Origin of the sequence: Pleomorphomonas sp. PLEO, from assembly GCF_041320595.1 — a bacterium.
Taxonomy (GTDB): Bacteria; Pseudomonadota; Alphaproteobacteria; order Rhizobiales; family Pleomorphomonadaceae; genus Pleomorphomonas.
Genome location: NZ_CP166625.1, coordinates 836,686 through 948,953, shown reverse-complemented (window position 1 = coordinate 948,953; position 112,268 = coordinate 836,686). Strand labels below are relative to the sequence as shown.

The 112,268-nt window shown below is 64.0% G+C and carries 113 protein-coding genes and 1 tRNA gene (2 of these 114 only partly in view); 48 read left to right on the top strand and 66 right to left on the bottom strand.

Going from position 1 to position 112,268, the window contains the following annotated elements:
- Positions 1-171 carry the 5' portion of a shikimate kinase gene (locus tag AB6N07_RS04190; RefSeq protein ID WP_370676556.1) on the bottom strand. The gene continues 462 nt to the left of window position 1, outside the view, so 171 of the gene's 633 nt are visible here — the first part of the coding sequence; it begins with the start codon at positions 169-171; its stop codon lies beyond the left edge, outside the window.
- Between the two features lie 86 nt (positions 172-257).
- Here AB6N07_RS04190 and AB6N07_RS04185 point away from each other — a divergent pair, with 86 nt between their 5' ends.
- The 6 genes from AB6N07_RS04185 (at position 258) to ppa (ending at position 5,625) form a co-directional block, all read left to right on the top strand.
- Positions 258-494, top strand: a complete 237-nt coding sequence (locus AB6N07_RS04185) for a hypothetical protein (protein WP_370676555.1) — start codon at positions 258-260, stop codon at positions 492-494.
- The gene (locus tag AB6N07_RS04180; RefSeq protein ID WP_370676554.1) at positions 491-1,426 is read left to right on the top strand and encodes a site-specific tyrosine recombinase XerD; all 936 of its coding nucleotides are present in this window, start codon (positions 491-493) and stop codon (positions 1,424-1,426) included. Before AB6N07_RS04185 ends, AB6N07_RS04180 begins: the two co-directional genes overlap by 4 nt.
- 159 nt (positions 1,427-1,585) lie before the next feature.
- Positions 1,586-2,545, top strand: coding sequence for an acetyl-CoA carboxylase carboxyltransferase subunit alpha (locus tag AB6N07_RS04175; RefSeq protein WP_370676553.1), 960 nt, complete (start codon positions 1,586-1,588; stop codon positions 2,543-2,545).
- A gap of 259 nt (positions 2,546-2,804) precedes the next feature.
- On the top strand, positions 2,805-4,373 hold the full coding sequence (locus AB6N07_RS04170) for a L,D-transpeptidase family protein (RefSeq protein WP_370676552.1): 1,569 nt from the start codon (positions 2,805-2,807) through the stop codon (positions 4,371-4,373).
- Between the two features lie 78 nt (positions 4,374-4,451).
- Positions 4,452-4,973, top strand: coding sequence for an N-acetyltransferase family protein (locus tag AB6N07_RS04165; RefSeq protein ID WP_370676551.1), 522 nt, complete (start codon positions 4,452-4,454; stop codon positions 4,971-4,973).
- A 106-nt stretch (positions 4,974-5,079) separates the two neighbouring features.
- Positions 5,080-5,625: an inorganic diphosphatase gene (gene ppa / locus AB6N07_RS04160; protein WP_370676550.1), complete on the top strand. Its 546-nt coding sequence runs from the start codon at positions 5,080-5,082 to the stop codon at positions 5,623-5,625.
- A 40-nt stretch (positions 5,626-5,665) separates the two neighbouring features.
- Here ppa and msrB read toward each other — a convergent pair whose 3' ends face one another.
- Both msrB and AB6N07_RS04150 read right to left on the bottom strand, forming a co-directional pair.
- Positions 5,666-6,070, bottom strand: a complete 405-nt coding sequence (gene msrB / locus AB6N07_RS04155) for a peptide-methionine (R)-S-oxide reductase MsrB (RefSeq protein WP_370676549.1) — start codon at positions 6,068-6,070, stop codon at positions 5,666-5,668.
- A 69-nt stretch (positions 6,071-6,139) separates the two neighbouring features.
- Positions 6,140-6,415: a DUF3329 domain-containing protein gene (locus AB6N07_RS04150; protein ID WP_370676548.1), complete on the bottom strand. Its 276-nt coding sequence runs from the start codon at positions 6,413-6,415 to the stop codon at positions 6,140-6,142.
- Between the two features lie 267 nt (positions 6,416-6,682).
- On the opposite strand from AB6N07_RS04150, the gene AB6N07_RS04145 reads away from it, so the two are divergent.
- The gene (locus tag AB6N07_RS04145; RefSeq protein ID WP_370676547.1) at positions 6,683-7,264 is read left to right on the top strand and encodes a cytochrome b; all 582 of its coding nucleotides are present in this window, start codon (positions 6,683-6,685) and stop codon (positions 7,262-7,264) included.
- Between the two features lie 33 nt (positions 7,265-7,297).
- Here the strand turns inward: AB6N07_RS04145 and AB6N07_RS04140 are convergent, their stop codons facing one another.
- The 7 genes from AB6N07_RS04140 to AB6N07_RS04110 form a co-directional block, all read right to left on the bottom strand.
- Positions 7,298-8,371 (bottom strand): ABC transporter ATP-binding protein, encoded by a 1,074-nt coding sequence (locus AB6N07_RS04140; protein WP_370676546.1) that lies wholly within the window; start codon positions 8,369-8,371, stop codon positions 7,298-7,300.
- A gap of 40 nt (positions 8,372-8,411) precedes the next feature.
- Positions 8,412-9,245, bottom strand: coding sequence for a carbohydrate ABC transporter permease (locus AB6N07_RS04135; protein ID WP_370676545.1), 834 nt, complete (start codon positions 9,243-9,245; stop codon positions 8,412-8,414).
- On the bottom strand, positions 9,242-10,111 hold the full coding sequence (locus AB6N07_RS04130; RefSeq protein ID WP_370676544.1) for a carbohydrate ABC transporter permease: 870 nt from the start codon (positions 10,109-10,111) through the stop codon (positions 9,242-9,244). Before AB6N07_RS04130 ends, AB6N07_RS04135 begins: the two co-directional genes overlap by 4 nt.
- A 162-nt stretch (positions 10,112-10,273) precedes the next feature.
- Positions 10,274-11,593 carry a sugar ABC transporter substrate-binding protein gene (locus tag AB6N07_RS04125; RefSeq protein ID WP_370676543.1) on the bottom strand — a complete coding sequence of 440 codons (1,320 nt, stop codon included), beginning with the start codon at positions 11,591-11,593 and terminating at the stop codon, positions 10,274-10,276.
- 18 nt (positions 11,594-11,611) lie between these two features.
- Positions 11,612-13,135, bottom strand: coding sequence for a putative N-acetylmannosamine-6-phosphate 2-epimerase (locus tag AB6N07_RS04120; protein ID WP_370676542.1), 1,524 nt, complete (start codon positions 13,133-13,135; stop codon positions 11,612-11,614).
- A gap of 105 nt (positions 13,136-13,240) precedes the next feature.
- Positions 13,241-14,014, bottom strand: coding sequence for a GntR family transcriptional regulator (locus AB6N07_RS04115; protein ID WP_370676541.1), 774 nt, complete (start codon positions 14,012-14,014; stop codon positions 13,241-13,243).
- Between the two features lie 145 nt (positions 14,015-14,159).
- Positions 14,160-14,245 (bottom strand) — tRNA-Leu (locus AB6N07_RS04110).
- 155 nt (positions 14,246-14,400) lie between these two features.
- Here AB6N07_RS04110 and AB6N07_RS04105 point away from each other — a divergent pair.
- Positions 14,401-14,931, top strand: a complete 531-nt coding sequence (locus tag AB6N07_RS04105; RefSeq protein WP_370676540.1) for a response regulator — start codon at positions 14,401-14,403, stop codon at positions 14,929-14,931.
- A gap of 25 nt (positions 14,932-14,956) precedes the next feature.
- Here the strand turns inward: AB6N07_RS04105 and AB6N07_RS04100 are convergent, their stop codons facing one another.
- Positions 14,957-15,544, bottom strand: coding sequence for a CAP domain-containing protein (locus AB6N07_RS04100; RefSeq protein ID WP_370676539.1), 588 nt, complete (start codon positions 15,542-15,544; stop codon positions 14,957-14,959).
- Positions 15,545-15,732: 188 nt separating this feature from the next.
- Here AB6N07_RS04100 and AB6N07_RS04095 point away from each other — a divergent pair, with 188 nt between their 5' ends.
- Positions 15,733-16,890 (top strand): amidohydrolase, encoded by a 1,158-nt coding sequence (locus AB6N07_RS04095; protein WP_370676538.1) that lies wholly within the window; start codon positions 15,733-15,735, stop codon positions 16,888-16,890.
- Positions 16,891-16,973: 83 nt separating this feature from the next.
- On the top strand, positions 16,974-17,483 hold the full coding sequence (locus AB6N07_RS04090; protein ID WP_370676537.1) for a TIGR02281 family clan AA aspartic protease: 510 nt from the start codon (positions 16,974-16,976) through the stop codon (positions 17,481-17,483).
- Positions 17,484-17,538: 55 nt separating this feature from the next.
- Here the strand turns inward: AB6N07_RS04090 and AB6N07_RS04085 are convergent, their stop codons facing one another.
- The 4 genes from AB6N07_RS04085 to AB6N07_RS04070 form a co-directional block, all read right to left on the bottom strand.
- Positions 17,539-19,170: a hypothetical protein gene (locus tag AB6N07_RS04085; RefSeq protein WP_370676536.1), complete on the bottom strand. Its 1,632-nt coding sequence runs from the start codon at positions 19,168-19,170 to the stop codon at positions 17,539-17,541.
- Between the two features lie 143 nt (positions 19,171-19,313).
- The gene (locus tag AB6N07_RS04080; protein WP_370676535.1) at positions 19,314-19,886 is read right to left on the bottom strand and encodes a TadE/TadG family type IV pilus assembly protein; all 573 of its coding nucleotides are present in this window, start codon (positions 19,884-19,886) and stop codon (positions 19,314-19,316) included.
- Complete coding sequence (locus AB6N07_RS04075) at positions 19,880-20,449, bottom strand: TadE/TadG family type IV pilus assembly protein (RefSeq protein ID WP_370676534.1); 570 nt, start codon at positions 20,447-20,449, stop codon at positions 19,880-19,882. Before AB6N07_RS04075 ends, AB6N07_RS04080 begins: the two co-directional genes overlap by 7 nt.
- Before the next feature lie 82 nt (positions 20,450-20,531).
- Positions 20,532-21,077, bottom strand: coding sequence for a pilus assembly protein N-terminal domain-containing protein (locus AB6N07_RS04070; protein WP_370676533.1), 546 nt, complete (start codon positions 21,075-21,077; stop codon positions 20,532-20,534).
- Between the two features lie 410 nt (positions 21,078-21,487).
- On the opposite strand from AB6N07_RS04070, the gene AB6N07_RS04065 reads away from it, so the two are divergent.
- The 9 genes from AB6N07_RS04065 to AB6N07_RS04025 all read left to right on the top strand — a co-directional run bounded on the left by AB6N07_RS04065 (position 21,488) and on the right by AB6N07_RS04025 (position 30,303).
- Complete coding sequence (locus tag AB6N07_RS04065) at positions 21,488-21,661, top strand: Flp family type IVb pilin (RefSeq protein WP_370676532.1); 174 nt, start codon at positions 21,488-21,490, stop codon at positions 21,659-21,661.
- A 226-nt stretch (positions 21,662-21,887) separates the two neighbouring features.
- Complete coding sequence (locus tag AB6N07_RS04060; RefSeq protein WP_370676531.1) at positions 21,888-22,400, top strand: prepilin peptidase; 513 nt, start codon at positions 21,888-21,890, stop codon at positions 22,398-22,400.
- Between the two features lie 151 nt (positions 22,401-22,551).
- On the top strand, positions 22,552-23,346 hold the full coding sequence (gene cpaB / locus AB6N07_RS04055; RefSeq protein ID WP_370676530.1) for a Flp pilus assembly protein CpaB: 795 nt from the start codon (positions 22,552-22,554) through the stop codon (positions 23,344-23,346).
- 41 nt (positions 23,347-23,387) lie between these two features.
- Positions 23,388-24,779, top strand: a complete 1,392-nt coding sequence (locus AB6N07_RS04050) for a type II and III secretion system protein family protein (protein ID WP_370676529.1) — start codon at positions 23,388-23,390, stop codon at positions 24,777-24,779.
- Between the two features lie 22 nt (positions 24,780-24,801).
- Positions 24,802-25,512, top strand: coding sequence for a CpaD family pilus assembly protein (locus tag AB6N07_RS04045; protein ID WP_370676528.1), 711 nt, complete (start codon positions 24,802-24,804; stop codon positions 25,510-25,512).
- 12 nt (positions 25,513-25,524) lie between these two features.
- Positions 25,525-26,796 carry a CpaE family protein gene (locus AB6N07_RS04040; protein ID WP_370676527.1) on the top strand — a complete coding sequence of 424 codons (1,272 nt, stop codon included), beginning with the start codon at positions 25,525-25,527 and terminating at the stop codon, positions 26,794-26,796.
- Positions 26,797-26,819: 23 nt separating this feature from the next.
- Positions 26,820-28,286, top strand: coding sequence for a CpaF family protein (locus AB6N07_RS04035; protein ID WP_370676526.1), 1,467 nt, complete (start codon positions 26,820-26,822; stop codon positions 28,284-28,286).
- A gap of 28 nt (positions 28,287-28,314) precedes the next feature.
- Positions 28,315-29,319, top strand: a complete 1,005-nt coding sequence (locus tag AB6N07_RS04030; RefSeq protein WP_370676525.1) for a type II secretion system F family protein — start codon at positions 28,315-28,317, stop codon at positions 29,317-29,319.
- A gap of 9 nt (positions 29,320-29,328) precedes the next feature.
- Positions 29,329-30,303 (top strand): type II secretion system F family protein, encoded by a 975-nt coding sequence (locus AB6N07_RS04025; protein WP_370676524.1) that lies wholly within the window; start codon positions 29,329-29,331, stop codon positions 30,301-30,303.
- Between the two features lie 69 nt (positions 30,304-30,372).
- Here AB6N07_RS04025 and upp read toward each other — a convergent pair whose 3' ends face one another.
- The 10 genes from upp to AB6N07_RS03975 all read right to left on the bottom strand — a co-directional run bounded on the left by upp (position 30,373) and on the right by AB6N07_RS03975 (position 40,643).
- Entirely contained in the window at positions 30,373-30,999 is a 627-nt protein-coding gene (upp, locus tag AB6N07_RS04020; RefSeq protein ID WP_370676523.1) for a uracil phosphoribosyltransferase, read from the bottom strand.
- Positions 31,000-31,091: 92 nt separating this feature from the next.
- On the bottom strand, positions 31,092-32,078 hold the full coding sequence (gene add / locus AB6N07_RS04015) for an adenosine deaminase (protein ID WP_370676522.1): 987 nt from the start codon (positions 32,076-32,078) through the stop codon (positions 31,092-31,094).
- A 10-nt stretch (positions 32,079-32,088) separates the two neighbouring features.
- Positions 32,089-33,306, bottom strand: coding sequence for a phosphopentomutase (locus AB6N07_RS04010; RefSeq protein WP_370676521.1), 1,218 nt, complete (start codon positions 33,304-33,306; stop codon positions 32,089-32,091).
- Positions 33,307-33,390: 84 nt separating this feature from the next.
- Positions 33,391-34,707, bottom strand: coding sequence for a thymidine phosphorylase (gene deoA, locus AB6N07_RS04005; protein ID WP_370676520.1), 1,317 nt, complete (start codon positions 34,705-34,707; stop codon positions 33,391-33,393).
- Positions 34,704-35,525, bottom strand: coding sequence for a purine-nucleoside phosphorylase (locus tag AB6N07_RS04000; RefSeq protein WP_370676519.1), 822 nt, complete (start codon positions 35,523-35,525; stop codon positions 34,704-34,706). Before AB6N07_RS04000 ends, deoA begins: the two co-directional genes overlap by 4 nt.
- A 6-nt stretch (positions 35,526-35,531) precedes the next feature.
- Positions 35,532-35,951, bottom strand: a complete 420-nt coding sequence (gene cdd, locus AB6N07_RS03995; protein ID WP_370676518.1) for a cytidine deaminase — start codon at positions 35,949-35,951, stop codon at positions 35,532-35,534.
- Position 35,952: 1 nt separating this feature from the next.
- The gene (locus AB6N07_RS03990; RefSeq protein WP_370676517.1) at positions 35,953-36,921 is read right to left on the bottom strand and encodes an ABC transporter permease; all 969 of its coding nucleotides are present in this window, start codon (positions 36,919-36,921) and stop codon (positions 35,953-35,955) included.
- Between the two features lie 11 nt (positions 36,922-36,932).
- The gene (locus AB6N07_RS03985; protein WP_370676516.1) at positions 36,933-38,036 is read right to left on the bottom strand and encodes an ABC transporter permease; all 1,104 of its coding nucleotides are present in this window, start codon (positions 38,034-38,036) and stop codon (positions 36,933-36,935) included.
- Positions 38,037-38,043: 7 nt separating this feature from the next.
- Positions 38,044-39,567 carry an ABC transporter ATP-binding protein gene (locus AB6N07_RS03980; RefSeq protein ID WP_370676515.1) on the bottom strand — a complete coding sequence of 508 codons (1,524 nt, stop codon included), beginning with the start codon at positions 39,565-39,567 and terminating at the stop codon, positions 38,044-38,046.
- Positions 39,568-39,647: 80 nt separating this feature from the next.
- Positions 39,648-40,643 (bottom strand): BMP family protein, encoded by a 996-nt coding sequence (locus AB6N07_RS03975; protein ID WP_370676514.1) that lies wholly within the window; start codon positions 40,641-40,643, stop codon positions 39,648-39,650.
- 433 nt (positions 40,644-41,076) lie between these two features.
- Here AB6N07_RS03975 and AB6N07_RS03970 point away from each other — a divergent pair, with 433 nt between their 5' ends.
- The 3 genes from AB6N07_RS03970 (at position 41,077) to AB6N07_RS03960 (ending at position 44,862) form a co-directional block, all read left to right on the top strand.
- Entirely contained in the window at positions 41,077-41,502 is a 426-nt protein-coding gene (locus AB6N07_RS03970; protein WP_370676513.1) for a methylglyoxal synthase, read from the top strand.
- A 12-nt stretch (positions 41,503-41,514) separates the two neighbouring features.
- On the top strand, positions 41,515-42,531 hold the full coding sequence (gene glk / locus AB6N07_RS03965; protein ID WP_370676512.1) for a glucokinase: 1,017 nt from the start codon (positions 41,515-41,517) through the stop codon (positions 42,529-42,531).
- Positions 42,532-42,621: 90 nt separating this feature from the next.
- The gene (locus AB6N07_RS03960) at positions 42,622-44,862 is read left to right on the top strand and encodes a heavy metal translocating P-type ATPase (RefSeq protein WP_370676511.1); all 2,241 of its coding nucleotides are present in this window, start codon (positions 42,622-42,624) and stop codon (positions 44,860-44,862) included.
- Between the two features lie 9 nt (positions 44,863-44,871).
- On the opposite strand, the gene AB6N07_RS03955 is transcribed toward AB6N07_RS03960, so the two are convergent.
- Positions 44,872-47,820 carry an AsmA-like C-terminal region-containing protein gene (locus tag AB6N07_RS03955; RefSeq protein ID WP_370676510.1) on the bottom strand — a complete coding sequence of 983 codons (2,949 nt, stop codon included), beginning with the start codon at positions 47,818-47,820 and terminating at the stop codon, positions 44,872-44,874.
- Positions 47,821-48,061: 241 nt separating this feature from the next.
- Here AB6N07_RS03955 and phaR point away from each other — a divergent pair, with 241 nt between their 5' ends.
- Positions 48,062-48,628: a polyhydroxyalkanoate synthesis repressor PhaR gene (phaR, locus tag AB6N07_RS03950; RefSeq protein WP_370676509.1), complete on the top strand. Its 567-nt coding sequence runs from the start codon at positions 48,062-48,064 to the stop codon at positions 48,626-48,628.
- Between the two features lie 20 nt (positions 48,629-48,648).
- Here the strand turns inward: phaR and AB6N07_RS03945 are convergent, their stop codons facing one another.
- Positions 48,649-50,400 carry an EAL domain-containing protein gene (locus AB6N07_RS03945; RefSeq protein WP_370676508.1) on the bottom strand — a complete coding sequence of 584 codons (1,752 nt, stop codon included), beginning with the start codon at positions 50,398-50,400 and terminating at the stop codon, positions 48,649-48,651.
- Between the two features lie 245 nt (positions 50,401-50,645).
- Between AB6N07_RS03945 and AB6N07_RS03940 the strand changes: the two genes are divergently transcribed.
- Positions 50,646-51,035 (top strand): hypothetical protein, encoded by a 390-nt coding sequence (locus tag AB6N07_RS03940; protein WP_370676507.1) that lies wholly within the window; start codon positions 50,646-50,648, stop codon positions 51,033-51,035.
- A gap of 167 nt (positions 51,036-51,202) precedes the next feature.
- Here AB6N07_RS03940 and rpmF read toward each other — a convergent pair whose 3' ends face one another.
- From rpmF to putA, 3 genes are all read right to left on the bottom strand, one after another.
- The gene (gene rpmF / locus AB6N07_RS03935) at positions 51,203-51,385 is read right to left on the bottom strand and encodes a 50S ribosomal protein L32 (protein WP_026790708.1); all 183 of its coding nucleotides are present in this window, start codon (positions 51,383-51,385) and stop codon (positions 51,203-51,205) included.
- Between the two features lie 189 nt (positions 51,386-51,574).
- On the bottom strand, positions 51,575-52,318 hold the full coding sequence (mtgA, locus tag AB6N07_RS03930; RefSeq protein WP_370676506.1) for a monofunctional biosynthetic peptidoglycan transglycosylase: 744 nt from the start codon (positions 52,316-52,318) through the stop codon (positions 51,575-51,577).
- A gap of 428 nt (positions 52,319-52,746) precedes the next feature.
- Positions 52,747-55,863, bottom strand: a complete 3,117-nt coding sequence (gene putA / locus AB6N07_RS03925; RefSeq protein ID WP_370676505.1) for a bifunctional proline dehydrogenase/L-glutamate gamma-semialdehyde dehydrogenase PutA — start codon at positions 55,861-55,863, stop codon at positions 52,747-52,749.
- A 171-nt stretch (positions 55,864-56,034) separates the two neighbouring features.
- On the opposite strand from putA, the gene AB6N07_RS03920 reads away from it, so the two are divergent.
- Together AB6N07_RS03920 and AB6N07_RS03915 are read left to right on the top strand one after the other, a co-directional pair.
- Entirely contained in the window at positions 56,035-56,541 is a 507-nt protein-coding gene (locus tag AB6N07_RS03920) for an Lrp/AsnC ligand binding domain-containing protein (protein WP_370676504.1), read from the top strand.
- A gap of 68 nt (positions 56,542-56,609) precedes the next feature.
- The gene (locus AB6N07_RS03915; protein WP_370676503.1) at positions 56,610-57,536 is read left to right on the top strand and encodes a polyprenyl synthetase family protein; all 927 of its coding nucleotides are present in this window, start codon (positions 56,610-56,612) and stop codon (positions 57,534-57,536) included.
- A 174-nt stretch (positions 57,537-57,710) separates the two neighbouring features.
- On the opposite strand, the gene ispG is transcribed toward AB6N07_RS03915, so the two are convergent.
- Together ispG and AB6N07_RS03905 are read right to left on the bottom strand one after the other, a co-directional pair.
- Positions 57,711-58,967 (bottom strand): flavodoxin-dependent (E)-4-hydroxy-3-methylbut-2-enyl-diphosphate synthase, encoded by a 1,257-nt coding sequence (gene ispG / locus AB6N07_RS03910; protein WP_370676502.1) that lies wholly within the window; start codon positions 58,965-58,967, stop codon positions 57,711-57,713.
- A 13-nt stretch (positions 58,968-58,980) separates the two neighbouring features.
- Complete coding sequence (locus AB6N07_RS03905; protein ID WP_370676501.1) at positions 58,981-59,499, bottom strand: Fur family transcriptional regulator; 519 nt, start codon at positions 59,497-59,499, stop codon at positions 58,981-58,983.
- A 103-nt stretch (positions 59,500-59,602) separates the two neighbouring features.
- Here AB6N07_RS03905 and AB6N07_RS03900 point away from each other — a divergent pair, with 103 nt between their 5' ends.
- Both AB6N07_RS03900 and AB6N07_RS03895 read left to right on the top strand, forming a co-directional pair.
- Positions 59,603-60,460 (top strand): SDR family NAD(P)-dependent oxidoreductase, encoded by an 858-nt coding sequence (locus tag AB6N07_RS03900; RefSeq protein ID WP_370676500.1) that lies wholly within the window; start codon positions 59,603-59,605, stop codon positions 60,458-60,460.
- Positions 60,461-60,633: 173 nt separating this feature from the next.
- Positions 60,634-61,191, top strand: a complete 558-nt coding sequence (locus AB6N07_RS03895; RefSeq protein WP_370676499.1) for an HNH endonuclease — start codon at positions 60,634-60,636, stop codon at positions 61,189-61,191.
- Between the two features lie 94 nt (positions 61,192-61,285).
- Here AB6N07_RS03895 and AB6N07_RS03890 read toward each other — a convergent pair whose 3' ends face one another.
- A complete protein-coding gene (locus tag AB6N07_RS03890; protein WP_370676498.1) occupies positions 61,286-63,418 on the bottom strand; it encodes a putative bifunctional diguanylate cyclase/phosphodiesterase in 2,133 nt (710 codons plus the stop codon).
- Positions 63,419-63,566: 148 nt separating this feature from the next.
- Here AB6N07_RS03890 and AB6N07_RS03885 point away from each other — a divergent pair, with 148 nt between their 5' ends.
- Positions 63,567-64,460 carry a DMT family transporter gene (locus AB6N07_RS03885; RefSeq protein WP_370676497.1) on the top strand — a complete coding sequence of 298 codons (894 nt, stop codon included), beginning with the start codon at positions 63,567-63,569 and terminating at the stop codon, positions 64,458-64,460.
- Here AB6N07_RS03885 and gloB read toward each other — a convergent pair.
- On the bottom strand, positions 64,453-65,223 hold the full coding sequence (gene gloB / locus AB6N07_RS03880) for a hydroxyacylglutathione hydrolase (RefSeq protein WP_370676496.1): 771 nt from the start codon (positions 65,221-65,223) through the stop codon (positions 64,453-64,455). The two genes, AB6N07_RS03885 and gloB, sit on opposite strands and share 8 nt — an antisense overlap.
- Before the next feature lie 210 nt (positions 65,224-65,433).
- Between gloB and AB6N07_RS03875 the strand changes: the two genes are divergently transcribed.
- Positions 65,434-66,192: a methyltransferase domain-containing protein gene (locus AB6N07_RS03875; RefSeq protein WP_370676495.1), complete on the top strand. Its 759-nt coding sequence runs from the start codon at positions 65,434-65,436 to the stop codon at positions 66,190-66,192.
- A 6-nt stretch (positions 66,193-66,198) separates the two neighbouring features.
- Here the strand turns inward: AB6N07_RS03875 and metW are convergent, their stop codons facing one another.
- From metW to gluQRS, 4 genes are all read right to left on the bottom strand, one after another.
- The gene (metW, locus tag AB6N07_RS03870) at positions 66,199-66,834 is read right to left on the bottom strand and encodes a methionine biosynthesis protein MetW (RefSeq protein ID WP_370676494.1); all 636 of its coding nucleotides are present in this window, start codon (positions 66,832-66,834) and stop codon (positions 66,199-66,201) included.
- On the bottom strand, positions 66,831-68,042 hold the full coding sequence (locus AB6N07_RS03865) for a homoserine O-acetyltransferase (protein ID WP_370678189.1): 1,212 nt from the start codon (positions 68,040-68,042) through the stop codon (positions 66,831-66,833). The genes metW and AB6N07_RS03865 overlap by 4 nt, the downstream gene beginning before the upstream one ends.
- A 139-nt stretch (positions 68,043-68,181) precedes the next feature.
- Positions 68,182-68,607: a hypothetical protein gene (locus AB6N07_RS03860; RefSeq protein ID WP_370676493.1), complete on the bottom strand. Its 426-nt coding sequence runs from the start codon at positions 68,605-68,607 to the stop codon at positions 68,182-68,184.
- A 56-nt stretch (positions 68,608-68,663) separates the two neighbouring features.
- A complete protein-coding gene (gene gluQRS, locus AB6N07_RS03855; RefSeq protein ID WP_370676492.1) occupies positions 68,664-69,563 on the bottom strand; it encodes a tRNA glutamyl-Q(34) synthetase GluQRS in 900 nt (299 codons plus the stop codon).
- Positions 69,564-69,660: 97 nt separating this feature from the next.
- On the opposite strand from gluQRS, the gene AB6N07_RS03850 reads away from it, so the two are divergent.
- The 3 genes from AB6N07_RS03850 to AB6N07_RS03840 all read left to right on the top strand — a co-directional run bounded on the left by AB6N07_RS03850 (position 69,661) and on the right by AB6N07_RS03840 (position 71,769).
- Positions 69,661-70,302: a DNA-3-methyladenine glycosylase gene (locus tag AB6N07_RS03850; protein WP_370676491.1), complete on the top strand. Its 642-nt coding sequence runs from the start codon at positions 69,661-69,663 to the stop codon at positions 70,300-70,302.
- A gap of 23 nt (positions 70,303-70,325) precedes the next feature.
- Positions 70,326-70,994 carry an alpha/beta hydrolase gene (locus AB6N07_RS03845; RefSeq protein ID WP_370676490.1) on the top strand — a complete coding sequence of 223 codons (669 nt, stop codon included), beginning with the start codon at positions 70,326-70,328 and terminating at the stop codon, positions 70,992-70,994.
- 193 nt (positions 70,995-71,187) lie between these two features.
- Positions 71,188-71,769, top strand: a complete 582-nt coding sequence (locus tag AB6N07_RS03840) for a cob(I)yrinic acid a,c-diamide adenosyltransferase (RefSeq protein ID WP_370676489.1) — start codon at positions 71,188-71,190, stop codon at positions 71,767-71,769.
- A 76-nt stretch (positions 71,770-71,845) separates the two neighbouring features.
- Here AB6N07_RS03840 and AB6N07_RS03835 read toward each other — a convergent pair whose 3' ends face one another.
- The 3 genes from AB6N07_RS03835 to AB6N07_RS03825 form a co-directional block, all read right to left on the bottom strand.
- Entirely contained in the window at positions 71,846-72,235 is a 390-nt protein-coding gene (locus AB6N07_RS03835) for a response regulator (protein WP_370676488.1), read from the bottom strand.
- Positions 72,236-72,320: 85 nt separating this feature from the next.
- A complete protein-coding gene (gene hpt, locus AB6N07_RS03830; protein ID WP_370678188.1) occupies positions 72,321-72,857 on the bottom strand; it encodes a hypoxanthine phosphoribosyltransferase in 537 nt (178 codons plus the stop codon).
- Between the two features lie 104 nt (positions 72,858-72,961).
- Positions 72,962-73,978, bottom strand: a complete 1,017-nt coding sequence (locus AB6N07_RS03825; protein WP_370676487.1) for a zinc-ribbon domain-containing protein — start codon at positions 73,976-73,978, stop codon at positions 72,962-72,964.
- 278 nt (positions 73,979-74,256) lie between these two features.
- On the opposite strand from AB6N07_RS03825, the gene ftsE reads away from it, so the two are divergent.
- From ftsE to AB6N07_RS03805, 4 genes are read left to right on the top strand one after another with little or no spacing between them, the layout of a single operon-like run.
- On the top strand, positions 74,257-74,916 hold the full coding sequence (gene ftsE / locus AB6N07_RS03820; RefSeq protein ID WP_370676486.1) for a cell division ATP-binding protein FtsE: 660 nt from the start codon (positions 74,257-74,259) through the stop codon (positions 74,914-74,916).
- Positions 74,913-75,878, top strand: coding sequence for a cell division protein FtsX (locus AB6N07_RS03815; RefSeq protein WP_370676485.1), 966 nt, complete (start codon positions 74,913-74,915; stop codon positions 75,876-75,878). The genes ftsE and AB6N07_RS03815 overlap by 4 nt, the downstream gene beginning before the upstream one ends.
- Positions 75,879-75,938: 60 nt before the next feature.
- Positions 75,939-76,637: a YdcF family protein gene (locus tag AB6N07_RS03810; RefSeq protein WP_370676484.1), complete on the top strand. Its 699-nt coding sequence runs from the start codon at positions 75,939-75,941 to the stop codon at positions 76,635-76,637.
- Positions 76,638-76,678: 41 nt separating this feature from the next.
- On the top strand, positions 76,679-77,461 hold the full coding sequence (locus AB6N07_RS03805; protein ID WP_370676483.1) for a lysophospholipid acyltransferase family protein: 783 nt from the start codon (positions 76,679-76,681) through the stop codon (positions 77,459-77,461).
- Here AB6N07_RS03805 and AB6N07_RS03800 read toward each other — a convergent pair.
- Entirely contained in the window at positions 77,453-77,995 is a 543-nt protein-coding gene (locus tag AB6N07_RS03800; RefSeq protein WP_370676482.1) for a gamma-glutamylcyclotransferase, read from the bottom strand. The genes AB6N07_RS03805 and AB6N07_RS03800 overlap by 9 nt on opposite strands.
- A 157-nt stretch (positions 77,996-78,152) precedes the next feature.
- Here AB6N07_RS03800 and AB6N07_RS03795 point away from each other — a divergent pair, with 157 nt between their 5' ends.
- Positions 78,153-79,151, top strand: coding sequence for a DUF2125 domain-containing protein (locus AB6N07_RS03795; RefSeq protein WP_370676481.1), 999 nt, complete (start codon positions 78,153-78,155; stop codon positions 79,149-79,151).
- On the opposite strand, the gene AB6N07_RS03790 is transcribed toward AB6N07_RS03795, so the two are convergent.
- The 3 genes from AB6N07_RS03790 to AB6N07_RS03780 all read right to left on the bottom strand — a co-directional run bounded on the left by AB6N07_RS03790 (position 79,143) and on the right by AB6N07_RS03780 (position 82,338).
- Positions 79,143-80,084 carry a prephenate/arogenate dehydrogenase family protein gene (locus AB6N07_RS03790; RefSeq protein WP_370676480.1) on the bottom strand — a complete coding sequence of 314 codons (942 nt, stop codon included), beginning with the start codon at positions 80,082-80,084 and terminating at the stop codon, positions 79,143-79,145. The two genes, AB6N07_RS03795 and AB6N07_RS03790, sit on opposite strands and share 9 nt — an antisense overlap.
- The gene (hisC, locus tag AB6N07_RS03785; RefSeq protein ID WP_370676479.1) at positions 80,081-81,187 is read right to left on the bottom strand and encodes a histidinol-phosphate transaminase; all 1,107 of its coding nucleotides are present in this window, start codon (positions 81,185-81,187) and stop codon (positions 80,081-80,083) included. Before hisC ends, AB6N07_RS03790 begins: the two co-directional genes overlap by 4 nt.
- Before the next feature lie 206 nt (positions 81,188-81,393).
- Positions 81,394-82,338, bottom strand: coding sequence for an AEC family transporter (locus AB6N07_RS03780; protein WP_370676478.1), 945 nt, complete (start codon positions 82,336-82,338; stop codon positions 81,394-81,396).
- A gap of 191 nt (positions 82,339-82,529) precedes the next feature.
- Here AB6N07_RS03780 and AB6N07_RS03775 point away from each other — a divergent pair, with 191 nt between their 5' ends.
- Positions 82,530-82,928 (top strand): phospholipid-binding protein, encoded by a 399-nt coding sequence (locus AB6N07_RS03775; protein WP_370676477.1) that lies wholly within the window; start codon positions 82,530-82,532, stop codon positions 82,926-82,928.
- 12 nt (positions 82,929-82,940) lie between these two features.
- Entirely contained in the window at positions 82,941-83,159 is a 219-nt protein-coding gene (locus AB6N07_RS03770) for a SlyX family protein (RefSeq protein WP_370676476.1), read from the top strand.
- Positions 83,160-83,177: 18 nt separating this feature from the next.
- Here the strand turns inward: AB6N07_RS03770 and AB6N07_RS03765 are convergent, their stop codons facing one another.
- From AB6N07_RS03765 to AB6N07_RS03745, 5 genes are all read right to left on the bottom strand, one after another.
- The gene (locus tag AB6N07_RS03765; RefSeq protein WP_370676475.1) at positions 83,178-84,866 is read right to left on the bottom strand and encodes a methyl-accepting chemotaxis protein; all 1,689 of its coding nucleotides are present in this window, start codon (positions 84,864-84,866) and stop codon (positions 83,178-83,180) included.
- 139 nt (positions 84,867-85,005) lie between these two features.
- Positions 85,006-85,626: an urease accessory protein UreG gene (gene ureG / locus AB6N07_RS03760; RefSeq protein WP_370676474.1), complete on the bottom strand. Its 621-nt coding sequence runs from the start codon at positions 85,624-85,626 to the stop codon at positions 85,006-85,008.
- On the bottom strand, positions 85,623-86,402 hold the full coding sequence (locus tag AB6N07_RS03755) for an urease accessory protein UreF (RefSeq protein WP_370676473.1): 780 nt from the start codon (positions 86,400-86,402) through the stop codon (positions 85,623-85,625). The genes ureG and AB6N07_RS03755 overlap by 4 nt, the downstream gene beginning before the upstream one ends.
- Positions 86,311-86,952, bottom strand: a complete 642-nt coding sequence (locus AB6N07_RS03750) for an urease accessory protein UreE (protein WP_370676472.1) — start codon at positions 86,950-86,952, stop codon at positions 86,311-86,313. The genes AB6N07_RS03755 and AB6N07_RS03750 overlap by 92 nt, the downstream gene beginning before the upstream one ends.
- Positions 86,949-88,175: an MFS transporter gene (locus AB6N07_RS03745; protein WP_370676471.1), complete on the bottom strand. Its 1,227-nt coding sequence runs from the start codon at positions 88,173-88,175 to the stop codon at positions 86,949-86,951. Before AB6N07_RS03745 ends, AB6N07_RS03750 begins: the two co-directional genes overlap by 4 nt.
- 111 nt (positions 88,176-88,286) lie before the next feature.
- Here AB6N07_RS03745 and AB6N07_RS03740 point away from each other — a divergent pair, with 111 nt between their 5' ends.
- Positions 88,287-88,691 (top strand): bleomycin resistance protein, encoded by a 405-nt coding sequence (locus AB6N07_RS03740; protein ID WP_370676470.1) that lies wholly within the window; start codon positions 88,287-88,289, stop codon positions 88,689-88,691.
- Between the two features lie 6 nt (positions 88,692-88,697).
- Here the strand turns inward: AB6N07_RS03740 and ureC are convergent, their stop codons facing one another.
- From ureC to argH, 10 genes are all read right to left on the bottom strand, one after another.
- On the bottom strand, positions 88,698-90,413 hold the full coding sequence (gene ureC / locus AB6N07_RS03735) for an urease subunit alpha (protein WP_370676469.1): 1,716 nt from the start codon (positions 90,411-90,413) through the stop codon (positions 88,698-88,700).
- Positions 90,414-90,425: 12 nt separating this feature from the next.
- A complete protein-coding gene (locus AB6N07_RS03730) occupies positions 90,426-90,821 on the bottom strand; it encodes a PIN domain-containing protein (RefSeq protein ID WP_370676468.1) in 396 nt (131 codons plus the stop codon).
- The gene (locus tag AB6N07_RS03725; protein WP_370676467.1) at positions 90,818-91,075 is read right to left on the bottom strand and encodes an AbrB/MazE/SpoVT family DNA-binding domain-containing protein; all 258 of its coding nucleotides are present in this window, start codon (positions 91,073-91,075) and stop codon (positions 90,818-90,820) included. The genes AB6N07_RS03730 and AB6N07_RS03725 overlap by 4 nt, the downstream gene beginning before the upstream one ends.
- 56 nt (positions 91,076-91,131) lie before the next feature.
- Positions 91,132-91,437 carry an urease subunit beta gene (locus tag AB6N07_RS03720; protein ID WP_370676466.1) on the bottom strand — a complete coding sequence of 102 codons (306 nt, stop codon included), beginning with the start codon at positions 91,435-91,437 and terminating at the stop codon, positions 91,132-91,134.
- Positions 91,438-91,448: 11 nt separating this feature from the next.
- Positions 91,449-91,691, bottom strand: coding sequence for a DUF1272 domain-containing protein (locus tag AB6N07_RS03715; protein WP_370676465.1), 243 nt, complete (start codon positions 91,689-91,691; stop codon positions 91,449-91,451).
- Positions 91,692-91,695: 4 nt separating this feature from the next.
- The gene (locus AB6N07_RS03710) at positions 91,696-91,998 is read right to left on the bottom strand and encodes an urease subunit gamma (protein ID WP_370676464.1); all 303 of its coding nucleotides are present in this window, start codon (positions 91,996-91,998) and stop codon (positions 91,696-91,698) included.
- Between the two features lie 14 nt (positions 91,999-92,012).
- A complete protein-coding gene (locus AB6N07_RS03705; protein WP_370676463.1) occupies positions 92,013-92,882 on the bottom strand; it encodes an urease accessory protein UreD in 870 nt (289 codons plus the stop codon).
- A gap of 97 nt (positions 92,883-92,979) precedes the next feature.
- Positions 92,980-94,248 carry a diaminopimelate decarboxylase gene (gene lysA / locus AB6N07_RS03700; RefSeq protein ID WP_370676462.1) on the bottom strand — a complete coding sequence of 423 codons (1,269 nt, stop codon included), beginning with the start codon at positions 94,246-94,248 and terminating at the stop codon, positions 92,980-92,982.
- Between the two features lie 10 nt (positions 94,249-94,258).
- Complete coding sequence (locus AB6N07_RS03695) at positions 94,259-94,465, bottom strand: lipoprotein (RefSeq protein WP_370676461.1); 207 nt, start codon at positions 94,463-94,465, stop codon at positions 94,259-94,261.
- A 33-nt stretch (positions 94,466-94,498) separates the two neighbouring features.
- A complete protein-coding gene (argH, locus tag AB6N07_RS03690; protein ID WP_370676460.1) occupies positions 94,499-95,878 on the bottom strand; it encodes an argininosuccinate lyase in 1,380 nt (459 codons plus the stop codon).
- Between the two features lie 30 nt (positions 95,879-95,908).
- Here argH and AB6N07_RS03685 point away from each other — a divergent pair, with 30 nt between their 5' ends.
- The gene (locus tag AB6N07_RS03685; protein ID WP_370676459.1) at positions 95,909-96,544 is read left to right on the top strand and encodes a TlpA disulfide reductase family protein; all 636 of its coding nucleotides are present in this window, start codon (positions 95,909-95,911) and stop codon (positions 96,542-96,544) included.
- Between the two features lie 17 nt (positions 96,545-96,561).
- Here the strand turns inward: AB6N07_RS03685 and AB6N07_RS03680 are convergent, their stop codons facing one another.
- From AB6N07_RS03680 to AB6N07_RS03670, 3 genes are all read right to left on the bottom strand, one after another.
- Positions 96,562-96,753 carry a hypothetical protein gene (locus tag AB6N07_RS03680; protein WP_370676458.1) on the bottom strand — a complete coding sequence of 64 codons (192 nt, stop codon included), beginning with the start codon at positions 96,751-96,753 and terminating at the stop codon, positions 96,562-96,564.
- A 382-nt stretch (positions 96,754-97,135) separates the two neighbouring features.
- The gene (locus AB6N07_RS03675) at positions 97,136-98,344 is read right to left on the bottom strand and encodes a GTP-binding protein (protein ID WP_370676457.1); all 1,209 of its coding nucleotides are present in this window, start codon (positions 98,342-98,344) and stop codon (positions 97,136-97,138) included.
- Positions 98,345-98,370: 26 nt separating this feature from the next.
- Positions 98,371-99,528 (bottom strand): D-alanyl-D-alanine carboxypeptidase family protein, encoded by a 1,158-nt coding sequence (locus AB6N07_RS03670; protein WP_370676456.1) that lies wholly within the window; start codon positions 99,526-99,528, stop codon positions 98,371-98,373.
- Positions 99,529-99,730: 202 nt separating this feature from the next.
- Between AB6N07_RS03670 and AB6N07_RS03665 the strand changes: the two genes are divergently transcribed.
- From AB6N07_RS03665 to AB6N07_RS03650, 4 genes are all read left to right on the top strand, one after another.
- Entirely contained in the window at positions 99,731-102,154 is a 2,424-nt protein-coding gene (locus AB6N07_RS03665; RefSeq protein ID WP_370676455.1) for a TIGR02302 family protein, read from the top strand.
- 255 nt (positions 102,155-102,409) lie between these two features.
- Positions 102,410-103,159 carry an electron transfer flavoprotein subunit beta/FixA family protein gene (locus AB6N07_RS03660; RefSeq protein ID WP_370676454.1) on the top strand — a complete coding sequence of 250 codons (750 nt, stop codon included), beginning with the start codon at positions 102,410-102,412 and terminating at the stop codon, positions 103,157-103,159.
- An 18-nt stretch (positions 103,160-103,177) separates the two neighbouring features.
- Positions 103,178-104,116 carry an electron transfer flavoprotein subunit alpha/FixB family protein gene (locus tag AB6N07_RS03655; protein ID WP_370676453.1) on the top strand — a complete coding sequence of 313 codons (939 nt, stop codon included), beginning with the start codon at positions 103,178-103,180 and terminating at the stop codon, positions 104,114-104,116.
- 73 nt (positions 104,117-104,189) lie between these two features.
- Positions 104,190-105,068 carry a 3-hydroxybutyryl-CoA dehydrogenase gene (locus AB6N07_RS03650; RefSeq protein ID WP_370676452.1) on the top strand — a complete coding sequence of 293 codons (879 nt, stop codon included), beginning with the start codon at positions 104,190-104,192 and terminating at the stop codon, positions 105,066-105,068.
- A gap of 103 nt (positions 105,069-105,171) precedes the next feature.
- On the opposite strand, the gene AB6N07_RS03645 is transcribed toward AB6N07_RS03650, so the two are convergent.
- The 3 genes from AB6N07_RS03645 to AB6N07_RS03635 form a co-directional block, all read right to left on the bottom strand.
- Positions 105,172-107,655, bottom strand: a complete 2,484-nt coding sequence (locus tag AB6N07_RS03645) for a glycoside hydrolase family 2 protein (protein ID WP_370676451.1) — start codon at positions 107,653-107,655, stop codon at positions 105,172-105,174.
- A 184-nt stretch (positions 107,656-107,839) separates the two neighbouring features.
- Entirely contained in the window at positions 107,840-108,862 is a 1,023-nt protein-coding gene (locus AB6N07_RS03640) for a LacI family DNA-binding transcriptional regulator (protein ID WP_370676450.1), read from the bottom strand.
- Positions 108,863-109,049: 187 nt separating this feature from the next.
- A complete protein-coding gene (locus AB6N07_RS03635) occupies positions 109,050-109,961 on the bottom strand; it encodes an SMP-30/gluconolactonase/LRE family protein (RefSeq protein WP_370676449.1) in 912 nt (303 codons plus the stop codon).
- Positions 109,962-110,108: 147 nt separating this feature from the next.
- Here AB6N07_RS03635 and AB6N07_RS03630 point away from each other — a divergent pair, with 147 nt between their 5' ends.
- Positions 110,109-111,068, top strand: a complete 960-nt coding sequence (locus AB6N07_RS03630; protein WP_370676448.1) for a 2-hydroxyacid dehydrogenase — start codon at positions 110,109-110,111, stop codon at positions 111,066-111,068.
- A 220-nt stretch (positions 111,069-111,288) separates the two neighbouring features.
- Positions 111,289-112,268 carry the start of a methyl-accepting chemotaxis protein gene (locus AB6N07_RS03625; protein ID WP_370676447.1) on the top strand. Its footprint extends 1,039 nt past the window's final position, so 980 of the gene's 2,019 nt are visible here — the first part of the coding sequence; its start codon is at positions 111,289-111,291; its stop codon lies off the right edge, out of view.

Genomic DNA, 112,268 nt, shown 5'->3' with positions numbered 1-112,268 from the left:
CAGCCCAAGACGACCGGCCAGGCGTTTGCCCACCGATGTCTTGCCCGCCCCCATCATGCCCACCAACACCACCGAACGGCGGCCGAGCAGCTCGACGATGCGCGCGTTGGCGCTACCGCGCCGAGGCGCGGCGTCGGAGTCGCGGCTGCGGCTGGTCTTGACGTCGGTCATGAGAAGTCTCATGGGTTGGGGAGGCGCGTCTGTCAAGCTGTTAGCGCTGCCGAGCGACCTCGCCGGACCGGACCCCAAGCGTAACTATGCCGACCATAACACGCTTCCTCGGCTTTCTCATTGTTCTGGCCGCCGCTGCCACGGCGGTGGTTCTGGCGCTGGCCTATCTGGTGACGCCCGAACCGCGCACATATACCGTGCCGATCGACCCGTCGGTGCTTTCGGGCGCCCGGCTGCTATCGCCGCCACCGCCGGTGCCGACGATGCTGGATCCGGCCGCGGGCACTCCGACCGCCGCCGACACGCCGGGCAAGGCGCCATGAGCGTCAGCGATGCCACGCTGATCGAGACTTATCTGGAAGCCGCCAGCATCGAGGATGCCGCCTCCGATAATACGCTCGTCGCCTATCGTGCCGATCTCGACCTTTATGTCGGCTTTCTCGCCGGTCGTGGCCTTGGCTTGCTCGATGCGGGGACGACGGACGTCGAGGCTTTCATTGCCGGGCTTGCCGCCGAGGGCTACGCCGCCGCCACCCAGGCGCGCCGGCTTTCCGCCATTCGCCAGTTGCACAAGTTTCTTTACACCGAGGGCCGTCGCCCCGACGATCCCACGGCCCAAGTGGACCGCCCGCGAACTCGTCGTCCTCTGCCGAAGGTGCTCTCCGTCGACGAGGTCGGCCGGTTGATGGACGCCGTCGCGCTTGCCGCCGCCGAGCCCTTGGAGGACCAGGCCGAGGCGCTGCGCCGCGCCCGCTTCTCGGCCATGCTGGAGACGCTTTATGCGTCGGGCCTGCGCGTCTCGGAACTCGTCTCCCTGCCCGCCGGCGCCATTCGCGAGGGCACGGCCGCGATGACCGTGCGCGGCAAAGGCGCCAAAGACCGGTTGGTGCCGATCGGCAATACGGCGCGCGCCGCCGTCATTGCCTATCGTCGGCTCCTCAAGGCGAGTGGTCGCCACACCGGCAGTCCCTTCCTGTTTCCCGCCTCCTCCGAGGCAGGGCACGTCACCCGCCAAAGCTTCGCCCGCGATCTGAAAGATGCCGCTGCCCGGCTGGGGATCTCGCCCGACAAGGTATCGCCGCACGTGCTGCGCCACGCTTTTGCCAGTCATTTATTGCAGAATGGCGCCGATCTCCGCGTCGTGCAGGAGCTGCTCGGACACGCCGACATCGGCACCACCGAGATCTATACCCACGTCCTTGAGCACCGGCTCGCAGCCCTCGTTGCCGACCATCATCCCCTGTCCGAGCGCTGATCGACTTGGTATTGGCACGAAGATGACCACAGAATTGCCGGCAATTGCGGCAATTGGCGTTGACAAGGCGGTGGTTCGGAAGCCAAGTGTGCGCGGCTGCCGCACCCACGGTTGTCCCCGCGGGACAAGACGGTGGCCGGGGTACCAGAAGAGAGCCGGATGAGAAGCTATCTCGACTTTGAGAAACCCATCGCCGACCTTGAAGGCAAGGTCCAGGAACTGAAAGCCCTGGCCGATAGCGGCAACGCCCTTTCAATCGACGATGACATCGCCAAGCTCGAGACGAGCGCTGCCCAGGCACTTGCTGACATCTACACCCGCCTGACGCCCTGGCAGAAGGCGCAGGTTGCCCGTCATCCAGACCGGCCGCATGCCATACACTACATCGATCAGCTGATTTCCGACTGGACGCCGCTCGCCGGTGACCGCAATTTCGGCGAGGACGCGGCGATCATTGCCGGCCTCGGCAGCTTCCGCGGCCATCCCGTGGCGGTGATCGGCCAGGAAAAGGGCCACGATACCCAGACGCGCATCCGGCACAATTTCGGCATGGCTCGCCCGGAAGGCTATCGCAAGGCCATCCGAGTCATGGAACTGGCCGACCGCTTCAACCTGCCGGTCATCTCGCTGATCGATACGGCCGGCGCCTATCCCGGCATCGGCGCCGAGGAGCGCGGTCAAGCCGAGGCCATCGCCCGTTCGACGCAGGCCTGCCTCCGGCTTGGCGTGCCCCTCGTCTCGGTGGTGATCGGTGAGGGCGGCTCCGGCGGCGCCATTGCCATTGCCACTGCCAACCGCGTGTTCATGCTGGAGCATTCCATTTATTCGGTGATCTCCCCCGAGGGCGCGGCTTCCATCCTTTGGAAGGACTCGGCCAAGGCGCAGGACGCCGCCATGAACATGCGCATCACCGCTCAGGATCTCACCCGCTACGGTATCATCGATGGCATTATCGACGAGCCGGTCGGTGGTGCTCACCGGGCCCCCGGTCAGGTGGTCCAGGCGGTAGGCGGCGTCATCGAGGCGGCGCTCGCCACGTTCGAAGGCAAGAGCCGCGACGATATCCGTGCCGATCGCCGTCGCAAATTCCTGGCAATCGGTCGCGACCTCAAGATCTGACATTGGGATCGAAATATCGAATTCCCGCTGTCTCGCCATGAATTTCTCATGATTTCGATGGAAATGAGAACTTCTGGCGGCCTCGGCGAACGGACACACCGGCACATCGGCGCACTGGCTCGATCCGTCAGACGGTAACCCTTCGGTAACCATAACCGCCGAGGATTGCTTCGTGATATGCTGTCCAGCGCCGGGGGGCAGCCGGTCGGCCCGATAGCGCCGGACGACGGCCACGGCGCCCATGAGTGAAACGGAGAGCATGACCTCGTTCTGCCCGACCCCGCCCTCCCAAGGCCTTTCGATCGCCGGCCGCCTCGCGCGCCTTGCCTGCGCCCTTGGTGTCGCAGCGCTTCTGGCGGCCTGCCAGGCCGATGAAATCGGTTATGGCTACGGCCCCAAAGACCAGCGGCCAGTTTCGCCCAAGACAATCGAGCAGATGCAGAAGCTCGACATGAAACTGTCCTCGCCGGTGCTGATGCGCATCTTCAAGGAAGAGAACAAGTTCGAGGTCTGGAAGATGAATGCGAGCGGCCGTTACGCGCTGCTCAAGAGTTATGATATCTGCCGCTGGTCCGGCAACCTCGGCCCGAAGGTCAAGGAAGGCGACAGGCAGGCGCCGGAAGGTTTCTATCCCATCACGCCAGGCCTGATGAACCCCAAGTCGGACTGGTACCTCGCCTTCAATACCGGCTTCCCCAACGCCTATGACCGGGCCAACGGCCGCTCCGGTACGGCGCTGATGGTGCATGGCTCCTGCTCGTCGCGCGGCTGCTACGCCATGACCGACCCGCAGATCCAGGAGATCTACGCGCTGGCTCGAGAAGCCTTCCGCGGCGGCCAGAAAGCCTTCCAGTTGCAGGCCTTCCCGTTCCACCTCGACGGCAAGAACATGGCCAAGCATTGGAACGACCCCAATATGCCCTTCTGGAAGATGCTGAAGCCGGGCTACGACACCTTCGAGATGACCCACCTTGAACCGAAGGTGGACGTTTGCGGCCGTCAGTATGTCTTCAACGCCAACCCGGCCCAACCGCTCGACACGGTCGCGGCCTGTCCCGCCGATCTTGGACAGCCGAAGGAACTGGTGGCCTCGCTTCAGACCAGGGCCAAAGCCGACTATGCCGAAGCCGAGGTGCTGTTCGCCAAGCTCGAGCAGGACCGAAAGGCCGAGGAAGACAAGCGCATCCAGGTGGCGCTTGCCGCCGAGAAGCGCAAGGCCGACGAGGAAAAGGCAAAGGCCGACGCCGAGGCGGCCCGTATCGAGGCTGAGCGTAACCCGAACGCTATCGCCCGCCTGTTGGGTGCCCAGCCCAACCCGGACGCGGGCATCACCGTGGGACCAGTGATCGTGCCGCCGACCGGCGCACCCGTTCCGATCGCCGACCCGCGTGGACCTCAGATCCATGCCGTCGCATTGGCTGAGCCCGTCGAGCAGGAGCGTAGCGGCGCAATCTCCCGCCTGTTCTCCTTCGTTACTGGCGACGAAAAGAAAGAAGCCCCCCCCGCGCCGACCATTCCGATGTTGGCGGCGGCACCCAGCGCACTGCCGACGCCGCCGGCCACTCCTATCCCCGCCCCGACCCCGGCCCTGCCGGCAGAGGCGGCATCCACAGCTCCTATGCCGCCACTACCCGGTCGGGCAACGCCGGCGGGCGGGACGCAACTTGGCCCCCAGCCGGCTACGCCTCAGGTCGCTTGCGCCGCGCCAGGCGCGGTGGTTCCGGCCGGAACGCCGCCCTGCCCATCCTTCACCGCCGCGCCAGCTGTCGATCCGGTAACGACCGCGAAGGACAAGAGCATCCTCGATCGCATCGGCAGCTGGTTCTGAACGATCGCCGCCGGCCGCGATGACGGCCGGCGGCGTTTTTGTCTTCCGCTCCCGGGAGGACCGAGTTAAGCTTTCCCCATGAGCACCCTTTCGATCGACGTTCAACGCGCCGCTATAGAGGATGCCGCGGAAATAGCGGCTGTCCACGACACCGCTTGGCGTTATGCCTATCGGGGAATTCTCGACGGCGTCGAACTCGAGCGGATGATCGAACGTCGCGGGCCTCGCTGGTGGGCCAAAGCCATCGCCCGCAATATCGCCATGCTGGTCATCAAGGTGGAAGGTCGCGTGGTCGGCTACGCGACCATGGGCCCAAGCCGCATGCGTGCCCTGCCCTTCCGTGGCGAGATCTACGAACTTTATCTCCATCCGGACATGCACGGCGTCGGCCTCGGCAGAAGGCTGTTCGAAGAGGCGCGAGCCGCGCTCGCCGACATGCGCCTCGATGGCCTTGTGGTGCGCGTGCTCGCGGCCAATACCATTGGTGTCGGCTTCTATGAGCAGCTCGGCGGGCACGAAGTGATCGGTTCCAGCGAGAAGATCGCCGGCCGTCTCGTGCCGGTCGCCGTCTACGCCTGGCCACCGGTCGGACGCGGCTGAAAATAGGGCAGACCGCCGATCCGCCGCTGCTTGTGTCGCCTTGCTTTCGTCCCACCATTACGGATAAACACGTGCTGGCGATTTTGTTTCTTTTCAAGGATTAATCATGCGCATCGACGCCGTTCCCATCGGCATTAACCCGCCCGAGGACATCAACGTCATCATTGAGGTGCCGCTCGGTGGCGAACCCATCAAGTACGAAATGGATAAGGCAGCCGGCGCCATGTACGTCGACCGCTTCCTCTACACGGCGATGCATTATCCCGGAAACTACGGCTTCGTTCCGCATACCCTGTCGGACGACGGCGACCCGATCGACGTCATGGTGGTCAACACCCGCGCCATCGTGCCGGGCGCCATCATGAACTGCCGGCCGATCGGCGTCCTCAAGATGGAAGACGAGAGCGGCCACGATGAGAAGATCATCGCCGTTCCCTCGACCAAGCTGACCACGCGCTATTCAAAGATCAGGACGATCCAGGACCTGCCCGAAATCACCGTTCAGCAGATCGAGCACTTCTTCGAGCACTACAAGGATCTCGAGCCCGGCAAATGGGTGAAGGTGACCGGCTGGGGCGGCGTCGATGAAGCGGGAGAGTTGATCCTCGCGGCGATTGCCAAGGGCAAACCTGGCGCCAACATCGACGTCTGACAAGAAAAAGGCGGTGACCGATACTCAGTCGCCGCCATCGTCAGTCGGATGGCCGGAAAGCCAGCGCTAGGCCGTTGATGCAATAGCGCAGACCGGTCGGTGGCGGACCGTCGTCGAACACATGGCCGAGGTGCGAGCCGCAATTGGCGCAGTGCACCTCGGTTCGCACCATGAAATGACTGCGATCGACCGTCGTCTCGACGGAACCCGGTTCCGGATCGTTGAAGCTTGGCCAGCCGGTGCCGCTCTCGAACTTGTCGTTCGAGGCGAACAGCGGGGTATCGCATCCGGCACAATGGAACGCTCCGCGCCGCTTCTCGTATAGAAGCGAGCAACTGCCGGGCGCCTCGGTGCCGTGGCCGCGCATGATGCGATATTGCTCATCCGTGAGCAGGCGCCGCCACTCTTCGTCGGTCCGGGTGAAGGGAAAAGTTTCTGCGGTCATGGCGGACTCCCGTAAGCGGCCTCGGCGAATGTCGCCCTCTACGTGGGAACCCTTAATATAGATCGCAAGTCAGCGCCGGTCGACGGTCTCGTCGTTTTGCTCGACAACAAGCGGCTTGTCGCTCGCAGCGCTGGTGATTTCCGCCGGTTTATCCTCGGGATCGACCCATTTGATGAGGAAAACCCAGGCGGCATAGACGAATATGCCGGCGGTCAGCACCATCCACATCGGGTCTTTGGTCACGAAATTCTCGTAACTCGCCCAGAGCCCGGTAACGGCGACCAGCGTCACGCGACGCCAAAGTGGTCGATAGAAGGGGTGATTTAGATCGGAAACGCGCTTCATGAGTCCTCCTGCCACCGGTCAGATCCGGTGGCGCCCTCCATCATAGCGCCAGATCCCGCATCTTCCCAAAATTTAAAGGAAGCCATCTTGAGAGGCAACCTTGAGGTCTCGCCCGATTTACCGTGGCCCCCAGCGCTCCGCTTCACGGAGTTTTGAGACCTGTCGACAGCGTGCGCCATGGGATTGCCGAATTCCGACTGCCATTCAGTGACCTACGCATATTTGCGTAATTCGACGACCTTCCGCTGGATGACAGGAGCCGATGCCTTGACGAACAACCAATCCACGCTGTTTGACCACCCCGACGGCTACGGCCCTGTCAGCCGCGCTCTTCATTGGCTGATGGCCGCATTGTTCGCCTGGCAGTTCCTCTCAGCCTCCCTGCATGCTGTCGACCGGGAAATGCCCCTCACGCGTTTCTTCTGGCCCTGGCACATGTCAGTCGGCTTCCTGTTGCTGGTGGCCGTCGTCCTGCGCGGCATCTGGGCGTTGATCAATCTTGGCAACCGGCCAGCCCACCCCACCGGCCTTCTCGGCACCGCGGCCCGTTTGGGGCATCTGGCGCTCTATCTGCTGATGCTGGCTGTGCCACTGCTTGCCACGCTGAGAGCCTACGGCAGCGGCCGTGGCCTTACGGTTTTCAACACTCAGATCTTTGCCGGAGCCAGCGAACGTATCCCGGCGTTGGTGGAACCGGCCAGCGCGCTCCACGGCCTCCTCGGCTGGGCATTGCTCGTGCTGGTCGCTGGCCATATCGTCATGGCTCTCGCCCACGCCTTTGTCTGGCGAGAAGACACGCTATCGCGCATGCTGCGTGGCCGGCCGGCGCCGATGGCCAGACCCAAATAGCCCCCCTCCTATCCGACCCGCGATGACGCCCCGTCAGGCGCCAATACGGATGCCTGTCGCCTTGTCGAACAGGTGGAAGGAGCCGGGCGCCGGCTGCAACGCCACGGTGTCGTCCGGGGCGGGGCGAAGGTGCTTGTCCATGACGCGCACGATGAGTTCACCGGCTTGGGTCTCGACGTGGACATAATATTCGGCCCCTAGCGCCTCCACCAACCGTATGCGACCAGCCAGCCCCGGAGCGCCGGCCTCGGCCAGACGGATATCCTCTGGGCGAACACCAAGAAGGAGCGTGCCCTCGTGACCCGTTGGGCGCGCTCCGAGTTCCAGGTTGCCGAAAGCCGGCGCCTGCCCCTGATCAAGCTCGATCAGGTTCATTTTCGGCGAACCGAGGAAGCGGGCGACGAACAGATTGGCCGGCCGCTCGTAAAGCTCCTCCGGTTTGCCGACCTGCATCAGGTTGCGGGCATGGCCGTCTTTGAGGGGCGCGAAGACCGCGATGCGGTCGCCCATGGTCATCGCCTCGGTCTGGTCGTGCGTCACATAGATCATGGTGGCGCGGATGCGTTCGCGCAGGCGCATGATCTCGCCGCGCATCGACACGCGGAGATCGGCGTCGAGGTTGGATAGCGGCTCGTCGAACAGGAAGACGTCGGGATGGCGGACGATGGCGCGCCCCAAGGCAACGCGCTGGCGCTGGCCGCCGGACAGTTGGGCCGGCCGACGATCGAGGTAGGGACCGAGGTCGAGAATGTCGGCCGCCTCCCGCACCTGCGCGGCGATCTCGGCGGCCGGCCGCCCGGCCATTTTCAGCGGAAAGCCGATATTGCCGGCGACCGTCATGTGCGGATAGAGCGCGTAGCTCTGGAACACCATGGCGACATTGCGGTCCGACGGCGCGAGACCTGTCATGGAGCGGCCGGCTATCCGGATATCGCCCGAAGTCGTTTCCTCAAGGCCGGCGATCATCCTGAGCGCCGTCGATTTGCCACAGCCGGATGGCCCGACGAAAACGATGAATTCGCCATCGTCGACCTTGAGATCGAGGCCGGCAATGACGCCAACTTTGCCGAAGGATTTGGCGACGGACTTGAACTCGATCTCGGCCATGGTCGTTTTCCCGGAATTTCGAGGCATTGAAGCTTTGGGATCAGCCCTTGACGGCACCGGCGGTCATCGACCGGCCGATCTGGCGATACATCAACAGGCCAAGGACGAGGGGCGGCAGCGTCGCCAGGATCATCACGGCGGCGGCGACACCCCAGCGCACGCCTCCACCGGAGGCCGCGAAGAAGAAGGAAGCGCCAACCGACACCGGCGTCGCGTTGTTGGTCGTCAACATCAGCCCAAACAGGAACTCGTTCCAGGAATAGATGAAGGCCAGCACGGACGACGCAGCGATGACGTTGAGCGACATCGGCGCCACCACATAGATGAGAAGCCGCAGCGTGCCGGCACCATCGACGCGGCCGGCCTCCTCGATCTCCAGCGGCAAGTCGGCGATAGACGAAGCGAACAGCACCAGAACCAGCGGCACGTTGACGAGACAGAGGATGAGGGCAAGGCCGAACCGCGTGTCGAGCAGACCGACCTGCTGGTACATCAGGTAGATCGGAATGGCGAAGATGATCAGCGGCACCGCCCGGAGATTGACGGCAAGCGGCAGCAGCCAGCTCCGCCCGACCCCGAAGCGAGCCATGGCATAGGCGGCGGGAAAGGCCAGGAAAATGGCAAGCACCGAGCCGATCAACGAAGCCACGAGACTGTTCGTCAGGAAATGCAGGATGTCGAAGCGGTCGGCCATGGCGAACACGGCGGCATAGTTGTCGAGCGTCGGCGCCTCGATGATCAGCGAGGCGTTGGTCATGATCTCCGCCTCGCTCTTCAGCGAGGTCACCAGCGTGGCGATCACCGGGAAGTTCAGGATGATGACGGCGGCGGCGAACACCAGCCAGCGCAGGGCGTTGACGAGGAGCTTTCTCATAGCGGCGCCTTTCTGGCCGTCAGCCCATTGATCACCCACAACACCACGAAGGAGGCAGCCAGCAGCAGCATCGAGGCAGCGACGGCAAGGCCGATATCACCGACCTTGAAGAAGGCCTGATAGATATAGATGCTCATCGATGTGGTGGAGCCACCGGCACCGGGGCCAACCAGGGTGTAGAGATTGTCGAACACCCTGAAGCTATCGATGAAGCGAAGAAAGAAGGTGATGCCGATGGCCGGCATCATCAGTGGCAGGTCGATGTTGAGGAACAGCCGCCGTCCGCGCGCACCGTCCAGCGATGCCGCCTCGCGAATATCCGGCGAAACCGCCGCGTAGGACGAATGCAGGATCAGCAGAGCGAACGGCGTCCACTGCAGCGTCTCGATGGTGACCAGTGTCGTGAAAGCCCAATCGCGGCCGAGAAAGGCCGGAAAATCGCCATACCATTCAAGGAGATAATAGGGCACCGCGCCGACGAACTCATGCAGGATCAGTCGGTACATCAAGCCGACCAGCGCCGGCGCCACCATCATCGGCAGCATCAGAAAGGCGATCAGCCAGGGCCGCTTGGCAAACAACGGGGCCAGGAACACCGCGAGCCCCAGACCGGCGACCACCTGGATGACGGCAACGATCAGCCCGAAGCGCAACGAGAACCAGGCGGCGGCCCAGAACTCCGGATCAGCAACCGCCTTGGCATAGTTGGAGAAGCCGATCAGTTCGGGCGCGCGGATGTTCTCGAAACCGACACGAGAAACCGAATAGATGATGTCGAGAACAAGCGGGAACCCCAGAAGGGCGATCAGGAAGGCCGTGAGCGGGGCGATCAGAAGGCGCCCCTCGAAACGGGAAGTCCGCGGCATACGGGTCTCGTCCTCGGAAGATCGGCGACGTTAAAAAGGGTCCCGCGCGCCGGCCGGGGGGATCGGCGCGCGGGATAGCGGCGCGGCGCTGCTGGCTCAACTAAACTACCGCAATCCGCCAGGAGTGGAACAGCGGCGGTCAGGCCGCCGCCGTCCGGACGATCAGGGCTTCAGGAGGTCGGCCATGCCGCTCTTGGTAGCGGCGAGCGCGTCGTCCAGCGACTTGCCGCCGGACCAGTAGGCGGTGAACTCCTTGGCCTGCAGCTCATAGACCTGCAACGCTTTGGCCGCCGTGCCGCCGTGCATGACGAAGCCGTAGGAGCCGGCATACTGGCCGAGCTTGACGAGATCGGGTCGCTCGGCACTGACCTTGGCCACCACGGCGTCGCTGAGCGCCGGCGAACCGCCGGCCTTGGCGTAGATCTCCATGGCATCGGGCGTACCCAGCCAATTCAGGAACTTGACCGCGCCGTCCTTGTTCTTGGAGGCCTTGTTGATGCCAAGACCAAGGCCGTGGATGTGGGTAAAGCGACCCTCCGGTCCGGCGGGCGGCGCAACGGTACCGATCTTGCCGGCCACGGCCGGCGTCTTTTCCTTGTTATCGAGGTCACCGAAAGCGGCGTTCCACTGCAGCATGGTCGCCGCTTGGCCGGCACCAAAGGCGGCGTTGGCCTCGGCAAACTCGTAAGTGGTCGAATCCTTGGGCGAAGTGCCGTCGTCGTAGAGCTTCTTGTAGATGTCGAGCGCCGTGCGGAAGGCGGGGCTGTCGACAGTGATCTCACCCTTGTCGTTCATCCAGTCGCCACCCTGAGCGCGAGCGGCCGAATGCCAGACCATCATGTTGAACAACAGGTTCTTCATCTGAAGGACCGTGCCATAGCGGGTCGGGCTGTCGGAGTTGATCGACTTGGTGAAGAACAGCGCTGTTGCCATCCAGTCGTCCCAGGTCCAGGCGTCCGGGTCCTTGGGCTCAAGCTTCTTGCCGAGATACTTCTCTGAGATCTCGCCGTATTTGGCTTTCCAGTCGGCGTCGGAGAGCAGCTTCTCGATGAGGTCGGTGCGGTAGTACATGAAGTGCAGCGACAGGTCCGTCGGGATGCCGTACTGCTTGCCTTCATACTGCATCGTGGCCAGCACCTTCTCGGGGAAGGTCGCCTTGGACGCGTCCGGCAGGGTGATCGGGTCCATGAACGGCGTGTAGCGGCCGAGCGCGTAGGTGGCGAGAAGGTTGACGTCGAAGTCGGTCGAGCCGGCGGCTAGGTCGGCGGCCAGCTTGTCGAAGAAGCCATCGCGATTGAAGAAAATCAGCTTCACCTTGTCGGCATCGGATGCCGTGGTGTTGTAAGCATCGGCCGCCTTGCGCAGACCAGCTTCTTCCGGCCCACCCGGCCATCCGAGCACGGTCACCTCAGCCATGGCCCCGGTTACTCCCAGCGCCGCGAACAGGGCGGCACTGGTCAGAAGGGTTTTCAGTCGCGTCATTTGTGTCCCCTTGGATTTTTATAATGTGCGACGGGCGAGATCGGCGGCGCCGATCACGCCAGCGGATTTTCCGAGAGCCGCGGCGCGGATCTCGGGCTTCAGATGTGGCGGCAAATGCGCCAGTCGCGCCTCAAGGCGCTCGCGGTAGCCATCGGCGAGGCCGACGCCGCCACCCACGACCATGACGGCCGGATCGAACAGCAGTTGCAGGTTCTCAAAGAGCCGCGCCACGACATCGGCCGAACGATCGACGATGGCGGTCGCCCACTCATCGCCACGCGCAGCGGCGGCGAAGACGGCCGGCGCGTCAACGGCATGACCGAGTGCTGTGGCCGCTTCGGCCAGGAAGCGGCCGCTCGCCAGCGTTTCGAGCGGAACGCCCGTCGTTTCCTGAGTGAGGCCGACCGAGCCGGCGACACCGCCCCGACCGGTGAGCAACCGACCGCCGATGACGGCGCCGCCACCGATACCTGTGGAGACGGTCACGAACAGGAGGTCGCGGCCGGCGCCGGCACCAAAACGGTATTCGCCCCAGGCTGCAGCCTGAGCGTCGTTATGGAGCACCACTGGTTGGCCGAAGCGGCTCATCAGTGCGTCGGCCAGTGGATAACCTGTGGATACCGCCAGTGTACCCGGATTGAGCGCCGACCAGCGGCCGCCATGCACGACGCCGGTCACAGCGCCACCGATGGCACCGTAGCGACCGCGCCAGGGAGCGGCCAGTTCGGCGATGGCATCGCACCAATCGGAGGGATCAAGGTGGCGGTCGGTGGTCCGTTCGCTGACCTCGATGACGCGGTCGCCATCCACCAACGCAACCAGCGTTTTAGTACCGCCGAGGTCGAAGGCCAGCGCCGGCTGGGCAGACGCCGCGCGCGCCGCGCTGATGGCATCGGCGAACCAATGGGTGATGTGCTCGGGACGGGTGATGGCCGAACCGACGACGACACCATGCGCGCCGAGCCGGATCGCCTCCGCCGCCTGCTCCGGCACACGGATACGCCCCTCGGCAATCACCGGGCGCCCGAGCCGAACGGCGGCGGCAAGCAGCGGAAAATCTGGATCGGACGGTTCCGGGCCACCGGTGTAGCCGGACATGGTGGTACCGACGACATCGACGCCGAGCGCGACCGCCGCCTTCGCTTCCTCGATATTCGAGATATCGGCCATGGCAAGCTTGCCGTAGGCGTGCACGGCTTTGCAAAGCTCGGCGACGGCGACCGGACGGACGCGGTCGGTCGCGTCGAAGGCGATGATGTCGGCGCCGGCATCCGCAAGCGCCGCGACGTCGTCGAGGAAGGGCGTGATTCGGATGGGTGAGGTATCAAGATCTCGCTTGATGAGCCCGATGATCGGCGCATCCGTCGCCGCTCTGACGGCCTTGAGATTGGCGATCCCTTCGATGCGAAGGCCTCGACCACCGGAGGCCAGCGCTGCCAGCGCAAAACCAACCACCTGATCGGGGTGGTCGAGCGGCCCCTCAGGCACCGGCTGACAGGAAACGACGAGCGATGAGGCAAAGCGCTTGAGGCAGTCGGACACGGTTTCCTCGCTGCTGTTCACTGAGATAGTAGTAGCAGCGTAGAGACCAGTCAGCAACCAGTTTGGACTAAAGGCCTATAATTTGCTCAACTGGTATCAAAGTGATCACACCACCTCCTGCGCGCGCAACTCCACGAGGAAGTCGTAGCGCTCACCGCAATAGTAAGTGCGCGTGAACTCCACCGGCGTGCCATCGGCGGTGAAACAGCGGCGTTCGGCGACCAAGAGCGGCGCGCCGATCTCAAGATGGAGCAGACGGCCTTCCTCGGCACCTGCCACGGCGGCGCGCAGGCGTTGCAACGCCCTGACGGGCCTGCGATGCCGCTCGGCAAGCACGTCGTAGAGCGAACCGGTGACCACCTCAGGGTCGTCAAGGACGTCGGCCGGCACCACGGCGTGCTCGATGGCCATCGGCATGCCGTCGCCGGTCCTGAGGCGTTTGAGGCGGCAGACGCGAGCCCCCATCGACAGGTGCAACGCCATGATTTCGGCCGGCGAGGCAGATCCGACCTCGCGGCTGATCCAGGTCATGCCAGGCTCGATGCCGCGCGAGCGCATGTCCTCCGAGAAGGAGGTCAGCGCCGATAGCGGTTTTTCGACGCGCTCGGCCACGGCGGTGCGTGCACCATGGCGGCGAATCAGCACGCCGTCGCCGACCAGCGCCTCAATGGCTTTGCGCACCGAGGTGCGGGAGACGGAGATCGCCTCGGCGAAATCCCGCTCGCCGGGCAGAACATCGCCAATGCCAAGCACCCCCTCGGTGATCGCCTGCCGCAGCCCCGCCGCAAGGTCGCGGTAAATGACACCGCTGGTATGCCGACCGAGGGCAACGCGGAGAAAAACAATAAGCGAGGACTGGCTTGGCGCTGGGTCTGACATGATCGACGGGTTATCGCGATTGGGTCCGCCCGATGTAGCAGTTCAGAACCGAAAGAGAAACAAGCCGAGAGCTTCACGGGCGTCGCGTGTTCCCAGGCCAATGATCCCCAAGGAGGACGCGAGCAAAGAGTGCGGAAGAATAAGGTGGTGCCCCAGGCCGGACTCGAACCAGCACGTTCTCGCGAACAACAGATTTTGAGTCTGCCGCGTCTACCATTTCGCCACTGGGGCAGCGGAGGCGGAATATATCGGTCGGCAGTTCGTCGTCAACGGGCGATTGGAGAAAGATCGATTTTCGAAGAGCTTTTTGCGGGGGCGACTTCGCTTAAGACGGCGGAAAGGTCCGCCAGGTATTGTCCATTGATCATTTTGCCAGGAAACCGTCCATGCCCATGCGATCGTCCCCAGCCTCTCCGTTCGCCGGCCCCGGCGGCGCCCAGGCGATCATCGGCGGCCGTCGCCTGGTCGGCCACCTTCTCGGACGGCGGAGCTCTGCCCCAGCGCCGAGCGGTGAGGGCGACGACGCGACCGCCAACGAAAGCCGACCGATAGCGCTTGTCGTCGACGACAGCCCGATCGCTCGCATGCTGATGGCGAGCATTCTCGAATCCTTCGAGGTCGACGTCTTTGAGGCCGGCGGCAGCGCCGAAGCGCAGGCCGTCGTTGCCACATGCCGGCCGGATGTGGTGATCGTCGACTGGACGCTACGCGCCGAGACCGCGACCGATGTGCTCGACGCACTAGAAGCTCGCTTTGCCGGCGGATTGCCGCCCGTCGTCATGGTCAGCGCCTCGGCTCGCATTCCGACCGATTTGCGCGCCACGGCAACCTTGCGCAAACCCTTCACGCCGCGTGAGCTCTACGCAGCGCTCACGACGGCCTTCTCGGGCAAGGGGGATGGCGCCGCCGAGGCCTGAGCCGGCCGGCAGCGCCGCGATTTGCTTACCTGATCGTCAGCGAAGTCGCCGGCGTCAGGCCGCCTGTGGCGCCCATCAGCGTACCGTCAGCGGTCACCACCGGCGGGTGAGCGAAGATCAAGCACCAGAACACCTTGTACTTGGAATTCGGATTATAGGCCGTGGCGATGCCCATAAGGCTCATCTCCGGGTCCTTCATGCCGCGATCGTGCGGTGGCGACTGCCGCCAGCCGGAGAAGGCCTCGGCGAGCGTGTGATAGCCGGCCGCCACGTTCTCGCCCGCATTTGAGAACTGATACCCATAGCTCTTGAGACGGGTACCAAGCAGCGAGTGACCGTCGACGTCGTGGCCCATCTTGTCAGCCGCCGCCATCTTCTTCGCGTAATCCTGGGCAATACGGTTGAGGCGCGGATCGAGCGTCAGCGGCGCGATACCCGACTGGGCACGGTACTGGTTGAGCATGGACTGCGCCTTGCTCTCATCAAGGTGCGCCGTCGGCGAGGCGAGATCCTCGTAGAAGCTCGGCTTGGGCGGCGGGGGCGGCGCACTCTGACAGGCGGCGAGAAAGAATACCGCGCAAAGCGGCAGAAGGGCGAAAGCGCGTCCGGACACGGGGTATCTCCATGATGGCACGATCAGCTGAGCCGACCGGCAGGTGGATTTGCCACCAAGAACACGAATGGGTGGTTAAATTTCGGCAAACTTTGGCCATAACGGACAGTGGCGATTGGCCCTCGCTTTCGCCATTGTGGGCATGCTAGGCTGAAATTCCTCCGCAATTGTCCGTAGAGAGGTCAGCCTTGTCCGCCCTTGAAGAGATCGCCGGGGAAGCCGTGCTCTGGCGCCGCGATCTGCATCGCCGTCCCGAACTGCTTTACGCCCTCGACGAGACATCCGCCTTCGTAGCCCAAAAGCTCACCGCTTTCGGCCTTGACGAGGTGGTGACCGGCATCGGCGGCAGCGGCGTCGTTGGCGTGCTCCGGGGCCGTCCAGGCAACCGCGCCGTCGCGCTGCGCGCCGACATGGACGCCTTGCCCATCGAGGAGATCACCGGCGCACCTTGGACCTCCGAAAAACCGGGCGCCATGCATGCCTGCGGCCACGATGGCCACACGGCAACGCTACTTGCCGCCGCTCGCCGCCTTGCCGCCGATCGCGACTTTGCCGGCACCGTCGTCTTCGTCTTCCAGCCGGCCGAGGAAGGTGGCGCCGGTGCTCGGGCAATGATCGACGACGGCTTGTTCGAACGCTTCCCCGTCGACGAGATCTACGGCATACACAACTTGCCGGGCCTGCCGGTGGGGCGCTTTGCCGTACGCCCCGGCGCCATCATGGCATCGACCGACCGTTTCTATATCGACATTCTCGGCCGAGGCGGCCACGCAGCGCGCCCACACGAGACGATCGATCCCATTCTCGTCGGTGCCCAGCTGGTGACGGCTCTTCAGTCGATTGTGGCGCGCAACACCGACCCGCTCGCCTCGGGCGTCGTATCGGTGACGACCTTTCACGCCGGCAATACCGATAATGTCATTCCACAGACCGCCCGCCTCTCGGGCACCGTCCGCGCGCTCAACGGAAGGGTCCGGGAAGAACTCGAGGCATCGGTCGGCCATATCGCAAAAGCGGTCGCCACCACCTTTGGCGCCGAGGCGAACGTCGCCTACGAGCGCGGTTATCCGGTGACGGTCAACCACGCCGCGGCCGCCGCGCGGGTTGGCGATGTCGTGGAAGAACTGTTCGGCAGCAGTGCGATCGACCGAGCTGGAGCGCCATTGATGGCGGCCGAGGATTTTTCCTACTATCTCGAGCGCGTGCCCGGCGCCTATTTCTTCATGGGCAATGGTCCGTCGGCCGGCCTCCACCACCCGGCCTATGATTTCGCCGATGAGGCGATCGCCCCCGGCGCCGCCGTCTGGACCGCCCTGGCCAAGGCAAGCCTCGCCGCGGTCGACTAACCGCTAAATCCCCAACTTAAGGCTTTGGGAACCGTAGCCTTCTACCTTGTCCGAGCGGCCAATACGGCCGCGCGGAGGAAACGATGCTCCGTCTGCTTGGATTGGTACTGGCCGCGACGGTGGTCATCGGCTTCTTTGCGCCGGAATTGCAACGGCTTGCCGACATGTCGCCTGTGAGCGAAGCCCCTGCGCCCGTTGCTGTGCCGAAGCCGGCGGCCATGCTCGGGAGGGCGGAGATCGCCGCCGACAACCGCGGCCACTTCATTTTCAACGGTCGCGTCAACGGACGGCCGCTGACCATGCTCGCCGACACCGGCGCGACGCTGGTAGCGCTGCGCGCTTCCGACGCACGAACAGCCGGCCTGATCGTCCTTCCGGGCGACTATACGGCGAAAGTATCGACCGCTGGCGGCGTCGCGGAGGCCGCGCGGGTACGGCTCCAGGAAATCGAGGTCGGCGGCATCCGGGTGACCGACGTCGATGCCCTCGTGCTCTCCGACAAGCAACTCGCCACCAACCTGCTGGGGATGAGCTTTCTCAACCGCCTCAAGGCCTTTTCCATTGAGAATGGGCGCCTGGTGTTGAGCCAGTAACGACACATCCGGAGGCTCCCAGTCACCAGGAGCCCGATGCCTGACGGGGCGGTCGTCAGTCGGCGGATTTCGCCTTCATCCCGGTCTGCATGCGCTCGGCGGCACCGCGCAGAATAACGCGCACAATGACGGCACCACTCTCATCCTTTTCAATCTCCGAGAGCTGGCCGCTCACGCGGGCAACAGCGGCCTTAAGGGCGGCCAGCGCCAAATTGGTATCGGCAACGCAGGCGCCTTTGGTCCCACCCGCGGCGGCACGCGCTTGCACCTGCAGGCCGGCGGTTTCGAAGTCGATGCCGCGAACGTCGATCTTCATGTCGACCGGCAAACTGCCCACCTGCGTATATGCGACAAAGGCGGCAAAGCGCGCGACCGCGCGCAGATTATCGGTGCCGCCAGACACCTCCGGATCCTCGCCGTCGATCCCGGAAACCTGTACCGCCCCCGCCTCCGTCGCCGCGTCGAGCCACTCTTGCACGAAGGAGGCGATCTCCACGTGCTCCTGGCTCTTTTTGCCACCGCCCATCAGCGCAAGACAGGCTTCCAGCATCTGCTTGTACTCAAAGCTGCGCGTCGCAGCTCGGGAGACTTCTTCCATACCCGCCTTGAGTGCCGTCTCCGCCGCGATCCGCTCGCCATACAGCGTACTGATATCGACGCCGACCAGAACGTTGACCGGCGCACGGGTTTCGGTTCCCAGCACCAAAGAGGCCATCAATGCCTGCTTCTGGCCGTTCGGCGTGGGAAACTCGACTGGTCTGATTCCGCTCTTGTGGGCCTCGATGTAGGTCTTGAGGCTATGGCGTGCTCCATTCGCCACGTCGCGCAACACCAGCGGCGACACTTCATTGGTTCTGAGGATGTCGCGTCCAAACAGGCGGGCACACGTGGAATTGGCAAAGAATGGATGACCGTCGCCATTGACCTGGAGCACTGCGAAGGGCGACGACTCGATGATGGTGTCGGCAACCGTGACCCGAGTCCGCCAAACATCGGCCAACATGGACCGCAGGCATTCGAAGGCGAAGGTCAGCCTGCCAACCTCGCCGCCCCACGCCTTGAGCGGTTGATCGCGATCCGCGGAAGCGGGATCTTGCAACATGGCCTCGACCACCGTCCGGAGGCGACGCAGCGGCCACCAGACCATCAGCATCATGACCATCTCGGTAATCGCCGCCGCTGCTGTCGCCCCGCCGAGAGCGATAGTAACGGCACGATCGTCGCGGACAGTCTCGAGACTGGTGATCTCGCCGACATCGACGCGCAGGAAGATGTGGAAAGGGGTGAGAGACACCTCGGGCGGATAGTAGAAATCGGCCTTGCTGCTACCGGCCGGACGAAACACCGTATGTCCGGTACGCATCACCGAGGTGAAGCTTGCTTCGATGCGCTCCCCGAACACTTGCTGCTCATGCCCGGAACTGTCGTAGAGGACACCGCCCCGGATGGCGCCGATTACCACAAGCCGTTCCGCCACTCGGGTAATTTCATCGGCCTTGTTTTGAAAGCGAGGGTCGATCGCAGCCGACAGGATCTTGCCCACATCGGCATATCGCCGTTCGAGGTAACGCTCGTCGTCTTGAGTACGGACGGCGCTGGTAATCGTGAAAAGGGCTACGAGCACCGCGCCGAAGGCGAGTACCGACGGCCTCAGGATCGTGGAGATGTGGAACGCCGGGGATGCCACGGAACGCAATCTCTCAGGAAGGGCGCCAGACGTACTGACAGACAGCCACCTTAACAGCCCCGCGTTGCCGGCCCGTTAATTAACGCCGTCCACGTTTTGGCCAATGCCGGTTCGCCCCAAGAACTCCACACCGTTTCCACTGGCTAGCTGGTGAAAGCGATCGTCGTTCCCTGCCGAGGCTTCAGGTAGAAGACGTGGCTGAGATTGTAGGTCGTGCTGCCGGTAATGCTCTGCATGAAGCTGGCGAAGGGCGAGCTGTAGGCATAGGTAACCCGTCCGACGACCACCTCGTCGCCGACCGAGGCTATGGTGCTCGGAACCGTAAGTCCGGTGGGCGGTGCCGCACCGGCTGTCGCAGCTGTGTCATTGCGCGACTTCGACCAAGCGACCTTCTGTCCGGAAGACGTGACGTCGACAACGACGATCACCACTTTGGCCACAGAAGAATCGTAAGGCTCCATGATGGCCGATGTCGCGTCGAAGATGCCGCTCATCAAGGTCGTGCTGACCGAGGTCTGTTGGGCAACAAGATCAGAAATGGTGCTGGCGGCCCGGCTGACTTTGCGATCGAGAATGAGAGCTGTCGTCAACTCGCCACAGCCAGCGTAGATCACCAGCATCACCGGCAGGATCACCGCGAACTCCACAGCCGATACGCCGCCGCGCTCCGTCACGAAACGTCGGAAAAGATCCATTGCCGGGAGCCTTGCTACCATGGGAAAGGTTCCGTCTGGAAAGCAACGACGCTGCTGAGCAGTTGATCCCCGTTGGACAACTTGGTGAGACTGCGAGCCAAGAGATTGAACAGGACGGGCCAAGCGTAGAAGCTGCGGACGACGATGATCTCGCTCTTGTTGCCATTGGTATATTTTGTAGAGGTGATATTGCCGTCCTTGTCGAGCGGACTGGTCGGCGTGTAGGCGCCAAAGCTCGAATAGGACTGGACGTCGACATAAAGTCGCGTGCTGCATTCCACAAGATTGACCATGCCAGTGCAGATATTGGCTTTGAATTGGTCCTGGGTTAGCGACTGGGCCTTGGCCTCGCCGGTTCGGATCAGACGGGATGCCGACACGGTGGCGGTATCAAGCACTTGCCCGATAAAAAACATCAACGCCATCTCCAAGATGGCGAACAGCAGCAAGAAGAACGGAATCGAAACGATGGCGAACTCCATCGCCACCGCGCCGCGGCGATCGCCAAGAAGCCGCGCGCAATGCTGCGCTTCGTCCGGCGTAACAGGCGGACTTGAACGATGGAAAGGCCAGGTCGGGCGCAATAGAACTTCCCCCCGCGGCGAGTTGGCTCGCAAGGCCGAGTTTGCTCCGAACACCTTACCAAGCGGTGTAGCCACCCTTATTCTACTGGCTGCTCGGAGCGGCGGCTTGAGACGAGGCATTTGTGCCGCTGGCCGCGGCGGCGCCGGTAGAGGCCGTGGCCGGACTACCGCTACCAGCACCATTGTGCTGAGAAACTTGGCCAAGAATGCCCGAAAAATGCTCTGCATCATCGCCGGGAACCGCCGTCGGCTGGCATTCCGGCAGGCAGCTGAGCGACAGTCGCTTGGCGCCCTTGTAGACCGTGACGAAATTTTCCGACGCCGCGAGCACGGCGAGCTGCACGTCGGTAATGGTCTCGCCCTGCTCATCGAGCACGATGAGGTTGGTCTGGCCGTAGGCGCGTCCGGTTACGATAAGTGTCTGCGAGTCCTGCAGCGTTGCGTCAGCGATGGAAGGGTTGCCGATCACGATGGTACTCGCCGGAGCCGCCAGCCGATAGATCTTGGCCTGATCGAGCTCGACTTTCACCATGTCGGCGGCGTGGCTAGGAGCAGCCATGAAGGCTGCGGCGATCGGTCCGACAAGGACCGCAGCCAGTAGAGCCGAACGAACGAGCCTCGTGGACATGGGACGCTCCGGTAACCATCTGTTCACCGCGATCATCACCGGTGTTGGTAAATAAAGCGCCAACGCTATCGCACTCCTTCGCATTCCAGCCTGGCGACAGGATCGGTGTGGTAGAGTGCCCTCCCAAAATACCCATGCCGATAACCGCCGTTATTCTGAAGAAAAAGCAGTTTTGAGGGCCATTAGGGGCTCGCCTCCGGTTGATAGGGAGGTAAAGGAAGCGTTTTTTGCCTGTGCATTCAGTTAACTTTAACCATCTAGCGATTTTTGCGGATAGGGCCGCCTTTCATCGATCGCCTTAACTCGGCAGCAACAGCTCGCGGCCTAGATTGACCTCGGTTCAGACGGGTCAGGCGAAATTAGACCTTCGAACCTGTGCTGTCAGATTAGTGAGCTTAGGAGTACCTCAAATGAAGGCTCTCGTTTCGCGTTTCCTGAAGGACGAGTCCGGCGCTACCGCCATCGAATACGGCCTGATCGCCTCGCTGATTGCCGTCGCGATCATCACCGCCGCAGGCACACTCGGCAATAACATCAGCGGCACCTTCAACTCGATTGCCGGCAAGATGAAGAACGCCACCTGAGACCCAGGCGGAAGATCCGCGCGGCTGCTTCCCACCGGAAGCCGCGGGCGAGGCCGGATGCGTGCCTCTGGCGCGGACCTGCTTAAGTCGGTTCCAAAAGGGGAGGCCATCATGGCCTCCCTTTATGTTTTTAGGCCATCATGGCTTGTCATTCAGACGCCGTTTACCGCGCTCGGCTAGCGTCGGTCAGTGTGCTTCATGCCTGAAGGCGTCCCGGAGAGAGCCCTTGCCGATCGTCGCGACCCTTTTTGTTGCTATCTTTCCTGTCGTGGTCACGGTAGCCGCCTCTTACGATCTCCTGACCATGCAGATTCCAAACCGCTTCCCGGCAGCGCTCGCCATTGCCTTCCTAGCGACGGCACTTCTAACAGGTGTATCGCTCGCAGGGATCGGCATTCATGCTCTGGTAGGTGTGGGCGTTTTGGCAGTTACGTTTATCCTGTTTTCCTTTGGTTTCCTCGGCGGCGGCGACGCCAAGCTTGCCTCAGCCATTGCGCTGTGGCTCGGGGTCGAACAGGCCCTCCCCTTCTTGGTGCTGACAGCTCTATTCGGTGGTGCGCTATCGCTCACCGTGCTGGCATTCCGCTCAGTGCCGCTGCCCGGCTTCCTACTCGGCTGGCCCCCGGCGCTTCGGCTGCACGAAAAGGGCGCCGGCGTTCCCTACGGTGTGGCGCTCGCCGCCGCTGCGCTCTCTGTTTTTCCCGATACGCAATGGTTCGTCATCCTCGCTAGGATATGAATCCACAGCGGCGGCCAATTGCTGATCGTTGCTGAATGGCCGATACAAACCGACACGATTTCCAACACCTTATTAACCATAAATTCAGCGTTACCACGTGTACTCGGACGTTGAGTGAAACACTCGTCGTCCCAGGTCACGAGGCAACATCATGCGCCCGATCCAACTGGTCATTCTGCTCGTCGCCGTCGGCGCTGCCGCCGGCGCCGGTCTCATCGCGACCCGGATCGGCACCCATGCACCGGAGGCGCCGCAACAGGTCGCCGCCCAACCGGCTACACCGCCGATGGACCTCGAGGATGTGCTCGTTGCTTCCAAGGATATCGGTATCGGCAAGAACGTCGACGTCGAGAACCTCGTCTGGAAGCCTTGGCCGAAGGATGGGCTGAACGAGGGGTATATTCAGCGAACGAGCCAACCAGACGCCGTCAGTGAGCTCAAGGGCATGTTGGTACGCAACCCCATCCTGGCCGGCGAGCCAATCCGCAAGGCCAAGCTGGTGCGATCCGACCGCGGCTTCCTGTCGGCCGTCCTGCCCGAGGGCATGCGGGCCGTAGCGGTACGCGTCAACGCCGCCTCGACGGCCGGTGGGTTCATCCTGCCGGAAGACCGCGTCGACATCCTGCTGGTGCGCCAGAAGGATGCAAACGAAGCGGTGGCCGAGACCATCCTGACAGACATAAGGATACTCGCCATCGATCAGTCGGTGCAGCAGACCGGCGACGACAAACAGCCCTCCATGGTGGCGCAGAACACGGCAACGCTGGAGCTCACGCCCGACCAGACTGAGCTTGTCACCCAGGCTCAGCAGATCGGCTCGATTTCATTGGCGTTGCGCCCTCTTGTCGACAACGACCAGCCCGCCGCCCGCCAGCGCAAACCCACCGGTGTCGCCGTCGTGAAATTCGGCGTCGTCTCTCGCGTCACGGCTCAGCAAGCGCCATGAACCAAGCGTCCCGACCGATCGCAACTGCAGGAAACCCGGTCATGAATCGCTGCCTAGCGCTGATACTCCCCTTCGCGGGTCTTTTTGCCGCCGGCCTGGCACTTTCCGCCGAGCCGGTCCGAGCCGCGGACCCCGCCGCCCTCAACTCGGTCACCGACATCGACGGCCGGGTTATCAACCTTGGCCTCAACAAGTCCATGGTCATCGACCTGCCTGAGGATATTCGCGACGTTCTGGTATCCAATCCGACGATCGCCGATGCGGTGGTGCGCAACAATCGCAAAATCTACCTGATAGGCATGAGCGTCGGCGAGGCTAACGTCTTCCTGTTCGGGGCCGGCAACCGCCAGATCGCGCATTTCGAGCTGGTGATCGGTCGCGACACCGTCGGCCTCGAGAATACGCTGGCACAGGTCGTTCCCGGCTCGCATATCAAGGCGCAGTCGCTCGGTGATTCTCTAGTACTATCGGGGACCGCCACATCGCCCGAAGCGGCCGCTACGGCGGCCAACATCGCCGGCAAGTTCGTTGGTTCGCCGGAAAAGGTCATCAACTCGATCTCCATCTCCGGCTCCGACCAAGTCAACCTGCGGGTCGTGATCGCCGAGGTAGAAAAAGACACGGTCAGGAAGCTCGGCATCGATATGGCGGGCACAGTGGGGGCGGTCACCGCGGCGAGTTCCGCGAGCAATCTCACGACCAATTTGGCGGGATTGTCATCCGATTCCACCAAACTGTTCGGTATCGGCGACACGAGCACCAGCTCGGCGCTGAACATCTCAACAAACAACTTTACCGCGATGATCAACGCCCTGAAGACCCAGGGTGTTGTGCGCACACTGGCGGAACCAAACGTCACGGCTATTTCAGGCCAGCCGGCCAAGGTGGTGGTGGGCGGCGAAATTCCCTACACGATCACCAGCAACAACGGCAACACCGTCAACTTCAAGGAATACGGCGTCATCTTGAAGTTCACGCCGGTGGTGCTGACTTCCGGCCGCATCAGTCTCAACATCAATACCGAGGTAAGCGACATCGACACGTCGCTCAGTTCCACCACTCCGGCCATCAAGAAACGCGGCGCTGAAACCACGGTTGAAGTCCCATCCGGCGGCGCCATCGCCATCGGTGGACTCTTGCGCGACAACATCTCCAAGACCATCAACGGCACGCCGGGCCTGTCGGACCTGCCGATCCTCGGCGCGCTGTTCAAGAGCGAGGCCTACCAGCGCCAGCAGACCGAACTGGTCGTCTTCGTAACACCCTATATCGTCCAGAACGTTGCGCCGTCAGCGATCACCCGGCCTGACCAGAACCTCAACTTCCAGGCCGACGCCCAAAGCTATTTCTTGAATCAGATCAACCGCATCTATCGCGTCAACGGTGCCGCTTCCGGTTCCTACCAGGGCCGCTACGGCTTCTCGTATGACTAAGCCGACGCATTGGAGGAGTGCCATGCAGGCAATGAATCCGCTTACCTGCCCCGAAAGGCAGCCGCGTCGGTCCGCGAAACCGGTGATGGTCGCTCTGGCGTTGGCGCTCGCCGCCTGCAACCAGCAGGGCCAGGCGCTGACGGACGGCCTACCGGCCGACGGCTACCGTAGCGCTTATCCGATTGCCGTCACCGAGGCGCCTCAAACACTGGACATTCCGGTCGGCACAGGCACGGGAGGCCTTTCCCCCGAGCTCAAGGCAGTGATCGCCGACTTTGGTGTCGACGCCGCGCGCAACGCCACCGGGCCAGTGGTCGTGATGACGCCTGCTGGATCGATCAATCAGGCGGCCGCCGATTATCTCGCTCGGCAGATCCAAACCGTTCTGCGGCAATCGGGTGTCGCGGCAGCCTATCTGAGAACTCAGACCTATGCTGTTGCCAACCCACGCGTTCCCGCACCGATCCGCCTCGGATTTGTCCGCATCAAGGCCGTGAGCCCTCCCTGTGGCCGGTGGACCTCCGATGCCCTTCCCGACACTCAGAAGGGGGACGATGGCGCCGAGTTCGGGTGTGCCACTCAGGCCAATCTCGCGGCCATGGTGGAAAATCCCAACGATCTCCTTATGCCGCGAGCAGAGACGCCCGTGCGTGGCTGGCAGCGCTGGGAAATGTTGCAGAAGGCGGCCAAGGGATCGAGCCCATCGGCCACTTATCCGACTTCGACTTTCTAGGAACCGACGGCTATGACCATCGACGATCCGCACGCTCCCTCCGCTTCCGGCCGGCCCGCCAACGCCGACGGGCTGAAACCCGTGCCGCGCATCGCCGTTCAGGCGTTCTGCGAAACGCCGGAAGTCGCCGACGTATTGGAGCTGGCGGCCGCCGATCGCCACATGGCCAAGGCACACGTCAAGGTGCACCAAGGCGGCGTCGCCGCCGCGCTTGACTTCTACGCCGCGGCCCCGACACCGAACCTTCTTTTTGTCGAGACACGCGAACGACGTGAGGGAGTGCTTGCCCAGGTCGACCAGCTGGCCACCGTATGCGATGCCGGTACCAAGGTCGTGCTGATTGGTCATCACGACGACGTGGCGCTCTACCGCGACCTCATGCGCCGCGGCGTTTCCGAATACATGGTCGCCCCTTTCGGTATCTACGACGTCATTCGCGAGATCGGTGAGATCTATCTCTCGCCCGACGTGAAGCCCGTGGGGCGGACGATCGCCTTCATTGGTGCCCGCGGTGGCGCCGGCTCGTCGACAGTCGCCCATAACGTCGCCTTCGCTCTGTCGCGCGCCTTCGATGGAGGCGTTGTGCTGGCCGATCTCGACCTGCCCTTCGGCACCGCCAGCCTCGACTTCAATCAGGAACCGGCACAGACATTGGCCGATGCGCTCGCCGCCGGTGACCGGGTGGATGACGTCTTTCTTGATCGACTGCTCGCCAAATGCGCCGACAACCTCAGCCTGCTCGCCGCGCCGGCGACTCTTGATCGCGCCTTTGACTACGACGAAATGGCCTTCGATCCGATCCTCGAGGCCGCCCGCGTCGGTGCGCCGGCGGTCATCCTTGATGTGCCACACCTCTGGACAGCCTGGGTCCGCCGACTGCTCGGCGCCGCCGACGAGGTCGTGATCACGGCGCTGCCCGACCTTGCCTCGCTCAGAAACACCAAGAACCTTATCGACCAGCTGAAAATCGCCCGCCCCAACGACGCGGCCCCCCGCCTCGTCATCAATCAGGTCGGGTTGCCGAAGCGTCCGGAGATCAAACCAGCCGATTTCCAGAAGGCGCTGCAGCTCGATCCGGCAGCCATCATTCCGTTCGACGCGGCGCTGTTCGGCACGGCGACCAACAATGGCCAGATGATCGCCGAAATCAACGCCCGAGCGCCGGTCGCGCAGATCTTCGACACGCTTGCCGCCCGGCTTACGGGTCGTAGCGTCGCCCGTAGCGGTCGCAAGTCGGCTCTCATGCCCCTGCTCGCCCGCCTGCCGCGCCTCAAGGCGCACTGACGATCAGGACGAGGAGACGTTCGATGTCCTTTGGCAAGCGTGGCTCAGCTGGCTCGGCCCAGGAGAAACCGAAGGCGCCTCCAGCGGCGTGGGCAGCCGACGCGCCCCCCACCTCCACATTAGCGACAACGCCGGCGCCCGCGGCTCGTCCCGCGTCGACCCCGGCGCCGGAGACGCAGGAGCGGCGTAGGTCCGACAGCTACTACGATACCAAATCGTCGATTTTCTCGGCGCTGATCGAAACAATCGATCTCAGCCAGCTCGCCAAGCTCGACATCGAAACGGCGCGCGAAGAAATCCGCGACATCGTCGGTGACATCATCACGCTGAAGGCGGTGGTGATGTCGATCTCCGAGCAAGAAGAACTGCTCGACGACATCTGCAACGACGTGCTGGGCTACGGCCCGCTCGAACCGCTGCTCGCCCGCGACGATATCGCCGACATCATGGTCAACGGCGCCGACGCCGTCTTCATCGAAGTCGCCGGCAAGATGATCAAGACCGGCGTGCGCTTCCGCGACAACGTCCAGCTGATGAACATCTGCCAACGCATCGTCAGTCAGATCGGCCGCCGTGTCGATGAAGCTTCGCCGATCTGCGACGCGCGCCTGCCGGACGGCAGCCGTGTCAACGTCATCGCCCCGCCGCTCGCCATCGACGGGCCGACGCTGACCATCCGCAAGTTCAAGAAGGACAAGCTGACGCTGCCGCAGCTGGTCAAGTTCGGCTCGATCACCCCCGAGGGCGCCGCCATTCTCGAAATCATCGGCCGCTGCCGCTGCAACGTGCTGATATCCGGCGGTACCGGCTCCGGCAAGACGACATTGCTCAACTGCCTCACCGCCTACATTGAACCCACCGAACGCATCATCACGTGCGAAGACGCCGCTGAGCTCCAGCTGCAGCAGCCGCACGTCGTCCGCCTCGAGACACGCCCACCCAACCTCGAGGGTGAGGGCCAGGTGACCATGCGCGATCTCGTCAAGAACTGCCTGCGCATGCGTCCCGAACGAATCATCGTCGGCGAAGTGCGTGGCCCCGAAGCCTTCGATCTGCTGCAAGCGATGAACACAGGCCACGATGGCTCGATGGGTACGTTGCACGCCAACACGCCGCGCGAGGCGATCTCCCGCATTGAATCAATGATCTCCATGGGTGGCTATACGCTGCCATCCAAGACGGTGCGCGAGATGATCGTCACTTCGATCGACGTGATCATCCAGGCGGCGCGCCTCAGAGACGGTTCGCGCCGCATCACCCATATCACCGAGGTGGTTGGCCTCGAAGGCGATGTGGTGATCACGCAGGATCTGTTTGTTTACGACATCGTCGGCGAAGAGAGCGATGGCCGCCTGATCGGCCGGCACCGGTCGACCGGTATCGGTCGGCCGAAGTTCTGGGATCGCGCCCGATACTATGGCGAGGAGCGGCGGCTCGCCGCCGCCCTCGATGCATCCGAGGCAAAGGAACCGGCCGGCGCCTACAGTTAACCTCCGGCAACAACAGAAGAGAGGGAGCATGCAGATCGGTATCGACATCCGCGTCCTCGCGATGATGGGCCTCGTTGGCTTTTCGATCGCCGCGCTGCTCTACGGTTTTTTCTACGGCCGCATAGAACGGCAGGCTTCGGTCGAACGCCGGCGGACGTTGGTGGTCGCGCCTTCAATCGATATCGAACGGACCAAGACGACCGCGCCCTCGTCCGCCCGCCGCCGCAACGTTCAGGAGACTCTGAAGGATCTGGAGATCAAGCAGAAGCACAGGGCATCGAAATCCACTAACCCGCCGATGCAACTCCGCCTCGAGCAGGCAGGACTTACGCTGTCCACTGGCCGCTTCTATGCCTATAGCGCCGTAGCCGGCATTGTCGTCACGGTCATCTGTTTCGTCACCGGCTTGCCGATCCTTCTTGTGCTTGGCGCAGGTTTCGTCGGTGCCTTCGGGCTGCCTCGCTTTCTCGTTAATTTCATTCGCAAGCGCCGTCATGCAGCCTTCATCGACGAGCTTTCCAACGCCGTCGAGGTCATCGTCCGCGGCGTCAAGGCGGGCCTGCCGCTTAACGATTGTCTCCGGATGATCGCCAGCGAGGCCAAGGAGCCAGTCAAAAGCGAGTTCCGCACCATCATTGAGGGGCTGCAGCTCGGAATGCCGATCGACGAGGCGGTCCTGCGCATGTACGAGCGCGTGCCGCTGCCGGAGACCAATTTCTTCGGCATCGTGCTCTCCATCCAGTCGAAGGCTGGCGGCAATCTCTCGGAGGCGCTCGGCAATCTCGCCAAGGTTCTCCGTGAGCGCAAGAAGATGCGAGCCAAGATCCAGGCGATGAGCATGGAGGCCAAGTCGTCGGCCGGCATCATCGGCTCACTGCCCTTCATCGTTACCACCCTCGTCTACCTGACCAGCCCCGACTACATCATGGTGTTGTTCATCACGCCGATGGGACAGATCGTTCTCGGCATTTCGATTCTCTGGATGCTGATCGGCGTCTTCGTCATGAAGCGCATGATCGCCTTCGACTTCTAAGGGACTACCATGGGCGCGATCATCGACACGTTGCGCGATCCGGTGGTCCTGATGGCCATCCTCGTATCGCTTGCCATATTCGCCACCGTTCTCAGTCTGGCCATGCCGCTCCTGTCGAGCGACCGCCTTCCATCCCGCATGCGCGCGGTCGCCGACGAGCGGGAAAAAATTCGCCAACGCGAGCGCGCTCGGCTGGCCGAGGAGGGGCGCGGCTCGCTGCGCGGCAAATCGTCCAAGGCCTACATGCGCGGTTTGGTCGAGAAGCTATCGCTCCGAAAAGCGCTACTCGACGAGAAAGGCGAGGAGAAGCTGAAGCAAGCCGGCTATCGGAGCGAAGCAGCCACCACCACTTTCTTGTTTGCCCGTTTCGTGCTGCCTTTCGGCTTCTTGGCGATTGCAATCTTCTACATGTTCGTCGTGTTGAAGATCGATCGTCCTCTCCCCTTCAAAATAGGCATATGCTTGATCATCGCCTATGCCGGCTTCTACCTGCCAGTGATCTTCGTCTCAAACGCTCTGCAAAAGCGCCAGCATTCGATCAAGCGCGCCTTTCCCGACTCCCTCGATCTTCTGCTTATTTGCGTTGAGAGCGGCATGTCGATCGAGCTCGCCTTCCGCCGCGTCTCCGAGGAGATCGGCAGCCAGTCGCTAGCACTTGCCGAGGAACTCAGCCTGACAACCGCCGAGCTGTCCTTCCTGTCCGATCGGCGGCAAGCCTATGAGAATCTGGCCAACCGCACAGGTCTCGACGGCGTCAAGGCGGTCTGCCTGGCACTCATGCAGTCCGAACGCTACGGCACGCCCATGGGCCAGACGCTACGCGTGCTCAGCCAGGAAAACCGCGACATGCGCATGAACGAAGCAGAGAAGAAGGCTGCGGCGCTACCGCCCAAGCTGACGGTGCCGATGATCCTGTTCTTCCTGCCGGTGCTGTTCGCCGTCATCATGGCGCCGGCCATCATCAAGATCATGTCGCTGCATTAAGCTGCGACAAAAACGCAAAAGCCCCGGACGATCACTCGCCGGGGCTTCGAGTTTTGAGATTCAGAGCGTCTACTTTGTGCCGTACATGCGGTCGCCGGCGTCGCCGAGACCGGGCACGATATAGCCCTTCTCGTTGAGATGGCTGTCGATCGCCGCCGTGAACACCGGGACGTCGGGATGCGCCTCAACGAAGTGCTTGATACCCTCGGGGGCGGCCAGCAGACAGACGAAACGGATATCGCGGGCACCGCGTTCCTTCAGCTTGTCAACGGCGGCAATCGACGAATTGCCGGTCGCCAGCATCGGGTCGACGACGATGGTCAGTCGGTCCGATAGATCGGCCGGTGCCTTGAAGTAATATTCGACAGGCTGCAGCGTTTCGTGATCGCGGTAGATGCCGATGTGCGACACACGGGCAGCCGGCACCAGATCGAGCATGCCCTCAAGAAGGCCGTTGCCGGCGCGGAGCACCGAGGCAAACACCAGCTTCTTGCCTTCGAGGGTTGGCGCCATCATGGTCTGCAGCGGCGTCTCGATCTCGACTTCGGTCAGCGCCAGGTCGCGCGTCACCTCATAGCAAAGCAATGTCGAAATCTCGCGCAATAGCCGCCGGAAGCTCGCCGTCGAGGTTTCCTTGTTGCGCATGATGGTGAGCTTGTGCTGCACCAGCGGATGATCGATGACCTTGACGCTCATAGGCTCCTCGCGGGCTTTGGGTTTCGGCGACCATAGAGATTCAGAGCCGCCTCCGAAACCGGCATTTTCCCCGATCTCCACCAGATTTCCGCTCACAACCGGGCAAGAAGTCGCGCTTTGGTTACCTCGTCGCAAAAGGCATCCTCGATCGCGATCCGTGTCACGGCTGCCAGCTCGGCATCGGTCAGCCCGAAAGCCTCACGCGCCACCCGGTATTCGTGGCCGACCGACGTCCAGAAGAACGGCGGATCGTCGGTATTGAGCGAGTGGCGCACTCCGGCCGCCCTGAGTGCCAGCAGCGGATGGCGGGCGTAGTCGGGATAGACGCCGAGCGTGACATTGGAGACCGGACACACCTCGAGGTGAATCCCCTCCTCGGCGATGCGGCGCACGAGGTCGGGGCTCTCGATAGCCCGCACACCATGGCCAATACGCCTTACGGGGATGGCGTCGAGCGTCGCCGCGACACCCTCCCAGGAACACCATTCGCCGGCATGGCAGGTCAGCGGCAGGCCCGCCTCGGCGGCAATTTCGAAAGCAGAAACAAACTCATGCGGCGCATGGAGACGCTCTTCGCCGGCCATGCCGAAACCCACGACCTCCGGCACGAGATTGTTGACCGCCATCCGCGCCGCCTCGACACCGCGATCGGGGCCATAGTGACGCTCGACGAGCGGGATCACCCGACCGACGATGCCCGTCGCAGCTTCGGCTCGGCGCAGCCCCTCGACGATGCCATCGAGATAGCTGCGATAGCCGAGACCTGAGCGTTCGCCAAAGTCGGGCGACACGAAGAATTCGGTGTAGATCGAGCCGGCCGCGGCGGCCTGCAACTGGTAGACCTCGGCGATCTCGGCGAAATCCTCGGGCGTGCGAAAGACCGAAGCGGCGAGATCATAGGCAATGAGGAAGGCCGAGAAGTCCGTCCAGAGGTAGCGCCCGTCGTCGTCGAACAGGCGCGACACGTCCACCCCGTAGCGGGCAGCGTTGCGGCGGACGAGGTCGGGCGTGGCACCGGCCTCAAGATGAACGTGCAGTTCGGCCTTCGGTGCCGAAGGCACGGCGGTCGGTTCGGTCATGGACAGTCTTTCACACTAGAGAGCGGCCGTGCCGGCCGGGCGCAAGGCTGAGCCAGGCGGCAACGGTCTCGGCCATGTCGGCAAAGGTATCGGGACGTCCAGCCGGGCCGGATGGCACGTGCGGACCGGCGAACAGCGCCGGCACGCGCTCGCGAGTGTGGTCGCTGCCGCGCCAAGTCGGATCGCAACCGTGGTCGGCGGTGATCAGCAGCATGTCACCATCGCCCATCGCCGCCTCCACTTCGGGCAGGCGCCGGTCGAAGTCTTCGAGACAGGCGGCATAGCCGGCAACGTCGCGACGGTGACCGTATTCGGTGTCGAAATCGACGAGGTTGACGAAGACGAGATCGCCGGCCCCAGCTTCACCAAGCGCCGCGATGCCGAGATCGAGATTGCCGTCGTTGGACTTGCCCTTGCGGGTGATGGTGATGTTCTGGTGGGCGAAGATGTCGCCGATCTTGCCGATGCCATAGACCTTGCCACCCGCCGCCTCGACGCGGGTCAGCAGCGTCGGTTCGGGCGGCGGCACGGCATAGTCGCGCCGGTTGGCCGTCCGCTTGAAGGTGTCCTTGGTCTCGCCAATGAAGGGGCGGGCGATCACGCGGCCAACGCGGTAGGCGTCGACCAGCTTACGGGCGATCTCGCAATCGGCGAGCAGCTTTTCGAGGCCGAAATGCGTCTCGTGAGCGGCAATCTGCATCACCGAATCAGCCGAGGTGTAGACGATCGGCTTGCCGGTACGGATGTGCTCCTCGCCAAAGCGGGCGATGACTTCGGTACCGGAGGCGTGGCAGTTGCCAAGGATGCCCGGTACACCGGTCGCGCGCACATAGGCTTCGATCAGTTCGGCCGGGAAACTTGGCGGCTCCGGCGGGAAATACCCCCACTCGAAAGGCACCGGCACGCCGGCGATCTCCCAGTGACCGGACGGTGTATCCTTGCCGCTCGATACCTCGGCGGGAGCGGCATAGCGCCCCTCCGCGACCATGCGGGAAAAGCCGGCCGGCTTCTGGCCAGTCGCAAGTTCGGCGGCAAGCCCGAGGCCCAAGCGCTCAAGATTGGGAAGTGAAAGTGGCCCCGATCGCAGCCCCTCTCGATCGCCCCGTCCGGCCGCGCATTCGGCCGCGATGTGGCCGAATGTGTCGGCCCCCTCGTCACCGAACCGGGCGGCATCCGGCGCGCCGCCGATGCCGAAGCTGTCGAGCACAATGATGATGGCCCGTTTCATGAGTCCTCCCCGGCGCCTGCCGGCACCTCCAGATCTTTTCTGAATCCCGGGGCGGCGCCGTCCACGACCGCCTCGGGAACCGGCTTATCCGCCGACCCGCTCGATCACCGAAGGGCCGCGTTCAGGCCGGTCGCCAAGCTGGTAGGCGGCAATCAGCGCCACCGTGGCCGCTTCGGCCGCCGCCTCGCTCGCCGCATGCACGAAGCCGAGCGGGTGATCGGGGCCAACATCCTCGCCAAGACCGGCCAATGCCGAGAAGCCAACGGACGGATCAATGGCATCCTGCGGCCGGGTACGGCCACCGCCGAGACCGACAACGGCAACGCCGATCGCCCGCGCATCGATCGCCGCGATGGTGCCGGCCTGAGGCGCGTGCACCGGTTTCACCACCGGTGCCTTGACGAGATAGCTGTCGGCTTTGGTCACGAAATCGATCGGCCCGCCGAGCGCGCTGACCATGCTACCGAAGATTTCCGCTGCCCGGCCAGAGGTGAACGCCTCCTCGACCGCGACACGCGCTTCGGCAAGCTCAGGACGAAGGCCGCCGATCACCAGCATTTCGGCCGAGAGGGCAACCGTCACCTCCCACATGCGCGGATCGATGCGCTTTCCGGTCAGGAAATCGACCGCGAGCTGCACTTCCAGTGCATTGCCGGCCGCCGTTCCGAGCGGCTCGTTCATGTCGGTGATCACGCCGATGGTCGGCAGACCGGCGCCATTTGCCACGTGAACGAGGCTTTCGGCCAAAGCCCGCGAATCCTCAAGGCTCGCCATGAAGGCGCCGGTGCCGGTCTTGACGTCGAGAACCAGACCATGGAGGCCGGCGGCGAGCTTCTTGGAGAGGATCGACGCGGTAATCAGATCGATGCTCTCCACCGTGCCGGTCACGTCGCGGATGGCGTAAACCCGCTTGTCGGCCGGAGCAAGATCGGCGGTCTGGCCGATGACGGCGCAGCCGACCTCGCGCACCACCTTGCGGAACAGATCGTTGTCCGGCTGCGTCTTGTAGCCCGGCACCGCGTCGAGCTTGTCGAGTGTGCCTCCGGTGTGGCCGAGACCACGGCCGGAAATCATCGGGACATAGCCCCCGCAGGCCGCGATGGCTGGCGCCAGCATCAGCGATACGGTATCGCCGACACCGCCGGTCGAATGTTTGTCGAGAGCTGGCCCCGGCAGGTCGGACCAGTCGAGCACGGTCCCCGAATCGCGCATGGCAAGGGTCAACGCCACACGCTCATCGATGGTCATGCCGCGAAAGAAGGTGGCCATGGCGAACGCCGCAACCTGTCCCTCGGTCACCGAGCCGGCCGTCAGGCCCTCGACCATGAAGGCGATCTCGTCGCGGCTGAGCACGGCGCCGTCGCGCTTCTTCCGGATGATTTCCTGCGGCAGGAAGCTCATGCCTTTGCTCCATAAGCAGCGATGACCCGAGGCAGGATGCGCCGGAGTTTCTCGGCTCCCCTGGGCGCCGCCTCTTTCACATCCTCATGACTGAGTTCCTGATCGGTGAGACCGGCGGCGGGATTGGTAACGGTGGAGACGGCAGCAACCTCCAGCCCCATGTAGCGGGCAAGGATCACCTCCGGCACCGTCGACATGCCGACGGCATCGCCACCGAGAATCTTGGCGGCGCGGATCTCGGCCGGCGTCTCGAAAGACGGACCGGTGAACCAGACGTAGACGCCGGAATGCAGTGCCACGCCCTCCGCGGCGGCGGCCTCGCGGAACAGCGCCTGCAAGCGGAGATCATAGGCCTGCGACATGCCGACGAAGCGCTCGTCGCCGAGTTCTCCGACCAGCGGATTGGAGCCGGTGAAGTTGATGTGGTCAGTGATCAGCATCAACTCGCCCGGACCGACCTCCAGATGCAGGCCGCCAGCGGCGTTGGTCAGGATCACGGCGCGGCAGCCGATCAGCTTCAGCACCTCGATCGGCGTCTTCATGACCGCCGCCTCGCCATGCTCGTAATAGTGAGCGCGACCGGACAGCACCGCCACCGGCTGGCCGGCGATGCGGCCAATGATCAACTCACCCTTGTGGCTGGAGACAGTGGAAACCGGAAAGCCCGGTAGATCGGCGAAGGAAAAGCGGACGGCGCCTTCGACGCTATCGGCGAACGAGCCGAGCCCGGAGCCCAGCACCATGCCGACGAGCGGCTTCAGATCAGTCTTGGCAGCGATCATCGCCGCCGCGCGGGCTGCGTTGGAGAGTTCAGGCATGTTCGTTCACTCCTCCAGAACGAATCCGGCCGGCAATAGCTCGGCCATCGTGAAATGCTGGCTGGCGCCTTCGGGATCGGCGGCCCAGATTTCGGTGGCCGGCGACGCTGCGAATTCCGAAAGACGCTGGCGGCAGCCGCCGCAAGGCGTGCAGAAGCGACCGCCCGGCACACGCTCGCCATCGATGCGGCTCGCCACCACCACGGCGCGGACGATATGCTTGGCACCGCCCATGACCATCTGGCCGATGGCCGTCGTCTCTGCGCACCAACCTTCGGGGAAAGCGGCGTTCTCGACGTTGCAGCCCGAATAGACGTTGCCATCGTCGGCGAGCAGCGCCGCGCCGACGGCATAGTTGGAATAGGGCGCGTGCGCCCGGGCGCGGGCAGCGCTCGCCGCCGCGAACAGCGTGTCGAAATCGGCCATCTCAGCGCTCCTTGACATAGGGTACGCCGCCAGCCTTCGGCGGCCGGGCCACGCCGATGAAGCCGGCGAGCAGCACGCAGGTCAGCACATAGGGCAGCGCCTGGAAGATCTGCACCGGCACTTCGCCGATGCCCGGTACGTTCTTGCCCTGCATGAAGTTGGCGAAGGCGTCGAGGAAGCCGAACAGCAGGCAGGCCAGCATCACCGGCACCGGCCGCCACTTGGCAAAGATCAGCGCGGCGAGCGCGATGTAGCCCTTGCCGGCCGACATGTCCTTCACGAAGCCCGCCGACTGGGCGATGGCAAGATAGGTGCCCGCGCAGCCGCAGAGAATACCAGCGCAGATGGTGGCGCGATAACGCAGCCAGGTGACGGAGATGCCGGCGGTGTCGACCGCTCCGGGATTCTCGCCGACCGCCCGAAGACGCAGGCCAAAGCGCGTGCGGTAGAGCACCCACCACGAGGCTGGCACGGCGAGGAAGGCGAGATAGGTCAGGATGTTGTGGCCGGAGATGACGTTGGCATAGAAGCGACCGAAGAAGCCCGTATCCCTGAGCTCGACGGCATAGGGAAAGACGATCTCGGTAAAGCGCGCCGAAGGAGACAGTGGCGGCGTTCGCCCGCCCTGGCTGAACCAGGCCTGTCCCAGTACAGCGGTGAGGCCCGACGCCAGGAAGTTGATGGCGACGCCCGACACGATCTGGTTGCCGCGATTGGTGATCGAGGCAAAACCGTGGATCAACGAAATCAGCACCGAAACCGTGATGCCGGCGAGAAGGCCCAGCCAGGGCGAGCCGGTCATGAAGGCGGCGACGGCGGCGGCGAAGGCCGAGAACAGCATCTTGCCTTCGAGACCGATGTCGAACACGCCCGCCCGTTCGGTGAACAGACCGGCCAGCGCGGTGAAGATCAGCGGGATCGACAGGCGGATGGTCGAGCCGAGGATCGAGATGATGTCTAGGTTTTCCATGGATCCCCTCCTCAGGCCTTGCCGAACCGCTGCCACACCCGGACGATGGCCGGGCGGAACATGTATTCGAGGGCGCCGGCGAACAGAACCACCAGACCCTGGATGACGACGATCATGTCGCGGGTGATCTTCGGCATGTCGAAGGACAGGGCGTCGCCACCCTGGTAGAGCACACCGAACAGGATGGCGGCGAGCACGATGCCGATCGGATGGCTGCGTCCCATCAGCGACACGGCGATGCCGACGAAGCCGGCGCCGCCGACGAACTCCACCTGCAGCCGGGCCGAGGCGCCGAGCACCGGATTGAGCGCCATCATGCCGGCCAGACCACCAGAAATCAGCATGGTGATGATCACCGTCTTGACGTAGGGGATGCCGGCATAGACGGCGGCCGTCGGGCTGGCGCCGAGCGTGCGGATTTCATAGCCGAGCTTGGTTCGCCAGATCAGCGCCCAGACGACGACGCACATGAACAGAGCGATCAGAAACGACATGTTAACGGGCGCCGCGCCGATCTTGCCACCGAACATGGCGATCAGCCAGTCGAGCTTCGGAAGCTGGCCACCCTCAAGGAAAACGCGGGTTTCCGGCGCCATCTTGCCCGGCACGATCAGCACGTGAACGAGCAGGTAGACCATCAACGCCGCGCCGATGAAGTTGAACATGATAGTGGTGATGACGATATGGCTGCCGCGCTTGGCTTGGAGCCAGGCCGGGATCAGCGCCCAGACGGCGCCAAAAATCGCCGCGCCCGCCACAGCGAACGGCATGGTCACGTACCAGGGCACGTAGTGGTCGAGGGCGAGCGAGGCGAGTGCCGCCCCGAGACCGCCGACATAGGCCTGGCCTTCCGAGCCGATGTTGAACAGGCCGGCGTGGTAGGCAACCGCCACCGACAGGCCCGTGAAAATGAAGTTGGTGGCATAATAGAGCGTGAAGCCTATGCCCTCGCCGTTGCCGAGGGCACCCTGCAAGAGGAGCTTCACGGCTTCGAGCGGGCTTTCGCCGATGAACCAGACGACGACGCCGGAAATCAGGAAGGCAACCACAAGGTTGAGGAACGGCATCAAGCCGTAGGTGATCCAATTGGGAAGCGGTACGGACGCGGTGCTCATCTCGGCCTCACGCGGCAATGCCGGCCATCATCAGGCCGAGGGTCTGTTCGCCAGTGTCGGGCGTCTTCTCACCGACCACATGGCCGGCAAACATCACGAGGATGCGGTCGGATAACGAGCGGATCTCATCGAGTTCCACCGACACCAGCAGCACCGCCTTGCCGGCGTCGCGCATGGCAATCAGCCGGCGATGGATGAACTCGATGGCACCGATGTCGACGCCACGCGTCGGCTGCCCCACCACCAGAAGTGCCGGGTCACGCTCGATCTCACGGGCAACGACGATTTTTTGCTGGTTGCCGCCCGAAAAATTGGCGGTCTTCAGCCGACAGTTGGGCGGCCGGATATCGTATTTCTCGATCTTGGCCTTGGCGTCTTCGCGGCAAGCGTCGAGGTCGAGCAATGGTCCCCGACCATAACGCCGGTCGCGGTGATAGCCGAGGACGGAATTTTCGCTCTCCTCGAAGCCCAGCACGAGGCCCATGTGGTGCCGGTCCTCGGGAATGTGGCCGAGGCCGAGCGCCCTGAGGCGGGCAGCGTCGAAACCGGTGACCGGCTGGCCGTTGATCAGGATCTCGCCGGAAGCCGGCTTGCGAATGCCGGTGATCGCTTCAAGAAGCTCCGACTGGCCGTTGCCGGCAACACCGGCGATACCGACGACCTCGCCGGCACGAACGTCGAAGGAGACGTTATCGACCATGGTGACGCCACGGCCGTCCTTGACCGTAAGGTTCCTGACCGACAGCACGATCTCGCCCGGAGCGGCCGGCCCCTTTTCGACGCGCAGAAGCACGCGGCGGCCGACCATCAGCTCGGCGAGTTCCTCCACCGTCGTCTCGGCGGTGTGACGGGTCGCCACCATCTCGCCACGCCGCATCACCGAAACCGTGTCGGTGATCGCCATGATTTCGCGGAGCTTGTGAGTGATGAGAACGATGGTCTTGCCCTGATCGCGCAGCACACCGAGGATGCGGAACAGGTGGTCGGCCTCGGCCGGCGTCAATACGCCGGTGGGCTCGTCGAGGATCAGGATCTCGGCGCCGCGGTACAGAGCCTTCAGGATCTCGACACGCTGCTGCAGACCGACCGGCAATTCCTCGATGATCGCGTCGGGATCGACCTCCAACCCGTAATCGGCCTCAAGGCGCTTCAGCGCCGACCGGGCGTCGGAGACGCCTCGACCGAGCAGCGCTCCGCCCTCGACGCCGAGAATCACGTTTTCAAGAACGGAGAAATTCTCAACCAGCATGAAGTGCTGATGGACCATGCCGATGCCGGCGGAAATCGCCGCCTGGCTGTCATGGATGACGGTGTCCTTGCCGTTGATGCGGATCGAGCCACCATCGGCCTGATAGAAGCCGTAGAGGATCGACATCAGCGTCGACTTGCCGGCGCCATTTTCGCCGATGATGCCGTGGATCGAGCCCTTGGCGACGGTGAGGTTGATGTTCTTGTTGGCGTGGACGGCGCCAAACTTCTTGTCGATGCCGATCAGTTCGATGGCGGGCGCTGCGGTCGGGGATGGGATCACGGCTTGACGACTCCGGATACGAAAAAGGCGCAAGGCACGCCCGGAAACCGGCCATGCCTTGCGCCCTCATGACTATGACATCACTTCGGGCAAGCGTTGTCCGACATGTAGTCGTGCACCTTGACCGCGCCGGAAACGATGTCCGCCTTGGCCTTTTCGACCGCGGCCAGAATCTCCGGCGTGATCAGCGGCTTGTTGTTGTCGTCATAGGCCCAGGAGACACCGTCTTCCTTGATGCCGAGCGCCTGTACGCCGCCCGTGAACTTGTCGGCCTTGGTATCGGTGAAGGCGTTGTAGACGGCGAGATCGACGCGCTTGACCATCGACGTCAGCACCGAACCCGGATGCAGATAGTTCTGGTTGCTGTCGACGCCGATCGAGAACTTGCCCTGATCGGCGGCCGTCTGAAGCACACCGATACCCGAAGCACCGGCCGCCGCGTAGATGACATCCGCGCCCTGGTCGATCTGGCCCTTGGCGAGCTCGCCACCGCGCACTGGATCGCTCCAGGCCGCGCCGGTGGTACCAATGAAGTTCTGAAGCACCTCGTTGCCGGCCTTGGCCGCGCGGGCACCCTGATCGTAGCCACACTCGAACTTACGGATCAACGGAATGTCCATGCCGCCGACAAAGCCGACCTTGCCCGTCTTCGAGAACAGGCCAGCGACAGTACCGACGAGGTAGGAGCCTTCTTCTTCCTTATAGACAACCGAACGGACGTTCGGCTTCTCGACAACGGCGTCGACGATGACGAACTTGGTGTCGGGGAATTCGGTCGCCACCTTTTCGATAGCCGAAGTCCAGGCAAAGGAAACGGCCACAATCGGGTTGAAGCCCTTGGAGGCGAAGTTGCGAATTGCCTGCTCGCCCTGGGTGTCGCCGGTCGGCTCGAAGTCTCGATATTCGATGCCAGTCTCGGCCTTGAACTTCTCCGCGCCGCCATAGGCCGCCTCGTTGAAGGACTTGTCGAACTTGCCGCCCGTGCCGTAGACGAGCGCCGGCTTGATGTCCGCTGCCATGGCCGTGCTCGACAGCATGGCTGCGACAAAGGTAGCGCCGATCAGTTTGTTGATCATCGTGTTCCTCACCCCTTTTGGAAGGAGCCCCCGTTCGGGCTTTATCGGTGGAGGAAACCCCAAACGCTCCTCCCCCGAGTGGCGCGTACCTAAGCACGCTTTCTAGCCGTTTGCATCGTCTTTCTTATGTTTTTGACCAAATGGACAATATTGGTGCACAACGCTTTCGGGGGAGGCAGGCGTTGCTGGATAACGCGCCAGCAACGGCGGAATCGTGCGGTCCGAGCACTTCATTTGCACGCTGTGCGCCGGTATTGTCGACCGGTATGCTACCTATTATCTACGCGTTTGCCCGTAGGTCTTGTGGTCAGCAATTCATCTTGAAAGGACCACGCCCGAAATTTCCGAGGGCGAAGAGCAAAACCGATACCGTTTCAGGGGGAAAGGCGCTAATAGCGTGCCCATCGAGTTCCCTGTTGCATCGAAGGACACGATGACCGCGCCTACCGCATCCGCCATCGCCCCGGCCATCGCGCTCGTCGCCCACGACGCCAGGAAAGACGAGATGGTCGCGTTTGCCCGCGCCCACGAAGTCCGGCTTTCCGCCCTCCGCCTGTTCGCCACCGGCACGACGGGCGCTCGCATTCAGGATGCCTGCCCCAGCCTCGACATCACCCGCCTGAAGAGCGGTCCGCTCGGCGGCGACCAGCAGATCGGGGCGATGATCGCCGAGGGCAGGCTCAGCGGCCTTATCTTCTTCATCGATCCGCTGTCGCCCATGCCGCACGATGTCGACGTCAAGGCCCTTACCCGCCTGTCGGTCGTCTATGACATTCCCATGGCCCTTAACCGCGCGACGGCGGAGCTACTGATCCGCGCCGACGGTTTTGCCCGCCCCACCCCCATTTCCTCTGACTGAGCGAAGACCACGATGTCCCAGAGCGTCTCCAGCGTCGTCACCTTTCCAGTCCTGTTCGCCGACATCGGCGGCACCAACGCCCGCTTCGCCCTCCTGACCGATGCCGACAGCGACATTCGCCATTTCGACACCGTCGAAACGCGTCTGTTCCCGACGATCGAAGATGCCATCCAGGACGCAGTGATCGGCGCTGGCGCCCCTGTGCCGAAATCGTTGGTCTTCGCGCTGGCCGGACCGATCGGCGAGGAGAGCACCCAGCTCACCAATTGCCCGTGGGTCGTGACCCCGAAGCGCCTCATCGAACGCTTCCGGCTCGAACACGTCATCCTGTTCAACGATTTCGAAGCACTCGGCCTGTGTCTGCCCGGCCTCAAGTCGAAAGATCTCGTCGCCGTCGGCGGTGCTCTGCCGCCCGAGCGCGGCACCAAGGTGGTTATCGGCCCCGGTACCGGTCTCGGCGCCGCCGGCCTCGTCGACGCGGCCGGCCTGTGGGTCCCGGTGCCCGGCGAAGGCGGTCATATCGACCTCGCGCCGGTAACGGCCCGCGACTACGACATCTGGCCGCATATCGAGCGGGCCGGCGGGCGGGTCACCGGCGAGACCATCATCTGCGGTTCTGGCCTTCTGCGCCTCTATCGGGCGGTTGCCGCCGCCAGCAAGGCCCTGCCCGCCTGCGATACCCCGGCCGCCGTCACCGCGGCCGCCGAGACGGGCGACCCACTCGCCGTCGAAACCGTCGCCCTGTTCGCCGAACATCTCGGCCGCATCGCTGGCAACCTTGCCCTGACCTTCCTCGCTCATGGCGGCGTCTATCTGGCCGGCGGAATCGCGCCGCGCATCGTCAAGGTGCTGCAACAGGGCAGCTTCCGGGCCGCCTTCGAAGACAAGTATCCGCACCAGAGCCTGATGGCCGCCCTGCCGACGGCGATCATCGTCCACGACCGGCCGGCGCTCGCCGGCCTCGTCGACTTCGCCCGCCGGCCAGACACCTTTGGCCTACGCCTCGACGGACGGCACTGGCGCGGCTGAGCGCCGACGCTGCCCGCGGACGAACGACAAAGTGAATGGGGCTGGCGGCATCGGGAGCCATCATCTGCTATAGCCAAGCGGAGGTGACATATGACCGAAACCGCCGAAAGCTCCGTCCGCTCCTTCGACATCCGCGGCATGACCTGCGCCGCCTGCTCGGCCCGTCTCGAGCGCGTGCTGAAGAAGACGCCCGGCATCCTCGACGCCCGCGTCAATCTCGCTCTTGAGCGCGCTGACATCGCGGTCGAGCCGGCGGTGACTCCCGAGGCCATTACCGCCGCCGTCGACCGAGCCGGCTTTTCGGCAACGTTGAGATCCGACGATCCGGTCGTCGCCCGTGCCGAACGGGAGACGCGCGAAGCCGAGGCCGCCACGGCCCGCCGCCGCACCGCCTGGCTGCTGGCGGCCTGCGCCCTGCTGACGCTCCCCTTCGTCATTGCCATGGTGGTGATGATGGCCGGCTTCGGCCACATCCTGCCGGCCTATATCCAACTCGTGCTCGCCACGTCCGTGCAGATCCTGGCCGGCCGCCGCTTTTATCGCGGGGCCTGGAACGCCCTTCGGGGTGGCGGCGCCAACATGGACGTGCTGGTATCGCTCGGCACCACCGCCGCCTGGGGCTTTTCGGTCTATATGATGGCAACCGTCCACCACATGGTGGAGGAGCATCTTTATTTCGAGGCATCAGCCGTCGTGCTGACGTTGGTTCTCCTGGGCAAATTCCTGGAAGAACGCGCCAAAGCGTCTACCACCCGCGCGGTGCGCTCGCTGATGGCACTCCGTCCGGAAACGGCGACAAAGCTCGCCGAGGACGGCAGCCAGACTGTCGTGCCGGTAACCGGCATCCTGCCCGGCGACCGGGTGTTGATCCGCCCTGGCGAGCGCGTACCGGTCGACGGGCGCATCCTGACCGGCGAGAGCCATTTCGACGAAGCGGTCATTACCGGCGAGAGCATGCCGGTGCGGCGAGCAGCCGGCGAACCAGTGGTCACCGGCGCCGTTAACGGCGAGGGCGCCATCACCGTCGAGGTCGGTGCCGTCGGCGAAGAGTCGACGCTGGGGCGCATTACCCGCCTTGTCGAAAATGCCCAGTCCGGCAAGGCGCCGGTACAGCGCCTCGTCGATCGCATCGCGGCTGTCTTCGTTCCGACGGTGGTGGCGATTGCCGCCGCCGCCTTCGTGCTCTGGCTCGCTTTTGGCGGTACACTGGAACAAGCGCTCGCCGCCGCCGTCGCCGTCCTGGTCATTGCCTGTCCCTGCGCTCTTGGCCTCGCCACGCCGACCGCCCTCGTCGCCGGAACGGGCGCCGCCGCCCGCGCCGGTATCCTCATCAAAGACATCGAGGTGCTCGAGCGTGCCGCCCACATCGGCACCGTTGTGTTCGACAAGACCGGCACGCTCACCGTAGGGCACCCGGAGCTTCAGGAACTCGTGGTGGCCGATGGCATCGAGCCAGTCCGGTTGCTGGCAGTGTCGGCGGGCGCCCAGGCCGGTTCCGAGCACCCCCTCGCCCGCGCCACTTTATCCCGTGCGACGGCGGACGGCGCCACCCCACTCGCCGCCGAAGACGTCAAGGCAATCCCGGGCAAAGGTCTCGCAGCCCGTGTCGGTGGCGTCGACGTGTTGATCGGCACCGCCGCCCTTCTGGACGAGCATGGCATCGACCATGCCGATATCGACCGGGCCGGTCTCGGTCGCCTCCGGCCCGAAATGACGCTCGCCTATGTCGCCGAGAGCGGCCGGGCCATTGGGCTGTTCGGTTATGCCGACGCACTGCGCCCAGAAGCGCCGGCCGCTGTCACCGAGCTGCGCCAGCGCGGCATCCGTACGCTGCTGCTCACCGGAGACCGGCCGCCGGCCGCCCGTGCCATCGCCGGTGCCGCCGGCCTCGACGACTGGCGGGCCGACGTACTGCCCGAAGGCAAAGCCGCCGAAGTTGTGAGCCTGCGCGCCGCTGGCGGCCGCCTCGCCATGGTCGGCGATGGCGTCAACGACGCACCGGCCCTCGCCGCCGCCGATGTCGGCATCGCCATGGGGTCCGGCACCGACGTCGCCATGGAAACGGCCGGCATCACATTGATGCGGCCCGATCCCCGGCTTGTCGCCGCCGCCTTTGACATCGCCGCCGCCACATCGCGAAAAATCCACCAGAACCTGTTCTGGGCCTTTATCTACAACATCATCGGCATCCCGCTCGCCGCCTTCGGGCTGCTGACCCCGGCGCTAGCCGGCGCCGCCATGGCCATGAGCTCGGTCTCGGTGGTGACCAACGCCGGCCTGCTCACTCGCTGGACGCCGAAGCTGCCACCGGTCGGACCTGCGAAAGGCTGAAACACGCCATTACGGAATGCAGCGCCCGTCTCGCCCCGGACGACACTGAGTGTCCCGAGCAATAGCTGGCGCCACCTTGCCAGGCGTCCGTCCGAGCGCCCCAAGGTCGAGCGGCCCACCGGTGAGAGCGGACGGACGGGAAACGGTCTGTGCCTGCTGCGATACCGACACAAGACCGGGCGGACGAGACAACGGCAAGGGTGCGGCCAGTCCTGGAGACGCAACCGGAGCGACGGGTGCCTCCACCGGCTTCGGCGTCTCGGCCAGCTTGTCGATCATCGACGTCATCGCGTCCGGCCCGACGGTTTCGAGCTTGGGTGCCGCTTCTTCGCCCACGAGCAAGCGAGCAAAGCCGCCCGCCATGGTGGCAAGGCGCGCATACCCCGAGGCGGGATCGTCCACTAGGCCTGGAAGGTTGGGATAGAGGCGCGGCGAGGAGAACGGGCCGATCATCGCCACCGGAACCTCAAAATCGGGATACCCCTTCATTTTCGGCTTGAGCCGCAGATCGAGAGCACCGTTCGCAAGGCCGAGACTACCGGAACCGGACAGCTGAAGATCCCCGGCCGCGAAAGCTAGGTCGTCGCTCGTCGCGCTGCCCCTGGCAAATTTCACATGGCCGGACAGCTTGTCAAAACCGACGCGCCCCGGGTCGGCCCCAAAGCCGGTCTGCACGGCGTGCGCCAGCCGGCCGATCAAAGCGACCGGGTCGAAGCCGTTGAGAACACCGTGCGCAACGGAAAAATCGGCCGTGCCGGTGGCTGACTTGAAGAGATCGGCCCGCTTCTTTCCCTCGGCACTGACATCGGCCAATAGACTGAACTCGCCGTCGGCAATGGTCCCGACAAGCGGCGCAAGACTGGCCAAACGTGCACCCTCGAGTGCGCCCTTGAGGACGAAACGAGGCCGATCGCCCGCTTTGACGATCAAGGTTGCCGAACCCCTGCCGCCACCGAGCGCCAGCTGGGGAAGTCCGATCTCGGCTCCCTTATCGCCAAGATGAAGATCGACAGGACCACCTGCCGCCACCACCGGGCCGGCGACGAGACGCCCCGCCTCGATCCGCAGATCGGCATCGATGGCGGCCACCAGTTGCCCGCCGGCTACGGACAGCATATCGCCGAACGCACCGGCCACAGCGGCAACATCGACCATATCGCCGGTGAGACGACCGGTGAGACGACCGCGCTCGCCGACGGTCGACAGATCGAGCTGCCCCCCAAAGGCGCCGTCACCAAGCATCAGCCGCGCATCGGACAACGTCATGCGTCCCGGGCCGGCTTCGAGTTTGCCGTCCAGCGAAGCAATGTCCGGCAAGCCGGCGACACCGGCGAGTGCCGCCAAATGACGACTTGTCAGCGTCAGACTGCCGCTTGCCGAAAATACGATCGGATCCAGTCCCCCCTCAAAGCCGGCGGACAGCATCGGCCCTTCGACCCGAATCTCGAGCGGCGCGGCGCCACCTTCGATCAACCGGCGTGGCGCGGCTGTCGCTTCCAGCCTGATGACGCCCGACGGCGCGGTGCCTTGGGCGGTGAACCGGGCCGGTTTGTCGAGACCAATGATCGACAGATCGGCGGAAAGACCGGTCAAGACCGGCAGCGCGACCCCACTCATGAGCGACAGTTTGCCGAGATGCCCCTCACGAAGTTGACCGGAGCCATCCACGGCAAGCGTTGCCGCCAGTTCGTCCGCCGACCGGCCATGGGCCGACAAGCGGAGATCGGCGGCGATGCGTCCGGTGAGCGGCGAGGCGGCAAGCCCGGCAAACGCTGCGACATCAACGACCGCGACGTTCTTCAATGCGAAGGACGCACCAAGACGCCGACCGTCGCCGTCAGGAACGAGGTCGAGCCGGCCCGACAGCGTGCCGCCGCCCGCCATGCCGTCGAACAGCGCACCGATGCGTCCATCGCGGTCGACGGCGGTGAGACGAACATTCCGTATATCGCCATCGGGAAGCGCCAGTTCAGCGACTTTCAGGTCGAGCCCGGCGTCAATAGGGGCATGGCCCTCAACGGGATCGAACCCGAAATGTGTTGCAAGGGCAGCCAGAATCGCCAGGGAATTGGACGGTAGTCGCTTGAAATCGGCGTGGAGATCGAGAGAAACCCGCGGGGCGCTGAGGTCGAGGGCGGCCGACAACCGTCCATTGCCGCCGAAGGCGGTGGTCGAGGCATCGACCATTTCGGCCCGGTCTGACGACAGCGTCATGGCGCCGTTGAGCTGGATCGGCCCAGGGGCCGCCGCCAAGGGTCCACCAAGGGCCGCGGCATCCGGCACCGACAGATCGAGGCGACCGGCAAAGCCTCCCCCCGCGAGCCCCCCATCGAGGCCGAGATTGAGAGCCGGCGTGGTGAATTGCACCCGAGCGGCGCCGGCAGAACCGGTTTCCATTGTCAGGGATACCGGCGTGCCGTGAAACATAGCCTTGAGAATGAGGCGATCACCGCCATCGGCGCGGGCGGCTGAAGCCGTGACATCGTCAAGAGCAGCCTCCACCCCACCAACCGAAAGGACAAGCTGCCCGCCCGTGGCCAGGAAATGCCTGTTGGTCGCCCGGCGAGCCAGATTGGCCAGCGCGCCGATCACTTTGGCCGGGTCGAGGTCACCGCCTCCAAGAGAAAGACGCAGCACCGGACGCTCGACCGTCACGCTGCCGAGTTCGGCCGAACCGGACAGGAATGGCAACGGGTTGAGATCAAGCAGGAGTTTATCGGCATGCACTTTGCCGAGGCTGTCCGGTAGCTCGATCTCGACATCGGAGGCGACGACACGCGGCGTTGGCAGCAACTCAAGATCGGCATCGCCGATCTTGACCACCGTGCCCGTCTCGGCCTCGAAGGCGGTGATGGCCGGCGCAACGAACTTGTCGAGAGGAAAGAGCGGCGCCATCGCCAGGCGCAACGCCAGGACGACCAACACCAGCCCCGACAAGGCCGTGACGACGCGAACCATGCCTCCCCGATCCCTCGATGCCTGTTAGGCACGCATCGCACTTCCTCCGAAAAGCGATGCAAGTTTCTACAATACCAGTCCTTTCGGGCTTTGGCACGCTTCTCCGGCTATCCGAAGGGCGAAGCGTTTTGCCGCAGCGCAAAAGGAATAAGTGCAGAGCAAAAGACTTGGCTGCGTCGCACCATTTCTCCTATGCTGGTCGCGCCGCGATCGGGCGCGGCGACGCGGCAAGAGGCTCCCCATGTCCAGGGCGAAGCAGGGCACTGTCATTCGAAAATACGCCAACCGGCGGCTCTATGACACCGGCACCTCCAGCTATGTCACGCTGCAGGATCTCGCCTCCATGGTGCGGGCCAACACCGATTTCGTCGTCATCGACGCCAAAAGCGACGCGGACATTACCCACGAGGTTCTGACACAGATCATTCTCGAGGAAGAGACGCGGGGACCGCATCTGCTGCCCGTCAATTTTCTGCGACAGCTCATCCGTTTTTATGGCGACGAGCTGCAGGCCATGGTGCCTGCCTTCCTGGAGTATTCCATCGGCCAGTTCGCGCGCGAGCAGGGCAAGATGCGCGGCATAGCCGGCGAGGCGCTGGGCGCTTCCACTCTCAGCGAGAAGCTCGGCGAGCAGGTACGGCTCAACGCCGAATCCTTCGAGCGGGCGGTGCGCGCCGTCCTGCCCGGCGAAACGCCCGACGCACCGGCAAGCCCGGCCGAAAGCCGCACCGCCGATATCGACGCATTGCGCGACGAGCTCACGGCCATGCGGCGGCGGCTTGATCGGCTGGCACCGGAAACCGAATAACTCAACACCAATAGGCCGGATCAGGCGGGAGCGACGACGAGCGGTCCACGCAGACAGGTGTCGTCATCAAGCCCTTCGACCAGCGCCGCGCCGGGTCCGGCCCGCAAACGCGGCTCGCCGATAAGCCGCCCCTGGAAGGCGGAGATGCCGAGTTCGGCAAGCAAGGTCGCCGACGCTTCGTCCTGCACGAATTCGGCAACGGTACGGATGCCGAAATGACTGGCGAGCGTGGTGAGCGCCCTGACGAATACGACGGCGTCGGCATCGCGACCGATATCGCGGATGAAAGCGCCGTCGATTTTCAGCCAGTCCGGCTTGATGTCGCGCAGCATCCTCAGCGAGGTGTGACCGGAGCCGAAGTCATCGATGGCGATGCGGCAGCCGATATCGCGTACCGTCGCCACCATGTGCCTGAGATCGTCGATACGCGACAGAGCCGCCGTTTCGGTGATTTCGATGGTCAGCCTTTTCAGCGCATCGCCATCACGGCGGGCACCGGCCAGCAACATGCTGAGCCAAGCCGGGTCGGCCAGCGTTTCCGGCGATACGTTGACGGAGAGCTTAAGCAACGGCGACGCCTGGAGATCGGCCATCACCAGCGTCAGCGCCCGCATGTCGAGCCGCCGGATGAGACCGAGCTTTTCCGCCGCCTCCACATAGGGGCCGCCGGAGACGATCTCTCCCGACGGCAGCGCCAGCCGGCTGAGCGCCTCGTAGTAAATCACCGCCCGATCGTCCGCGCGGGCGATCGGCTGATAGGCCAGGACGAAGCGTTCCTCGGCAAGGCCGCGCTGGATCGCCTCGGCGACTTCGACGTTGCGGCGGCGGAGAGCATCGCGAGCAGCCGAAGGTTCATACAGAGTGATATGGCGATCTAGGTCGCGCCGGGCATCGCCGAGCGCCTCCTCGGCTCGATTGGCCGCCATGGCGCCGGACAGCGCGTGCTGCGGCAGCATGACGGCGCCGATAGCGATATCGGCGCGCACGGCGGCGCCATCGCAATCGATCGCCTCGTCACGCACCGCGTCGCGGAAGCGCTCGGTGGCGATGATCAGCGCGTGCTCGTCGCAGTCGTTGAGGATGGCGCCGAATTTATGCCCGGAAAACGACCCGAAAATATCACCTTGCCGCATCCGGCGCAGGATCCGCTCGCCGGCGACGTCGATCACCCGGTCCCCGGCCTCATAGCCGAAATTGGCGTTAATCCGGCCGATGTCGAGCACGGCGAGGATCAAGAACACCGCCGAGCCCCCATCCGCCTCAAGCGATTTCAGCCGATCGTCAAGGCTCTGGAGTAGCTCGTCACGGTCGAGCCGGCGATCCGGCCCGTAAAGACGAGCCGGTGCCACCGTTTCGCCGCCACGCGGCAGCACACGCACCGTGCCGCGTGCGCCGAGCGCCGGTTGATCAGCCGGACCGAACCAGCTGCCGCTTTCTTCGATGCGCACGCTCTGCGGCTTGCCGCCACGCGGCATCAAGTCATAGACGAGCCGGTAGTCGGGACCGATCCGGTCGGCGGACAGCACGGGCGGTGGCGTCGCGGCGAGCCGTAGCGTCGCCGCTTGCGGCCCGATCAAGCGATGGAGCGCCCGGCCGGAGAGCGGCACCTCATAGGGCGGAAGATCGAACACCTCGCCGGCATTCGGCGACCAGCGCAAGCGGTCTTCGGCATAGTCGTGCTCATAGGCAGCGACACCCGCCGCGGCCATGGCCGCGCTGACCGTGTCCCTGTCCAGCCCGTGCCCATCCGAAGAAACGAGATCGTCATCCATCTGCCGCCGTCCTCGTCGTTTTGGAACACCTACCGCAACGCCCCTCTCACGTGAACCCGCGATTTTTATCATTCGCCATCGACGCATCTCTGAAACGGCTGGCCCACCGACGTATTTTCGGCTGGTGGTCTTGCGCATTAACCTTTTCTTAACCATTCTTGAAGGTGGCGCGATGGTTGCTCCGTATTCCTGACGTCGGTTCACTCTGTGCCGAAACGGCACAGCCCCTTGAAAGGCCTACGATAATGATCGGATCGGTCGGCTCTATCGGCGAAAGCGTCGGCAGCCAGAGCCTCCAAAGGGCGGCGCACCGCGCTTCCGGTCGTTATGTTGAGGCAATCGAAGGCTCGTCGGCCAGCGGTGAGCGCCAACAGTTCGCCATTCTCGATCTCCAAGCCGAACAGCGGGACGAAACACTCCGTCGCCGTTCGTCTACGACGGCCACGGGCAACCCCGCCTCGGCGCCCTTCGTCGCTCAACTCGCCGCCCTTGGTCTCGGCGACGCGGGCACCGGCGAGCGCCGCGTCCGTCGCGATCCGGCGCTGATCGTCGCCCGCGCCGATGCGCTCTATCGCGATGGCTATCGCCGCGTCACCGAGCTAGAGCCGGGATTCTTCGGCACCGCCGAATACTGAGCGGCAAGCAGGAGCCGATTTCGCCTGGAGCCGCGGGAGAGCGTTGCGCCGTCCACAACGCAGGCCTTCATCGACCCATCACACAAAAACAAAAAGGCCGGCGCGATGCACCGGCTCTTTTCAGGTCGATATCCCGGCCGTCGTGGACGGCCGAGCAAATCTGTTTATCAGGCTTCCTTGGGCGCCAGAATCTGGCGGCCGCGGTACATGCCGGTCTTGAGATCGACGTGGTGGGGACGACGCAGCTCGCCCGAGGTCTTGTCTTCGACGTAGGTCGGCTGCTTCAGCGCATCGTGAGACCGACGCATGCCCCGCTTGGACGGCGAGGTCTTTCGCTTGGGAACTGCCATTGTCTTCTACTCCATCGCCCGCTCGTAAAGGGGGAACCGCAATGGCCCACCGTTCGGGCGCGCGGGCGCTCGTTCCTAAAGATGCGGCCTTATACAGACTGGCGCGCCACTTTGCCAGTGCCTGCCGGGAAAAAAGTGGCCTCTCCGTCGCAATCCCGATGGAGAGACGACAGATGGGGCAACCATTCATCACGGAGCAAGACACTCGACATAGGCGCCGGACTGATTGACGCGAAGCTCAATGATGCGCGACAGCGTCTTTTGCGCTCGACTCGGCTTCAAGGGGTTTCGGATGGCCGGATTGGGCAGGGCGGCAGCGATCAGCGCCGCCTCGCGCCGGCTCAGCTTCGAGGCCGACTTCTTGAAGTAATAATGGGCCGCCGCCTCGACACCGTAAACGTTGGGACCGAGCTCGGCGATGTTGAGGTAAATTTCCAGCGTTCGCCGCTTTGACCAGACGAAATCGGCATAGAGAGCGAGCGGAATTTCGAGGCCCTTGCGGAGGTAGGAGCGCGACGGCCACAGGAAGACGTTCTTCACCGTCTGCATGGTGATGGTGCTGGCGCCACGATTGGGACCGCCGTTACGGCTCAGGACCGAGCGAAGCTGCGTCCAGTCGACACCGTCGTGGAAGCAGAATTGCCCATCCTCGCTCATAACCACAGCCTGCTTCATGCTGGGCGCGATATCGTCGAGATCGACCCAATCGCGGCTGTAACCCTGGAAGGTCAGAAGGTCCCACACCATCAGCGTCGAAACGGGCCGAGCGAACAGATAAATCGGCACCAGAACGAAGGGCAGAACGACCACCACCGCGGCGGCGACGGAAAGCCGCTTGAGCCACATCCGCCAGCCAGCTCGCCTCACAGCCGCCGCCTCCTCGTCGTCCGCCACCGGCTCGCCGTCGGCTACCGCCTCGCTGAGATCGCTCATGCCCACCCGCCTGTCCGTTTTCTCATAAACCAACGGGGCTGGCCGGGCAAACAGGGGAAAAGCCAACGGGAAGCGTCCGTCGCTGCGACGGCAAAACCACCCGAGCCTCATTTTCCCAGCGACAAAGCCTCAAAAAGCCGACCAATGCGGCAAATGCTCACAAATTATACAGAGATGCCCCAAATTTAGCATGGCGCGAATTGAGGCAACGTGAGACCTTTTACTTGTGAGCGCTGCTTCGTCGGTCTTCCGTCTGGGTCTTCCTCCTGATCCACGTGGCTCTCCAGCTTTCCTCCCAGAACTCAGGCCGGTAACCCCGGCCTGTTTTTTTGCGCTGTGCCCCGGCGCGCGTCACGACCGGTCGAAAGTGTTCGGAAAGACCGGGACTCACGCCCCGACCTTTCCGAACTCCGCTCTCGTTTTTCTTGTCAGTCGTCGCCCATGGCAACCAGCGTCGCATTGCCGCCGGCCGCCGCCGTGTTGACGGAGACCACCTGCTCCAGCGCGAAGCGGGTAAGATAGTTGGGGCCGCCCGCCTTGGGGCCGGTGCCAGAGAGCCCCGAGCCCCCGAAGGGCTGCGAGCCGACCACCGCTCCGATCATGTTGCGATTGACGTAGACATTGCCGATCGGCAACCGATCGACGATGCGCTTCACCGTCGTCTCGATCCGCGAATGAATGCCGAGCGTCAGGCCATAGCCGCTCGCCGCGATATCCTCGATCACCCTGTCGAGGTCTTTTGCCTTGTAGCGGACGATGTGCAGCACCGGGCCGAACACTTCCCGATCGAGGGCCACAGCCTCGGGTAGCTCGATGAGCGCAGGCGCGAAATAGGTGCCGCCGGCCAGCAAGCCCCCAGGTATCTGGCCGGAAAACAGCACGCCACCCTTGCCTTGCCAAGCCGCCACGTGAACGGCGAGCTTTTCGGCTTGCTCACGATCGATGATCGGGCCGACGTCGGTGTCCGGCCGCCTGGGATCGCCGACCTTGAGTTCAGCCGCCGCCCCTTTGATCAGGGCGACCATGTGATCGGCGACATCCTCCTGCACGAACAGCAGGCGCAGCGCCGAACAGCGCTGACCAGCCGAGCGGAAGGCCGAGGTGACGACGTCGTCGGTCACCTGCTCGCCGAGCGCCGTGGCGTCGACGATCATGGCGTTGAGGCCACCGGTTTCGGCGATCAGCGGCACGATCGGCCCACGCTTGGCGGCAAGCGCCCTGTTGATGGCGAAAGCGGTATCGGTCGAGCCGGTAAAGGCGACGCCGGCGATGCGCGGATCGGCAACCAGCGCCGCGCCGGCCGCGCCGTCGCCGACCAGCAGAGCCAGTGCCGAGGTTGGTACGCCAGCCTCATGCAGCAGACGCACCATCATGGCACCGACAAGCGGCGTCTGCTCGGCGGGCTTTGCCACCACCACATTGCCGGCGGCCAGCGCCGCTGCTGTCTGGCCGACGAAAATCGCCAGCGGGAAGTTCCAGGGAGCAATGGCCGCGAACACGCCACGACCGCGATAGCTGAGCCTGTTTTCCTCGCCGGTCGGACCGGGCATGGCGACTGGCACTTGGAACAGGCGCCGCGCCTCGCTGGCGTAGTAGCGGCAGAAGTCGACCGCCTCGCGCACCTCGGCGACGCCATCGGCCAACGTCTTGCCCGCCTCGAGCGCCAGCACGGCGAGAAAAGCCGGAAGCCGATCCTCAAGAAGGTCGGCCGCCCGCTCCAGCGCGGCGGCGCGCGTCTGGGCCGGCGTTTCAGACCACGAACGGAAGCCGGCGACAGTCGAGGCGACCGCCTGCTTTGCCGTTTCGGCATCTGCATCGACGGCCCGACCGATCTCCGTCTTGCCATCGATCGGCGACAGGAGAACGCGCTGAGGTCCAGTCGCATCCATGCCGTCGATGATCGAAGCGGCGGTCCCGAAATCGCTGCCGGCAGCCGCGATGGCGGTCAGCAGAGGTTCCAGCGCCTGTTCGTCGGCAAGCTCCACGCCGCGGGAATTGCGGCGATCGCCGAACAGATCGGCAGGCAACGGAATACGGGCGTGACGGGCGCGGTCGCCGCCAGCCAATACGTCGGCGGGACGCTTCAGCAAGGTCGATATCTCCACTTTGGAGTCGCCGACAGCGGCGACAAAGGATGAGTTGGCGCCATTTTCCAGAAGGCGGCGAACGAGATAGGCGAGAAGATCCTTGTGGCCACCGACCGGCGCATAAATGCGGCACGGCTGACCATCCCTCTCGGTGACCTCACGGTAGAGCGTATCGCCCATGCCGTGCAGCCGCTGGAATTCGAAATGCCGGTTGGTACCGGCAATCTCCGAAACCTCGGCCACCGTCAGCGCATTGTGCGTCGCGAATTGCGGGTAGAGGCGCGGCCGCGCTTTGAGCATCTTCTCGGCGCAGACGAGATAGGACAGGTCGGTGGAGGCTTTGCGGGTGAAGAGGGGATAATCGTCAAGACCCCGTTCCTGTCCCCGCTTCATCTCGGTGTCCCAATAGGCACCCTTGACGAGACGCACCATGAAGCGACGATTCAGGCTTTCGGCAAGATCGATCATATGGTCGATCACCGCCGGCGCCCGCTTCTGGTAGGCCTGCACGGCAAGGCCGAACCCATCCCACCCGGCAAGCGACGGATCGCTGGTGACAGTGGCGATCACCTCGAGAGACAGCTTCAACCGATCGGCTTCTTCGGCGTCGACGGTGAGGTTGAGATCGTAGGCCTTCGCCGCCCGCGACAGTTCGAGCAGCCTTGGCACGAGCTCGGCCATAACACGCGCGCCGTTCAGCGCCTCGTAGCGCGGATGCAGCGCCGACAGCTTGACCGAAATGCCCGGCCGGGCCGGCAGCGCCTCGGAGCCGGCCGACCGGCCGATCGCTTCGATCGCCATGGCGTAGTCGGCAAAGTACCGTTCCGCATCGGCGGCTGTGCGGGCGCCCTCGCCAAGCATATCGTAGGAGTGGCGATAGCCCTTGCCGGCCAGACCGCGAGCACGGGACAAGGCGGCTTCGATCGAAGTGCCCAGTACGAACTGGTGGCCCATGATCTTCATCGCCTGCCGCGTGGCGGCGCGCACCGGCGGCATGCCCAGACGCTTGACGAGGCCGGTCAGGACATTCTCAGGAGTTTCGCCCGGCTGGAGCACGCGCGTCGTCACGCCGAGCGCCCAGCCGGAGGCCGCCACCAGCCAGGGGTCCTCGCCCTTGCCGTGGAAGCCGAAGGCGGCCGAAGCGAGCTTGTCCTCGATCAGCTTGTCGGCAGTCGCTCCATCGGGCACGCGGAGCAGCGCCTCGGCCATCACCATGATGGCCAGGCCCTCGCGCGTCGTCAGCGAATAGGCTTTCAGGAAATCCTCAACGCCGCCGATGGCCGACTTGCCGTTACGGATCGCCTTGATGAGACGGCTGGCATACGCATCGACGCGCCCGCGCGCGTCTGGATCCTCGACCCGGGCCGCCAGGAGGCGGCGGACCACGACAGTCTCGTCTTCCGCATAGGGCGGCGAAAAACACGGAGCCCGGAGGGGCTCTGAAGAAGCTGCGGACATCTGATCTCCGGAAGGTTGCCACCTTCTGAGGGCGGCTTTTGTTATAATCCGCAGGATACCAGCAGGCTTTCGGTGACACTCTCCTTATTGAGGTATAGAATCGGCGCTATTCGCGGAATGAACCGTTTGTTTCCGTGAATTTTCCAGATTGATCTGTCTTGGGGATTTGCGATGGCGTCAGCGGCGGGCGGTGATCGTTCTCACCACAGCAAAGATATTCCCGGCCTCGATCGCATCGATCGCCGGATCCTCGCCGCACTTCAAGAAGATGGCCGCGTCACCAATCTGGAACTCGCCGAGAAGATCGGCATGTCTGCGACGGCTACCGCCGAGCGAGTCAAACGACTGTCGCGCGATGGATTCATCCTCGGTTATACGGCGCGCCTCGATCCCCTGCATCTCCAGCGCGGCCTTCTGGTGTTCGTCGAGATCAAGCTCGATCGCATGAACCCCGAGGTGTTCACCACCTTCGCCGCGGCGGTGAAGAAGGCACCGGAAGTGCTCGAATGCCACCTGATCGCCGGCGGCTTCGATTATCTCGTCAAGGCACGCGTCCGGGACATGGAAGCCTATCGTGAATTCCTGTCCGAGGTGCTGATGACGCTGCCGGGCGTACGCGAGACCCATACCTACCCGGTGATGGAAGAGGTGAAGAACACAACCGTGCTACCGGTATGAGCCCCGCCTTGACCCGCATGCCGGCCCGGAGCTACCACAACGGCCGTCCATTTCCGACCGGAGTGCCGATGACCACCGCCTTCGACACAGCCCTTGCCGATTTTGCCGACCTGCTGGAAGCCGGCCTCACGGCGCGTCTCGATGCGAACCCTCGCCCCGGCGAAATCGTTCGGCCGGCTCGGCTTCTTGCCGCCATGCGCCACGCCGTTCTTGCCGGCGGCAAGCGCCTACGGCCATTCCTGCTGACTGAGGTCGCCCGCCTTCTCAATCCTGGTTTGACGGTCGAAACGCTGATGCCGGCGGCAGCGGCCATCGAATGTCTTCATTGCTATTCGCTGGTCCACGACGACCTTCCAGCCATGGACGACGACACGCTCCGGCGTGGCCGCCCAACCGTGCACGTGGCCTATGACGAAGCGACGGCCATTCTCGCCGGCGATGCCCTCCTGACACTTGCCTTCGACCTCCTCGCCGATCCCACTTGCTACACCGACCCGACGTTACGAGCAGCACTGGTGCTCGATCTCGCCCGCGCTGGCGGCCTGGGTGGCATGGTTGGCGGCCAGATGCTCGACCTGGCAGCGGAAGGACGCTTTGGCGACGGCGAAGCGCCGGACGAAGCCAGCATCCGCCAACTGCAGGCAATGAAGACCGGTGCGTTGATCCGCGCCGCCACGGTCATGGGCGCTCGGCTCGGCGACGGCAATGAACAGGAAGTTCGCCGTTTCGGGCGTTTCGGCGACATCATCGGTCTCGCCTTCCAGCTCGCCGACGACCTGCTCGACGTCACGGCCACCGAAAGCGAGATGGGCAAGGCGGTGGCCAAGGACGCCGCTCACGGCAAGGGCACGCTGGTGGCGCGTCTCGGTGTTGATGCCGTGCGTGCCGAACTCGACCGGCTCGTCACTGAAGCCACGGACCTGCTCGCTCCCTGGGGCGCGCGTTCCGAAACGCTCGCCGCCACCGCCCGCTTCGTCGCAGACAGGCGCCGCTGATCTTCTAGTGGTTCGACTCCGACATTTGCATCCGCCTGATATCGGCCTCGGAGCAAATGTCGGAGTCATAAGAACCACTAGCAAGTTATTGTTTCTAGTGGAGCTTTTGAATTTGACATTTGACCGCGAGCTTTATGTCAGGCGGAACTCAAATGTCAAATTCGCTCCACTAGGCTATTCCGCTGCCGGCTTGCGGTTGGCGGCATCGCCGAACCGCTGTTCGATATAGTCGAGCACCAGCGTCTGGAAATCGCGGGCGATGGTCGGGCCACGCAGCGTCGCAGCCTTCTCCCCATCGATGAACACCGGCGCGGCCGGATTCTCGCCGGTGCCGGGCAAGGATATGCCGATATTGGCATGCTTGGATTCGCCGGGCCCATTGACGATGCAGCCCATCACCGCCACTTGCAGCGCCTCGACGCCGGGATAGCGCTGCCGCCATTCGGGCATGGCATCGCGGATCTGATCCTGAATGGTCTTGGCGAGTTCCTGGAACACCGTCGAGGTGGTGCGGCCGCAGCCGGGACAGGCCGCGACGATCGGCACGAAGCTGCGGAAGCCCATGACCTGCAGAAGTTCCTGCGCCACGATGACCTCGCGCGTGCGGTCACCGCCCGGCTCCGGCGTCAAGGACACGCGGATGGTATCGCCGATGCCGTATTGCAATAGGTAGCCCATCGACGCCGAGGAGGCGACGACGCCCTTGGTCCCCATGCCGGCCTCGGTGAGGCCAAGATGGAGGGCGTAATCGCCGCGCGCCGCGAGCTCGCCATAGACGGCGATGAGATCCTGAACCTGGCTGACCTTGGCCGACAACACGATGCGGTCGCGGGCAAGACCGATCTCCTCGGCACGGGCGGCCGACAGCAACGCCGACTGTACCATCGCTTCGCGCATCACCTGCTGCGCCGTCATCGGCGAACCCTTGGCCTTGTTCTCGTCCATCAAGCGCGTTGCCAGCTCCTGGTCGAGCGAACCCCAGTTGACGCCGATCCGCACCGCCTTGCCGTGGCGGGCGGCGATCTCGACGATGTCCGTGAAGTGCCGGTCGCGCTTGGCGCGGACGCCGACATTGCCGGGATTGATGCGATATTTGGCGAGCGCCGCCGCGCAGTCGGGGAAATCGGCGAGCAGTCGATGGCCGATGAAGTGAAAATCGCCGATCAGCGGCACGTCGACGCCAACCCGATCAAGACGCTCGCGAATGCGCGGGACAGCCGCGGCGCTTTCGTCGCGATCGACGGTGATGCGCACAAGCTCCGAGCCGGCGCGCGCCAGCGCCATCACCTGCGCCACAGTGGCGTCGACATCGGCGGTGTCCGTGTTGGTCATCGACTGGACAACCACCGGCGCATCGCCACCGATCGTCACATTGCCGACAACGACGGGAACCGAGCGGCGACGCGGCGCCGGACCGAAAGAGGTGGACATGCGTCGGAAATCCTCAACTATGGCTGTGCGAATGGTCGTGGTGATGAGCGCCCGTCCGGCAGGCGGCACACAGGCCGCGCACTTCGAGAACCGAAGCCGATGGCGAAAAGCCCTCGGCCGCCGCGATGCCGGCCAGCAGGCCGCCAAGTTCGGTGGGTTCGGCCTCAGTCGCCGAGCCGCAACCCTCGCAAAGAAGGAACACCAACGGGGCCTCCGGACCGGATGCGGCGTGGCCGTGTTCATCAATGCAGGCGAGGAAGGCGTTTCGGCTCTCGATGCGATGGGCGAAGCGGTGGGCGACCAGGAAATCGAGGGCGCGGTAAACCGAGATCGGGCTCGGCCGGCGTGTCTTTCCGCCGATACGATCCATGATCTCGTAGGCCGACACCGGCGCATGGCTCTCCAGCATCGCTTCAAGCACCTGCCGCCGCTGTTCTGTGAGGCGCAGCCCCTCGTCGCGGCAGCGCTCCTCGGCGCGGGCAACGGCGCGGCTGCGACAGGCTTGATGATCGTGGTCGGAATCGTTGAGCAAGGTTCTCTCCAAGCGTCAGACACAGTATATAGTCGGCCGAGCCGTCCGGAGAAAGACTGATTGTCGCGCCGATCGGCACCTCTTCCCAAGCCAAAGGACTGCCATGCGCTTTCCCGCCGTCGACCGCAGCATCCTGATCACCGGCGCCTCCTCCGGAATCGGTCTTACAGCTGCCACCATCATGGCCGGACGCGGCTGGCGGGTATTCGCAACGGTGCGCCGTGAAGAAGATCGGGAGCGCCTCTCAAGTATTCCGGGCGTAACGCCGCTCCTGATGGACTATGCCGACCCAATCTCGATCGCCGCGACCGCCGAAGCAGTGCTCGAAGCGACCGGCGGGCGGCTCGGCGCACTCTACAATAACGGTGCCTACGGCCAGCCCGGCGCGCTTGAGGATCTCTCCACCGAGGTGCTGCGGCATGTGTTCGAGGTCAACGTGCTCGGCTGGCACGACCTCACACGCCGCCTGATCCCCGCTATGCGCGGCGCCGGCGCCGGGCGCATCGTCATGTGCTCTTCGATCCTCGGCTTCCTGTCGATGCCCTACCGAGGCGCCTACAACGCCTCCAAACACGCCATTGAAGGCCTGGCCGACAGTTGGCGCCTGGAGCTGATCGACGCCGGCATCCACGTCGCGACGATCCAGCCGGGGCCGATCGCCACCAATTTTTCGTCGACCGCGATGAAGAGATTCCACGAGAACATTGACGTGGAGGGCTCCGCCAACGCAGCGGGCTATCGCCAGCGTTTGGCCGACATGCAGCGACCGCCGGAGGCATCCTTCTTCCGAAAACCGCCGGAAGCGGTGGTGGAATGCCTCGTTCACGCCTGCGAATCAGCAAGCCCAAGGCCTTATTACCGGGTGACTTGGCTCACCAAGGGCGCGGCGGTCGTCAAGCATCTCCTGCCGGCCTCCTGGTTCGTAAGCTTGCTGTATCGTGCGGCAAAATCCGGCAATTAACCAGCATAGGCAATATATTAGCTGCTCGCCCACCGCCACGAATCCAGCCTAAAGCCTGCTTGCGAAACGGGCGGAAAACCGCCGCTTTCAGCTTCACATCACCGACATCATCAGCGTAGAGTATGTGGGCGTGGGGCCGGCTCGTACGCCGCCTCGGTGAAGGAGAGCGTGAGGTGACGATCGCCGTCTCGCCGGACGCACACCCGGCGCTGGTGTTGAATGCCGACTACCGTCCGTTGAGTTATTTCCCCTTGTCGCTGTGGTCCTGGCAGGATGCGATCAAGGCGGTTTTTCTCGACCGGGTCAACATCGTCTCCGAATATGACGTGCTGGTCCGCAGCCCGAGCTTCGAGTTTCATCTACCGTCGGTGGTCTCGCTCAAGACCTTCGTCAAGCCGACGCGCCAGCCGGCCTTCACCCGATTCAACGTCTTCCTGCGCGATCGTTTCGAGTGTCAGTATTGCGGCGGCCACGAGGACCTTACGTTCGATCACCTGATCCCGCGTTCCAAGGGTGGCCAGACCACCTGGGAGAACGTTGTCGCGGCCTGTTCTGCCTGTAATCTCAAGAAGGCCGACAAGACGGTGTCGGAGGTTGGGATGACGCTCGCCGGCCCGCCCTTCGCGCCCACCGTCCATGATCTTCACAACAACGGCCGGCTGTTCCCACCCAACCACCTTCACAAAAGCTGGCTGGATTTTCTCTACTGGGATGTCGAACTCGATCCCTAGGGGGATAGTGCGGAAAAGTGGCAACCGGTTTTCCGCGCGATGCGACAGCAAAGAACGAAAGCAACGATTTGCGTTCGTCAGAACGCGCGTTGCTCTAGGCGCTCAACTGCCCGATCGCCCGCCGCTCACGGTCAATGCGACGCAGGATTTCCGAGCGCACGGTCGGCGCGCCGAAATAATAGCCCTGAAGTTCGTGGCAACCGGCCCGCTTCAGCGCCTCAGCTTCCTCGGCCATCTCGATGCCCTCGGCGGTCACCTCGGCGCCCAGCGTCTCGGCCAACGCCACCGCCGCTTGCACGAGGCTCTGCGACGCCGGGTCTCGGATAACGTCGATTACCACCGAGCGGTCGATCTTCACCTTGTCGAAGGCGAACCGGCGCAGATAGGCGACCGACGAGAAACCTGTGCCGAAATCGTCGAGCGCCACTGACACACCGAGCTCGTGCAGCGCCTCGACGCTGCGGCGCGCTCGTTCGGGTTCGGATGCCAGGAAGCTTTCGGTAATGTCGATTTCCAGCCGATCCGGCGGCATGCCCGCCGCCTTGAGAATGGCTCCGAGGGCATCGGGAAAACCGGGATCGCGAAACTGGGTGGCAAATACGTTGACCACCATCTTGAGCCCGCCGAACGCCTTGGCGTCACGGGCAACGCGGCGCAGCACATACGTGCCGATCAGGTCGCTCATCCCCGCCTCCTCGGCAATGGCGAGGAAAACCACCGGGCTGACCGGACCGGATGGACGGATCCAGCGGACCAGCGCTTCAACACCGGAAATGCTTCCGGTTTTTGCCGAAATGACCGGCTGATAGTGCACCTGAAGGCCGTCGTTCACCACCGCCTCGCGCAATTCGGCGGCCAGCGTCGCCTTCGCCTGGCGATCGGCGTCCATACTGGCATCGTAGAGATCGACGCGGTTCTTGCCACCGGCCTTGGCGACATACATGGCAACATCGGCCCGGCGCACCAATTCGCCGGGCGTCAGCTCGCCGGCCGCATCGGCGGCGACGCCAATCGAGCACCCGACCTTCACCGTCCTACCCTCGAAATCGAAGGCCTCATCGAGGAAGTCGACAAAGCTTTCACCGAGGGCACCTGCCCGCTCGGCTGCCTCGCTCCCCTCGACCACCACGGCAAACTCATCGCCACCGAGACGGGCCAGCGTGCCATTGCTGCCAACCAGCGCCCGAAATCCCGCCGCCGTCGCCCGGATCAACCTGTCGCCGACATCATGGCCATAGGTGTCGTTCACATCCTTGAAGCCATCGAGGTCGGCGAACAGCACGGCAATGGGATGGCTGGGGCCGGCATAGGCGGCGGCGAGCCGCTGGTGGAAAGAGGCGCGGTTCGGCAGGCCGGACAGGGGATCATGGCTCGCCGCGTGGCGAGCCGCCGTCTCATCGTGGCGCAGGCCACTCATCATCTTCCAGATGGTGACGACGAGAACGCCCATCACCAAAAACAGCAGCCCCAGAACCGCCAGCACCGGCAAGCGGGCGCGCTCCATCGCTTCAGTACCGGAGACGCGCGACTCCCAGCCGATGGAACCGACGACGTTACCCGCCGCCGAGATCAAGGATACCGCGTCGGTCCCAACCGGAACCGGACCGAACGTCAGATGCCGGACACCGAGCGCCTCGGCCATGGCCGTGAACTGCGTCTCGGTCATCGGTCGCCCGACCATCACGTAGCGCAAAAGACCGGATTGCGCGGCATCGCCCGCCTCGATCCGATGCAGACCGGCGACAAGCGGCCCTAGACGCGACTGAACAAATCCCGACGCGGCCTGGTGCGGCCGCAATCGCTCCGCCGCGATAAGAGCGACGACGTCGGCCCGGCTGATCCCGATATTGTCCGGCCCAGCCACTTTGCCCTCGTGAAAGGCCTGTATCGGGGTGCCATCGGCATCGATGATCAGAAGCGTATCAAAGGAATGACCGCTCTCGGTCGGAAGACGCGGATCACCGGTCGCAAAGGTGGCATCGCCTTTATTCAGGACAGCGGCATTCCAGATGGTGAACTCGCTAGCGGTGAGCCCCATACGGGCGAGGGCCTCGTCCTTCAGCACGTCGACCACGCGTGCGATACCGTGGCGGTCGATGTCGTTTACCTCCGCCGCCATGCGCGCCATGGCCAGATAGACCACCGCGGCAGCGGCCAGCGCTGTCAGCGCGGTCGGGACGACCACGCCGAAGACGAACTCCATCCAGCGGCGATTGGTAAAAAACAATGCAATGATCCATTAGTTCTATATTGCGCAGCCTAGCGCGATACCGTTAAAGGCTCGCAAATTCCTCCGTAGACTCTCGGGAAAATGCTGACCCGTCACGCCCCTCTCCGGGACCGACTCTCAGACCGTCAGGAAATCAGGCCACCTCATGTCGAACCGCGCCCGCGCCACCCTGATCGGCCTTGCCGCCATTGTCATGTGGTCGATGCTGGGTGTTTTCACCGGCGGTTCGGGCGCTGTACCGCCCTTTCTGCTCAACGCGCTCTGCTTCGGTCTGTCCGGGTCGATCGCCACGATCTGGCTGATCGCCCGCGGTCGCACTGGCGTTTTGAGGCAACCCCTCCGGGTTTGGGCGGTCGGCACGCTCGGCCTGTTCGGCTATCATGCCCTCTATTTCACGGCGTTGCGCACCGCGCCGCTGGTCGAGGCCGGCCTCATCAACTATCTCTGGCCACTGTTGATCGTGCTGTTCTCCGGCCTCTTGCCCGGTGAGCGACTGCGCTTTCACCACTTCGCGGGTGTGGTGCTCGGCTTTTCCGGCGCGGCGCTTCTGGTAACGGCCGGCCGATCGCTATCGCTCGACGGCGGCTATGCCTTGGGCTATCTGGCTGCCTTTCTCGCCGCCGTCGTGTGGGCCGCCTACTCGGTGATCTCGCGACGTTTTGCCGGCGTACCCTCGGAAGCCGTTGCCGGTTTCTGCCTGGCGACCGCGCTTCTCAGCCTTGTCTGTCACTTCGCCTTTGAACAGACGGTGCTGCCGGCCGACCCGTTTCAATGGCTGATGGTGCTGCTGCTCGGCGCTTTTCCGGTTGGGCTCGCCTTCTTCGTGTGGGACCACGGCGTCAAGCACGGCGACATTCAGCTCATCGGTACCGCCGCCTATGCGACGCCGGTACTGTCGACCCTGCTGCTCACGCTCACCGGCTACGGCACACTCGGCTGGACGACGGCGCTCGCCTGCGCCCTCGTCACCCTCGGCGCGGTTGTCGCCGCCTGGGACGCACTGCCGTTCCGGCGCAAGCCACGCCGGGCTGTTACTTGAACGTATCCTTGCGGCGGCGCAGTTCGGCGAACACTTCCACCGCCGGATGGCCCGAAAATCCCAGGTTTTCCGCAAGTCGGGGATCGCCGGCTCTCAGGAAGGGATTGGTGAGAAGCTCCCGCTTGAGTGTCACCGGCACCGTCGGCTGACCGGCGCCGCGCAACGCTTCCACCTCGGAAAGCCGCTCGGCCAAAGCCGCATTGGCAGGGTCGACCGCCAGCGCGAAGCGTCCGTTGGACGCCGTGTATTCGTGTCCCGGATAGACTGACGTCTCTGGCGGCAGCGCGGCGATGCGCAGGAGCGACTCCCACATATCCTGAGCGCTGCCCTCAAACAGGCGGCCGCAGCCGAGCGAGAACAGCGTATCGCCGGAAAACAGCGCCCGCGCAGCCGGCGCGTAGTAGACGATATGCCCGCGCGTGTGACCGGGTGTGGCAATGACCCTGAACCCAAACGGACCAACGGAAAAGCTCTCGTCATCGGCCACCGCCTGGCCGAGCGGTGGCAGCCGGTGAGCGTCGGCCGCCGCGCCGATGAGCCGCGCCCCGGTGCGCTTGGTAATCTCGGCAGCGCCTTCGATATGGTCACCGTGATGATGGGTGAGAAGAAGGGCATCGAGCCGACCACCGGACGCTTCGACGGCGGCAAGAATCGGCGCCGCTTCCGGGGCATCGATGACCACAGCCGCGCCACTTTCCTCATCGCGGAGGAGATAGGCATAGTTGTCGCTGAGACAGGCGATGACGTCGATCTTCGGGACCATCGGTAGCCTCCTTTACCGGCTTAGAGCGCTGTTCGATCTGATTGAATCAGATCGGCGCTCTAGGTTCTTGTTTTGGAAGCATCATCTTGTCGATCCTCGTTTCACTCCGGTCGGATGATGCTCTAGCGAAAAAAGGCATTGGCCGCCCATTGCGGTGAAGCGACAGTCGATCAATATGGCGAAAAGGGCAAGGGCGCCCCGGAGCTCAGCATGTTTCTCGACGTCGTCGATCTCAGGGACTTCTATTCGAGCGACCTTGGCCACGTCATCCGGCCCATCCTTACGGATCATTTCAGGAAGATCTGGCCGAGCGTCACCGGCGACCGGCTGGCCGGCCTCGGCTTCGCGACGCCCTATCTTGCCCCGTTCCGCGACGAGGCCGATCGTACGCTGGCGCTGATGCCGGCGGCTCAGGGGGCGGTCAACTGGCCCGCCGGTGGCCCGTCCGCCTCGGCACTGGTCTGCGACGACATGCTGCCGTTGCCGGACTCCTCGATCGACCGGCTGCTGATCGTCCACGCCCTGGAGATGGCCAACGATCCGGCTGAACTGCTGAAGGAGGCTTGGCGCGTGCTGTCACCGGGCGGCCGAATACTGGCCCTCGTGCCCAACCGGCGCGGCCTCTGGGCGCGCGTCGACACCTCGCCCTTCGGCTATGGCCGGCCTTTCTCGCGTGGTCAGATCACCAAGCTCCTGCGGGAAACATCCTTCTCGCCCACCGCCTGGGACGAGGCGCTCTACGTGATGCCGGTGCCGCGCCGCCACTTCATGCATGCCAGCGCCCGCTGGGAAGCGATCGGCGCTCGCCTGTGGCCGGCCTTTGCCGGCGTCATTCTCGTGGAGGCGGCCAAGCATCTTCACCAGGGCGTACCAGTGATCCGCCGCGTCCGCTCGCCTGCGATCCGACCGGTCCTTTTGCCCTCGCCGGCCGGCCTGCCGAGCCCGCACCGCACCGGCCCCACCAGTTGAAGCGTGTTAGCGGCCGTTGCGCGACAACAGGAACACCGCCTGCGCCCCGAGAATATTCCAGACGATCCACGGCAGGCTGAACGGCAGGCGTTTGCCGGCCCCGTCGAGAACGACCGCCTGATCGACATGGGCGCCGACATCTTCCGCCAGTTCGACGAAATCGCGGATGGTGCAGAAATGGATGTTGGGCGTGTCGTACCACGAGTAGGGCAGACGCTTGCTCACCGGCATCCGGCCAAGGAACATCAAGCGGAAGCGAACGTCGAGATGCCCGAAGTTGGGCAGCGACACGACGACGCGGCGACCGATGCGCAGCATCTCGTCGAGCACGCGGCGGGCGTTGCGCGTCGCCTGGATGGTGTGGCTCAGCACCACGTAATCGAAGGACTGATCCGGATACTGCACGAGGTCGCTATCGGCATCGCCCTGGATCACCGACAGACCGCGCCCCACGGCGGCATTGACGCCTTCCTGGCTGATCTCGATACCCCGCGCATCGACGCCGCGGGTCCGTTCCAGAAGTTCGAGCAAAGCGCCGTCGCCGCAGCCAATGTCGAGCACCCGCGAGCCGGGTTCGATCAGATCGGCGATCAGCTTGAGGTCGATGCGAACGTCGGATGCAAGATCGGCGAGGTCGGTCATCGAATGCTCTCCGCCGCCGGTCCGGCAATGCCGCGCGCCCGCGCCGCGCCGGTCAGGAAGCCACGCACGATGCGAAACTGTTCGGGAATATCGAGCAGAAAGCTGTCATGGCCACGATCGCTGTCGATCTCCACAAAGCTGACCGGCGCGCCGGCGGCATTGAGGGCATGCACCACAGCCCGGCTCTCCGGGGTCGGATAGAGCCAGTCGGACGTAAAGGAGAGCACGCAGAAGCGCGTCTTCGTTCCCTTGAAAACATTGGCGAGCACGCCGCCATGGTCCGCGGCAAGGTCGAAATAATCAGTGGCACGGGTGACGTAGAGATAGGAATTGGCGTCGAACCGATCGACGAAGGTCATGCCTTGATGGCGAAGGTAGCTTTCAATCTGGAAATCGGCATCGAAACCGAAGGCGACCGCCTCACGATCCTGCAGGTTACGACCAAACTTCTGATGCAGAGAACGGTCGGACATATAGGTGATGTGGGCCGCCATACGCGCCACGGCGAGGCCCTTCTTCGGGTTACGACCGGCCTCGAGATAGCGGCCGCCGCACCAGTCGGGATCGGCCATGACCGCTTGCCGCCCCACCTCGTGGAAAGCGATGTTCTGCGAGGAATGACGATAACTGGAGGCGATCGCCACCGCCGAGAAGACGCGCTCGGGATAGCTCGCCGTCCATTGCAGCGCCTGCATACCGCCCATCGAGCCACCCACCACTGCGAACAGTTGGTCGATACCGAGAGCGGTGACCAGCATGGCCTGCGCCCGGACCATGTCGGCGATGGTGACCACCGGAAGATCGAGGCCATAGGGCTGGCCGGTCTCCGGATTGGTACTGGCCGGCCCTGTGGTGCCGAGGCAGCCGCCCAGCACATTGGAACAGATGACGAAGAAACGATCAGTGTCGATCGGCTTGCCGGGGCCTACCATCAGCGTCCACCACCCCGGCTTTCCGGTGACCGGATTGGTGCTGGCAACATGTTGGTCGCCAGTCAGCGCATGGCAGATCAGGATGGCATTGGAATGATCGGCGTTGAGTTCGCCATAAGTCTGATAGGCGATCTGCCAGGGAGCGATCGCCGGACCGGCATCGAGTGTCAGCGGCGCATCCGTACCGAAACGCATGACGAGGCTCGAAGGATTGTCGGCCTCGTTGCGGCGCAGGCTCGTCTGCGCATCGGTCTCGGTAAGTGTCGCGTCCAGCATCGTCTCTTCAGCATCCGGGCAGCTTTCGGACGACATGCGCCATGCCTGTCGCCCCGAAGGTGGTTAGCTATCGGAACGAGGACGCCAAATGTCAAGAAAATCGGCACTCCGACCATCGAGTGCCCGACGGAACGATCGTTCAAGGCGCGCCTTGGCGGATGGCGCGAACCAGATCGCGCGCCGCGACTTTGGCGGTCTGCTGATCGTCGGCGCCAAGCGGGCCACATTCCCGTTCGAAATTGTCGCGATCCTCCGTGGGAATCGGCCTGTCGCCGAGCGCGGCGACGACGATACGGAGGGCACAGGCCCTAACGGGGTCAACCTTGAAAGCGCCATAGCAGCCGTCGGCGAGACAGAAGGCAAAGTTTCTGAGAGAGGGAAGGCTGCCGGAAAGGGCTTTCGGCCATTGCGGCGCCAGCGCTGTCTGCTGGCCAGGGCAGGCAGCGTCGTTCGAGGTGGCACAATTGGCGAGAAGATCGGCATAGGCCGGGACACCGTCGGCGGCAAAGGCCGACAGGTTGCCCGAGAGGAGCAGGAAAACAAGGGCCGACAGCAGCGTACGCATGGAAACGCTCCGGGGTGTCGCATCGATCTCGCAAATAACTCAACCGCGCAACGCGATTATTTGCCGGAGACCCCTGCCCCCGCAAGCCCGACCATCTGCCTGACCTCCGCTTGTGTCAGGCCCGCCGCGCGCAGGGTCGAAAGGCCCGCCGCGCCCTTCGATTTCGACAGCTTGCGGCCGTCGATATCGATGATCAGCCGGTGGTGATGGTAGCGCGGCACCGGCAGGCCGAGCAGCGTCTGCAACAGGCGATGCACGGCAGTGGCGAAATAGAGGTCGCGACCGCGCACGACATCGGTCACCCCTTGCAGCGCGTCGTCGACGACGACGGCGAGATGGTAGGCGGCCGGCGCGAACTTGCCGGCGAGCACGACGTCGCCCCAGGCAGAGGGGTCGGCGACGATCGTCTCATGCGGCCCAACGAAGCGGTCGCCGAATTCCTGCCAGGAAAGTGATCCGGCGAGCCGGACAGCCTTGCGCATGTCGAGCCGCAGCGCATAGGGCCGGCCGGCGGCGGCAAGGGCATCCGCCTCGCCGACAGGCCGGTCGCGGTCGATCGACGGATAGAGCGGCGCGCCATCCGGATCGCGCGGCCATGGCCGGCCACTCCGCGTCTCCTCGGCGACGATGGCAGCGGCGATCTCTGTCCGGCTCAGGAAGGAACGATAGATGAGCCCACGTTCGACGAGGCTGTGGAGAGCTGCGGCATAATCTTCCGCATGTTCGGATTGGCGGCGCACCGGCCTCTCGTAAACGACGCCGAGCCAATCGAGATCATTGAGAATGGCGCGCTCGTGCTCTGGCCGGGCACGAGTCATATCGACGTCCTCGATGCGGACGAGCATGCGGCCGTTGGTCTCGGCCGCCATGTCGGCATTGATCAGCACTGACAAGGCATGGCCGAGGTGCAGCGGACCGTTGGGAGATGGTGCAAAACGGAAGACGGGAACAGTCATTCTCAAGTGGCTGGCTGGCCGGCGCTGCTGCCGGCTTCTGGCAGGCTGGACAGTATACGTTCGAGATGTTGAAGTCTCGCGCGGAAGGGAACCCTCGATGCGCCTCATTCTCACCGAAGCCGACATGGCCGAGGGCCTCGACTACCTCGAGCGAGTCGATCCGCGCCTTGTGCCGGTCAGAGCCGCGGCGGGCCCGGTCGACATTCGCTACCGCCCGCCGGGGTTCGAAGGCATCGCCCGCATCGTCGTGGCGCAGCAGCTTTCCGTGTCCAGCGCCGACGCCATCTGGTCACGCTTCGAGACCCTCCTCGGCGCGGCGACAGCCGAAAGCTATCTCCGCCAAAGCGAGGATGCCCTGCGCGCATCGGGTCTATCGCGCGGCAAGGTCAGGACGCTCCAGGCCCTTGCCGAAGCCGAAGCCGCCGGCCTCGACCTGGAAGGCCTCGCCGCCGAACCGCAGGAGGCGGCAACCGAGAAACTGACGGCGATCCACGGCATCGGTCGATGGACGGCGGAAATCTTCCTGCTGTTCTGCGCCCGCAATGCCGATGTACTGCCGGCCGGCGACCTGGCGCTACAAGTGGCCGCCGCCGAAGCATTGTCGTTGGAGGGGCGCCCAAGCGAAAAGGAATTGCGGGCGATATCAGAGCTTTGGTCACCTTGGCGCGGCGTTGCGGCGAAATTGCTTTGGGCCTATTACAAGACAATGCGGCAGGGCAGGAACGTCCTCCCGGTCTGAACCGATCCCGGAAGGAGCTTTCCATGGCCGATATCGATGGTCCGCGTATTGAACCGGCAAATGGCAAAGCCGATGCTCTTGTCGTCCTGCTGCACGGCTACGGCGCCAATGGCGAAGACCTCTACGACATCGCCGAAAGCTGGGCACCCTTTCTGCCGGACGTCGCCTTCGTCTCTCCCAACGCGCCAGACGCCTGCCCTATGGCGCCGGGTGGCCGCCAATGGTTTCCGCTGACCATGCGTGACGACACCGAGCGCTGGACGGGCGTCGTTGCCGCCGGCCCGGCTCTCGACCGCTTCCTCGACGCCGAACTGGAACGCTGGAGCGTTGCGCCGGATCGCCTCGTGCTGGTCGGCTTCAGCCAGGGCACGATGATGGCGCTGCATGTCGGCCTCAGGCGCAAGATCGCACCGGCATTGATCGTCGGCTATTCAGGCTACCTCGCGGGCGCCGAACATCTTGGCGAGATCTCGGCCAAGCCGAAAGTGCTGCTCGTTCACGGCACCGCCGATCAAGTCCTGCCGGTCGAAAGCAGCCGCGTTGCCGCCGCCGCGCTCACAGCCGCCGGGCTGCCGGTGTCGCTGCATCTTTCTCCCGGCCTTGGCCACGGCATCGACCGCATGGGACTTGTCCTCGGCCTCAGAACCATCGCCGAAGCACTCGGCGTCGACCTTCCCAATGCCGCTCACTGACAGTGCGCCTTGACGGTCGCCGCCCAATGACGGATTGAGCGCCTCGTCCATCTACGCGAATATGCGGAGAATGGTTCGTTAGGCCATCGCCTGTGAACCCATGTTCACCGGCGCCACTCTATCTATTTGGTAAGACGCAATTCCTGACGCAAAACCGCGATCACCTTTTGCTGGAATTGTCCTAGGAGGCAGCATGGTTCGGCTCAATCGCATCTACACCCGCACCGGTGACGACGGATCGAGCGGTCTCTCCACCGGAGAGCGTCGGCCGAAGGATGATGTTCGCTTCGAAGCGATCGGCAATGTCGATGAGACCAACGCGGCGGTCGGCGTTGCTCGCCTGCACATTTCCGAATATCCCGATCTCGACCTGATGCTGAGTGCCATCCAGAACGATCTGTTCGATCTCGGGGCCGATCTCGCAACACCGGAGGCCGAAGAGCCACCGGCATTCGAGCCGCTGCGGATTCTGCCCATCCAGGTCGAGCGGCTGGAAAAGGAAATCGACTATCTCAACCGAGGCCTTGCGCCGCTCACCAGCTTCGTGCTGCCGGGCGGCAGCACCGCCGCTGCCCAACTGCATGTGGCACGCACAGTTTGCCGGCGGGCGGAGCGAACGGCGGTGACGCTTGCCCGTACGGCGGGCGAGCAGGTCAACCCCGAGGCGGTACGCTATCTCAACCGCCTGTCCGACTTCCTGTTCGTGGCAAGCCGCTGGGCGAACGACCTCGGCGGCCGTGACGTGCTGTGGGTGCCCGGCCAGAACCGGGAGTGAGCAGGAAAAGCAAGCATGCCGGAGGCGCGGAAAACGCCAGGTATTCCGCCGGCTTCGACAAATGAAGAGCTGGACTTCAGGCGATTTTCTCCTCGGCGGATGCCCCCGGCAGCGCCCGCGCCACGGCAGTGCGAATTTCTGCCAGCGTGAACGGCTTGGACACGACGTCGCTGACCAGGGCGTCGAGCCCGAAAGCACGCTCCCGCTGGTCGGCGAAGCCAGTCATCAGCAGGATGGCGAGGTTAGGGAAGTCGCGGGCGACGGCGAGCGCCAGGCCGATGCCGTCCAACACCGGCATCATGATATCGGACAGCAACAGGTCGAAGTTGCCCTGCCGCGCGGTGAGGATCTCCAGCGCGATGCCACCGTCCTCGGCCTCGATGATCTCATGTCCGTCAAGTTCCAGCGCCCTCTTCACAAAGGCCCGGACCGACTCGTCGTCCTCAGTCAGCAGAATGCGCGCCATGGCTGCCCCCGGGCACTCCCGTTGGAATCGAAACAAATTCTATATAATTGTTACACAACTGGCCAGCGCGTGCCAGATCAAGGCTTCAGCCCGTGACGACACCGACGAAGGGCAACTGTCGATAGGCGTGGGCAGCGTCCATGCCATAGCCGACCACGAAAACATCGGCGCAGGAGAAGCCGACGATATCGGCCTCGATCTCCGCCTTGCGCTTGCCCGGCTTGTCGAGCAGCACGGCCACCTTGACCTCTTTCGCCCCCCGATCCTGGGTGAGGCGCCGAGCAAAGGCCAGCGTCCGGCCCGACTCCAGGATATCGTCGATGATCAGCACCGAGCGACCGGCGACGTCGGTGTCGATGTCACGGATAATCTTGACGATGCCGGAAGACGTGGTGTTGGTGCCGTAGCTCGACAGCATCATGAACTCCACCTGCGGCTCAAGGCCCTCGCGATGCAACGCACGCAGGAGATCAGCGGCGAACATGAAGCTGCCCTTGAGGATGGCGATCACCATCAGATCGTCGGGGCGGTCGGCGGCGATCTGCTTGGCAATTTCGTTGACGCGCGCAGCGATCGTCTCTTCCGAAAATAGCACGTCGATGGTTCTGCCCGTCATTCCGATCTCCTGAGGTCGCGACGGTCGATGAGCCCTGATCCACCGCGGACCGACAAGGGCGCGCATCCGGAACCGTCGCAAAGCCCCGGTCGCTTTCGGGCGGAGCTATATTACGGCTGATGCTGGTCTGTAAACCGGACTTCCACGGTCACCGACGCTTCGGGAGGGGCGAGCAGCCGCGTCTTGAAATGGACTTTGCCCGTCTGATCGATGTTGAGCTGCGGCAGAGTGTAGTTCCAGGCGTAGACATCGCGACCAGTCGATGACTTCAGCGTAACGCGAACCGCCGGCAAACTCTTGGATTCGCCGTCGAGGTTGACGATATCACCGTCGACCACCAACACCGGCGTCGAGCCGTCCATTTCCTGATGGGCCGCAACATTCTGGAAGTCGAGGCCGCGCAGATTAACCTTGAGGCCAATCAGTTCGTAGATGCCGGCGAAATCGGGGAAAGTCGCGACAATCTTTTGGCGCCCGGTCACCGCCACCACGCAGAACAACACCAGGAAGCTGACCAACAGCGCCGAAGCGACCGGTGTCGACAGGTGTCGGTCGAGCATGACGAAGGTCGAAGAGCCCCGTCGCGCCGTCTTGCCGCGCGTCTTGCGACGGCCACTGTCGAAGCCAGCCGGCGGCGCATCGATCGTGGGAGAAACATCGTCAGCTACCGGAAGCGATATCTCGCCGCCCTCGGCTTTCTCGATCTCTTCTACGATCGGCCCGGTTGCGAACAGGTCGTCGATGGCCGACTGATCATTGTCGCTTTCTGTGATCTCGGAAGCCGCCTCATCGAGCGCTTCGTCATCCTCCGGGCCCGACGAGAACAGATCGTCGATGGCCGACTGGTCGTTTTCGCCGCTCTCCACGACTGAAACCGCGTCCTCATCGAAGCCGCTCTTGGGGCCATCACCGGCAATGGCGCTGCGCCATTCATCTTCACTGGGCTCAGGGCCGGCACTTGGCGAGCGGGCAGTCGGAGGCGCGGCGATCGGTGCCTCGGGATAATCGCTGGGCGTGGCGTGCCACACGGAGCCACAACGGGCGCAACGCACCTTGCGGCCGGTGACGCCGAGCGTGCCGTCGGCAACTTGGTACCCCGTCTCGCAGGCGGGGCAGACAATTCTCATCTTCGGCCCCCGATTGGCCGCCGGCCGGGCTTCCCTGAGAGAGGGTGGCGACGCATCTCCCGCACCGCCGCTGCGGCTTTTCCAAGGGATGGCGGCAACATGCTTAATGAAACGTTAAGGACAAGGACTGCAACATCAATTATGAGCTCTGGGGACAACGACAAGAAGCCTCAAAGCAGGTTCATCCTGGCGGGAGCCGCATGATCGAGGCAAGCGAAGCGGAAGCCAAGGGCTGGATGCCCGTCGGCGACTGAGGAAGAAAAAATGAGGCGCGACCGGTGATCAGGTTTGAAAATGTCGGTCTCCGCTACGGAACGGGGCGGGAGGTGCTGAGCGATCTCACCTTCTCGATCACCCCCCATTCGTTCCAGTTTCTGACCGGCCCCTCCGGCGCCGGCAAGACGACGCTCATCCGGCTGCTGTTCCTCAACCTCAAGCCAACGCGTGGTCTCATCTCCATCTTCGGCAAGGACACGGCTCTTCTGAGACGCGCCGACATGCCGGCCCTGCGCCGCCGCATCGGCGTCGTCTTCCAGGATTTCCGCCTGCTCGACCATCTGACCACCTACGAGAATGTAGCCCTGCCTTACCGCGTGCTGGGCAAGGACGAGGCAAGCTATCGTGCCGACGTCGCCGACCTCTTAGACTGGGTCGGCCTCGGCGACCGCAAGCACGTCTACCCGCCCGTGCTGTCCGGCGGTGAAAAGCAGCGGGCGGCCATTGCCCGCGCTCTGATCACCAAGCCGGAGTTCCTTCTCGCCGACGAACCGACCGGCAACGTCGATCCGCCACTCGCCCGTCGCTTGCTGCGTCTTTTTCTGGAGCTCAATCGCCTCGGTACCGCCGTGCTCATCGCCACCCACGACATCAGCCTGATGGACCAGCTCGACGCGCGACGCATGGTCATTGAAGGCGGCCATCTCGAGATTTACGAATGAAGATGGCGGTCCCCAAGCGCAGGAGAGCCGTCATCGCGTCCAAGGCCAGACCGAGCGCCGACGCGGCCGGCACCTCGCCGATCGTGCCACCGCAAGCCATCGCCGGCCGCACGCTGGTGCTGGTCATCGCCATCATGACCTTCCTCGCCGGCTTTACCATCGCCGTCGTCTCGGTGATTGACCGCGCCGCCAACGCCTGGGCTTCCGACATCGGCCGCGAGGTGACCATCGAGGTCAGGCCACTCGATGGCGTCGTTATCGAAGCCGAAATGGAAAAGGCCGTGGCACTCGCCCAGGAATTCCCAGGCGTCGGGGCAGCTCGCAGTCTCACTGATGCCGAGACGCAGCGGCTCCTCGAGCCGTGGCTCGGCCCTGGCACCGATCTCTCCGCCCTGCCTGTGCCCCGTCTGGTCGTGGTTTCGATCGATGATGCCTCCACCTTCGACGTCAAGGCGCTCGCCGACGCGGTGGGCCGGCAGATCAGAGGCGGCAGCGTCGATGACCACGCACTCTGGGTCGACCGCCTGTCGGCCATGGCGTCATCCATGGTGCTCGCCGGAATCGGCCTGATGACGCTGATGCTCGTCGCCCTGGTGCTCTCGGTGGTGTTCGCGACCCGCGCCGCCATGGCGGGGAACCGCGACGTCATCGAGGTTCTGCACTTCTGCGGGGCCGAGGACAGCTTCATCGCCGGGCAATTCCAACGCCGCTTCCTATTGTTCGGTGTCGAAGGCGGAGCCATCGGCGGCGCGCTGGCGCTTCTTGCCATGGCAATCGCCGCCTGGGCGATCGGCGGCTCGACCGGTCGTCCCGGCGCCGACCAGCTCGAAGCTTTGTTCGGCCGCTTCGAGCTACCGGGAACCGCCTACAGCCTCGTGCTGACGCTGGTCGTGGCGGTGGCCCTGTTGACGGCGTTGACTTCGCGCCTTGCCGTGCGCCGGTCACTGTCGGCACTCGACTGACAAGCGGCATGCAAGAACGCGGGATTTGTCAATCGTCGGCCGATTTTCTACAATGACGCCATGATGGAATCGTCCGCTCCCACGAGAGAGACGGCCGACGGGCCTCAGCAAGCCTTCGGCGAGCGGACCCGCGCACGCCGATCGATAGGCGTCATCATTGCCGCCGCCTTGCTGATCGGCAGCGGCTTCTTCTTCGGCGGCTTTTTCCGTTTCGTCGATACCATCGTCACTTATCAAACGCCGTCGCCGCTGGCAGCCGACGGCATTGTCGTGCTGACCGGGGGCGCCGAGCGCATCACCGGCGCCATCGAACTGATGACCGCCGGCAAGGCGCGGCGTCTTCTGATCTCAGGCGTCCACCCCGACACCTCGGCGACGCGACTGGCCCGCATGGTCGAAGCGGAACCGGACATGATGGCCTGCTGCGTCGATCTCGACCGCCGCGCCGCCAACACCATCGGCAATGCCCTCGAAACGGCAAAATGGGCGCGGCGCAACGGCTTCCTGTCGCTGATCGTCGTCACATCCGCCTACCACATGCCGCGCTCCATGCTGGAGCTGTCGCATGCCATGCCGGATATCCGCCTCATCCCTTATCCTGTAACCCGACCCGGCCTGACGCTCGTCAACTGGTCGGAGGATCGAAACGTGATCCTGCTTCTCCTGCAAGAATACCTGAAGTATACGGCAACACGCCTTCGCCTGTCGCTCGGCGGTGTCGACGGTCTCGCCGAACTCATCGGCGGGGCTTTTGGTTGACGCATCCGTCCGAAAAGGCCGCTCACCCTGGAAGACGATCCATGCTGATCCGCTCCTACCTTTACAGCCTCGCCTTCTTCTCGGTGACCGCCGTCATGGCCGTTCTCGGCGCCCCCTTCGCGCTCGGCGGCCACCGTGGCGTGATGATCGTCGTGAAAGCTTGGACCTCTTCGCTGATCGGCCTGCACAGGCTCATCACCGGCACGCGCCACGAGTACCGTCATCTTGAGCGCATCCCGCCAGGTGGTTTCATCCTGGCATCCAAGCATCAGTCGACCTTCGAGACGTTGGCGCTGGTGCCATTGCTCGCCGATCCCGCCTTCATCCTGAAACGGGAGCTGACTTGGATCCCCGTGTTCGGCTGGTGGCTGAAACTTGCCGGCAACATTGCCATCGATCGCGGCAGCCCAACCACCGCCTTGCGAAAGGTGATCGAGGGCACCCGCGCCGCCGTCGCCGCGGGACGCCAGGTGATCATCTTTCCGGAGGGAACGCGCGCCGAAGCCGGTGCCCGACCCGACTACAAGCAAGGCATCGCCCAGATCTACAGGTCGCTCGACGTGCCGGTGCTGCCGGTCGCCCACAACGCCGGCACCGTCTGGCCGCGCAAGGCGCGCGTGCATCGGCGCGGCACCATCGTCGTGGAGTTCCTGGAGCCGATCCCACCCGGCCTCAAGCCGCGCGACATGTTTCAAAAGTTGGAGAGCGATATCGAGGCGGCCTGCGATCGGTTGCTACTCGAAGCCGCGACACGGGGAGATGACCTGCCGGTGACGGCGCGCACGCGCGTTGACGAGCTTAGGGCACCTCAAACATCAACCTGAGGAGCCGTTGCCTCCTTCCGCAAGCGCCGCGACAACCCTTTCAAGGGCCAGGTCGCGGATGCCCATATCCTGCAAGCGCTTGACCGTTGCCGTGACGTAGTCGGCATTGGGCCCCATCTCGCCGGTGCTTTGACGGATAATGGCGAGCGTCTCCTCGAAGTCGAGGCCGCCGGCATATTGCTCGTGCCCTTGATTGGCGACGTAGACCAAGGCTCCAACCGTCTCGCCACTGGCCAGCCGCGCTGGCCGGACGACCTCGTGATAGACCATGGAAATCTGCTCGCGCGCCCTGAGGTAGGCGATCACCGCGTCGCGGTCCGCCTCGGCAACCTCGAAGGCGACGCCATGACAGGAACCGCCGCGATCGAGGCCGAACACCAGGCCCGGATTTTCCGGCGTCCCACGATAGTGCGTCGAGCGAATGCAGAGAGCACGACGAACGCCATGCATGCGTGCCTGCACCGCCCTCAGGTATGGAAAACCGGGGTTCCACATCAGCGAGCCGTAGCCGAACACCCAGATGCTCGCGTCCATCCTTCCGCTCCGTCCTGTTAGCATCAAAATGCGTAGCATTTCGAAGGACGAATGCAACGCTTGGCGAAGACGATTCCATCTTTCGCCACATTGCTCTAGTGGATGGAAGGTGAACAGTGCGTCCACGGGGGCGCCTGTGTCTTGCGGGAGAAGCGCCATGACGCGGACGATACGATGGGGCCTCTGGACGATCGTCGCGGTCGCTCTCTTGTGGACTGGCGTATGGTTCGGCGCCCGCTGGTGGCTCGGCAACACCATTCACAGCTCTATCGCCGATCTCTCGGCGAGGAATGGGGTCATCATCGACTGCGCCGAGGAAAAAATCGCGGGCTGGCCCTTTCAGCTAACCGTCAATTGCAACGGTGGCCTGGTCGTCGCCTTTTCCGACGGCGGCAAATTTGCGACCGCTGGCGCGCATGGCGAAGCGTCTGTCTTCGACCCTCACCGACTCGATTTCCGCTTTGATGGAGCGACCTCCTACACGGCCCCCGACAGTCGGCGGCTCGACCTCGCCGCCAGCGAACTCGCCGCCAGCGTCGGATTTGCCGATGGCCTCGCCAATCGACTCGCCCTCAGAACCGTCGACCTCTCGGCAACCGGACCGCTCGCCGGCGGCACCGAAGGCAAGTTGACGATAGGGCGCGGCGAGCTTTTGCTGGCGCGCGCCGCCGAACGGCCTGAAGACGCCGATATCGCCGCCACGATCGACAACCTAGGTATTGCCGTCGGCTCAACGTCGCTGACACCGGTTCCGGTTCGCCTGACTCTGGCTGCCACTCTCGCTGAAGCCGACATGGCCACGGCCGGTCCCACGGCGCTCGCCGGCTGGAAGGCAGCGGGCGGCAAACTGACCCTGCATCGGCTCGCCGCCGAACTCGGCGGCGCCTCGCTGACGCTGACGGGCGAAGGCACGGTCTCGGAGACCGGCCTGGTGGAAGCCGAGGGGAAGATAACCGGCCGCGACCTCAACGCACTGACGCTGGCCGCGGCGGCTGGCGGCAGGAGCCTTACCCCGGAGGTCGCCGGCCTCGTCATGGCTTTCGTCTTGATGGGCTCGGCCGCCGACGACGGCGGTCGCTCCATCGGGCTCAAGGTCGCTGACGGCGTCGTCTCGGCCAATGGCCGAAAGATCGCCCGGATCGCGCCGCTATTCTGACGCGGGCTTCGGCGGCGCTTTATGGGAGCGGCCGAAATCCGCCCCCGGCTCGTCCTGACCCAGTGTTAGAATGCCGCGGCGGATGGCACGCGTCCGGCTGAACAGATCATAGAGTCGGTCGCCCTCGCCCCAGCGAATCTGCCGCTGCAACGCGAACAGATCCTCCTGAAAGCGACCGAGCACCTCCAGTACCGCGTCCTTGTTGTGCAGGAACACGTCGCGCCACATGGTGGGATCGGAGGCGGCGATGCGGGTGAAGTCACGAAAGCCGCCGGCCGAGAATTTCATCACTTCCGACTCGGTGACCTTCTCAAGATCGGCAGCGGTGCCGACAATGTTGTAGGCGATCAGATGCGGTAGATGACTGGTGATGGCCAGCACCAGATCGTGCCGCTCGGCGCTCATGCACTCAACGTTGGCGCCCATGCCGGCCCAGAAGGCGACGAGCCGGTCGAGTGCCTTGGGATCGGTGCTCTCTTCGGGGCAAACGATCGACCAGCGATTGACGAACAGCTCGGCAAAGCCGGCGTCGGGGCCGGAGTATTCGGTGCCGGCCACCGGGTGAGCCGGAATGAAATGAACGTTGTCCGGCAGGTGCGGTTTCATCTGCCGGACGACCGAGCCCTTCACGGAACCGACGTCGGAGACGATGGCACCAGGCTTCAGACGCGACGCGATCGCCTGGGCCACTCCCTCGGCGGCACCGACCGGCACACAGGCGATCACCAGGTCGGCGCCCGCCACGGCGTCGCTGGCAGCAGCGTGGTAGCTGTCGCCGAGCGACAGCTCCTCGGCGCGTTTCAGGATGACCGGCGACAGGTCGGAGATGGCGATTTCATCCACGAGACCGTTGAGACGGGCCGCCCGGGCGATCGACGAACCGATCAAGCCGATGCCGATGATGGCGAGGCGAGGAAACAGGGTATCGCTCATGCCGATGCCTTCATGAAAATCGTCAGGACCTCGACGAGGCAGCGACAGGCTTCTTCAGAGCCCACGGTCACCCGCAGAGCGTTGGGCAGCCCGTAGCCCCCCACCTTGCGCACCACGACGCCTTCGGCGAGCAGAGCCTTGTCGGCGGCATCGGCCGTCTTCCCAGTCTCAGGAAAATGAACCAGCAGAAAGTTGGCGACCGAGGGGGTTACCGTCAGGCCGAGCGTGCCGAGTTCGGCGGACAGCCAGGCGCTCCAGCGAAGGTTATGCTCGACCGCCGCCTCGACGAAGGCGCGGTCGCGCATGGCGGTGGCACCGGCGGTGATGGCCGCCGCGTTGAGATTGAACGGTCCGCGCACCCGCTCCAGCACGTCCACGATGGCCTTGGGGCCGTAGAGCCAGCCGATGCGAAGCGCCGCGAGCCCGTGGATCTTCGAGAAGGTGCGCGTCATCACCACATTGTCGGCCGACGCGACCAGCTCGACACCACTCTCATAATCGTTGCGGCGGACATATTCGGCATAGGCGGCGTCGAGCACCAGAAGCACGTTGCCCGGCAACCCGGCATGCAGCCGCCGCACCTCGGACATGGGAATGTAGGTGCCGGTGGGGTTGTTCGGATTGGCGAGGAACACCATGCGCGTCCGCGGCGTCACGGCGGCGAGAATGGCATCGACGTCGGTGGTGTAGGCGGTCTCGTTCGCCACCACCGGCGTCGCGCCGGCGGCAAGGATGGAAATGCGATAAACTAGGAAGCCGTGCTCGGAATAAATCGCCTCGTCACCGGGCGACAGATAGCACTCGGCGAGCAGATGCAGCAGTTCGTCCGAGCCGTTGCCGCAGATGACGCGGTCAACGTTGAGGCCGTGGGTCTCGGCGATGGACTGTCGGAGCTCGGTCGACGAGCCGTCGGGATAGAGTTCCAGCTTGCTCGCCACCCGCCCATAGGCTTCCACAGCCTTCGGGCTCGGCCCTAGCGGCGTCTCGTTGGAAGACAGCTTGTAGAGCTTCTTACCCACAGCCGCCTTCGACCCGCCGGGAACATAGAGGTCGATGTCGAGGATGCCACTGCGAGGAACAGGCGCGAGAAATGTATCGGACATGAGAGAACGCCTCGAAAATACCGGCGCCCGTCATACGGCACGCATCACGGCCGCGCAAAGGAAAAGCGGGATGGGCTTGGAGGTTGGGGCATTGAGATGGCTGTCGTGGGATGCGCGGCGGGAAATTCTACTGGTGCGAGTCGGATGGCGACGCCTGCGAGAACCGGAGCGGGCTAAGCCAGGTGGCCACCTCAGTAGAATTTCTCTCAGCCGAGGAGCCAGGCCCAGAAGGTGGTGGTCACCACGCCGACGGCGGTGGTGATGGTGATCGACGACGAGGCGAGGCCGTGGCCGACACCGAAGCGATTAGCGATCAGCCAGGCGTTGATGCCGGTCGGCACCGACGACGTCAGCACCAGCGCCGCCGTCCAGGTCGCATCAAGGCCGAGCAGGCGGCTCGCCGCGTAGACGGAGGCCGGCAGCAGGAACAGCTTGAACGCCGAAGTGACGAGCGCCGGTCCGATACCGTCGGAAATGCCGTATTTCATCAGCGCCATGCCAAGCGAGATCAGGGCCGCCGAGCCGGCGATATCGCCAATGTCGTTCACCACCGTGCCAATGACGCCGGTCAGCGGCAGATCGGATATTCGCCACAGCGAGCCGAGCACCAAGCCGACCACCAGCGGATTGCGCACAAGGTTGCGGCCAACCTGTTTGAGGATAGCGGAGATCGGCTGGGCCGGCCGGCCGCTCGTCTGCCGTTCGGCTTGCTCCATCAGCACGGTGCCGGCAATCATCATCACCGGCAGGTGGGCACAGAGCAGGATCGACAGCGCCACCACACCGTCATCACCAACGATGCGTTGAACGAGCGGCAGGCCGATGAACAGGTTGTTGGCAAAGGCGGAGCTGACGCCGGCCAGCACGCCGATGCGAGCATCCCGGCCGAACAGGCGAGTCACCGCCAAGTGGCCGGCCGTCCAGGTGACGGCAACCCCCGCAAAATAAGCCACCCAGATCGTCCAGGGCGAGCTGCCTTCGACATGCGCCACCGCCACCGTCTTGAACAGCAGCGTCGGCATGGCAATGGTGAAGACAAAGTCGGAAAGAGCATCCCCGACCTCCGCCTTCATCACACCGAAGCGGACGAGGAGGTAGCCAATCAGGATCAGCAGAAAGATGGGCAGGACGTCGAGAGCAATGGCGATCACGGGCGGCAACCGACGCTGAAGCCGAGGAAGAGCCGGCGGCCATGGCGGCACGTCGGAGATCGGCGGGGAAATTAGACTTTCTGCCTACTCTGCCTGTCGCGTGTCTCGCAAGGCCGAAGCAATGCGGATCGGTTCGCTTGCCTCGGGAGAACAGCGGTGACAAACTCCGGTCCATGCTCGGGAAGATAGCCATGTTGAGAAGCCTCGCCGCCGCCGTCGTGCTGGTCGGCCTCACTTTGCCCGCTGCCGCCTTCGAACTATCTTTCACCTGGGGGGCGACGCCGGCCTGCGACAGCGGCCGTCCGTCCGTGGTGGCAAGCCCCGAATTTCACCTTGCCAACGTGCCGCCCGGCACGCGCGTCATTGTCTTCGAGATGATCGATCTCAACGCGCCCGACTTCCACCATGGCGGCGGTACGGTTTCCTATGCCGGCGATGGTCTGGTACAAGCCGGCGCTTTCCGCTATCTCGGCCCTTGTCCACCGGCCGGCCCGCACCGCTACATGTGGACGGCGACCGCCAGGGATCGCGGCACGACATTCGGACGGACGCTCGACACAGCGTCGGCGACCCGCTCCTTCCCCAACTGACCGAGGCGAGACATGACCACGCAAACCACCGAAGCGCGTATCGACGCGCTTGAGGAGAAGATCGCCTTTCAGGACCAGGTGATCGAGGATCTCAATGCCGCGGTCACCGACCAGTGGAGGGAGATCGACACGTTGAAACGTCTCGTGACCAATCTCCTTGATGAGGTCAAGGAGATGGAGCTGGCGGCGCGGGCACCGGCGGGTCGCGAACCACCGCCGCCGCATTATTGACCGGAACGGACGCCGCCTTCAGGCGGCGCGCATTTCGTGCATGAGCCGATCAACTTCGGCTTGCAGAACTTTGGTATCGCCAAGCATCTGGCGAGCCTGCGCGGCCACTTCATGCGACTTCGAGTCGGACGCCTCGGCGTTTTCCATCAGCCGGGTCATGTCGGTCGCAAGACTGCCAACAGCGGTAAGCGTCGATGAAATCGCACGGGTGATCTCGGAGACGGCGGCGTTCTGCTGATCCAGCGTCGAAGCGATCGAAGAGGCAACCTCGTTGACGCGCTCGATCGATTGCTCGACGGTGCCTGTGGCCTGCACCGCCTCGCCGGTTGCCGACTGGATGACCCCGATGCGCCGGGAGATTTCGTCGGTGGCCTTGGAGGTTTGAGCGGCGAGCTGCTTTACTTCCGATGCCACCACCGCAAATCCTTTGCCGGCCTCGCCCGCGCGTGCCGCCTCTATGGTGGCGTTGAGGGCCAAAAGGTTGGTCTGGTCGGCGATTTCCTGGATCAAGGCCACCACCTTGCCAATCTCGCCCGACGCCTCGTCGAGGCCACGGATCACTTCGGTGGCACGGGCTGTCTCGCGCACGGCGCCACTCGAAATTTCAGCGGCCTTGTCGACCTGAGCAACGATCTCGGAAATCGATGCCGACAGCTCCTCGGCGGCGCTCGACACCGCCTGCACATTGTCCTTTGCCAATCTGCCGGCCTCGGCCGAGGCCTCCGCTTGGCGACGGGTGTGGTTCGACACGGCGAGCAGGTCGGAGGCGACCCGTTCGAAACCTGTCGCGGTGCTCTCGATGCCGGCCGAAGTCTCGCGGAACGACCGATCGAAACCGTCGGCAAGCCCGGTCAGCGCATCGCGCCGTGCCTTTTCCATGGCGGCGGCCCGCGCCGCCTCGGCATCCGCCTCAGCGGCGATGCGTTCGCGTTGCAGATCGCGGAAGCGGGAAACGGCGCGGCCGATCAGCCCGATCTCGTCCTTGCGGGTCGCTCCGGAAATCTCGGCGTCGAGGTCGCCGCCCTGGAGGCGGTCCATCGAACGGGTCAGGCGGGACAGCGGCCCGGTAATGCCGCGCGCCACGACAAACGACAAAGCACCGAGCATGACCAGAGAGACAAGGGTGATCAGGCCGATCCGGCGGGTGCTCGCGGCAAGCGACGCCTCGATATCGGAGACGTGAAAACCGGTGCCAAGCATCCAGTTCCAGCCCTCGACGTTGGCAGCATAGGCGAGCTTCAGCGATGGCTCCTTGGTGCCGGGCTTTACCCACATGTATTCGTAGTTACCACCGCCCGCCTTGGCGATCGCCAGCATGTCGCGGACCAACAGCTTTCCGTTGGTATCCTTCATATCGATGAGGCTCTTACCCTCGAGTTCCGGCTTGGCCGGCAAGAGAATGTTCAGGCCGTCGGCATCGTAGATGAAGAAGTAATTCTTGTCGGGACCGAAGCGAACCGGCCTCAACACCGCCTTGGCAGCATCCTGAGCCTCAGCCACGCTCATCTCGCCTTTGGCGGCGCGATCGCGGAAGCCCTCGATCATCGATCGAGCCGTCTCGACCTGATCTTGAAGCTCAAGCTTTTTCTGGTCCATCAGCTCCGAACGAAGATCGGCATAGCCCAGATAACCAATTGTCCCGAGCGCGGCAATCGCCAGCAGGACGATGGCGGCGATCTTGGCGGATACGGAGTGGATGCTGAACATTGTCACTTGCCTCAGCGGTATTTTCCCGCAGACCGGGATAATTTCCATTTAGGCTTCGGCCGTTAACTTTGGCTTACTCAACCTGTTCGCATAGTGAAATTATTGACAAAAAATCAGTTAAGCCGCCCTTTTTGAACACTTAGCCGACGAGGCCACCCTCCTCCTCGATGAAGCGAACGACGTCCGCAACGTTGTGCCCGCGCCGCACGTCGGTGAAGACGAAGGGTCTGCCCTTGCGCATCAGCTTGGCGTCCCGATCCATCACCTCCAGCGAGGCGCCAACATACGGGGCAAGATCGATCTTGTTGATCACCAGGAGGTCGGAACGGGTGATGCCCGGTCCGCCCTTGCGCGGGATTTTGTCTCCGGCCGAGACGTCGATGACGTAGATCGTCAGGTCGGCCAGTTCCGGCGAGAAGGTCGCGGCCAGATTGTCACCACCGGACTCGATGAGGATGAGATCAAGGCCGGGGAACTTTTCGTTCATGTCGGCGATAGCAGCGAGATTGATCGAGGCATCTTCGCGGATCGCCGTGTGCGGACAACCGCCCGTCTCGACACCGGCGATGCGCTCCGGCGGCAAAGCGCCGGACCGCGTCAGAAACTCGGCATCCTCACGCGTGTAGATGTCGTTGGTGATGGCGGCGATTTGGTACCGGTCGCGAAGAGCCTTGCAGAGCGCGTCCATCAAGGCGGTCTTGCCGGATCCCACCGGGCCGCCGACGCCGATACGCAGGGGGCCGTTGGCTGTCTTGGTCATGAGCGGAACAACCTCGTGTACTGGGTTTCGTGGGCCATGGAGGCAATGTCGGCACGCAGGCAGGCCCCACCGACGTCATCGAGCGAGGCGAGCAACGCATCGGCCGCGACGGTGGAAACGATGGGAGCAAGATCTCGAATCGCCCGCTGCCCCTCGGTCTGACCGAGCGGCACCGCGCGCACCGCCGCCGACACCAGGTTGGCGGCGAAGGCGGTGAGATAGGCCTCGACCGTCTCGGTGAGCGGCAGTTGGTGATCGAAAGCGGCTACCGCTACCGCCACCGGATAGGCGATTGGGTTGGGTGTCAGGCGGCCGGCAAGATCGACGAGCGTCGGCGCCCCCCACGTATCGGCAATGGCCGTCACAAAGGCGCGTCCCTGTGCCCCGCTCTCAAGCCGCCGCTCCCTGGAGGGCTGCAGCGCATAGGCGAGTTCGGCAATCTCCCGGAGATCGTCGGCCCGACCACCAGAGGCGGCGCGAAAGGCGGTGACGAGCAGGATGGCATCGCTGCGACCGGCCCCGTGGCGGAGAATGTCGGAAAGCCAGGCGGTGAGCGCCGCCGCCGACGTGACGGTACCGTCCTCCACCGCCCATTCGAGACCATGGCTGTAGGTAAAGGCGCCAACCGGAAAGGACGGCGACAGCCATGTCATCAAACGCGACAGCGCCGCCCCGGCCGAGGGTTCATTCATGCTTGTGGCTGTGCCCATGAGAATGGTCGTGGCCGTGCGCGGGATCATGGGAATGATCATGACCACAGCCGCAATCATCACCATGGACGTGCTCATGATGCTGATGGACGCCCGCCTCGCCGTGTTCGTGGTGATGACGTTCCGGTCCATGCTCATGGGTGTGCTCGTGCTCCCCATGATCGTGATCGTGGCCATGGGTCTCACCGTGGCCGTAGGCACCGCCCTCCGGATCGAAGGCGGCCAGCACCGGCGTCACCGCGGCGCCGAGGCCCTTCAGCATGTCCTCGATGACGTGGTCGTAGCGGATGCGCAGCCGATCACCGAGGAATTGAGCCGGCAAATGCCGGTTGCCGAGGTGCCAGGCGACACGAACGAGATCAACGGGATCGGCGGCTGCGATCTCAAGCAGGCGTTCGGGCACCGCCTGCACCAGGATCAGCCGCCCGTCCTCGAGTTCAAGAGCATCGCCGTCCTTCATCACCGCCGCTTCCTTGAGATCGAGAAGGAATACGGTCTTGCCAACGCAACGCATGACGAGGCGGCGGCGGTGGCGATCGTCGCGCTCGAGAGCAAGCGTATCCGCGGGTGTGCCGGACCAAGTGCCGGCGGAAAGGATGCGAGTGGCGGTGATCATGGCGTATCGGCCCTGGCAGACGAGGGAAGTGACGGACGGATGAGCTTAGCCAAAAGCGCCGCCGAGGCAAGCGCCGCTGACATCAAGGCGAGACCAAGCAGCGCAGCGGCGGCAACGCCGGCCTGATGGATGACGGCGACGAAAATCACCGGCGCCACGGCATTGGCAATGTTCTGCGGCAGCGCCAACCGGCCAGAACGGCGGGAGAATTCGTCGGGCGGGAAGAAAGCCAGTGGCAACACCGCCCGCGCCATGGCCGAAAGGCCGGCGCCGAAGGCATAGATCGCCACAAAGGCTGGCAACAGCCAGACACCATCGACACCCGTGACAAGCAGCGCAAAGGAGCCGCCCATCAACAGCGCGGCCGCCGCCGTGGTGGCAAGCGGCCCACCTCGCCCATCGAGGACGAGATCGGCAGCGCGAGCTGCGATGCTGACCACCGGCCTGACGGTGCCAAGCCACAGGGCATATTCCACAGAGGCCCCCGCCCCGCGAAGAAGTTCGAGATAGGCCGCGGCAAGGCCAAAGGTGGTGAAGGAAAAGGCGACGGAGATGACACCGATGTGGCGGAAGGCGCGCGCTGCGCCATCAGCATCAAGGATGATCGACGGCCGCTGGGTCGCTTCCACTTCCTTCGGAAGAGCGCGGAACGGCGGCAGGACAAAAAGGTGGAGCGGCAAACAGAGGAAAAGATGTAGTCCGGCCATGGCGAGGAGCGTGACGCGCCACCCGACCACGGCATCGATGGCGTCGAGAATCGGCCAGAATATGGTCGAGGAAACGCCGGTGAAAATCATCAGCACGCCGATCGTCCGCCGCCCGGCCGCTCCCTCGCGCTCGACAGCCGCCGCGTAGGCTGGCACCGACAGCGACAACGCCCCGGCGGCGCCAATCATCGTCCAGGCCATGAAATAGCCTACCGGCCCTTCGGCCGCGGCGAGCAGGGCAAGACCAACCGTCGAGGCAGCGGAGCCAAGTACAAGCACCCTCTGAGCGCCCATCCGCCGCACTGCCTCGCCCACCGCCGGGCCGGTCAGGCCAATCACCAGCATCATCAGCGTCAGGCCGAAGAAGGTCGTATCGATGCTGAGGCCAACGTCTGGCGCCATTTTGCGCGCCATCACGCCCGGCATATCGAAGGTTGTTCCCCAACCGATCACTTGCGTGACGGCAAGCACACCGACGAGGCGGAGGCGAGCGGAGGACGAAAGACGCAAATTCACAATTTCGGTTCCGGGTGGGATCTTCCCGGGGCATTCTCCCCACCGGCGTATGTCATCATCGGCAGGCGGCAGGGCGACGGTTGCTTTTGATGATCCTGAGGAAAAGCAAGCATGACGATAAAACTCGTTCCCGAACTGAATGTCGACGATCTCGAACGCTCGCTGGCGTTCTATGTCGAGCTTGCCGGATTCAACATCCGTTATCAGCGACCGGAGGATCGCTTTGCCTATATCGAGCGCGATGGCGTCGAATTGATGATGGAAGAAACCTTCGGTCCGGGCCGCCGCTGGCATCCGGCGCCGCTTGAGCATCCTTACGGCCGGGGCCTCAACTTCCAGATCGAAGTGGCAAATGTGACGGAACTCTATGCCCGCCTGCGCGATGCCGGCTGTTCCTTCATTCTGGATCTGGAAGAGAAGTGGTACCGCGTCGGCGACAGCAACGAAGGCCAACGGCAATTCGTCGTCGCCGACCCGGACGGTTATCTTCTCCGCTTCTGCGAAGCTATCGAGTAGCGCCCCTCAGAACAGGAAATAGCGTTGCGCCATCGGCAAAACGTCGGCCGGCGCGCAGGTAAGCAGTTCTCCATCGGCTCGCACCTCGTAGGTCTCGGGGCCGACTTCGATGGTGGGCGTCGCCGAATTGTGGATCAAGGAGGCCTTCGAAATGCCGCCGCGCGTGTTCTCGACCGGTAGCACGACGCGATCGAGACCGAGCTTTTCCTTGATGCCGTTCTCGTAGGCGTAGCGCGACACGAAGGTGACCGACGAACGGGTCATCGCCTTGCCGAAGGCGCCGAACATCGGCCGGTAGTGCACCGGCTGCGGTGTCGGGATCGAGGCGTTGGGATCACCCATGGCGGCCGCGGCGATGGTTCCGAGCTTCAGCACCAGGTCGGGCTTCACACCGAAGAAGGCCGGCGTCCACAGCACGAGATCGGCGAGCTTGCCGACCTCGACCGAGCCGACGTGCTTGGAAAGGCCCTGCGCAATGGCTGGGTTGATGGTCACCTTGGCGATGTAGCGCTTGACGCGGAAATTGTCGGCGTCGGTGCCGACGTCCTCGGCCAAGGCCCCGCGCTGCACCTTCATCTTGTGCGCCGTCTGGAAGGTGCGGATGATCACCTCGCCGATGCGGCCCATGGCCTGACTGTCGGAAGAAATGATCGAGAAGGCGCCCATGTCGTGCAGGATGTCTTCGGCCGCGATGGTCTCCTTGCGGATGCGGCTCTCGGCGAAGGCGACGTCCTCGGGGATCGACCCATCGAGGTGATGGCAGACCATCAGCATATCAAGATGCTCGTCGAGCGTATTGCGCGTGTAGGGCCGCGTCGGGTTGGTCGACGACGGCAGCACGTTGGGAAGACCGGCTACCTTGATGATGTCGGGCGCATGACCGCCGCCGGCACCTTCGGTATGGTAGGCGTGAATGGTGCGCCCCTTGAAGGCGGCGATGGTATCCTCGACGAAGCCGCTCTCATTGAGCGTGTCGGTGTGGATCATCACCTGCACGTCGTATTCGTCGGCGACCGACAGGCAATTGTCGATGGCGGCCGGCGTGGTGCCCCAGTCCTCATGCAGCTTCAGGCCGCAGGCGCCGGCCTTGACCTGCTCGATGAGCGCCGCCGGCAGCGAGGCATTGCCCTTGCCGGAGAAGGCAAGGTTCATTGGCAACCCCTCGGCCGCCTCGATCATCCGCGTGAGATGCCAGGGACCGGGCGTGCAGGTGGTGGCCGCCGTGCCGGTGGCCGGCCCGGTGCCGCCGCCCAGCATGGTGGTGATGCCGGCATAGAGCGCCTCGTCCACCTGCTGCGGGCAGATGAAGTGGATATGGGTGTCGAGCGCACCGGCGGTGAGGATCTTGCCTTCACCAGCGATCGCCTCGGTGCCTGGACCGACGATGATGGTGACACCCGGCTGGACGTCCGGATTGCCGGCCTTGCCGATGCCGGAAATGCGGCCATCGGTGATGCCGACGTCGGCTTTGTAAATGCCGGAATGGTCGATGATCAGCGCGTTGGTGATGACGGTGTCCACCGCCCCCTCGGCCCGGCTCGCCTGGCTCTGGCCCATGCCGTCGCGGATAACCTTGCCGCCGCCGAACTTCACCTCCTCGCCATAGATGGTGAAATCCTTCTCCACCTTGACGAACAGCTCGGTATCGGCGAGGCGCACCTTGTCGCCAACGGTAGGACCGAACATGTCGGCATAGGCAGCGCGGGACATGCGGTAGGGCATCTGTCAGTCTCCTCAAGAGAGCAGCTTGAAACTCGCGTGTCCGGCCGCTTCGCGGTCGAACGTAAGGGTGTAATCGGCGCCGCACGCTTGGGCCGTCGCCGCGATCAAATAGTCGACGAAGCCAGCGGGACCTTGCGCATAGGCATCGACGGCCGCCGACACGGCGACACGATCGGAAAATGCCAGATGTGCATTATCCAGAAGCGCCCACAAAATATCGGCAATCCGGGCGCGCGGGAATTTCTGCCGCTTGGCCAGCAACCAGAAGATTTCCACCAACACCTCGTTTGGTACAAGAAGAGGATCAGATGCGGCCGCCTCGTCGATCAGATCGCGAGCGATCGGGCTCTGCGTGGGATCGTCGTTGCGTAAGTAGCGGACGAGGACATTGGTATCGATAGCCCTCATTGCCGGAGCCGCTCCGCCACGCCTTCGGCCACTGCCTCTCCGACGGCCTCCCGCAGATCTTGATCGGACATCCGCGTGCCATCGGAAGCCAGACCAAAACCGGCGCCGACCCGTATCTTTCTGACCCGCACCCCCAACCCCCCATCGAGCTTGCGGAAAAACACCAGCTCATCGCCGGGTTCGACGCCGAAGGCATCTCGCACATCGGCCGGGATAGTGATCTGGTTCTTCGACGTCACCTTTGCGACACCCATGGATTTTGCCTTTCAAAATACGATTTCGTCAGACAATACCACAAAACGTAAGGCGTTTAGAGCTTCCCCATCACCGCCTGCCGAAAGCCGTAGACCTCACGCTTTCCCGCGTAGGGCACCAGGGTCACCGACCGGCTCTGGCCGGGCTCGAAGCGAACGGCGGTACCGGCGGGAATGTCGAGCCGATAGCCGCGCGCCTTGTCGCGGTCGAAGATGAGAGCGGGATTGGTCTCGGCAAAATGATAGTGGCTGCCGACCTGCACCGGCCGGTCGCCGGAATTGGCAACGTCGAGCACCGGCGCCGGTCTGCCGGCGTTGAGTTCGATGTCACCGCCGGGAGTGATGACTTCACCTGGAATCATGATCGTTCCTTTCAGGCGGCGCAGGGCGCGCCCTTGAAGACGCGGACGGTGGACGCCGGATTGGCGGCGAGCTTGTTGGCCGGACGTACCGGCCGGCGAACCAATTCGCCGCCGCAGTTGGGGCAGACCCCATTCAACACGTCCGTCGCGCAATCGGGGCACCAGGTGCACTCGAAGGAGCAGATATAGGCTTCCGCCGCTGGCGGCAGATCACGATCGCAGCATTCGCAGTTGGGACGAAGTTCGAGCGCCATGAGCTCACCTGATCGGTTCGTGGACGGTGACCAGCTTGGTGCCGTCGGGGAAAGTCGCCTCGACCTGCACATCGTGGATCATCTCGGCGATGCCTTCCATCACTTGCTCGCGGCGCAGCACGGTGGCACCGCCCGCCATCAGCTCAGCCACGGTCCGACCGTCGCGGGCTCCCTCCACAACGTAGTCGGAGATAAGGGCCACCGCCTCCGGATGGTTGAGCTTCACGCCCCGCTCGAGGCGGTTGCGGGCCACCATGGCGGCGAGGCTGACGAGCAGCTTGTCTTTTTCGCGCGGCGTCAGATTCATCGGTCTTCCTCGTCTCAGATCGACCAGGCGCGCGGCAGCGGCCAGCCGGTGAGGGTTTCGATCAGGGGTTCGACAATGGCGCGCAGGTGGCGCCCGTCAAGGGCAAGACAGCGTATGGACAAGAGGCCATCGAAAACGGAAGCGCCAGCTTCGAGGCCGTCGCGGGCGAGTGCCGCGATCAGCTCGCGTACGCGGTCGAGCTGAGACGCCGCCTCGGGCGCGGCTACCAGCACACTGGCAAAGGCACGGGCGCCGCGACCAGTGGCGCCGCCCGACAGAATCACTTGGCTGTCGCCCGAAAGGCGCAAGGCGTCGGCATAAACGAGCCGACCATCGCGCCGGACGCGCCAATGATCGGAGAGATCGACGGAGTTAACCTCCTCGCCCATGGCGGTGCGGCCGAGCACGATGCTTTCAACGGCGATAAGACGAGCGTCGCCCATGAGATCGACGTCGAAGCGGCGACGAAGGCCGGCGCCATCGAAGATGATCGTTTCCTGCGGTAGCCAGCGGGCATTCGCCCCGGCCTCGACGACCAGCCGGTTCTCGATGCGGCCGACACCCTCCGAGCGACGGTAGATGCGTTCGGCGGCCTGGGTGGTGACGGTGGCCGTCGTTCCCGCCCCGAGACGCGCCTCGAAGGTGAGGTGATCGCCACCGGTGACACCGCCGGCACTGTTGAGAAAGACGGCGGCCGGCCCCGAACCATCATACACCTTAGGCAACCGCACCTTGGCCGAACCATCCTGGAAGAGATCGGCGAGCCGCGTCTCTTCCCGTCCGGCAATTTGCCGCAACGCGAAGGCAACACGTGCGACGCCATCGGCCCGTTCAAGCCGAGGCGTTTCCTTCTGAGTCGACACTGCGGTCGAAACTACTGCCAAGCTCCCCCCAATGCCCCTTCGGTCAGCGCTACGCTGCCCGGCACTGTGGCAAAAGGCCCGCCAGCCGGCGAGCCCAAAACTTGGGCAGATGAAGCCGCTAAATCAGCCAGTCCGGCAGGCGATCAAGGCCGATCAGATCATCATAGGAGGGACGCGGCCGCACCACCGCCCAGCGATCCCCATCCACCAGCACCTCCGGCACCAGAAGACGGGAGTTGTAAGTGCCCGCTTGAACCGCGCCATAAGCCCCGGCCGAGAAGACGGCCAACAGTTCGCCCGGCTGGGCCACCGGCAGATTGCGATCGCGTGCCAGATAGTCGCCGCTCTCGCAGACCGGACCGACCACGTCGACTTTCTCCTGCTCGGCGCCGACCGCTCGCTCATTGACCGGGCGGATATCGTGATAGGCGTCGTAAAGGGTCGGCCGAACCAGATCGTTCATCGCCGCGTCGACGATGACGAAGGTCTTCGCCTTGCCGCGCTTCACGTATTGCACCTCGGTGACGAGGATGCCGGCGTTGCCGACGATGAAGCGGCCCGGCTCGATCAGCACTTCGCAATCGAGCGAGCGTGTGTGCTTGCGCACCACCTCGACATAGGCAGCTGGATGGGGCGGCGGCGCGTTATCGGTCTTATAGGGAATACCGAGGCCGCCGCCGAGGTCGACATGGCGGATGGCATGACCGGCGGCACGCAGGCTCGCCACCAGTTCACCGAGCCGGCCAAAGGCGGCATCAAACGGTTCGAGGTCGGTGATCTGCGAGCCGATGTGCATATCGATGCCGGCAACGTCGAGTCCTGGCAACGCGGCGGCGCGGGCATAGACGCGTCCCGCTTCCTTCCAGGGAATGCCGAACTTGTCCTCAGCCTTGCCGGTCGAGATCTTCGCGTGGGTGCGGGCATCGACATCCGGATTGATGCGCAGCGACACCGGCGCTCGGCGACCGAGGCGGTTCGCCACCGCCGACAGCCTTTCGAGCTCCGGCTCGCTCTCGACGTTGAAGCACTTGATGCCCTCGGCGAGGGCATACTCGATCTCGCGCACCGTCTTGGCCACACCGGAAAAGACGATTCGGTCGGCCGGAATGCCGGCGGCGCGCGCCCGGCGGAGTTCGCCTTCCGAAACAACATCGGCGCCGGCGCCGAGGCGGGCCAGGGTCCCGATCACCGCCTGGTTGGAGTTGGCCTTCAGCGCATAGCAGACGAGCGACCGCTCATCGCCCAATGCCTCGCGAAACACCCGGAAATGGCGGGCGATGGTGGCCGAGGAATAGATATAGACGGGCGTTCCGACCGCCGCCGCAATGGCGGGCACCGCGACGTCCTCAGCGTGGAGTACGCCGCCGCGATAGCTGAAGTGATGCAACCGGACCCCCTCAGATGAGACCGTCGAGGATGAAAGGCTTTTGAGGCTTTGCCGGCTCTTCGACAGGCTTTATCGCGCCCGGATCGTTAGTGGCGGGGGCCTCGGTCTCGGCCGTCGATTTCGCCGATTTCGGCGAATCGAGCTGCCCTTTCCGGCCACAGCCGGCGACCGCGAGGCCGACCATCAACATTATCATCCCGACACGCAGCACCATCATGTCCTCGATCCGTTTGCTTCGAAGAGGGTATCCTCAGTCGAGCAGCTCCGTCCAGCGCTTCACCTCCGCCCGCACATTGTCGGGCGCCGTACCGCCGTGGGACGTGCGACTGCGGACGGAATTCTCGACGGTGAGCACATCGTAAACCGCTTCGGTGATGCCGTCATGCACCGTTTGCATGTCGGCGAGCGGGATGTCCGACAGCTCGATGCCGCGCTCGGCGGCAATCGCCACCAGGCGACCGGTGACATGATGAGCGTCGCGGAACGGCAGTCCGAGCACGCGCACCAGCCAATCGGCAAGATCGGTGGCTGTGGAGAACCCCGAGCCGGCGGCGGCGGCCATACGGGCCACATTGGGCACGAGGTCGTCGACCATGCCGGTCATGGCGGCAAGCACCAGGGAGAGACTCTCGAAACAGTCGAAGGCCTGTTCCTTGTCCTCCTGCATGTCCTTCTGGTAGGCGAGCGGCAGCCCCTTCATGATGATCAACAGCGCGTTCATGTCGCCGATGATGCGGCCGGTCTTGGCGCGGACCAGTTCGGCGGCGTCCGGGTTGCGCTTCTGTGGCATGATCGAGGAGCCAGTCGAGAAGGCATCCGAAAGCCGAACGAAGCCGAACTGCGCCGACGACCAGATGACGATCTCCTCGGCAAGCCGCGACAAATGCACCGAGATGATCGAGGCAGCCGCCATCGCCTCGAGTGCGAAGTCGCGATCGGAGACGCTATCGAGCGAGTTGGCGGTGGGGCGGTCGAAGCCGAGGCTGGCCGCTGTCCTGTGGCGATCGATCGGGAACGAGGTGCCGGCCAGCGCCGCCGCGCCGAGCGGACATTCGTTGAGGCGGCGCCGCGCGTCCTGCACGCGGCCACGGTCGCGGGACAGCATCTCGACATAAGCCATCAGGTGATGACCGAAGGTCACCGGCTGCGCCGACTGGAGGTGCGTGAAGCCGGGCATCACCGTATCGGCGTGCTCGCCGGCCCGCTTGACCAGCGCCCGCATCAAATCGGCGAGCTGGCCGTCGACGTGATCGAGGATGTCGCGCACCCACAGGCGGAAGTCGGTTGCCACCTGGTCGTTACGCGAACGCGCGGTGTGCAGACGCCCGGCCGCGACCCCGATCAGATCCTTGAGGCGCGATTCCACATTCATGTGGATGTCCTCGAGGGCTCGCGAGAAGGTGAAACTGCCGCTGTCGATTTCGGCCTTGATCGCGTCGAGGCCTTCGGCGATCTTGCCGGCGTCATCCATGGAAATAATGCCACGGGCGGCGAGCATTTCGGCATGCGCCTTGGAGCCGGCGATATCCTGGGCGTAGAGCTTCCGGTCGAAGTCGATGGAGGCGTTAATCTCCTCCATGATCGCAGACGGCCCGGCCGAAAACCGGCCGCCCCACATGCGGTTGCTCATTGGGTCCACTCCAGGAACGAGGATCGGTCAATGCCGTTCAAGCCTTCCCGCCACGTGTTCGCCGCGATTGCGATCGTTGCGGTGGCCGCCGGCCTTGCTGCGGTATACGTGACGGAGAGGGGCGCTGTCGAGAGCGGCGGTCGCTGCGCCGCCGCGGCGCCGAAGGCGGCGGCGTTGAGGCCGTTCGCCACCGGCGAACTGGCGGCCCTGTTGCCCGCCGATACACCGGCCGATTTTTCCGACCTCGCCCTGCGTACGCCTGACGGCGGGGAGCGCCACGTCTCGGAGCTGGCCGGCCAAACGCTCATCCTCAACATGTGGGCGACCTGGTGCGTTCCCTGCCGCGCCGAAATGCCGCATCTACAGGCGCTGCAAGAAAAGCGTGGGCGTCCCGACTTTTCGGTGGTGGCACTCAATGTCGACGTCGGTGGCCAGGACAGGCCGACCCGCTTTCTCAAAGAGATCGGCGCCACATCGCTGATCGACCTGCGCGATCCGGAGATGCGGGCCTTCAACGAGCTAAAATCCAAAGGATTGGTTTTGGGCCTGCCCACCACCTTCGTCGTCAACCGCCAAGGCTGTGTGCTGGCCTCGCTGGCCGGGCCGGCCAAATGGGATTCGCCCGCGGCGCTGGCGCTGATCGAGGCCGTGGCCAAGCCCGATTGAGACGGGGCTGATGGCTATTAAGCGTGACTGCGGCCGGCGAAGCCGAAGCGCGGCAGAAAACGCTCGAACCACTCGCCGACGCGCTCGAGTTGATCGACGTCGCGTCCTTCCGAACGGCTGACGGTCGCCCTGCGACGTTCGGTTGTGCTCATCGCCCGGAAGCGAGCCACCGCTCGCGGGTGCGAAATCTCCACGATGCGGACAACCACTGCGTGGTCTCCGTCCATCCATGAAAACAGGAACGATTCCGGCTTTGCGAGGGTTGTCAGCACGTTTTCAATCCCGTCTTGGTCGGGAGTTCGTAGCGCTCCCCACAGCGCCCGACCACTCCGGTTCCAAGGATCGAACCAATATGGTTAACGGAGCATTAACGCCGCCGCTCCGCAAGCTTGCCGTTCTTCATGCACATCGAAAATGACAATGAAAAAAGATAGATACGCCAACAGCATGGTTAACTTTGAAGCGGCGAGTACCCCATCAAAGCTGTGGATAATTTGTTAACCACCCGCTCGGCGGCTTGAAAAGTGAAAATCATGAGCTTTCCAGCAGCTTCACAGCCTACAGGAAACTACATATGCCGCACCGCGCCGCTTAGCCGCGCCGCGATGGTGGTGTGAAGCCCGGAAGCGCCAGCGGGTTATCGGTCATTGCCCACCGGTCGGGCGTGTCCGGGGCGAGCACGCCGGCAAAGGCGTCGAAGAGCCGCTTCACCTCATCCTCGGCAAGGTCATGCGTGATGAAGACGAGCCGCGTTCGCCGATCGGCATCCGGCCAAGCCGGAAGGCGAACCGGCGGATGGAATAGTTCCTGGACCGCATGAACGACCAGCGGCCGGTCGGGATCCTCGGCGAGCTTCACCACCCCCTTGAGACGGAGAAGTTTGGGCCCATGGGCCGCCCGCAGGAGTTCAAGAAACATCTCAAGGGCGCCGGCCGGCAGCGCCTCGTCGGACACCAGGGAGAAAGCGCTGATGCCGTCATGGCGGCTTTCCTCATTCCCGTGATCGTGCCCGTGGTGATGATCGTGATGCCCGTCGTGATGGTGACTCGGATGGTCGCAGCTTCCACCGTCACAATCGTGGTCATGGTGGTGCTCGCCCGCGTCGTCAAACGCCTCGGCATTGAGCCAGCGCCGGACATCGGCCGTCTTGGTGGTGGGATCATAAAGGCCGCAGCCGAGCAAATCGGCCGGCGCGGCCATGGCGGCATCGACGAGCAACGCGCCGGGATTGAGGGCTGCCAGTCGCCGGCGCAGGGCGGGCAGCCGCGCCGCGCCTTCGGAAAGATCGGCTTTGGCGATCACCAGCCGGTCCGCCACGGCGACCTGCTTGATCGCTTCCATGTGCTCGTCGAGCGTCCGGTCGCCGTTGACCGCGTCGACGACGGTGATCACCCCGTCGATGGCATAGCGTAGCGACAGGTAGGGATGGGCGGTGAGCGTGGCGAGCACCGGCACCGGATCGGCAAGGCCGGTCGTCTCGATGACGATGCGGCTCAACGTATCGATGCGGCCGTTATCGAGCCCGCGCAGGAAATTCTCCAGCGTCGTCACCAGTTCGCCGCGCACCGTGCAGCACAGACACCCAGACGACAACTCGACGATACCGTCGTCGGCCGCTTCGACCAGCAGATGGTCGATGCCGATCTCGCCGAATTCGTTGATGATGAAGCCGGTTCCGGCCAGCGCCGGATCGCGCACCAGCCGGTTGAGCAGCGAAGTTTTGCCGGCGCCGAGAAAGCCGGTGACGATGGTGACGGGGATGGCGGGCTTTGGCCCGCGCGAGCGGTCGGCTTCCGGCAAGACTTGAGACCCTCTTCTGCTGGACTTTAGCGAACGGGCTTGGGCCGTGGACGTGGCGCTGCCCCGGCGTTCTCGGCTTTTGGCTTTCCGGCGGTCGGCTTTCCGGCTTGGGCCTCCACCACAGGCGGCTCTACTGGATCGGGCATATCGCTGGCGCCACCGAGGCTGATGGGAACCGGATCCATCACCTTGAAGCGCGGCACCAGATAGCTCGCCGGCTGGTCATCGCCATCACCGAGGTCCTCGCCGACCGGCGCCTTGGCGCCCTTCTTGCGTTTGGGGCAGGCGAGATCGCGAATGTCGGCGACGGTCGCGGCCACCGGTCCACGTGGAGTCAGCCGGTCGAGCGTCACCGAAGCCGCCGTGGCGGGCGTCCGGAACGATGTCTCGAGCAGGCTGGCTGCCAGTTCGTCGCGCTCCCGCGCCGTCTTTCCGCCGAGCACGATGGTGAGAATCTGGCGGCCGTTGCGCGTCGCCGTCGCCACGACGTTGAAGCCAGACGAGCAGATGAAGCCCGTCTTCATACCGTCGGCGCCGGGATAGCGCTCAAGCAGATTGTTATGATTCTGAATGACCTTGCCGCCGAGCGACAGCGCCGTCGTCCGGTAGAGTTCCCGATAGCCGGAAAAGTCCTTGAGAAGGGTGCGAGCAAGCAGGGCGTAGTCGCGAGCCGTCGTCCACTGGTTGGGATTCGGCAGGCCGTTGGCATTGGAAAATCGCGTGTTGGCCATGCCGAGCGTCCGCGTCGCGGCGTTCATGCGATCGACGAAGCCCTGCAGGTTGCCGCCGACACGTTCGGCCAGCGCATAGGAGACATCGTTGGCCGACTTCACCATGATGATCCGGAGCGCCGTATCGATGGTGAGCACCGTTCCCGGCTTGAAACCCATTTTCGATGGCTGCTCGCGCGTCGATTCCGGTGTCATGACCACACCCGAATCACCCCGAATCTCACCCGCTTTGATGGCAGAAAGCGTCACATAGACGGTCATCAGTTTGGTGATCGAAGCCGGAAACCAAGGGTCGAAGCTCTGATTCTCGGCCAACACCGCGCCTGTGGCGAGATCGACCGAAAGATACGGAGCGGCGCCGGCGCCGCCAGCAAGACTCAGGAATAGCGGCAGCGTAGCGGCAAGACGCAAAAGGCGGCGTGTGCGGCCACACGGGCCGGAAATCGTCGGCAAGGCTTTCTTCCCGGAAAACAGACGTCCACGGACGGATGATCTTAGCCGAAGGTCGTGTTCTCCGCAAAGGCGCGAGACGACCGGCGCCTTCCGAATGTCTTTCGAAGGCGGCCAGAATGCGGCGACACTCTTATCTTCGACCCATTTCCCCCCTAAAGTGATTGGAACGACACAGGCGCCGACAGGCTGCGGGAAAGGCTCGATGACAGAAGGACCGCACCGGCCCGAGGACCGGAACAGCGATTTGCCGATCGCCACCGCCCGCGCCGTGGCGCTTTCCGGCCTTTCGCTCGCTTGGGAGCGGCTGTGGCCACGCCTTGCGCTGGTGCTTTCGGTGCTCGGTGCGTTCCTGGCCCTCGCCTGGCTCGGTACCTTCGAGCGCTTGCCGGCCGCCCTTCGCCTTATCGGTGCCGGCGTTTTCGCGGCGGGTCTGCTGGCCGCGATCGTCCACCTCTTGCGGACGCCCTGGCCCGATCGGCGGCAAGCGGCCGACCGGCTCGAACGCGGCGTGCCGCACCACCCCCTCAGCGCCTTCCTCGACCGGCCGGCAACCGCGGGCGACAGTCTTGCCGACGCGCTCTGGCGAGCTCATCGCCGCCGCCTTTCGGCGAATCTCGAGACTCTGAGGCCGCGCCCGCCGTCGCCACGCCTCGACCGCGCCGATCCGCATGCCCTTCGGGCGGCGGTGTTCCTGCTGGTCGTCGTTGGCTTCTTTGCCACGTCCGACCACGTCGGGCCGGTAAGGGCCATCTTCCGGCTACCGGCCGTCACGCCAGCGGATATCCGCGTTGATGTCTGGGCGAATCCGCCGACCTACACCGGCCTTACCCCGCGCGCCCTGGTGACGACGGCGAACGGCGCGGTCAGCGCGCCGGACAGCCAAGCGGTTACGCTGCCGGCGGGAACCACACTCGCCGTGCGGCTCGCCGGCGTCGGTTCCCCGACAGTCGCATTCGCCGTCGACGGCAAGCCGCCAGTCGTACTCGACGCACGAGCACCCGCCCCAGGCCAAGCCGCCTACGAGCATCGCCTGACGACCTCCGGCCAACTGACGCTGACCGGTGACGGCCTGTCAGCCGTGAGCGTGCCGATCACCGTCCGTGCCGATGCACCGCCGGAAATTCACCTCGTCGAACAACCGGCCGCCACGGAGCGCGGCGCGCTTCGCCTAGTCTATACCGTCTCCGATGACTATCGGGTCGCCGCCGCGCGCGCCATCCTGTCGATCGACGGGACCGAGGGCGCCAGGCCGCTCGTCGCCCTGCCCGACGTGACGTTGTCCATGCCTCGCCGGGGCGAAGACCGCGCCACAACGACTTCTGATCTCACCACCCATCCGCTGGCTGGCAGCCGCGTTCGCCTTGTCCTTGAAGCGCGCGACGACGCCGGCCACGCCACCGAAACGCCGCCGCTCCTCATCGACCTGCCGGCTCGCCCATTCCGTAACCCACTGGCGGCTGCCATCGTCGAACAACGACGGTTGCTGGCTTCCGACGCCAGTCGGGCAAGAACAGTGGCGGCCACCTTCGAAACACTGGGCGATCTCGGCGCCGCCTTCATCGACAAGCCCGGCGAGATCATCGGCCTGCGCGTCGCCCGCAATAGCATCCTTGCCGCGCGAAACGACGCCGAGCTCAAGCCGGTGCTCGACTATCTCTGGCAGATGGCCCTTGCCATCGAGGCCGGGGACCTTGCACCAGCCGCCGAACGGCTGGCCGCCGCGCGCGAAGCCTTGAAGAAGGCGCTGGCGGACGGAGCCTCACCGCAGGAGATCGCCCGCCTCAGCGAAGACCTAAAGGCCGCTCTCGACGATTATCTGAAATCGATGGCCGAAGCGGCGGCTACTGATCCTTCCCGCCTGGGCGATCTCGCCCAACAAGGCGGCCAGCGCGTCACCGGCGACGATCTCAAGAAGCTTATCGACCGCATGCGGCAGCTCGGTGAACTCGGCGAGCGCGACGCGGCCTCCGAGCTGTTGTCACAGCTCGACGACATCCTGTCCGGCCTGCAGTTCGCCCAGCCCAAGGCCGGCGGCGCCAGCGACCCGACGCTGGACGCCCTCGCCGATATCATCCGCCGGCAGCAGGAATTGCAGAACCGGACTCATAAGCTGACGCCGGATGGGTACACCGGCGAGGAGTTCGGCGACCAAGGTGATGACCAGAAGGCGCTTAACGAGCTCGAGCGCCAACAATCCGAACTGTCCCGCCGCCTTGAGGACATTATGTCCGGCCTTTCCAAACAAGGTGGCGAAAAAGACGGGAAAAGCGGGCTTGAGGGGGCTGGCCGCGCCATGCAGGACGCCGGCCGCGACCTTGGCGCCGGAAATACCGAATCCGCCGTCGGCAATCAGGGCACCGCCCTCGATGCCCTGAGGCGCGGTGCCCGCGAAATGATGCGCAGCCAGGGGCAAGGTACCGCCGGCGTCCGCGAGGGTGGAACTGATCCGCTCGGCCGACCGACGGGCCGGCGCGGCCCCGACTTCGGCGACGATACCAAGGTACCCGGAGAGATCGAGGTACAGCGCGCGCGCCGGCTTCTCGAGGAGTTGCGCCGCCGCTACGCCGATCCCAGCCGGCCAGCGCTTGAACTCGACTATCTCCGCCGGCTGATCGCTCCCTTCTGACCGATCTCTAGGGACAGACATAGCAGAACGATCACCGAAGCCGCGACCAGCGGCTTCAGGCGCCAAGCGGCGCCCGCGCGAAGCGCGAAAGCCAAGACGGCGGAGCTGCCGCCTGGGATCGAAGCGGGAAAAAGACAGCCAAGACCTGCCGTTGACGACGGCCCGGACGGCCGCTACGGTCACGCCTCGCGCTCGAAATTTGCCCGCTACAGGCCGTTTCGGCCGTCGTCCCATTGGTCCGGAGAGATGGTCCCGATGAAGATTCTCGTGCCCGTGAAGCGGGTGGTCGACTACAACGTCAACATCCGAGTCAAGGCCGACGGTTCCGGCGTCGATCTAGCCAACGTCAAGATGTCGATGAATCCCTTCGACGAGATCGCCGTCGAGGAAGCATTGCGCCTGCGCGAGGCCGGCGTCGCTAGCGAGGTGGTCGCCGTATCGATCGGCCCGAAGGAGGCACAGGAAACGGTGCGCACCGCGCTCGCCATGGGCGCCGACCGCGGCATCGTTCTCGAGGCGGAGGGCATCGTCGAGCCACTCGCCGTCGCCAAGCTTCTGAAGGCGATCGTCGCCGAGGAAGCGCCCGGCCTCGTCATCCTCGGCAAGCAGGCCATCGACGACGATAGCAACCAGACCGGTCAGATGCTGGCCGCTCTTCTGGGTTGGCCACAGGGCACATTCGCCTCCAAACTGGTTCTCGGCGATGGCGGTATCGAAGTGACGCGTGAAGTCGACGGCGGCCTGCAGACGGTGCGCCTTGCGCTTCCGGCGGTCGTCACCGCCGATCTCCGCCTCAACGAGCCGCGCTATGCCTCGCTGCCAAACATCATGAAAGCCAAGAAGAAGCCGATCGATCTCAGGCCGGCCCTTCAATATGGTATTGATCTTACGCCCCGTTTGACGGTGCTGAAGACTGCCGAGCCGCCAAGCCGGCCGGCCGGCCGCCGCCTCGCCTCGGTTGCCGAACTGGTCGAGCATCTGAAGACCGAAGCCGGCGTTCTCTGAGAAAGGCAAGCGAACAGAATGACCACTCTTCTCCTCGCTGCCCACGACGGCGCTTCCATCAAGGACGCCACGCTGAAGGCACTGACCGCGGCGCTGGCCATCGGTGACGATATCCACGTGCTGGTGGCCGGCGATGACCTCGCCGGCGCCGCAGCCGAGGCAAGCAAGCTCAAGGGCGTCAGCCGCGTGCTGATCGCCGAAGCACCGGCGCTCGGCCACGGCCTCGCCGAGCCGCTTGCGGCTCTCATCGTGTCGCTCGCTCCGGCCTACTCCGCCGTCGTGGCCCCGTCGACGTCGACCTTCAAAAACGCTCTGCCGCGCGCCGCCGCCCTGCTCGACGTGATGCAGATCTCCGACATCACCGCCGTGCTGGCGCCCGACACCTTCGAGCGGCCGACCTATGCCGGCAATGCTTTGCTCACCGTGCGCTCCGCCGATCCGATCCGCCTCATCACCGTTCGTACCGCCTCGTTCCGGGCAACACCGGTGGAAGACAGGACGCCGGCCCCGGTCGAGGCGGTTGCCGTGCCGGCCGATCCCGGCCTTTCGACTTTTGTCCGCGACGCCTTCTCCACGGCCGACCGCCCTGAGCTGACCTCAGCGCGGGTGGTGGTATCGGGTGGGCGAGCGCTCGGCTCGGAAGAGCAGTTCAAGGCCGTCTTGCTGCCGCTGGCCGATCGCCTTGGCGCGGCGGTGGGTGCCAGCCGCGCCGCCGTCGACGCCGGCTACGCTCCCAACGACTGGCAGGTTGGCCAGACCGGCAAGGCGGTATCGCCAGACCTTTACGTCGCCATCGGCATTTCCGGTGCCATCCAGCACCTCGCTGGCATGAAGGACGCAAAGATCATCGTTGCCATCAACAAGGACGCGGAGGCGCCGATCTTCCAGGTTGCCGACTACGGCCTCGTCGGCGATCTGTTCGAGCTCGTGCCGGAGCTGACGAAAGCTCTCGGTTGAGCTAGAATGCCCTGATACTTGTCACAGGAGCGCGCCGCGGACCGGTAGCGCACCGAGAGGCTCGAGGACTTCAATGGTTGAAATCAGGTCGATCGGCGTCATGGGCGCGGGTCAGATGGGCTCCGGCATTGCGCATGTCTGTGCTCTCGCAGGTCTCGACGTCGGGCTCTACGACATCGCGCGCGATCGGCTGGAGGCTTGCCTCAACGTCGTTTCGGCCAACCTCGGCCGTCAGGTCGCCTCCAAGAAGATCACCGAGGAACAGCGCCGGGAAGCTCTTTCCCACATCAAGCTGCTGACCGACCTCGAGGGGTTTTCCGACACCGACCTTGTCATTGAGGCGGTAACCGAGAACGAAACCATCAAGCGCAAGGCGCTCTCCCAGCTCTGTCCGGAGCTTAAGCCGGAAGCGATGATCGGCACCAACACGTCGTCGGTGTCCATCACCCGCCTCGCCGCCTCGACCGACCGGCCCGAACGCTTCATCGGCATCCATTTCATGAACCCGGTGCCGGTGATGCAGCTCGTCGAACTGGTGCGCGGCATCGCCACCGAGGACGAGACCTTCGAGGCAGCGCGCAATTTCGTCTCGAAGCTCGGCAAGACGGTCGCCGTCTCCGAAGATTTCCCCGCTTTCATGGTCAACCGCATCCTGTTGCCGATGATCAACGAGGCGATCTACGTGCTCTATGAGGGCGTCGGCACGGTGGATTCCATCGACACCGCCATGCGTCTCGGCGCCAACCACCCGATGGGACCGCTGCAGCTCGCCGACTTCATCGGCCTCGATACCTGCCTCTCCATCATGCAGGTGCTGCACGACGGCCTTGCCGACAGCAAGTATCGCCCCTGCCCGCTGCTGGTGAAGTATGTCGAGGCCGGCTGGCTCGGCCGCAAGACGCAGCGCGGTTTCTACGACTACCGCGGCGCAACGCCGGTGCCGACGCGCTGAACTCGACCCAACGAGCCGACACAGAGCTTTTCAAAGCATAGCCCCCTGTTCCTCGTTTCCAACGAGAGGAACAGGGGGCTATTTTTTGCCGATAATTTTCCGATCACGCCCTGCGAATGACGATCTCGGTCGGCCGGTAGCTCGAACGCAGATCGTGCACCACGAGAGTGTCGACCGGATCGACGTCGCCCGAACGCGATGTCCAGATGATCTGCGCCGGCTTCTCCGGCGTCACGAGAACCGCGTTGTCGGAAAAGACTCCATAGGGATCGGTCTCCAGCGTCACGTAGAAGGCGGGCGCGGTGACGGTGATGGTGAAGCACCACTCGCCCACGCCGCGCTTTGCCGCCTCGACGACGAGGCCCGGGTCGCGAAGGCGCAATGCCTTATAGGGTGAAACCGCATGATGATCGGCATGCTCGCCGGTCGGATCGCTCCAGTTGAAAACAAGCACTTCATCGGGCGTGCCGTTGGCCGGAACGGTCAACAGCGAAATCGCCCGGTCGATCGACACCGTTTTCATGAACTCGCCGGCCGGCCGGCGAGATCCGTCGACCGAAAGCCAGAAGGCATTACCGGCCACCACCACTTCCGAGGGCGTGTCGTTGACCGCGAACAGCCCCACCGTGGCGGCGTCCTCCGACGAGATCGCTATCACGTTGACCGGGGCGAAGAAGTGCTTTGCCATCGAATGCAGCAGTTTCCAGCGACCGCCATATTCGATCGATGACCAGGAGGCCACCGGGTAGGTATCGTTGAGCTGCCAGTAGAGAGCGCCCATGCACTCCGGCTTGATCGACCGCCAGAAGTCGATGGCGGTCTTCATGGCAAGGCCCTGTTGGACCTGGCTGAGGTAGACGACGTTCTCGAAGTTCTTCGGGAAGCGGAAGTAGCGCGAAATGGTCTCGACGATGCGGGCGTTGCCGCCAGCGTTCTTCTGGTGCAGCTCCATGGCCGGCGAGGCGATGTCGAGATCCTCCTCGTCGATGTACCGGCGCAGCGTCGGCAGCGACACGAAGGATTGGAAACCGAATTCCGAGGCGAAACGCGGCCGCACACCACGATAGGCTGAGAAGGATTTGCCGGCGTGCCAGACGTCCCACATGTGCTGGTCGCCGGAGCCTTCCGCCTTCCAGGCATCGCCAAAGTCCATCGGTCCCTTCGACGGCGACGACGGCCAGAACAGGCGGTCAGGGTCGGCGCGGTTGGCGGCCAATTCGATTGTCCGGCTCAGCCGATCGTAGGCGACCAGATAGCGGTCGCGATTGGCGCGCGCCACCTCGAACCAGGTGAGGGCACCGATCACTTCGTTATCGCCGCAATAGAGGGCGATCGAAGCGTGATGCGACAGCCGCCGCACCTGATGCTCGATCTCACGATCGACCTCGGCGAGGAAAATGCTGTCGGCCGGATAGAGGGCGCAGGCAAACATCATGTCCTGCCAGATCAGAATGCCCAGTTCGTCGCAGAGGTCATAGAACCAGTCGGGCTCGTATTGGCCGCCGCCCCAGATACGCAGCATATTCATGCCGACAGCGACGGCGTCCTCGAGCAGCGGCCGCACCGTTTCCGGCGTGATGCGCGAGGGCAATGCGTCACCGGGAATCCAGTTGGCACCGCGGCAGAACAGATCGAGGCCGTTGACGCGGACCGTCAGCGGTATGCCGATCTCATCGCGCTTGGTTATCATCTCAAGGCGGCGGAGACCGATCCTCTGCCGATGCGCCGCGCCGCCGAGGGTAACGGTCAAATCATAAAGCGGCTGCCCACCCGAGCCCACGGGCCACCAGAGGCGAGGATTTTCAAGGCGCAACGTCGCGCAAGCAACGGTGGTACCGGCCGCGCAGCTGACCTGCAGGGTGACCTTTTCGCCGCCCAGCTCCACGGTGAGCAGTTCCTCACCAGTCGTCTTCGCTTCGATCCGAACTTCGACATCGACGTCGACCGCCCCGGTATCCACGTCATGGCGCTGGCGGTGCTGAACGTAGTCAATAGTCGGCAGGTCGGCGCGTTCCAGACGAATGTCGCCATAGAGGCCGAAGGGCATCATGGCGATATTCCAGTCCCAACCCGCGTGACATTGCACCTTCCTCAGAAGATTGATGTGCGGCGTTGCCTGCATCTGCGCGCTATAGGGTTGCTCGTAGGGCTGCTTGGCCGCCGCCTCGGCCGCGGCGACAACGTTGGAGCGGAAGAGAATCTCAATCTGGTTGTCGCCGTTTCGAAACGCGTCGCCGACATCGGCCCGATGCGGGCGGAACATGTTGGCCGCCGCGAGGACCAGCTGGCCGTTGATCCGCACCTCGGCAACGGTATCGAGACCGTCGACATAGATCGCCCAGGGGTGGGCGAGCGCTTCGGCGTCCATTGAGAAGGTGCGGCGGGCGATCCAATCGCGCTCGGCCGGCCAGCGCACCAACAGCTCATTCTCGCCGACGTAAGGGTCAGGCAGGATTTCAGCGGCGATCAGCGCCGAGAGCGCATCGCCCGGCAAGGGAAACGGTACGGAAATCGATTCATCCGCCGCGTGAAGCGTCCAGTTTCCTGCGAGGTCTTTCGCGGAAGCGCGATTGACGAGGTCAGCCATTGATTGTCTCGAGATTCGGTAGCCGCTGCTCCTCAGGCACGGGCGCCCCTTCCCCCGCGGAGCGACACACGCTGGGGAATCGCAATACCATAACCCGGCCGATCTAGTCGGGCAAACGAAACGATTGCGGGAACGAGAAACCACCCGATCTGGTAGCTGACATGCCTCGCCGTTCGGCCGAAGGTCACCGCCGTGTCGGCACGTGCATCTCGGCCACGGCCAATTCCTGCAACTGGGAGATATCCGTTTCGCCCTCGAGGCGGCGCAACATGAGGCGGGTCAACCGGCGGCCAGCTTCCTGCAGCGGGAAATAGAAGCTCACCGGCGTCGGTTCGACATATTCGATCAGCCGCGTGGTCGTCGAAGCGCAGAAGCCGAAGTCGGCCGGGTCGAGACCAATGTCGCGAAGGCCGGTCATCATGCCGAGCGAGGTGATATCGTTGACGCAGATGAAGGCGTCGGGCGGGCTTTCCTGCAGCATCAGATCCTTCACCGAGGCCCGCGTACGCCGGGCCGTGAGGTCGAGGTCGAGGATCAGCCTGGGATCGATGTCAATGCCGGCTTCGGCCAGTGCCTTGCGATAACCGCGCAGCCGGTATTGTGAGAACATGTATTCGGTTGGCGGATTGATCAGACAGATCCGTCGGCAGCCACTTGCCAGGAGATGCCGCACCGCGCGATAGGTCGCATCCTCGTCGTCGATGTCGAACCAGGCATGCGGCGTAAACAGCTCGGTGCGCCCGAAGGTAACGAAGGGAAAGTCGCGTTCGAGGAGGAAGCGGACGCGCGGGTCCATCGGCAGGGTATGGTCGAAGATCAGCCCGTCGGCGCGCCGACCGTCGATAATGGTCTTCAGCGCCTCGATCGGGTCGGCACCCGGGGCGAGCGGTACGGCGCTGACGGCATAGCCGGCCGCCTGTGCCACTTCATGCACGCCCTGCAGGAGACCAACCGAACCGGTGTCGGCGATATCGTCCGGCGGCACCGCCGACATCAGCACACAGATCGAGTAGGAAAGGCCGGTCCTCAGCGTCAACCCACCGACGTCTCGGACATAGCCAAGCTCGGCCGCCGCCTTTTGAACGCGTTCGATGGTCTCCTTGCGGACCTCGGGCCCGTTGCGCAACGCTCGACTGACGGTAGTGATCGACAGGTCGAGGTGGCGGGCCAGACTTTTCAGATTGAGCCGAGCACGATCATCGCCCACGTTGGGTCAACTCCGGAGACTGTCAATTGCTTCCGATCAATATCGATTTTGATGGGCCTGTCGACAGTTTTGTTGGTTCAGAATACCGCTAGCCTGCTTCTCATCGACTAGAAAATCGCGTTTCGACTTCGCGGCTTAGGTGATAGTTCTTACTGACGCACGGCTTTTTGGCCCGAATATATCACCCTCATGCCGGAGGCAGCGGCCGGCCAGCGGGCGCTGCGTAGACGTAGACCGCATAAAGCGACGAGGTCGCAGTGATGTAAAGCCGGTTGCGTTTGGGGCCGCCAAAACAAAGGTTGGACACCGTCTCGGGAACATTGATCCGGCCGAGCAGGGTGCCGTCGGCCGCGTAGACCCGCACCCCATCGCCGCTGGAGGTCCAGAGGTTGCCGGCGCGATCAAGGCGGAAGCCATCGAAGAATCCGGCATCCGAAACCGCAAATACCCGATCCTCGCCCACTGTGCGTCCGTCATCGGCAACGGAGAAAGCATGGATTGCCGGTGTGTCGGATAGCGACGTGTCGGAAACGTAGAGGATGCGCTCATCCGGTGAGAAAGCGAGGCCGTTCGGACGATCGATACCCGTCACCACCGCCGTCGTCCCGCCGGTTCGCGGGTCGTGGCGATAGACGTTACAGCTGCCGATCTCGCTTTCTGCTGCGTGGCCCTCGTAGTCGGTATCGATGCCGTAACTCGGATCGGAAAACCAGATACTGCCATCCGACTTGACCACGACGTCGTTGGGAGAATTGAGGCGCTTGCCCTCGAACCGGTCGACGATCGTTTCCCAGCGGCCATCGAAGCCGAGGCGGGAGATACGACGACCAGCATGTTCGCAGGCGACGATGCGACCGAATGCGTCGAGCGTGTGGCCATTGTGATAGCCGCAAGGATGCTCGAACACCGAGACGGCCCCGCTCGTCTCATCGTAGCGCAGGATACGGTCCTCGGGGATATCCGACCAGACGACGGCCTTGGCGGCGGGCACGTAGACGGGGCCTTCGGTCCAGCGGCCACCAGTCCACAGTTTTTCGATGGCGGCAGCGCCAATGACCAGCGACCCGAACCGGCTATCGAACGTGTCGTAGCTGCCCATTCTGTCCCCCCAGAGCATCGCCACCCAGCGGCGTCCGCCATCTCCCGGCTTGCGGGACGGCACTATCGTCATACTATTGAAAAGCGTCAAGGATCCGCAGCCGTGTCCCGGCGGTTGTTTCTTTTGCCTCGAAACGGAGTCCGCCCCATGTCTGTCGCCCTACCGCCTCGCCCGAAGGTTCTGATGGTGTCCTCGATGCCTGAATGGGATCTCGCGCCGATGCGTGCGGCCTACGACCTTGTCGAGCTGCCAGCCGGTGGCCCCGGCACTCTCGCCACCGCGACCGATATCACCGCCCTGGTCACCTCCGGTGGCCGAGGCGCCAACGCAGCGTTGATTGACGCGTTGCCTGCGCTGGAGCTCATCGCCGTCTACGGCGTCGGCTACGATAAGGTCGATCTCCAAGCGGCCTCAAGACGCAACGTCGCCGTGACCAACACGCCGGATGTTCTCACCGCCGATGTTGCCGAGATGGCGTTGGCACTGACGCTGTCACTCACCCGTCGCATCGTCGATGGCGATGCCTTCGTGCGGTCCGGAGCCTGGCCGGGAAAGGCCATGCCGCTCACCGGCAGCGTCTCGGGCAGCAAGGTGGGTATCGTCGGGCTCGGTCGCATTGGCGAAGCTATTGGACGACGTTTCGCCAGCTTCGAAACGGAAATCGGCTACTGGAACCGCTCGCCAAAGCCCTCTTCATCCTGGCGGGCGTTTCCAACGCTGGCGAGCCTTGCCGCCTGGGCCGACATTCTGGTGGTGGCGGTGGCCGGTGGGAGCGACACCTTAGGCCTCGTCGACGCCCCCACCATCGCCGCCCTTGGCCGAGAGGGACTGCTGATCAACATCTCGCGCGGCACAACCATCGATGAGGCGGCGCTGATCACCGCGCTGGAGAGCGGCAGCATCGCTGGGGCCGGCCTTGATGTATTCCTGGGCGAACCCACCATAGACCCGCGCTTTTTCCGCCTTGGCAATGTGGTGCTGTCACCGCACCAAGGCAGCGCGACCATCGCGACGCGAAAAGCCATGGGCGCGCTGGTCCGCTCCAACCTCGCGGCGCATTTTTCTGGCGAGGCATTGCCGAGCGCCATTCTTCAGCGCCATAGATGAACCGATACGCACGCGCTTTTACTCATTGAGATATTTAACACCTGATATTTTTCACCATAAAGAAAGTGAAGTCGTCTACTCTATTGTTTGGAAAACTTTAATAGCCGATTGCTATCCTCAGCTGATACGCAAGGCTGTGTGCGGATCTGAGTTCAGTTGTAAGCATCTCGGAAAGCGCAGGCTTACAAATGAAGTTTCCGAGCACTCGGGAGAAGAAGCGATGGCGCGTCTGTTCAATAATTTGTCCATCGGCTCCAAAGTATTCGTGGCCTTCGCGCTGGTCATTGCGTTACTCATTACGTGCGCCGGCCTATCGCTCTTCTCGATCAGCTCGTTCGAGCGTTCCTTCGCTCAGCACCGGAGCCGCGTCGACGAAGTGGAGCTGACGCGCGACATCGACTACGCTTTCCTCGACCTCACCGCGAAGGTTGACGCCTACTTGGTAACCGGCGGCGAAACGGCACTGTCAGGCGCCAAATCGGCCGCCGAAACCGCGCGCGCCTCGATCGCCAATGCCATCAGCAAGATCGACCAAGGCGCTCGCAAGGACAATATGACGGCCATCGCGTCGTTATTCGACAACTACAGCGCCGTGTTTACCAAGCTTGTCGAGCTCAAGACCGGCCAACAGAAGATCGTGCATGACAGCGTCGATCCGCTTGGAGAAAAACTGAAGAACGACATGCTGTTCTTCTCCTCCAAGGTCGATAAGCTGGGTAAACCGGAACTCATTCCGATCGCCACCAAGGCAACCGAGCAGTACAACGCCGGGCGTCTTGCGGTTTACAAATTGCTGAACAACGGCACGGCCGACGATCTCAAAGCGGCGGATGCCGGTTTCAACGGCCTCGTCCAGCGCCTCAATCTGGTCATCAAGGCTGTCGGCGAAGGGCAGGAGGCAGCTCAGCTCGGCAAGGTGTTGAAGTCCGCGACCGCCTATCAGGACGCCTATCGTCAGGCCAATCAGATTGCCTCCGATCTCCGTACCCTGACCTCCAAGGATCTGCTCAACGCCTCGACGGCAATCGCCAACAAGGTGGCCAGCGTCCGCTCCGCCGCCTCCATCGAATCGACATCGATCGGCGTCGCAACCACCAGCCTTCTCGACACCATTCGCCGCACGCTGCTGATCGTGGCCGGCCTGTCGGTGGTCGGCGCCGTGGCGCTGGCCTTCGTGATCGGCCGCTCGATCTCACGGCC

Excerpts from the sequence above, each read along its gene's own strand:
- AB6N07_RS04185 (WP_370676555.1), top strand. The coding sequence starts at position 258 with ATGCCGACCATAACACGCTTCCTCGGCTTTCTCATTGTTCTGGCCGCC.
- AB6N07_RS04180 (WP_370676554.1), top strand. The coding sequence starts at position 491 with ATGAGCGTCAGCGATGCCACGCTGATCGAGACTTATCTGGAAGCCGCC.
- AB6N07_RS04175 (WP_370676553.1), top strand. The coding sequence starts at position 1,586 with ATGAGAAGCTATCTCGACTTTGAGAAACCCATCGCCGACCTTGAAGGC.
- AB6N07_RS04170 (WP_370676552.1), top strand. The coding sequence starts at position 2,805 with ATGACCTCGTTCTGCCCGACCCCGCCCTCCCAAGGCCTTTCGATCGCC.
- AB6N07_RS04165 (WP_370676551.1), top strand. The coding sequence starts at position 4,452 with ATGAGCACCCTTTCGATCGACGTTCAACGCGCCGCTATAGAGGATGCC.
- ppa (WP_370676550.1), top strand. The coding sequence starts at position 5,080 with ATGCGCATCGACGCCGTTCCCATCGGCATTAACCCGCCCGAGGACATC.
- msrB (WP_370676549.1), bottom strand. The coding sequence starts at position 6,070 with ATGACCGCAGAAACTTTTCCCTTCACCCGGACCGACGAAGAGTGGCGG.
- AB6N07_RS04150 (WP_370676548.1), bottom strand. The coding sequence starts at position 6,415 with ATGAAGCGCGTTTCCGATCTAAATCACCCCTTCTATCGACCACTTTGG.
- AB6N07_RS04140 (WP_370676546.1), bottom strand. The coding sequence starts at position 8,371 with ATGGCCGAGATCGAGTTCAAGTCCGTCGCCAAATCCTTCGGCAAAGTT.
- AB6N07_RS04135 (WP_370676545.1), bottom strand. The coding sequence starts at position 9,245 with ATGAGAAAGCTCCTCGTCAACGCCCTGCGCTGGCTGGTGTTCGCCGCC.
- AB6N07_RS04130 (WP_370676544.1), bottom strand. The coding sequence starts at position 10,111 with ATGCCGCGGACTTCCCGTTTCGAGGGGCGCCTTCTGATCGCCCCGCTC.
- AB6N07_RS04125 (WP_370676543.1), bottom strand. The coding sequence starts at position 11,593 with ATGACGCGACTGAAAACCCTTCTGACCAGTGCCGCCCTGTTCGCGGCG.
- AB6N07_RS04115 (WP_370676541.1), bottom strand. The coding sequence starts at position 14,014 with ATGTCAGACCCAGCGCCAAGCCAGTCCTCGCTTATTGTTTTTCTCCGC.
- AB6N07_RS04105 (WP_370676540.1), top strand. The coding sequence starts at position 14,401 with ATGCCCATGCGATCGTCCCCAGCCTCTCCGTTCGCCGGCCCCGGCGGC.
- AB6N07_RS04090 (WP_370676537.1), top strand. The coding sequence starts at position 16,974 with ATGCTCCGTCTGCTTGGATTGGTACTGGCCGCGACGGTGGTCATCGGC.
- AB6N07_RS04080 (WP_370676535.1), bottom strand. The coding sequence starts at position 19,886 with ATGGTAGCAAGGCTCCCGGCAATGGATCTTTTCCGACGTTTCGTGACG.
- AB6N07_RS04070 (WP_370676533.1), bottom strand. The coding sequence starts at position 21,077 with ATGTCCACGAGGCTCGTTCGTTCGGCTCTACTGGCTGCGGTCCTTGTC.
- AB6N07_RS04065 (WP_370676532.1), top strand. The coding sequence starts at position 21,488 with ATGAAGGCTCTCGTTTCGCGTTTCCTGAAGGACGAGTCCGGCGCTACC.
- cpaB (WP_370676530.1), top strand. The coding sequence starts at position 22,552 with ATGCGCCCGATCCAACTGGTCATTCTGCTCGTCGCCGTCGGCGCTGCC.
- AB6N07_RS04050 (WP_370676529.1), top strand. The coding sequence starts at position 23,388 with ATGAATCGCTGCCTAGCGCTGATACTCCCCTTCGCGGGTCTTTTTGCC.
- AB6N07_RS04045 (WP_370676528.1), top strand. The coding sequence starts at position 24,802 with ATGCAGGCAATGAATCCGCTTACCTGCCCCGAAAGGCAGCCGCGTCGG.
- AB6N07_RS04040 (WP_370676527.1), top strand. The coding sequence starts at position 25,525 with ATGACCATCGACGATCCGCACGCTCCCTCCGCTTCCGGCCGGCCCGCC.
- AB6N07_RS04035 (WP_370676526.1), top strand. The coding sequence starts at position 26,820 with ATGTCCTTTGGCAAGCGTGGCTCAGCTGGCTCGGCCCAGGAGAAACCG.
- AB6N07_RS04030 (WP_370676525.1), top strand. The coding sequence starts at position 28,315 with ATGCAGATCGGTATCGACATCCGCGTCCTCGCGATGATGGGCCTCGTT.
- AB6N07_RS04025 (WP_370676524.1), top strand. The coding sequence starts at position 29,329 with ATGGGCGCGATCATCGACACGTTGCGCGATCCGGTGGTCCTGATGGCC.
- upp (WP_370676523.1), bottom strand. The coding sequence starts at position 30,999 with ATGAGCGTCAAGGTCATCGATCATCCGCTGGTGCAGCACAAGCTCACC.
- add (WP_370676522.1), bottom strand. The coding sequence starts at position 32,078 with ATGACCGAACCGACCGCCGTGCCTTCGGCACCGAAGGCCGAACTGCAC.
- AB6N07_RS04010 (WP_370676521.1), bottom strand. The coding sequence starts at position 33,306 with ATGAAACGGGCCATCATCATTGTGCTCGACAGCTTCGGCATCGGCGGC.
- deoA (WP_370676520.1), bottom strand. The coding sequence starts at position 34,707 with ATGAGCTTCCTGCCGCAGGAAATCATCCGGAAGAAGCGCGACGGCGCC.
- AB6N07_RS04000 (WP_370676519.1), bottom strand. The coding sequence starts at position 35,525 with ATGCCTGAACTCTCCAACGCAGCCCGCGCGGCGGCGATGATCGCTGCC.
- cdd (WP_370676518.1), bottom strand. The coding sequence starts at position 35,951 with ATGGCCGATTTCGACACGCTGTTCGCGGCGGCGAGCGCTGCCCGCGCC.
- AB6N07_RS03990 (WP_370676517.1), bottom strand. The coding sequence starts at position 36,921 with ATGGAAAACCTAGACATCATCTCGATCCTCGGCTCGACCATCCGCCTG.
- AB6N07_RS03985 (WP_370676516.1), bottom strand. The coding sequence starts at position 38,036 with ATGAGCACCGCGTCCGTACCGCTTCCCAATTGGATCACCTACGGCTTG.
- AB6N07_RS03975 (WP_370676514.1), bottom strand. The coding sequence starts at position 40,643 with ATGATCAACAAACTGATCGGCGCTACCTTTGTCGCAGCCATGCTGTCG.
- AB6N07_RS03970 (WP_370676513.1), top strand. The coding sequence starts at position 41,077 with ATGACCGCGCCTACCGCATCCGCCATCGCCCCGGCCATCGCGCTCGTC.
- glk (WP_370676512.1), top strand. The coding sequence starts at position 41,515 with ATGTCCCAGAGCGTCTCCAGCGTCGTCACCTTTCCAGTCCTGTTCGCC.
- AB6N07_RS03960 (WP_370676511.1), top strand. The coding sequence starts at position 42,622 with ATGACCGAAACCGCCGAAAGCTCCGTCCGCTCCTTCGACATCCGCGGC.
- AB6N07_RS03955 (WP_370676510.1), bottom strand. The coding sequence starts at position 47,820 with ATGGTTCGCGTCGTCACGGCCTTGTCGGGGCTGGTGTTGGTCGTCCTG.
- phaR (WP_370676509.1), top strand. The coding sequence starts at position 48,062 with ATGTCCAGGGCGAAGCAGGGCACTGTCATTCGAAAATACGCCAACCGG.
- AB6N07_RS03945 (WP_370676508.1), bottom strand. The coding sequence starts at position 50,400 with ATGGATGACGATCTCGTTTCTTCGGATGGGCACGGGCTGGACAGGGAC.
- AB6N07_RS03940 (WP_370676507.1), top strand. The coding sequence starts at position 50,646 with ATGATCGGATCGGTCGGCTCTATCGGCGAAAGCGTCGGCAGCCAGAGC.
- rpmF (WP_026790708.1), bottom strand. The coding sequence starts at position 51,385 with ATGGCAGTTCCCAAGCGAAAGACCTCGCCGTCCAAGCGGGGCATGCGT.
- mtgA (WP_370676506.1), bottom strand. The coding sequence starts at position 52,318 with ATGAGCGATCTCAGCGAGGCGGTAGCCGACGGCGAGCCGGTGGCGGAC.
- putA (WP_370676505.1), bottom strand. The coding sequence starts at position 55,863 with ATGTCCGCAGCTTCTTCAGAGCCCCTCCGGGCTCCGTGTTTTTCGCCG.
- AB6N07_RS03920 (WP_370676504.1), top strand. The coding sequence starts at position 56,035 with ATGGCGTCAGCGGCGGGCGGTGATCGTTCTCACCACAGCAAAGATATT.
- AB6N07_RS03915 (WP_370676503.1), top strand. The coding sequence starts at position 56,610 with ATGACCACCGCCTTCGACACAGCCCTTGCCGATTTTGCCGACCTGCTG.
- ispG (WP_370676502.1), bottom strand. The coding sequence starts at position 58,967 with ATGTCCACCTCTTTCGGTCCGGCGCCGCGTCGCCGCTCGGTTCCCGTC.
- AB6N07_RS03900 (WP_370676500.1), top strand. The coding sequence starts at position 59,603 with ATGCGCTTTCCCGCCGTCGACCGCAGCATCCTGATCACCGGCGCCTCC.
- AB6N07_RS03885 (WP_370676497.1), top strand. The coding sequence starts at position 63,567 with ATGTCGAACCGCGCCCGCGCCACCCTGATCGGCCTTGCCGCCATTGTC.
- gloB (WP_370676496.1), bottom strand. The coding sequence starts at position 65,223 with ATGGTCCCGAAGATCGACGTCATCGCCTGTCTCAGCGACAACTATGCC.
- AB6N07_RS03875 (WP_370676495.1), top strand. The coding sequence starts at position 65,434 with ATGTTTCTCGACGTCGTCGATCTCAGGGACTTCTATTCGAGCGACCTT.
- metW (WP_370676494.1), bottom strand. The coding sequence starts at position 66,834 with ATGACCGACCTCGCCGATCTTGCATCCGACGTTCGCATCGACCTCAAG.
- AB6N07_RS03865 (WP_370678189.1), bottom strand. The coding sequence starts at position 68,042 with ATGCTGGACGCGACACTTACCGAGACCGATGCGCAGACGAGCCTGCGC.
- AB6N07_RS03860 (WP_370676493.1), bottom strand. The coding sequence starts at position 68,607 with ATGCGTACGCTGCTGTCGGCCCTTGTTTTCCTGCTCCTCTCGGGCAAC.
- gluQRS (WP_370676492.1), bottom strand. The coding sequence starts at position 69,563 with ATGACTGTTCCCGTCTTCCGTTTTGCACCATCTCCCAACGGTCCGCTG.
- AB6N07_RS03850 (WP_370676491.1), top strand. The coding sequence starts at position 69,661 with ATGCGCCTCATTCTCACCGAAGCCGACATGGCCGAGGGCCTCGACTAC.
- AB6N07_RS03845 (WP_370676490.1), top strand. The coding sequence starts at position 70,326 with ATGGCCGATATCGATGGTCCGCGTATTGAACCGGCAAATGGCAAAGCC.
- AB6N07_RS03840 (WP_370676489.1), top strand. The coding sequence starts at position 71,188 with ATGGTTCGGCTCAATCGCATCTACACCCGCACCGGTGACGACGGATCG.
- AB6N07_RS03835 (WP_370676488.1), bottom strand. The coding sequence starts at position 72,235 with ATGGCGCGCATTCTGCTGACTGAGGACGACGAGTCGGTCCGGGCCTTT.
- AB6N07_RS03825 (WP_370676487.1), bottom strand. The coding sequence starts at position 73,978 with ATGAGAATTGTCTGCCCCGCCTGCGAGACGGGGTACCAAGTTGCCGAC.
- AB6N07_RS03815 (WP_370676485.1), top strand. The coding sequence starts at position 74,913 with ATGAAGATGGCGGTCCCCAAGCGCAGGAGAGCCGTCATCGCGTCCAAG.
- AB6N07_RS03810 (WP_370676484.1), top strand. The coding sequence starts at position 75,939 with ATGATGGAATCGTCCGCTCCCACGAGAGAGACGGCCGACGGGCCTCAG.
- AB6N07_RS03805 (WP_370676483.1), top strand. The coding sequence starts at position 76,679 with ATGCTGATCCGCTCCTACCTTTACAGCCTCGCCTTCTTCTCGGTGACC.
- AB6N07_RS03800 (WP_370676482.1), bottom strand. The coding sequence starts at position 77,995 with ATGGACGCGAGCATCTGGGTGTTCGGCTACGGCTCGCTGATGTGGAAC.
- AB6N07_RS03795 (WP_370676481.1), top strand. The coding sequence starts at position 78,153 with ATGACGCGGACGATACGATGGGGCCTCTGGACGATCGTCGCGGTCGCT.
- AB6N07_RS03790 (WP_370676480.1), bottom strand. The coding sequence starts at position 80,084 with ATGAGCGATACCCTGTTTCCTCGCCTCGCCATCATCGGCATCGGCTTG.
- hisC (WP_370676479.1), bottom strand. The coding sequence starts at position 81,187 with ATGTCCGATACATTTCTCGCGCCTGTTCCTCGCAGTGGCATCCTCGAC.
- AB6N07_RS03775 (WP_370676477.1), top strand. The coding sequence starts at position 82,530 with ATGTTGAGAAGCCTCGCCGCCGCCGTCGTGCTGGTCGGCCTCACTTTG.
- AB6N07_RS03770 (WP_370676476.1), top strand. The coding sequence starts at position 82,941 with ATGACCACGCAAACCACCGAAGCGCGTATCGACGCGCTTGAGGAGAAG.
- AB6N07_RS03765 (WP_370676475.1), bottom strand. The coding sequence starts at position 84,866 with ATGTTCAGCATCCACTCCGTATCCGCCAAGATCGCCGCCATCGTCCTG.
- ureG (WP_370676474.1), bottom strand. The coding sequence starts at position 85,626 with ATGACCAAGACAGCCAACGGCCCCCTGCGTATCGGCGTCGGCGGCCCG.
- AB6N07_RS03755 (WP_370676473.1), bottom strand. The coding sequence starts at position 86,402 with ATGGTGATGATTGCGGCTGTGGTCATGATCATTCCCATGATCCCGCGC.
- AB6N07_RS03750 (WP_370676472.1), bottom strand. The coding sequence starts at position 86,952 with ATGATCACCGCCACTCGCATCCTTTCCGCCGGCACTTGGTCCGGCACA.
- AB6N07_RS03740 (WP_370676470.1), top strand. The coding sequence starts at position 88,287 with ATGACGATAAAACTCGTTCCCGAACTGAATGTCGACGATCTCGAACGC.
- ureC (WP_370676469.1), bottom strand. The coding sequence starts at position 90,413 with ATGCCCTACCGCATGTCCCGCGCTGCCTATGCCGACATGTTCGGTCCT.
- AB6N07_RS03730 (WP_370676468.1), bottom strand. The coding sequence starts at position 90,821 with ATGAGGGCTATCGATACCAATGTCCTCGTCCGCTACTTACGCAACGAC.
- AB6N07_RS03725 (WP_370676467.1), bottom strand. The coding sequence starts at position 91,075 with ATGGGTGTCGCAAAGGTGACGTCGAAGAACCAGATCACTATCCCGGCC.
- AB6N07_RS03720 (WP_370676466.1), bottom strand. The coding sequence starts at position 91,437 with ATGATTCCAGGTGAAGTCATCACTCCCGGCGGTGACATCGAACTCAAC.
- AB6N07_RS03715 (WP_370676465.1), bottom strand. The coding sequence starts at position 91,691 with ATGGCGCTCGAACTTCGTCCCAACTGCGAATGCTGCGATCGTGATCTG.
- AB6N07_RS03710 (WP_370676464.1), bottom strand. The coding sequence starts at position 91,998 with ATGAATCTGACGCCGCGCGAAAAAGACAAGCTGCTCGTCAGCCTCGCC.
- AB6N07_RS03695 (WP_370676461.1), bottom strand. The coding sequence starts at position 94,465 with ATGATGGTGCTGCGTGTCGGGATGATAATGTTGATGGTCGGCCTCGCG.
- argH (WP_370676460.1), bottom strand. The coding sequence starts at position 95,878 with ATGAGCAACCGCATGTGGGGCGGCCGGTTTTCGGCCGGGCCGTCTGCG.
- AB6N07_RS03685 (WP_370676459.1), top strand. The coding sequence starts at position 95,909 with ATGCCGTTCAAGCCTTCCCGCCACGTGTTCGCCGCGATTGCGATCGTT.
- AB6N07_RS03665 (WP_370676455.1), top strand. The coding sequence starts at position 99,731 with ATGACAGAAGGACCGCACCGGCCCGAGGACCGGAACAGCGATTTGCCG.
- AB6N07_RS03660 (WP_370676454.1), top strand. The coding sequence starts at position 102,410 with ATGAAGATTCTCGTGCCCGTGAAGCGGGTGGTCGACTACAACGTCAAC.
- AB6N07_RS03655 (WP_370676453.1), top strand. The coding sequence starts at position 103,178 with ATGACCACTCTTCTCCTCGCTGCCCACGACGGCGCTTCCATCAAGGAC.
- AB6N07_RS03650 (WP_370676452.1), top strand. The coding sequence starts at position 104,190 with ATGGTTGAAATCAGGTCGATCGGCGTCATGGGCGCGGGTCAGATGGGC.
- AB6N07_RS03645 (WP_370676451.1), bottom strand. The coding sequence starts at position 107,655 with ATGGCTGACCTCGTCAATCGCGCTTCCGCGAAAGACCTCGCAGGAAAC.
- AB6N07_RS03635 (WP_370676449.1), bottom strand. The coding sequence starts at position 109,961 with ATGGGCAGCTACGACACGTTCGATAGCCGGTTCGGGTCGCTGGTCATT.
- AB6N07_RS03630 (WP_370676448.1), top strand. The coding sequence starts at position 110,109 with ATGTCTGTCGCCCTACCGCCTCGCCCGAAGGTTCTGATGGTGTCCTCG.